Raw genomic sequence first — 114,518 nt, 5'->3', positions numbered from 1 at the left:
ACATGACCGGTTCATTCGAGGTATACCCAATTTCGCCTTCCAGCAGACGCTGGTAGTCAATAAAGCGGAACACCCCGGCCTGAACTTCATAAGACAATATGGTCTTGCTGGTATTCACAGAGGAAAGGACTTCACCGGTACTGACGTTAATCACGCGCAGGTTAACGGCAATCTGGTCAAGTTGATATTGTGTGTCGCCACCGATACCAAAATAACGCGCGCCAACACCGCCGGATTTCACGTTACTTTCATAACCGATAATCGATCCTTCAATAATGACGTTCGCAGAACTTAACGATTGTAATGGTGCCTGGTTATTTACGCCGACGGTGCCATTTTCCTGCGCTGCCCGAATGATTTTTCGTTCATTAAGCAGGTTTTGTAATCCCTGACGTTCCAGCGGAATGAACCATTTGGAATCTTTCAATGCCGTCACCAGCATCGCCGTCGCACTTTGCGGTACCGCCGTTGAGAAGTTACTCGCCGGATAAGGTTTAAATTGCCCGGTTTCATCCTGAATGTTGTAGACAGAAACGTACAGCTTGCCCTGCGGAGAAGGCAGGTGCGTCAGGTCACGATAGCTTTGCGCCCGTGGCATTAACGTCGGTTTTGCCGCCTCTTTCGGCGGGGCGGTCAGACAGCCACTGAGTAGGACGACCACCAGAAGTATAAATAAACGCTTCATGATTATTTTCCTGTACGGGTCTGTGACTATTGGTCACTCGTAGACGTCTGTTGCACTCCGGAGACCTGGATAGTCGAGGTTTTCCCCGTACTTCTGTCGGTCACGTTAAGCGTGAGCAGGCCATTGCTGTTTTGTATATCGACAATAAAGTCATTAGTGACGAGGCGACCCGGTTTCCCGGTAGCAACGTTACCCAACAGGCCACTTAATAATTGTGACTGGATAGCTGACGTGAAGTTATCTAACGCCGACGGCGCGGTATAACCAAAATCGTCACTCCCACCAGGTGCTTTATACGAGTTCTGCGCCTGGGCTTCATTTAGCAAAAAAGCGCCGTTATTCGGGTTTCCACCGAAGTTAGGGTTTACGAACTGGAAAACCATATTACCGGCCCAACTTGCTGGTGTAATAAAAGCGAGCAAAGCGACAGTACAGGCGATACGCATGATTGCCTCCACCCTCTATGTTTAAAATTCGTCGTGTGCTAAATCGTCCGTTTTTAATAAGGCCTGGTCGATTTGGCGTTTATTGATACCTTCTTGAGTAATTTGTACAGCTGCGTCTACGGTCTTATCAAACTCCCGTCTTATCGGGAATAAAAAGGTCTGAAATAAAATATCCTGATTAACAGTTATTGTTATCCAACTCCCCCAGCGTGCACTGGGCCTTTCATTAATGGATATATTCTCTCGGGTAGTACTGGCCCATTTATCGGTAAAGGAACGATAAAAATCGTGCCCTACCGACGATACGGTGTGATCGGCCACGATACCCGGTATCTCCACCTCTCCGGCATGCAGAGAGGGCGCAAGCAGCAGCAGGTTTGCAGCTGCAAGCCAGCACAGGGAACGTTTCATGGTGTCTGCCTGTTAACTTAACGCCTGAGATTATCATTGGCCCAGGAGACGGCCTGAGTCCGGTTTTTTACGGCTAACTTCTTGAAAAGATTATAGAGATGTGTTTTTACGGTGTTTTCGCTAATGAACAACGAGCGGGCAATTTCCACGTTGGAAGAGCCGACCCGCAGTTTATTCAGAATCTCCCGTTCACGCTGCGTCAGCATTGCACTTTCTGCATTGTTGTAACGGTAGTTACCTGAGTGCGTAATCAAATAGCTGGCGAGCTTATGCGAAAAGTAACAATCGCCATGCATGATCATGTTTAATCCTTCGATCAAACGTGATTCAGTTTCATTGTTATAAAAGACACCGTTGATGTGCGGCCAGTTTTCTATGTCCTTGAAAGGGTATTCCTCGGGTGTGTTGAGTAATACCAGTTTCATCCCGTTGTTTTTCCGGCCTAAATTTTCCTGCCAGTGAGTGATCAGCCTTTTATCCGCTTCCATCATATCGAAGATCATGATGCTGTCAGGCAACGTTTCTTCCATAATACGATGAATATTTTGTACTTTTCCTGAGATATCCAGAGTCGATTTTAAATATTGTAAAAGCGCGCTTGCTTGTAAGGACGGCTTTGTTACAAGTACAAGCGTACTGCCTAAACTATGGACTTCATTTAACATGATGAAACTCCAACGTTTTATAGCAGCTATCAGTTTTCCCCGTAAAAATACGGGGTTCCAGAAGTACTGATTGAGGCTGCATTGCTGTGTATACGTATTGTCGAAAACCCTAAGGAGGGTAAAAAGTCAATAAAACAATATTAGGTAGTTCAGTGTTCAATCTAGTCATTGCTAAATTTTAAGCAAGATCAAACACTGTAACAAAATGTAAGTCAGAATATTAAAATGTAAATATCTGGTTCGTTAATCATTTAGAAGTGATGATAAAGTTGTACACGTAAATAAAATGTAAGCAACTTAATAAGTCACACAAATGACATAACTCATTAATATATAACTGATATATTATTGTGGTCGTTTGGACTATTCTCATCCAAATAATACATAAGTTTGTAACGCTTTTATCTTTAGAAAATTTTGGTCAAATGAGATCGCGATCCTGATCTTCGCGGTTGGTTTTTTCCTGACGCGCTAAACACCTTGATTTATAAGATTATCCGTTTTTTTAGATATGTTCTGATAATAGAAACACAAATAATCATATTTAAAGACGGGGACATAGCGTAATTCTAATGCTTAGGAATGATCCGAAAAATTTAAAATCAACCTTGCGGGTGACACCATTTAATTTTGGTCAGTAACATACTGTTCATCGTAACGTCGCATTAACAACAACGTCGGCGTTATTTAACAGCAACAGAAATAGCCAGGATTCAAGCGGGTGGAACATGAACAAGAAAGTGTATTTTCTGTCGTTAACACTGCTGGCGATACCTGGATTAGTAGCTGCATCGGGTTATGATCTGGCAAGTCCAGAATATAATCTGGTCGCCAATGGCCTTAACTCTAATCTTGCTAATGAAACAGCAGTTGTTGCTCAGCGAGGTAATGGGAATGGCGCGAATGCTCAACAGGATGGAAATCATCAAATAGCCGTTGTTTCTCAACGAGGTAATGGCAATCAGGCTGATGTTTCTCAATCCGGTGGGTACAATCTGGCCTATGTAGATCAGGCCGGAAGTAGTAATGATGCAGATATTAGCCAATCAGGCTATGGGAATACAGGCATTATTATTCAGAGAGGTTCGGGTAATCAGGCCAGTATTTCACAGCAGCAGTCCGTAGGTACTAAAACAGTTATTGTGCAAAACTCGTCGCAAATGGCCGTTCGTGTATTAACACGTTAATGGTTATAAGACGAAACCTAATCAAGCCAATGGGGGTTTTATGAATATTAAAATGTCTATGATTGCAATGGTTCTTGTTTCTGGTACAGCATTTGCTGGTGGCCCTGGTGGTGGTGGTCCTGGTGGTGGTGGTGGTCTGCCACAAGTTAATTCCAGTAATGAAACTGTGAATATTTATCAGGAAGGCGGTAATAACGGCGCCAGCGTGGATCAAAGTGGGTCCAAATACGCAGATGTGAACATCTCACAGAAAGGTCTGAACAACCTGGCAACTGCAACACAAAGCAGTGCCTACAACAGTGATATCAACGTGTCACAGGTTGGCTTTAGCAACAGCTCAAGCAACCTGCAAACCGGTGATAACTCCACCATTAACGTTAGCCAGAACAACCTTTACGGCTGGGGGGCGGGTAACTCTGCCAACGTGAATCAGACCGCTGACAGTTCCATTGTTAACGTGACTCAGAACGGCTCTGCTAACTGGGCAAACGTTTACCAGCATTAATCTGGTTTTCGCACTATATAAAAAACAGGGCCTGTGCCCTGTTTTTTTATTGGAGGATGTCATGAACAGTTTGCTTATTGCGGTCGCTCTCACCAATAGCATCGCTTTTAATGTGACCCATCAAGGGGAAATGTACACCATTACGCCGCAGGTCACTGTGACAGAGCCGTGCCAGTGCCGGGTGAGTATCCAGACGATGCGTGAGGGACAAGGCGGGACCAGCAACATTCAGCAGAGTAAAACGGTAAGTTTGCCCGCTAATCAGCCGATTGATCTCTCGAGGATGCAGTTAAATATTACCCAGAACGACACGGTAAAAGTCGTTGTCACGCTAACGGATGGGCAGGCTTTGCATCTTTCGGCGCAATGGCCCAATGGGGAAAGGACCTAGCAGCGCCCTATTTTTAACAGATTGATTGGCGTTAATTCACAGTGATGATTACTTTTACGTTAAGGGTTTGCAGTGTCGTGTTGTTGAAGTACGCACGGTGCGGGGCAGCGTGTGCATAACTCACTCTCAGGGATGATTACATTCCACGGAGCTACGCGATGAAAACCTTAACTCAACAGCTGTGTGCTGTTGCCTGTCTGTCGTCGGCATTGTTCTCTGGCGTCGCAATGTCCACGACCTCTCAGGCCCAGGGTGGCGTCATTCATTTTGTCGGGTCGATTGTCGAAGATCCTTGCAACATTTCTACCGGTTCTCAGCATATTTCCATGAGCTGCCATCGTGCAGGGCAGGTGCAAACTTCTGCTATTTCTTTCCAGCAGGCCGCTACGGGGCACGTCGTGAATAACGAGGCGGCAACCGTTAGCATGCGCTATATTAATCCTCAGAAAACACTCGGTGTCGTCACCATCGCTTACCGTTAACCTCTTTACGGATAAACGCTTTCTCCTGCTTTTGACTAAACTTGAACTTAAGTGAACGTTCGGCAGGAGAAATTTATGAACGCGCGGATCCAAATCCTTCAGGCCGATATCACTACCCTCGATGTCGATGTTATCGTCAACGCCGCCAATCCGTCGTTACTGGGGGGTGGGGGTGTGGACGGGGCCATTCATCGGGCTGCAGGCCCGGCATTACTGGAAGCCTGCAAAAAAGTGCGCCAGCAGCAAGGGGAGTGTCCCGCTGGTCACGCGGTGATAACCGAGGCCGGTAATCTAAATGCTAAAGCGGTTATCCACGCCGTCGGGCCGGTGTGGCACGGTGGGGAACAGCACGAAGCTGCGTTGCTGGAAGACGCTTACCGTAACAGCCTACAGTTGGCGGAAGCCAACGGTTATCGCACCCTGGCTTTTCCCGCTATCAGTACCGGCGTTTACGGTTATCCTAAAGCTGCTGCGGCGGCGATTGCGTTTACGACCGTCGATCGCTGGCTTGCCAGCCACGCGTTACCTGAACAGGTAACTTTCGTTTGCTTTGATGAGGACAGTGCACATCTATATGCACGATTACTTAGCCAGCAGGGAAACTGACACCCGCCTGCACCAGGCGCTGGCTTCTTCAGAGAACGCCTCGGCAACAGTTTGTGGGATCCACACGCTCGAAGACAGTCTTGAAGCTTTTGCGGCGCGCTATCAACTTGCTGCCCTGGCAGAGCGCACCCTCGATGTGCAGTACTATATCTGGGAAGACGACGTCTCCGGCCGATTGTTGTTTCAGGCACTGATGGACGCCGCAGACCGGGGCGTGAAGGTACGATTATTATTGGATGACAATAACACCAGCGGGCTGGACGACACGCTCAAAATACTGGATGCGCACCCCAATATTGACGTGCGGCTGTTCAACCCCTTTTCATTTCGTACTCTGCGGATGCTGGGTTATCTGACCGATTTTGCGCGTCTCAACCGCCGGATGCATAACAAAAGTTTTAGTGCGGACTGTCTGGCGACCATCATCGGTGGGCGCAACGTGGGCGATGCCTATTTCGGTATCGGTGAAGAACCCTTGTTTACCGATCTTGACGTGCTGGCGACAGGGCACGTTGTCGCAGAAGTGGAACGGGATTTCGAGCGCTACTGGCAGTGTGAATCAGTGGCAACCCTACAACAGGTGCTTCCATCGGACAATACGCCAAGGGTAAAGCCGTCTTTGCCGGCATTTTCCGATGAACAGCAGATTGCCGCTGATCGCTATCTGGAAAAACTGGCGACAACCGAAATTGCCCGGCGCATGTCGCAGGGGGATTTATCTTTTATCCACGCGCAAACCAAACTGCTCAGCGACGATCCGCGCAAAGGGGAGGGGAGAGCTGCCCCGCGCAGTTTGCTGCCTGAACGATTACGCCGCGCGATGGGTACGCCCGAATCGAATATCGATATTATCTCTTCTTATTTTGTGCCGGGCCGCGCGGGTGTGGCGCAAATTCTGCAGCTGGTGCGCAAAGGGGTGAAAGTCGCGATTCTGACTAACTCCCTGGCGGCGAATGATGTGGCGGTGGTTCACGCGGGTTATGCGCGCTGGCGTAAGAAGTTGCTTCGTCACGGCGTCGAACTTTACGAGCTGAAACCGACGCAACATCCACGGCCAGGCATCCGCGACCGCGGTTTGACCGGTAACTCCGGCTCCAGTCTGCACGCCAAAACCTTCAGTATTGATGGAAAAAAAGTGTTTATCGGCTCGTTTAATTTCGACCCGCGTTCGGCGCTGCTCAATACCGAAATGGGGCTGGTTATCGACAGCGAGCATCTCGCCCAGCGCATTCACCATCGTTTTCTGAAAAGTCAGCGCGACGCCGCCTGGAAACTCAAGCTAACGCGATGGGGAAAAATTCACTGGATAGACAGGGAAGACGGGCAGGAAACCGAGTTACGCAAAGAGCCTCAGGCCAAAATCTGGCAGCGTATTTTAGTGCTGATAGCGTATGTGTTGCCGGTGGAGTGGTTGTTGTAATCGGGCCGCCTCTGTGCGGCCCGTTTCTATTACTGTGCGGAAGGCTGAGTTTTGTTCGGCGACGTCTGCGGTTTGCCTGAGAACAGGAAACGCAGCAGCGGAATGCGAAGATGAATTTCGTACAGGATAATTGCAATCCCGATAACGAACACCAGACCAGTGATAAAGCCGACCAGGTTGGAGTGGATGTACGGGGTGATCCACGCGCCGTACAGCAGGGTCAGCGGATGGTGTACCAGATAAATAAACAGCGAGGCGTTGACAAAATAGGTCACGCGGCTGGATTTGAAATTCAACATCCGGTGGCCAAACGCAAACACCACGTTCACCATCCACAGGCCCAATACCATCGTAATCACGTATTCGGTTTCATACATCCAGGCGTCGCCAGAGCCGTATTGCTGGTTCAGGCGATAGGCGATAAAGCCGAGCGCCGCTCCGGCCATGCACCACGGTGACGGGGTGGTGAACAAATCTTTCAGACGTGGATTCACGAACGCCTGCGCGCCAAGAATAAAGAACGGCAGATAGAACAGGGTCTGCATCACCACGAAATTAAAGATACCGTCGCTGAGTATCGGGGGATACACGATGAACAGCGTCCGGCGAATAATGGCGTACACAATGCCCAGTGCAAGGAACAGCCCGGTCAACTGGCCCATGGAAACGTTATTGAAAAACGCGATAATCGAGGCCTGCTGGCGTTTTTTGATCCAATGGAACAGCGCCAGCCCGAGTGTGGTCAGCACCACCAGAACCAACAGGAACCACAGGTGAGACACCAGTTCCCACGCCAGAGTGTTGAATTTTTGATAGCCGGTCAGCGTATGCCAGGTCGCCGATTTTCCCTCAACGTGCTGAAGCATTAAAAATTGCGGCAGCGTCAACAGGGGAATGGCAGTCAACATCGGGATGCCGACGCGCTCCACGCGCACCGTCCACCATTTCTTCATTGGATAGCGCAAAAAAAGCATGTACGAGAAATAGCCGGAAATGACGAAAAAGACCTGCATACGGAATGAGTGAACAAAATCGTTGAACAGCGTCAGCCACCACGAAGGTTCAGCACTGTTGACGTGCCAGGTGTGGCTGGAATAAATCAGGGAGATATGGAAAGGGATACCCAACAGCATCAGCCAGGCGCGGATGGAGTCGAGGAAATATTCGCGTTGCGGTGGTGTATTATTCATAAAATCAATGAAATCTCAGACTAATCGTCTTATCGGCCAGTACGATAACAGTTAAATTCGAGCAACCCTACACGAAGTCCGGGAACCTGTCTTTAGGAGTAGCACGCAAAGTGCATACCGGTGTGGAACGTTGTTTATTCCATAGGCCACCGAGCCGAACAAAATGGGGATTATGTTGTCGGATTGCTTGAGTTTCCATTAAAATGGATCGGATCGATTTAAGCACACAAAGGGGGAAGTGCTTACTACTTATGAAAAATAAACCACAGATGATGAAACTGCGTTGGATAGGCGCAGCCATAATGTTGTCCCTGTGTACTTCATCTGCATGGGCGTTCAGTATTGATGATGTAGCGAAGGAAGCGAAATCGCTCGCCGGCAAGGGCTACGAAGCGCCAAAAAGTAACCTGCCCTCCGTTTTCCGCGACATGAAATACGCGGATTATCAGCAAATTCAGTTTAACCACGACAAAGCTTACTGGAGCAAGGTCAAGACTCCGTTCAAGCTTGAGTTCTACCATCAGGGGATGTATTTCGACACGCCAGTCGCCATTAATGAAGTGACGGCCACGTCGGTGAAGAAAATCAAATACAGCCCGGATTACTTCAATTTTGGCAATGTCCAGCATGATAAAGACACCGTCAAGGATCTGGGTTTTGCCGGGTTTAAAGTGCTGTATCCGATCAACAGCAAAGATAAAAACGACGAAATCGTCAGCATGCTCGGAGCCAGCTATTTCCGCGTTCTCGGTCAGGGCCAAACCTATGGCTTGTCTGCCCGCGGCCTCGCCATTGATACTGCTTTGCCATCCGGCGAAGAGTTCCCGCGTTTTCGTGAGTTCTGGATTGAGCGTCCAAAAGCGACCGACAAACGTCTGACTATTTATGCACTGCTGGATTCCCCGCGTGCGACCGGCGCCTATCGCTTTGTCGTGATGCCTGGCCGCGATACCGTGGTTGATGTGCAGTCTAAAGTTTACCTGCGCGATAAAGTGGGCAAACTGGGCGTGGCACCACTGACCAGCATGTTCCTGTTTGGGCCGAATCAGCCATCTCCGACCACCAATTTCCGTCCTGAACTGCATGACTCTAACGGTCTGTCTATTCTGGCCGGTAACGGTGAATGGATTTGGCGTCCGCTGAATAACCCGAAACACCTCGCAGTGAGCAGCTACGCGACCGAAAATCCGCAAGGCTTTGGTCTGTTGCAGCGTGGTCGTCAGTTCTCGCGTTATGAGGATTTGGACGATCGTTATGACCTGCGCCCAAGCGCGTGGATTACCCCGAAAGGTGACTGGGGTAAAGGGAAAGTCGAGCTGGTGGAAATTCCAACCAACGACGAAACCAACGATAACATCGTCGCTTACTGGACCCCGGATCAGCTGCCGGACCCAGGCAAAGAGATGAACTTCAAATACACCATCACTTTCAGCCGTGACGAAGACAAACTGCACGCACCGGATAGCGCGTATGTGATGCAGACACGTCGTTCAACAGGTGATGTGAAGCAGTCGAACCTCATTCGTCAGCCCGATGGCACTATCGCGTTTGTCGTCGACTACACCGGTGCGGACATGAAAAAGATGCCGCAGGATACGCCGGTTACCGCCCAGACCAGTATTGGTGACAACGGAGAAATCGTGGACAGCAATGTTCGCTATAACCCGATGACAAAAGGCTGGCGTCTGACGATGCGTGTGAAAGTCAAAGATGTGAAGAAAACGACCGACATGCGTGCGGCCCTGGTCAATGGCGATCAGACGCTGAGTGAAACCTGGAGCTATCAGCTACCTGCTAATGAATAAGATAAACGAATACATCGATGCAATGCCTCTCTCTGATATTGAGAAGACCGCATTGCCGACCACTGATTTTCGTGCTCTGCATCAGGCGCTGGATACCGAACAGACCCCTATTACGCGTGAAGATGATTCACCGCTCGGTTCGGTAAAAGCGCGTCTGGAGCAGGCGTGGCCGGATTCGCTGGCTGAAGGGCAGTTAATCAAAGACGCGGAAGGGCGCACACAGCTCGAGGCTATGCCAAAAGCGACGCGTTCTTCAATGTTCCCGGACCCATGGCGCACCAACCCGATTGGTCGCTTCTGGGACAGAATGCTGGGCCGTGAGGTTCAGCCGCGTTATTTGTCACGCCTGACTCAGGAAGAGCGTGAGCATGAGACCAAGTGGCGTACCGTCGGGACTATCCGTCGTTACATTCTGCTGTTGCTGACGCTGGCGCAAACCGTCGTCGCAACCTGGTATATGAAAACTATTCTGCCGTATCAGGGCTGGGCGCTGGTTAACCCAATGGACATGCGCGGCCAGGATCTGCTGGTTTCCTTTATGCAGCTGCTGCCATACGTGCTGCAAACGGGGATCCTCATCCTTTTCGCCATCCTGTTCTGTTGGGTTTCCGCCGGTTTCTGGACCGCCTTAATGGGCTTCCTGCAACTGCTGATTGGCCGCGATAAATACAGTATTTCAGCGTCAACCGTCGGTGACGAAGCGCTGAATCCTGAACATCGCACCGCGCTTATCATGCCTATCTGTAACGAAGACGTAGACCGCGTATTTGCAGGCCTGCGAGCGACCTGGGAATCGGTGAAAGCCACCGGTAACCACAAGCATTTCGACGTGTACGTGCTCAGTGACAGTTATGACCCTGATATCTGTATGCGTGAGCAGAAAGCGTGGATGGAGCTGATTGCAGAAGTGCAGGGCGAAGGGCAGATTTTCTACCGTCGTCGTCGTCGTCGTGTGAAGCGTAAAAGCGGCAACATCGATGACTTCTGCCGTCGTTGGGGCAATCAGTACAGCTACATGGTGGTGCTGGACGCTGACTCCGTCATGACCGGTGACTGTCTGTGTGGCCTGGTGCGTCTGATGGAAGCGAACCCGAACGCCGGGATCATCCAGTCTTCGCCAAAAGCTTCTGGCATGGACACGCTGTATGCGCGTTGCCAACAGTTTGCGACCCGCGTTTACGGCCCGCTGTTTACCGCTGGTCTGCACTTCTGGCAGTTGGGTGAATCCCACTACTGGGGTCATAATGCCATTATCCGCGTGAAGCCGTTCATTGAGCACTGTGCGCTGGCACCATTGCCGGGCGAAGGTTCGTTTGCCGGTTCTATCCTCTCCCACGACTTCGTGGAAGCGGCGCTGATGCGTCGTGCAGGATGGGGCGTGTGGATTGCCTATGACTTGCCAGGTTCGTATGAAGAGCTGCCGCCAAACCTGCTGGACGAACTGAAACGTGACCGTCGCTGGTGTCACGGGAACCTAATGAACTTCCGTCTGTTCCTCGTAAAAGGCATGCACCCGGTACACCGTGCGGTGTTCCTGACGGGGGTAATGTCATACCTGTCTGCGCCGCTGTGGTTTATGTTCCTGGCGTTGTCGACGGCGCTCCAGGTGGTTCATGCGCTCACCGAGCCGCAGTACTTCCTGCAGCCGCGTCAGCTGTTCCCGGTGTGGCCACAGTGGCGTCCGGAACTCGCTATCGCGCTGTTTGCGTCCACTATGGTGCTGCTGTTCCTGCCTAAGCTGCTGAGTATCATCCTCATCTGGTGCAAAGGATCGAAAGAGTTTGGCGGTTTCTGCCGCGTGACCCTTTCCCTGCTGCTGGAAGTATTGTTCTCAGTGTTGCTGGCCCCGGTACGTATGCTGTTCCACACCGTGTTTGTGGTCAGTGCGTTCCTTGGCTGGGAAGTGGTATGGAATTCACCACAGCGTGATGATGACTCAACCCCATGGGGTGAAGCCTTCATGCGCCACGGTTCTCAGCTGCTGCTGGGTCTGGTGTGGGCCGCCGGTATGGCGTGGCTGGACTTGCGTTTCCTGTTCTGGCTGGCACCGATTGTCTTCTCGCTGATCCTGTCGCCGTTCGTGTCGGTGATTTCCAGCCGTGCGACCGTCGGTCTGCGTACCAAACGCTGGAAGCTGTTCCTGATCCCGGAAGAGTATTCCCCGCCGCAGGTTCTGAAAGATACCGACAAGTACGTGGTGCTGAACCGTACCCGTTCGCTGGACAATGGCTTTATGCACGCGGTATTTAACCCGTCGTTTAACGCCCTGGCAATAGCGATGGCGACCGCGCGTCACCGTGACAGTAAAGTGCAAGAAATTGCCCGCGACCGTCACGTTGAGCAGGCGCTGAACGAAACGCCGGACAAACTGAATCGCGACCGCCGCCTGGTGCTGCTGAGCGATCCGGTGACCATGGCGCGCATGCACTATCGCGTGTGGTCTTCGCCGGAGAGATACTCTTCGTGGGTGAACAATTACGCGGAAATAACGCTGAATCCTACGGCGATTAAAGCGAAGTAACTTCCGCGGTAACGCGTTTGAAAATAAAATACCGGTCGATTGACCGGTATTTTTTTAATGAGGTTTTGATGAACAGAAACGCGGTGAGGATCCTGGCAGTGTGCCTGATGGCGCTCGCGCTGAGCGGCTGCGGCAGCATTATCAGTCGGACCATTCCGGGCCAGGGGCACGGAAATCAGTACTATCCCGGCGTGCAGTGGGACGTCAGAGATTCCGCATGGCGTTACATCACCATCCTCGATCTGCCGTTCTCGCTGGTCTTCGATACATTGCTGTTACCCATCGACGCGAACCATGGCCCTTACGAGTAACTAGCGTTCATCCCACTCGTCGGCTGCCGTCTGGCCCTCTTCGGTGTCCAGAGGCGGTTCGAGCTGAAATTCGCCCTCATCCCACTCGTGGAGCGTATTTTCTTCAATCCACTCCTGAGTCAGCTCAATCTCGTCGAAATCGCCGTCAAAGACGCTTTGCGCACCTTCTCCGCTCACCATCGGCAGGCATTCGCCTTCTTCGCCTTCAGTGGCAAAGAATTCGGCCTGCCACATAATATCGCCATCCTGCAGGATGTATTTCTGTAAGTTGAGCTGCTGAACACTGAGTTCTTCCTCTCCCGGATTGGGGCTGCTGGCAACGAACTCTTCACGAGCCGCATCAATAGCTTCGTCGAGCGTGGCGTACATAGTCATCTCATTCTCCCTGCGGTTTGACGTGGTTTTCAGGAAAAGAATAGACGAAGTTTAGATTAAGCAAGAACGTCAGACGAAAAATCATCCTGATGGATTAATTCACCGCAGACGAGTCTTCACTTTCATTCTGCACTGAGGCGAGGGCAGCCTGTCGTGTACGGCGCATACTCAGGCCAGTGTAAATGGCGTTGAACATGACCACACTCGCGGTCACCAGGAACACTGTGCGAAAACCGTAGCTCGCCGAAACCGAGGCGCCAATCAGTGGCCCGGTGACGTTACCGATATCGCGGAATGACTGGTTATAGCTGAAAATGCGTCCGGCAATTTGGTTGGTGGAATTGTACACCAGCAGTGTCTGAACCGCGGGCAGCAGCGCCCCGTCGGCAGCACCGAGCAGAAAGCGCAGCAGGCCAAGCTGCCAGGGGGTTTGCACAAATGACATCGGGATTAACAGCAGAACGGAGATGATCAGCGCCGCAATCAGGATTTTTTCTGGCCCGATTCTATCGCCCAGCTTGCCCAGGCGAGGGGCGCTGATCAGCGCGGCAACGCCGGGTACCGAGGCAATCATCCCGCTGATAAACGCGATATTGCTGACGTTACCCGCCAGCTCTCGTACATACAGCGTCAAAATGGGGGCGATGGAACCGGTCGCCACCTGGATAATCATGGTGGTGATAAACAGGCTTAGCACCAGCTTCGGACTTTTCAGCGAGGAAAGAACGTCTCTGGCGTGCAGCATCTCTTTTTTCGGCACCGGCTCGAACTGCTCGCGGATAAGTAAAAGTGTCAGCAGGAAGCACAAAAACAGTACGCTGGCAGTCATAAAGAACACCGGACGCAGGCCGTAGGTGTCTGCCATCAGGCCGCCCGCTAAAGGGCCAAGTAGCGCGCCGCTCACCGCCCCGGTGGAAAGCGTCCCCAGCGCCCAGCCGCTTTTATTGCGAGGGATTTGAGTGGCGATCAGCGCATTGGCGTTCGGCACAAAACCGCCGAGCAGACCCAACAGCGCGCGCAGAACCAGAAACTGCCAGATATTCTGCGCGAAGCCCATCAGCACCATCACAATCGCCATGCCGAGCGCAGAGCGTAGCAGCATGATTTTTCGACCTTTACGGTCTGCCAGTCCTCCCCAAAACGGTGAGGCGATAGCGGAAAACAGAAAGGTGATGCTGAATACCAGTCCGGACCACATATTTAGCGCGCTGTGTCCGGTGACGCCGAGTTGTTCGACGTATAGCGGCAGGAAAGGCATGACCAGGCTGAAGGCCGCGCCGGTAAGAAAGCAGCCGATCCAGGCGATGGTGAGATTCCGTTTCCAGCTTATGGGGGCATCTGAGGAAAGCATAGGGTTCCGCGTAGTGACGCTAGGGTCGTTCAAAATGAAGTGATAAGCAGGCTAATTATGCGCTCGCTAAATCACGACTGCAATCAACGACGACGAAACCAGGAAAGAAAAAACAGGCCGGGTAACCGCAGCGCTCCCGGCGGGTAAGGGTCAATAGCGGGAAGGGGTGCCTTCCGGACGCGTTTTGAAACGGCGATGCAGCCACATGTACTGCTCGGGCGCCATCAAAATGCATTGTTCAATCACTTTGTTCATCCACGCGGCGGTGGTTTCGGCATCGTCCAACGGCGGGGCGCACTCAGGCTCGAGAATCACCAATTCATAACCTTTGCCACCCGGCTTACGACGCGGCACGAAAGGTACAATGCAGGCTTTCGACATGCGCGTCAGAGTGTAAGTCCCGGAAGTGGTTGCCGCTTTGTCGACGCCGAACAGCGGCACAAACACGCTGCCCTGAGGGCCGTAATCGTGATCGGGCGCATACCAGATGACTTCACCGTTTTTCAAAGCGCGGATCATGCCCTTTAAATCTTTGCGATCGAGCATGTCTTTGTTGGAGCGCATGCGTCCCCAGGTCTGCACCAGGTCGATAACCGGATTATCATTCGGGCGATACACGCCAATCCCCGGAGACGCGTGCAGGCCAAACATGCGGGCGCCGATTTCTAGCGTCAGGAAGTGAATACCGATCAGCAGAATGCCTTTTTTCTCGGCTTCCAGTGCACGGATATGTTCCACGCCGGTGGAATCACTCCAGCGAGCCATCCGTTTGTCGGACCAGAACCACGCCATGCCGGTTTCCATCAAACCCATGCCAACAGACTCAAAGTTTTTGACTACCCAGTCATGACGCGTTTTTTCGTCCATATTGGGAAAGCACAGTTCGAGATTACGGTAGGCAATCTGTGAACGCCGTTTCATCAGACGCAACGAAAGACGGCCAAGGGACGTACCGAGTCGGTAGAGGATCGGATAAGGAAGTTGAACCAGTAGCCACAACAGGCCGACGCCCAGCCAGGTTAACCAGTAACGCGGGTGGAGGAGCGCGGCGGAAAATTTAGGTAAATGCGTCATCTCAGTCCTGTTCTTTCGAGCAATTGATTTTATTATCGCACTTTTTCGGGCTTCGCCCAAATGACCCCAGGCGGAACGTCTGTTATTGCAGCAAATGTAGTGAGTGTATCTGTTTGAGGTGAGAAAAATGTAGCGCAAAATGTGGGGATGTAAATTTGCAGCACATGCTATATGATGCGGGCCGCGAATTTTCTCATAAACGAATGCAGGAACCACACCATGCCAGTGTTTTAGTGGTGTTTCTTGCGAATATTTTTCTTTTAAATCATATGCATACCACCTTACTTGTTGGTGGCTTTGTGCTATCTCATGAAAATAAATTATCCCGCCTTTTCAGGGGCATAGAATATATTTTGGGGAATGGTTTTTTCCATTTTAGAACGTCCAGAATTACATAAAAATACCCGCCAGTTAGAAAAATCCCCGCCCAACCAATGTTGACAAAAGTGATGAATATCGTTTTATCCTAAAAGGGAGCGCAAGAGATTGCGCTTGCTGCACGGGCTAGCAGTTCCACCTTGTGGGCTGTGCTTGCTGTAGAGCCTACATCCGCGTTGAGGCTGTCACGGTCAGGTTGCAGAGGTGTGGGCAAGGGAAATGGGGTATCTGGATCGCCACACCCCATCGGTGACTCGTTATCTGGCTGGAGAGCCTCGCGCATTGAGTTGCGGGAATAGGCTCCGCGATAGGCGCACACCGGGCAGGGCTGACAGGATAAGCCTGAACGTTGCGTTACCCAACTGGCACGCCTGGTCGCTGTTTTGGGCTGGAAACCTCGCTGAACGGAACCTCCCTAAGGCATGTTTTCAGAGAGTTAAGTGGCATTGGTTTACCTCGTTATGAGCTAAACCTTTGTCACTGCTGTTTGCCTACTCCCATTTCTCCAGGCATGTGAATTGGGATTTGCGCAGTTCTGCTGCGTTGGCTGAAATATTTTTTATGTAGGTCGCTACAGACCTCCGCTGGCTTAGTCCGGCGTCAATCTCGGCAAAGTGCCACACTAGCGGAAGCTGGTGATGAGTAGTAAACCTGCACATGCTCGCAAAGAGCAGCAGATCCAAAAAGCCAAAGCCCGCAAAGCTGAAGCAAAGCAATCCGCAACCGATGAGCAGAAAGAGCGCATTCGGGAAATGCGGAAGCTGGGATTTGCACCCCGCAAAGGCAACGTAACCCAAAAGCACTTTGAGCGTTACGCGGCTTATCTTGAAACGCAGGCAATGGCTAACCGCGCCGCCGTTCTTAACGGCGAGGTCGCTGTCTTTGCTGCCCGTGGTGGCTTAATGACCCGACTCTTCGACAAGATGGAAGAGGACGGCATTAAAAGCACTGCGTTTGCCAACCTAGCCACAACCGCAACCCGCCTGATTTCTCTCGCCCCAACACTGGCAGAAAAATCCCGTTCTGAGCTGGGATCGCATGTTGACGCGCACCTCACCGATTCGGAGCTTGATGCTCTTGAGCGCGAAGTGATGAAGGGCGTGAGCAATGACTGAGCGCCCGGAGTTCACAACCCGCGAATATCGTGACCGCGTTCGCCGCATTGCCTCGATGATTGTCTCTCAGGGCAAGGCGAAGATGCGCGAACACGTCCACATCCTGCGACAGGCTGCGCACTTCAACCGATTCTATAAGCTGGATTTCTTCGAGCCCTATCCGTACCAGATGAAATGGTATCGCTCCGGCTCGCAGTACCTGCTGCGCTATCTGTCTGCCGCCAATCAGATTGGCAAAACATATTGCGAGGCTGTGGAGTTCGCTTATCAGGCAACAGCCATGTATCCGGCATGGTGGCCCGGCTTCCGCTGTGGGCGTGCTGATGATGACACCCGCATCATGTGGGCTATCGGGATATCAACCGACGCAACGCGCAAGGTGCTGCAAAAGGAGTTGCTGGGAACATCTAACGCCCGTCGCCGCAATGAAATTGGATCGGGTTCCATACCTCGCGAACTAATCGACCTTGATAGTTTTATCTGTGATGGCGAGACGGTTAAGTCTTTCCGCTTGTGGGATATGGCAGGGGGGCAAACAGAGGTTCATTTCTACAGCTCCACGCAAGACGAAAAAGTCTTCATGGGCCAACGCGTTATGTTTATTTGGGTAGATGAGCAAAGCGAGAAAGAGGCGGAGCTTATCGCTCAGTGTACAACCCGAACCACCAACACTGGCGGCTGCGTGGCCTGTACTGCAACGCCGGAAGTTGGTGCGACTGACTTCTACAACCAGTGCAGGCACGACAAGACAAACCCCTGACCGCGCCGAACGTCACGCCGAGGTTATGCGCACGGGGCGCTGGATGCCAACGTATTCAGGGGCACTGCGATGAATCCAATAAAGCAGGCCGTAGAGCTGGAAAAGAAAGGGATGTTTCGCCGCGCCGCAAACCTGTGGTTTAGCCTCTCACGCTGTCATGGCGAATTTAAGAGTGAATTTTCCAAGCGGGGCGACAAGTGCATGGTGGCCGCAAACAGGCTCAGGATTAAAAACCCGGCATACACCCATAAGGGTGAAGTAAAAGCCAGTTACCTATCAATCTAACGGAGAGGCCCCGCAAGGGGCTTAAACAGAACATGACAACACCAATTATTAAGTATTTCGCATACGAACACCTACCAGAGCCGCTCCAGAAGGTAAGCAAACCAATAGGCGATTTAGCCCGTCAAATGGATGACGCAATCCCCGAAGGGCCTGAAAAGTCGGCGGGGTTGCGCAAGCTGCTTGAAGCAAAAGATGCACTGGTTCGCGCTGCATTATCGGGAGGCCGATTAAATGACCAATAACAAACTAACACCCGAATGCGTAGATCGCCTGATTAAATCTATTTCCCTGAATGAGCGTGATTTAGATAGAGCGCTGATGCGATGCGCATTGGCAGAGCTTCAGGAATACCGGAAAGCGCGCGTCGTTCCTGGTGGTTGGGTGGCGGTTCCGGCAAACCCCACAGGCGATATGCTGGCGCGTATTAAGCTTTCCGACACTTGGACAATTGAGGCGCTAACAGCCAGATACAAGGACATGCTCCGGGCGGCTCCAGAAGCACCACGGGACTAGAAAAACACTAATCACTAAAGTAACCTGGCAAAGGACTGCCAGAGCAAAGAGATAACGTTATGCTTGTTTCCCTTACCGATTGGGCAAAGACCCAGTTTAAAGAACCACCTTCAGCCGCCACGCTGCGCGTTATTGCTAAGACGCGTCAGACTTACCCGCCAGCCATAAGGCTGGGTACTCGCTGGGTTATCGATGAGAACGCGGAATTCATTGGCATGGCTGCGCCTACGGCGATTACTCCCGGATTGAGTGACGGAGCGCATGAGCTGGTTAAGAGGGCTTTGCATGGCAGCTAGGCCGCGTACATTCAACGTCACAACGCCAAATCTCTATTGCAAGCTGGATAAGCGCACTAACAAGGTTTATTGGCAGTACAAAGACCCTGTATCGGGGCGATTTACGGGGTTCGGCACGGATGCCGACGCCGCCAGAACCGCTGCAATTGAGCTTAATCGCATCTATGCAGAGCGTGAGGCGAATCAGGCGTTTGAATTGCTGAAAATTCGCGCCCAAAAGCAAGGCATGGGTAAGGCGGTGCTGCTACCGGACTGGGTGAAAACCTATGTCGATATCACCGAGCGCCGCCATGAGAAGGGCGAGATATCAAAGGCTACCGTAGACGTTAGAAAGACTCATGCCATCCGATTGGCCAGCCGCTTTCCCCGCACCCCCTTAGACGCCGTTTCAGCGCGTGACTTATCGGCAATCATCACGGAATACACCGACAGGGATAAAAACCGCATGGCTCAGGCTGTGCGCTCTGTATGGTCGGATATGTTCAAAGAGGCGCAATACGCCGGAGCAGTAGACCCCGGCTTCAATCCAGCCGAAGCAACCAGAAAGCCAAAAGCAAAAGTAACCCGGCAGCGCCTGACGCTTGAGGACTGGAACAAGGTATTCAATGCGGCGACAGCCTCACACCTGCGCAACGCAATGCTATTGGCAATGGTAACGGGCCAGCGCGTTGGCGATATCGCCAAAATGAAGTTCACAGACGTCAAAAACGGCATGTTGTATGTGGAACAAGGCAAGGGCGGCGCAAGAGTAGCTATTCCTCTCAATATCCGCAGTGAGGCCCTAGGAATGACGCTGGGGGATGTGATTGCCGGTTGTCGTGACAGGGCTGTTAGTCGCTATCTTGTCCACCACTCGCGCCGTATTGGTGCTGCAAATGTTGGCGACGCGCTCCCGGCAAAAGCCCTGACAAATTTGTTTAGTGCGGTACGTGATCGCGTTGTGATTGAACTGGACGAAGGGAAAACCCCGCCAACTTTTCACGAGCAGCGATCCCTTTCTGGTCGGTTGTATGAGAAGCAGGGGATAAATGTGCAGGCGCTTTGGGGCCACAAAAGCAAAAAAATGTCTGAGCTGTATTTGGATGAAAGGAATACAGAATGGATAGTCGTTGCTGTATGATTTTGGGGAAAGATTTTGGAGATCTTTTGGAGAAGAATAAAACCACCTGCAAAACAAAGAGTTACGGAGACTATACCTTGCCAGTGTTGCATAACCGCATCTCGAATGAGCAATTGAAGGCGCAGATGATGGCTGAAACCGAGCCGCGCACGACAATCTCATTCTATAAATATTTCACTATTACCGATCCAAAAGCGACCCGCGATGCGCTGTATCAGGCGTTCACCGGGCTCAGCGTGTTTGGCCGCGTCTATCTCGCCCATGAAGGGATTAACGCGCAAATCAGCGTACCAGAGAGCAAAGTCGACGCTTTCCGTGAGCTACTGTACGGTTTTGATCCGGCGTTCAACAATCTGCGCCTGAATATTGCGCTGGATGATGACGGGAAATCATTCTGGGTGCTGCGCATGAAAGTGCGTGACCGCATCGTGGCTGACGGCATTGATGACCCGACGTTTGACGCCAGCGACGTGGGTGAATATCTGAAAGCAGCCGAAGTGAATGCCATGCTCGACGATCCCGATGCGGTGTTTATCGACATGCGTAACCACTACGAATACGAAGTGGGTCATTTCGAAAACGCGCTGGAAATCCCGGCTGACACTTTCCGCGACCAGCTGCCAAAAGCCGTTGAAATGATGGAAGAGTACCGCGATAAGAAAATTGTCATGTACTGCACCGGCGGGATCCGCTGCGAAAAAGCCAGTGCGTTTATGAAGCACAAAGGCTTCAATAAGGTCTGGCATATTGAGGGTGGGATTATCGAATACGCCCGTCGCGCACGTGAGCAGGGTCTGCCAGTGCGTTTTATCGGTAAGAACTTTGTGTTCGACGAACGCATGGGCGAACGCATTTCAGACGACGTGATCGCACATTGTCACCAGTGCGGTACGCCGTGCGACAGTCACACCAACTGTCTGAACGACGGTTGCCATCTGCTGTTCATTCAGTGTCCGGCGTGCGCGGAGAAATTCCGTGGCTGCTGTAGCGAACTGTGCAAAGAAGAGAGCGTGCTGCCGGAAGAAGAGCAGCGTCGGCTGCGGGCAGGGCGTGAAAACGGTAACAAGATCTTCAATAAATCGCGCGGTCAATTGAATACGCGTTTGGGGATCCCTGACCCGGAATAAAGGTCGAGGAAAAAATCAGGCCCGGTAAGCGGTAGCGCTACCGGGCTTTTTTACGCCCTCAGTGAGCGAAACGCGCTAGCCTGAACGGCGACAGATCAAACGCTGGCGTCTTGCCCTGCGCAAAATCAGCGGCAATTTCGCCCAGCACCGAAGTGAACTTAAAGCCATGTCCGCTCAGACCGGAAATCACCAACGTGTTGTCATGACCGGGAAGGGTGTCGATGATGAAGTCTTCGTCCGGCGAATTGTCGTAGGTGCAGGCCGCGCCGTGCAGGCAGCAGCCAATGCCGGGCAGCACGTTACGCAGGAAGTTAAAGGCTTCAGAGCCGTCCGTTGCCACCGCGCCAAATGGTTTGCGCTGTTCTGGAGAATCAATCACTTGCCCTCCGTTGTGCTTGCCGATTTTCAGCTCATTGTCTTCCGCCGGGAAACCGTAATACTGGTCACCGTTTGGCAGCTCACCGGTAAACGCCGGAAAGTTGTTTTTGCTACTGTATCGGCCATCGGCCTGGTACCAGGCAAATACTTTACGCACCGGCTGAATTGGCAGTTCCGGCAGAAGCCTGGTAGCCCAGGTTCCGGCGCTCACCAACAGACGTTTCGCGGTGTAACTGCCATCGGCGGTTTCAACGGTGGTGCCATCCGCGTGATGCGAAACGGCGGTAACAGGGCAATTGAACAGCTGAGCACAGCCGGCTTCGCGGGCCAGTTCGACCCAGGCTTTTACCGCCAGCTCACTGCGCAGCACGCCGGAAGCCGGTTCAAACAGCCCGACGTAATCCTCCGGCACACGGATCTCCGGCCAGCGGGCCATCAGCGCCTGGCTGTCAAGCCGCTCAACGTCCAGACCGAATTGACGGGCGCTCTGCTCGACGTTGGCGAGGAACGGTGAATGCGCCGGGCCCAGGTTGATGACGCCGGTTTTCTCAAAAATCTCTTCGCCGCTCAGCGTGGCGAGTTCATCCCACAGGGTTTGTGCGCGAAGCACCAGCGGCACATATTTTTCACCCTCGCCGTAGGCATGGCGAATCAGGCGTGTATCGCCGTGGTGGCTGCCTTCGTTATGCGGCGGCAGATGGGCATCGGTCATCAAGACCGACAGCCCTGCGCGGGAAGCGTAATAACCGGCGGCGGCACCGACAGAGCCACTGCCGATAATTATTAAGTCGTAGTTCATGCGTGTCTCATCTCTGTTCGTTATTAGCAGGGTAATTAATCTGATAATGCATGACAAGCCAGAAATAATTAAGGCACCCGATGGGTGCCTGTTACGTGAATTTTGGCATCAAGCGCTAATGCCTTCGATACTCGTTTTCCTGGAAATCGCCGGATTCAATTTTGGCGATGCCCGCTTCTAAAATAGAAATAAACTGGCGGGCTACATCGGTCGTTAACCATAGCGTTTGACCGATTTCTGCTTCGTTGTGACTCGATAGTGTGGGGTTCTGGTAGTGCAGGCGCAGCATCAGCGCGTCATAGCTGTCTACGGTGCTGATGTCCCATCCGACGAGGGGATGGGTCTGGATGACTTCATTATTCTTTTCCATCATAACCCCTTATTAACGTGTTTAAAGACAACGGTTCGAGGTTCAATGCGTGTTTTCTGAAGCATACTAATTATATCAACAACTATGAAAATATTCGAACTTTCGGGTTAAGAGCAACATTTTTTTCTGGGTCAATCGTTTTTTTGAACAATAAAGCGGCAATTAGTTCGTTATTTTCTAAAAGAAAAGTGATGCAATAAGAAAAAGGTTAAAAAAAGCACAAAATGAAATTAAAAAAGCCGGGGCGACCCGGCAAAAATTACATAATGATGGAGCGTTTTTTTAATCGAATCAGGCAGGGTTAAACCAGTCATCCGCGCTTTCCCAGGTTTCCTGGAGAATTTCGCTGATGCGGTCTTTGTCTTCTTTAGCGCCACCGAGAACGGAAAGATTATTGCCCGCGGCATAGCGCACGCTGACTTGTCCGTTCTGGTCGGGGAATTGATCGAGAATACGGCGGGAAAGCTCGCTGGTGAGCGCATCAATAGCGCCTGCGGGCAGGACAGTGGTTCTGGCGATAGTCACTTCAATACGCATAATGTGCCCCCTGTTGAATATACTGGATATTTATACAGTTAGTTTGCGAAACTTACAACAGGAGGCAATCATTTTTTTAGCGTTTAACGCTCCAGTTCACGGTTTCACCGGCAAGGAACGGGATCAGCGTGTCGTCGGTCAGGGCGATACTGTCGACAACCTGGCTCTCTTTGCGCTCCAGTTCGATGAAGCTCTCATTCACCGGCAGGCCATAGAAACGCGGGCCATTCAGTGAGCAGAAGCCCTCGAAGTGTTGTAAGGCATTCATTTCTTCGAACACCGTGGCATAGCTGCCGAGCGCCGTTGGGGCGTTGAAGCAGCCCGCACAGCCGCAGCTGGCTTCTTTGCGATGACGCGCATGCGGGGCAGAGTCGGTACCGAGGAAGGCGCGCTCAAAGCCGCTGGCAACCAGTTCACGCAGCGCCTGCTGGTGAATGTTGCGTTTGAGGATAGGCAGGCAGTACAGGTGAGGGCGCACGCCGCCAACCAGCATGTGGTTGCGGTTAAACATCAGATGCTGCGGGGTAATGGTGGCGGCCAGCAGTTCGTTGCCGTCGCGCACGTATTCAGCGGCATCTTTGGTGGTGATATGTTCAAACACCACTTTCAGGCCCGGCAGACGCTGGCGCATCGGCTCCATCACCGTTTCGATAAAACGTGCTTCACGGTCAAAAATGTCTATCTCAGCGTGGGTAACTTCGCCGTGGACCAGCAGCGGCATGCCGAGTTTTTGCATGCGCTCAAGCACCGGCATGATCGCATCAATGCTGGTGACGCCGTGGCTGGAGTTGGTGGTCGCGTTAGCTGGATACAGTTTGGCGGCGGTAAATACGCCTTCGTGGAATCCGCGTTCCAGCTCGTTTGGATCCAGAGTGTCGGTCAAATAGCAGGTCATCAGCGGGGTAAAGTCATGGCCCGCAGGAACGGCATCAAGAATGCGTTGGCGGTAGCTGATGGCGGCATCAACGGTGGTCACCGGTGGCACCAGGTTTGGCATCACAATCGCCCGGCCATACACTTCACTGGTGTAAGGCACGACGGTTTTCAGCATATCACCATCGCGCAGATGGATATGCCAGTCGTCGGGACGGCGGATTTTCAGTAGCTGGGATTGTGCTGTCATGGAAGGCTCCGGCTTGTTGAGAAGGGCTATTTTTGCCGGGCACTAAGATTAAACGTAAACGTTTTCCTTTGCACTCCTTTCCGTAAAAAAAACGGGCGCGATTTGCGCCCGTTTCGAGATCAGTCCCCGATTCGATTAGTCAGTCAGTGGAATGACAATCTCGCCCGGTTTCACTTCAATGCCTTTGGCGTATTTCTTCGCCAGCGCCTCGCCTTCGCTTGCGTCTTCACGCAGAACGTAGGCCGGCTGCTTGTTGAAGTAGCTCCGCAGTGACTGGTTCAGGTACGGCATCATGGTTTGCACCACCGACTGCATCTTCTCAGGCTCCACTTTTGCATCGACCACTTCCATTTCCTGCAGGAAGATAGCGCCTTTTTCTTTATTAAAGACCGGCAGCGCTTTCAGCTTCAGGTTAATCGTTGCTTTCTGATTACCAAACAGCGAGCTCATATCGAGGTTCGCGACGCCGGTCAGCGTGATTTTATTCGGTTCTTCGCGGCCAATGGCGCTGGAAAGGTTAGTCAGCACAATGTGTGCATCAGCCACACCCGGCAGGCCAATATCTTTCGAGAAATTGTTTCGCTTTTGCAGTGCCTGATTAATTTCTTGCTCACTCACGGTGTACTGCGTGAGCTGGTTACAGCCTACCAGCAGGACGCTCACAGTCAGTGCGGCGACCATCAACAACTTTTTCATGGGTTTCCTTAACATGTTGCTTTTGACTCATCCTGACACAAAGCAGCATGCCCTGTCAGCCTAATGCGTGCCAGCAGAATCCGCTGAATTGTTACTACAATTAACATCAGGCACCGGGTTCGACCATCCCGGTTGTCGCGCGTTTAGTACTGAACTGCCACCACAGCGCCAGAAAAGTCATGAAGCCAATCGCACCGAACATCACCCAAGGCAGCTCCGGCTGGTGGAGCGCTTTGCCCGCATCGAACAGCCAGCCGCCACCCGCATAACCGAGCGCGCCGCCGAACGCGAGCCCGAGACGGCTGAAGCCCATATAGCTGCCACGTGCGCGCGGATTGGCCAGCTGGGCGCTCAGGGTTTCGCGAGCCGGTTCGGCAATAATGGAGCCGATATAAAACACGCAAATCAGGGTGAACAGCTGCTGTAAATTGGCGGAAAGGCCAATCGGCAACATCGCCAGGGTCATAATAAGCAATCCGGCCATCAGACGGTGTTCGAGGCGGAAACGCTTTTCGCTCCAGCGCGCAATCGGGTAGAGCAGCGTCAGCGACAGCGCGGCTTCAATGGCATACATCCATTTCACCGCCGCAGGGGAACCGGCGATATCGTTGACCATGATCGGCAGCATCAGCATCACCTGTACCGCCAACATGTAATAGCCGGTCAGCGTCAGAACATATGTGACAAACCGCTTGTCACTTAGCACCCGCGACAGACCTTCCCGCACTGGCGTTTTCACCGTCGACAGTTTCCAGGCCGGAAGGTACCAGGCGTTAAACGCGGCACAGAGGATGAACAGCACCGCACCGACGCTGCATACCAGACGGAAATCGTATTGCAGCAGCCAGCTGCCAAGCAGCGCGCCAATTACCGCCCCGGCACTGTCCTGCATCATCAGCAGCGAGAAAAAGCGCCCGCGTTGATGCGGACGCACCAGTTTGACCACCAGCGCCGCTCGCGGTGGGTCGAACAACGTGCCGCCGAGGCCGGAAAGGATGCAGGAGAGCCACAGCATCCATGGTTCATGCGCGATGGCCATGGTGATGAATCCAGCGGCACGCATCAGCATACCGGTGACGATCATCGGTTTAGCGCCGAAGCGGTCGGCTATCGCGCCGCCAAAAATACCTAAACCTTGCTGAACGAGCTGACGCAGCCCAAGGGCAATGCCGACCATCAGCGCTGCCCAGCCCATCTGGTCGACAAAGCGAATGGAAATTAATGGGAAAACGACAAAAAAGCCGAGAACAACCAGCATGTTATCGACAAGCAGGAAATATTTTCCCAGGCTGCGAGCCTGTGAGATGCGCGATGACATTTCCCCTCCAGGGGAATGAAACGGTGAGAGGCTACCATTCTACCGTTTGAAGGCTGATTTTTAGGGGCTGCGGGCAACAATATTTTTTTATCAAAAGACTATTTTGATAGAGTTTATTTATCGAAAAGCGGAAGTGCCTCAGAAAAACGTATGTCGCTGTTTTCACAAGGTGGCGACAGGCAGGTATAGTGAAGGTAATGGCGGTTTGAAGGAGTGGGGGAAGATGTTTGGCTATCGCAGTAACGTGCCGAAAGTGCGCTTAACAACAGACCGTCTGGTGGTGCGTCTGGTCCATGACCGCGACGCCTGGCGGCTCGCCGATTATTACGCGGAAAATAAAACGTTCCTGAAACCCTGGGAACCGGTCCGGGATGACAGTCATTGCTATCCCTCTGGCTGGCAGGCGCGCTTGTCGATGATCAGCGAGTTTCACAAACAGGGATCCGCGTTTTACTTTGTGTTGCTTGACCCGGAAGAAAAAGAAATTGTCGGCGTGGCCAACTTCTCAAACGTGGTACGTGGCTCGTTTCATGCCTGTTATCTGGGGTATTCCATCGGTGAAAAATGGCAGGGGCAGGGGTTGATGTACGAAGCGCTGACCTCCGCCATTCGCTACATGCAGCGCACCCAGCATATACACCGCATTATGGCCAACTATATGCCGCACAATCAGCGCAGCGGCGCGCTTTTGGCCAAACTCGGATTTGAAAAAGAAGGATTCGCCAAAGACTATCTGCTGATTGACGGACAGTGGCGGGACCACGTTCTGACGGCGCTCACCACACGCGAGTGGACGGCGGGTCGATAAGGAGAAATCATGAAGTATCAATTAACGGCGCTTGAAGCGCGTGTGATTGGCTGCCTGCTGGAAAAGCAGGTCACCACGCCGGAGCAGTATCCGTTGTCGGTCAACGCCGTCACCCTGGCCTGTAATCAGAAAAGTAACCGCGAGCCGGTGATGACGCTCAGCGAAAACGAGGTGCAGGACTTACTCGATCAGCTGGTGAAACGCCATTATCTGCGCACCGTCAGCGGGTTTGGCAACCGGGTGACCAAATACGAACAGCGATTCTGCAATTCCGAATTTGGCGATTTGAAGCTCAGTACCGCGGAAGTGGCGCTGGTGACCACGCTGCTGCTGCGCGGCGCGCAGACGCCGGGCGAACTGCGCAGTCGCGGCCAGCGGATGCATGAATTTGCGGACATGGCCGAAGTCGAAAACGCGCTGGAAAATCTGAGCAATCGTGAAGACGGGCCGTTTGTAGCGCGTTTACCGCGCGAACCGGGCAAGCGCGAACAGCGGTTTATGCATCTGTTTAGCGGTGATGTTGAAAACGCCGCTGTCAGCGTAGAGGCTGAAACGCCGGAGACACACAGCCTGGTGGCGCGCGTCGACGCGCTGGAGAACGAAGTTGAAGAACTTAAGCAGCGCCTCGATTCCTTACTGGCACATCTGGGAGATTAAGCGTGACCGCGAAACTTCGAATTGGCGTGGTGGGCCTCGGTGGCATCGCGCAAAAAGCGTGGCTGCCGGTGCTGAGCGCCGCAACAGACTGGACGCTGCAGGCGGCCTGGTCGCCGGGGCGTGAAAAAGCGCAGCGCGTGTGTGAAACCTACCGCATTCCGCTGGCGGATTCGCTGGCGCATCTGGCGTCCCAGTGCGATGCGGTGTTCGTGCATAGCTCAACCGCCACGCATTATACGGTGGTCAGCGAACTACTGAACGCCGGCGTTCACGTCTGCGTTGATAAACCGCTGGCGGAAAAACTTAGCGATGCGATGCGCCTGATTGAACTGGCCGAGAAGAAAAAGCTCACGCTGATGGTCGGCTTCAACCGACGATTTGCGCCGTTGTATCAGGAGTTGAAAACCAATCTGGCCGATGGCGCATCGCTGCGGATGGACAAACACCGGAGCAACAGCGTCGGGCCAAACGATCTGCGATTCACCCTGCTGGATGATTATCTGCACGTGGTGGATACCGCGTTATGGCTGGCAGGCGGAAATCCGCAGCTGAGCGGCGGTTTACTGCAAACCACCGACCAGGGCGAAATGCTGTACGCCGAGCACCATTTCAGCCTGCCGCAGATGCAAATTACCACCAGTATGCATCGCCGCGCGGGCAGCCAGCGTGAGTGGGTCCAGGCGGTGACCGACGGCGGGCTTATCGACATTACCGATATGCGCGACTGGCGGGAAGAGCGGGGCGCTGGCGTGATTGTACGTCCGGCATCCGGCTGGCAAACCACCCTCGAACAGCGTGGTTTTGCGGGCTGCGCGCGTCACTTTATCGAATGCGTGCAAAATCAGACGGTTCCGCAAACCGCCGGTGAGCAGGCAATTGCCGCCCAGTGCATCGTCGAAAAGCTGTGGCAGGAAGCAATAAGTGAGTAAGAGGCTGTAACAACTGCCAGTAGTAATTACCGCTAATCCAGGTAGACTATCGCCACTTTCCAACGCCTGTTTCGCTTACAGGCGTTTTTGATCCGGGGTTGTGGAATAACACGTTAATGAACCTATTAAAATCGCTGGCGGCCGTCAGCTCAATGACCATGTTTTCTCGCGTGCTGGGCTTTGCGCGCGATGCCATAGTGGCAAGGGTTTTTGGGGCGGGAGTCGCGACGGATGCCTTTTTTGTGGCGTTCAAACTGCCAAACCTGCTGCGCCGCATTTTTGCAGAAGGCGCGTTTTCACAGGCGTTTGTGCCGATTCTGGCGGAATACAAAAGTAAGCAGGGAGAAGATGCAACCCGCGTTTTCGTCTCGTATGTCTCCGGGTTATTAACTCTCGCGCTGGCGGTGGTGACCGTCGTCGGGATGCTCGCCGCCCCGTGGGTTATCACCCTGACCGCGCCCGGTTTTGCCAATACGCCGGATAAGTTCGCCTTAACCAGCCAGCTGCTGCGTATTACCTTCCCGTATATTCTGCTTATCTCGCTGGCATCGCTGGTGGGGGCTATTCTGAATACCTGGAACCGCTTCTCGGTTCCGGCCTTTGCGCCGACGTTACTGAACGTCAGCATGATCGGTTTTGCGCTGTTTGCCGCACCGTATTTCAATCCACCTGTGCTGGCGCTGGCATGGGCGGTCACCGTTGGTGGCGTACTGCAGTTGTTCTATCAGCTGCCGCACCTGAAAAAAATCGGCATGTTAGTGCTGCCGCGCATTAACCTGAAAGATACCGGCTCGATGCGGGTGGTGAAGCAAATGGGGCCGGCGATCCTCGGGGTTTCCGTCAGCCAGATTTCACTGATCATCAATACCATTTTCGCCTCGTTCCTGGCTTCAGGATCGGTATCGTGGATGTACTACGCTGACCGTCTGATGGAGTTCCCGTCCGGCGTGCTGGGCGTGGCGCTCGGCACGATCCTGCTGCCGTCGCTCTCCAAAAGTTTTGCCAGCGGCAACCACCAGGAATACAACCGCCTGATGGATTGGGGCCTGCGCCTCTGTTTCCTGCTGGCGGTCCCGAGTGCGGTAGCGCTGGGCATTCTGGCCAAACCGCTCACCGTGGCGCTGTTCCAGTACGGTAAATTCACCGCCTTTGATGCGGCAATGACCCAGCGCGCGCTGGTGGCGTATTCTGTGGGGCTGGTGGGGCTGATTGTGCTGAAAGTACTGGCACCAGGCTTCTATTCCCGTCAGAACATCAAAACGCCGGTCAAGATTGCGATCGTCACCCTCATCATGACGCAGCTGATGAACCTGGCGTTTATCGGCCCGCTGAAACACGCCGGTCTTTCGTTGTCGATTGGTCTGGCGGCGTGCCTGAATGCCAGCCTGCTGTACTGGCAGCTGCGTAAGCAAAAAATCTTCACCCCTGAACCGGGCTGGGGCCGTTTCCTGAGCCGTCTGATTGTCGCCGTCGTGGTGATGGCTGCCGCGCTGCTGGGGATGATGTATATCATGCCAGAGTGGTCCCAGGGCACCATGCCGTTCCGCATTATGCGTCTGATGGTTGTGGTCGTGGCGGGTATCGCGGCGTACTTCGCCACGCTGCTGGTGCTGGGTTTCAGAGTGAAAGAGTTTGCGCGCCGTACGACGTAAACGGGAAATCAGTGGGAAGAGTGACAACAAAGCGCAGGGCATTGGCCGGGATTCACGGCAATGCCACCTGCTGTTTAAGACGGGAAGTTTAAACGGAGAACTTCTTGCCACCGCGTGGGGTAGACGAGGTTTGACCATCTTTGCCGTACAGCGTCGGTTCCTGATGCGGTTTTAGCACCTGCAACGCCTGCTGGTTACGCTCAATCTGGCCTTCCAGCAGCCAGCCGTTGTGCTGATTAAGGTCGCGCAAATGCTGGGTCTTTTCGGTAATGGTCTGCCAGCGTTCCGCGACGTCATCATTGGCACAGCGCTGCGCTTCCTGCTCCAGGCGGCGCTGTTTTTCCAGGTAATCCAGCGTTGCCAGCAACGAGCTTTTCTCTTCGGTAATACGCTGCAGGGCGCTGCTGTTTACGCTGCCCGCAGAGAGCTGTTGCTGCTCGGCATCCATCACCTCTTTCAGCGAGTTCAGGATGACTGTCATATGATCCAGTATTTCTGACAGACGACTCATTCTGTTATTTACTCTGCTGCAGCCAGCTCTGGGTATCCGAAATCAACGAATCGGCAATTTTGCCGGTATCCATTTTCAGCTCACCGTTACGGATAGCGGTTTTCATGGCCTCGACGCGTTCCATATTGATATCGCTGTTGCGCGGTTGCATCAGGCTTGATTGCGCTTCGCTTAGCGTCACGTTAGTGCTGTTCGCGGTCGACGATTTGTCCAGACGGGCTTTCTGCGCCTGGGCTTCATTCGGCTCACGCGACTGGACGGCGTTAACGGGCTTCAGGGGCGATGTACGATCAATACTCATTGTCCTGTCCTCATCGAGGTTTCGTGGCGTTACTGCCTGCCATCATCACTTGTTTATTATTTATCGGCAGGCTCTGCAGAATCTTTATATGCATTATAGATTAATCAGAATATTCCCATCCGAATCCACCTGACCGCTCACCACCTGGCCTGACGGCATTCTAACGCGAGCATTTTGGGCGACGGCGGCATTGTTTAACGCCTGGCCTTCGCCATTGACGCTAAAGCCATCGCCACTGGCAATGACCTGGACTTTTTGCCCGGCTTTTACGCGCCAGGACTGGCGTAACATCGACAGCTGAATGGCCTGTCCGGGTGCCAGGTCACGCATAGTCACCGCATCCTGCGCCTGGTTTATATCAAGCATGGTGCGTGGCGGCAACTGGTCGAGACGTCCACGTTTCAGCGCTACGCTGCCGGGTTGTAGGACCGCACCGCGTGGCACAGACTGCGCAGCCACCACATAATTCCCTGTCGCTTCAACCATCACCTGAATGTATTTTTTTTCCGCTTCGCACTGCGCTACGACGGTCTGATTTCCCCACAGACGGGTATTGCCCATCACGGTTAACGCAGGCTGTTCACACTGCGGTAGCTGCGTGTCAGGGCTGCGCACGTTAACCACCACCGAATCACTGAAGCCTGCAAGGCGGTGGCTGAAAAAATCCGTCAGCTGCTGGGTGAGATCCTGCGCCATGGCCGCCGGGCTCAGGAGTGCAAACGTCAGCGTGAGGGTGCTCTTCAGGTTTCGCATTGCTATCTCCGGTTTGTCAGGGAATAGCCGAATTTTACCTGTTAACGAAGAGCATCAACGCAACAAATAGCGATGCATTTTGCTTTTATTCCGACGATGGCGGCCAAAAATTGGGATTAATCTGAACGCTGAATGAACTATTGCCATCAGCGGAGGAGACATGCTCGATAAACTCGACGCCGCGCTACGTTTTCAACAGGAAGCGTTGAACCTGCGCGCCCAGCGTCAGGAAATCCTGGCCTCAAACATTGCTAACGCCGATACCCCGGGGTATCAGGCGCGCGATGTCGATTTTGCGTCAGAACTGAAAAAAGTGATGGAAAGCGGGCGCGCGGAAACCAGCAGCGTGTCACTCACGCTGACCTCCGAACGCCATATTCCAGCCCAGGCGATGTCCGCCCCTTCTGTAGACCTGATGTATCGGGTACCTGACCAGCCATCAATGGACGGCAACACCGTCGATATGGACCGGGAGCGCACGCAATTCGCCGATAACAGCCTGCAATACCAGACCGGCTTGACCGTGTTGGGTGGGCAAATCCGCAGCATGATGACCGTGCTACAGGGGAACTAATTCATGGCTCTACTGAATATTTTTGACGTTGCCGGTTCGGCGCTGACGGCGCAGTCCAAGCGCCTGAACGTCGCCGCCAGTAACCTCGCCAACGCCGACAGCGTCACCGGCCCGGACGGTCAACCGTACCGCGCCAAACAGGTGGTGTTCCAGGTTGATGCGCCAACAGGGGCAGCGACCGGCGGCGTAAAAGTGGCCGATGTGGTGGAGAGTCAGGACCCGTTCAAGCTGGTATACCAGCCGGGCAATCCGCTGGCGGATGCTAAAGGATACGTGAAGATGCCGAACGTCGATGTGGTCGAGGAAATGGTCAACACCATGTCCGCTTCCCGCAGCTACCAGGCCAACGTTGAAGTACTCAACACCGTCAAGAGCATGATGCTCAAAACGCTGACCCTCGGTCAGTAACGGAGATAACGATGTCTATTGCCGTGAATGTGAATGACCCGACCAGCACGGGCGCAACCACCACAGCGACCAGTGGCAGTCTGACGACCAGTAATGCGTCGGACCTGCAAAGCAGCTTCCTGACGCTGCTGGTGGCTCAGCTGAAAAACCAGGACCCGACCAATCCAATGGACAACAGTCAGCTGACTTCTCAGCTGGCGCAGATCAGCACCGTCAGCGGGATTGAGAAGCTCAACACCACGCTCGGGTCTATTTCCGGACAGATTGATAACAGCCAGTCTTTACAGGCCACCTCGCTGATTGGTCACGGGGTGATGATCCCTGGCTCCGTGGTGCTTGCAGGCTCGGATACCGACGGCAATGCCAGCACTACACCGTTTGGCGTTGAGCTGACCCAGGCCGCCGACAAAGCCACCGCGACCGTCACCGACGCCAGCGGCAAAGTGATCCGCACCATGGATCTCGGCAGCCTCACCGCAGGCGTTCACAGCTTTACCTGGGACGGTACCGCCGCTGATGGCTCTACTGTCCCGGACGGCGCATATAACGTCTCGATTGCCGCCAGCACCAACGGCACGCAGCTGGTGGCTCAACCGCTCCAGTTCGCACTGGTGCAAGGGGTGACGAAGGGAAGCAGCGGTAATCTGCTGGATCTCGGAACGTATGGCACCACCACGCTCGACGAAGTTCGTCAGATTATTTAAGCCTTCAACCTTATCAGGAGTTAAGACATGGCCTTCTCTCAAGCGGTCAGCGGCCTGAACGCCGCGTCCACCAACCTCGACGTGATTGGCAACAACATCGCCAACTCCGCGACCTACGGCTTTAAAGCCGGTACCGCCTCGTTCGCCGATATGTTTGCCGGTTCTAAAGTCGGCCTTGGCGTAAAAGTCGCGGGTATCACCCAGGACTTTAACGACGGCACCACCACCAGTACGGGTCGTGCGCTCGACGTGGCTATCAGCCAGAGCGGCTTCTTCCGTATGACCGACGCCAACGGCTCCGTGTATTACAGCCGTAACGGTCAGTTCAAATTGGACGAAAACCGTAATCTGGTGAACATGCAGGGTCTGCAGTTGACCGGCTATCCGGCGACCGGCACGCCGCCGACCATCCAGCAGGGCGCGAACCCGGTTGGCTTAAGCATTCCGAACACCCTGATGGCGGCGAAAGCGACCTCTACGGCGGCAATGCAAATCAACCTGAACTCCACCGATGCGGTACCGACGAAAACGCCGTTCGATGCCACCAACGCGGATACCTATAACAAGAAAGGCACCGTGACGGTGTTCGACAGTCTGGGTAACTCCCACGACATGAACATCTATTACGTCAAAACCGACGCTAACACCTGGGATGTGTATACCCAGGATTCGAGCGTGGCCGCTGCGGCTGGGGGGCAGAAGCCGCAGGCGCAGATGCAATTCAATGATAATGGGACGCTGGAAGGCGTTGCGAAATACAACGCGGCTGGTGAGTTGCAGCCATTGGTTCCGGGCGCACAACCGGAGATTACCCTCAACCTGGCTTCCCTGAACGGCTCCGCTGACAGCACCTTCCAGCTGAGTTTCCAGAACTCCATGCAGCAGAACACCGGCTCAAACGATATCGTCGCTACCAACCAGAACGGCTACAAGCCGGGCAACCTGGTGAGCTATCAGATTAACGACGACGGTACCGTGGTCGGGAACTATTCCAACGAGCAAAACCAGCTGCTGGGCCAAATCACGCTGGCGAACTTCGCCAACAACGAAGGTCTGCAATCTGAAGGCGATAACGTCTGGTCAGCGACGCAGTCTTCCGGCGTGGCGTTGCTTGGCACCGCAGGCACCGGCAATTTCGGCACCCTGACTAACGGCGCGCTGGAAGCATCCAATGTCGATCTGAGTAAAGAACTGGTGAACATGATTGTCGCGCAGCGTAACTATCAGTCGAACGCGCAGACCATCAAAACCCAGGATCAGATCCTCAATACCCTGGTTAACCTGCGCTAAGCGCCTGACGGGACGGCTTCATGGATCACGCAATATATACCGCGATGGGCGCGGCCAGCCAGACGATGGAAATGCAGGGTGTTACCGCGAGCAACCTCGCCAACACCTCCACGCCGGGCTTTCGCGCACAACTGACCGCACTGCGCGCCGTGCCAGTCAATGGCGAAACGTATCAGACCCGAACCCTGGTGACCGGCTCCACGCCAGGTGCCGACATGACGCCTGGTCAGCTTGACTACACCGCCCGTCCACTGGACGTGGCGTTACAGCAGGATGGCTGGCTAGCGGTGCAGGGCGCGGACGGTACGGAAGGCTACACCCGCAACGGTAACATTCAGGTGACACCTGGCGGTCAGTTGACCATTCAGGGCAATCCGGTGATTGGCGACGGCGGCGGTCCGGTGATGGTGCCGGAAGGCTCGCAGGTCACCATCGCAACCGACGGCACCATTTCGGCGCTGAACCCGGGCGACCCGGCGAACACCATTTCGCCCGTCGGCAAGCTGAAGCTGGTGAAAGCCGCCAATACCGAAGTCATTCGTGGTGACGACGGCATGTTCCGCTTAACGGCGGCCGCCCAGGCCACCCGCGGGCCGGTCCTGCAATCTGACCCGACAATCACTCTGCAATCCGGCGTGCTGGAAGGCAGTAACGTCAAACCGGTGGCGGCGATGGCTGACATGATTGCCAGCTCCCGACGTTTTGAAATGCAGATGAAGGTGATTAGCAGCGTCGATGACAACGCCTCTAAAGCCAATCAGCTGTTATCGATGAGCTAATAAAGGATACCTATGATCAGTTCATTATGGATTGCCAAAACCGGCCTCGACGCCCAGCAAACCAACATGGACGTTATCGCCAACAACCTGGCGAACGTCAGCACCAACGGTTTCAAGCGTCAGCGTGCGGTCTTTGAAGACCTGCTTTACCAGACCGTCCGTCAGCCGGGGGCGCAATCGTCCGAGCAGACCACGCTGCCTTCTGGCCTGCAAATCGGTACCGGTGTTCGTCCGGTAGCGACCGAACGTATTCACACTCAGGGCAACCTGTCTCAGACCGACAACAGCAAAGACGTTGCCATCAAAGGTGAAGGCTTCTTCCAGGTGCTGCTGCCGGACGGCACGTCGGCGTACACCCGTGACGGTTCGTTCCAGGTTGACCAGAACGGCCAGCTGGTGACTGCGGGCGGTTTCCCGGTGCAGCCGGCGATCACCATCCCGGCCAACACCCTGAGCATTACCATAGGGCGTGACGGCGTGGTGAGCGTGACCCAGCAAGGGCAAACCAACCCGGTGCAGGTTGGCCAGCTGAATCTGACCACCTTCATGAACGATGCAGGTCTGGAAAGTATGGGTGAAAACCTCTACACCGAAACCCAGGCGTCTGGCGCGCCGAACGACAGCACGCCGGGCCTGAACGGTGCGGGCCTGCTGTATCAGGGTTATGTCGAAACCTCCAACGTCAACGTGGCGGAAGAGCTGGTCAACATGATTCAGGTGCAGCGCGCGTATGAGATCAACAGCAAAGCGGTGTCGACCACCGACCAGATGCTGCAAAAACTCACCCAGCTGTAAGACGTCACCGGTGCAGATTTCCTGCACCGGATTTTTGATTCAGAAGATAAAAAGCAATGCAAAAAACCTCAGCGTTTCGTTATCCGCTTTTCGTGGTCCTGGCCCTGACACAGTCCGGATGCGCATTGATTCCCTCCAAACCGCTGGTGGAAGGGGCGACAACCGCACAGCCTGTTCCTGGCCCGGTGCCGGTGGTCAATGGCTCGATTTTCCAGAGCGCGCAGCCGATTAACTACGGCTATCAGCCGCTGTTCGAAGACCGACGCCCGCGCAATATTGGCGACACGCTGACCATCCAGCTGCAAGAAAACGTCAGCGCATCCAAGAGCTCGTCGGCGAATGCCAGCCGCGATGGCAAAACCAATTTCGGCTTCGACACCGTGCCGCGTTATCTGCAGGGCCTGTTTGGCAATGCGCGCGCCGATGTGGACGCCTCTGGCGGCAACTCCTTTAACGGTAAAGGCGGCGCCAACGCCAGCAACACCTTCAGCGGAACGCTGACGGTCACCGTCGATCAGGTGCTCGCCAACGGCAACCTGCACGTGGTGGGCGAGAAACAAATCGCCATTAACCAGGGCACCGAATTCATTCGTTTCTCTGGCGTCGTGAACCCGCGCACCATCAGCGGCAGCAACACCGTGCCGTCGACCCAGGTGGCTGACGCCCGTATTGAGTACGTCGGTAACGGCTACATCAATGAAGCGCAGAACATGGGCTGGCTGCAGCGCTTCTTCCTTAACTTATCGCCGATGTAACGAGGTGAATTATGTTTAAAACTCTGGTTGGCATTGCTCTGGTCCTGCTGGCAGGTTTCGCCCAGGCCGATCGCATTCGCGACCTCACCAGCGTACAGGGCGTGCGGCAAAACTCATTAATTGGCTACGGGCTGGTTGTCGGTCTGGACGGGACGGGTGACCAGACCACGCAGACGCCATTTACCACCCAAACCCTGAACAACATGTTGTCGCAGCTCGGGATAACCGTCCCGGCGGGCACCAACATGCAGCTGAAAAACGTGGCGGCGGTGATGGTCACCGCACAGCTGCCGGCCTTTGGTCGTCAGGGGCAGAACATTGACGTCGTCGTGTCGTCGATGGGTAACGCCAAAAGTCTGCGCGGCGGTACGCTGCTGATGACGCCGTTAAAAGGTGTCGACAGCCAGGTTTATGCCTTAGCTCAGGGTAATATTCTGGTCGGCGGGGCGGGTGCCTCGGCGGGGGGCAGCAGCGTGCAGGTGAATCAGCTTAACGGCGGGCGTATCACCAACGGTGCAACCATCGAGCGTGAATTGCCGAGCCAGTTCGGCGCGGGTAACACCATTAACCTGCAGCTGAATGAAGACGATTTCGGCATGGCGCAGCAGATTGCTGACACCATCAACCGTCGCGGCGGCTTCGGTAATGCGACGGCACTGGATGCGCGTACCGTACAGATTCAGGCTTCCAGCGGCGGCAGCAATCAGGTGCGGATGCTGGCAGATATTCAAAACCTCGACGTGAACGTCACGCCGCAGGATGCGAAAGTGATCATCAACTCCCGTACCGGTTCGGTGGTGATGAATCGCGAAGTGACCCTCGACAACTGTGCTGTGGCACAGGGCAATCTGTCGGTGACGGTGAACCGTTCCGCGCAGGTCAGCCAGCCGGATACGGCGTTTGCAGGTGGTTCGACGGTGGTGACGCCGCAGACGCAAATCGATCTGCGTCAGAGCGGGGGGGCGATGCAGAGCATTCGCTCCAGCGCCAACCTGAACAACGTCGTTCGCGCGCTGAACACGCTGGGGGCCTCGCCGCTGGAGCTGATGTCGATTCTTCAGTCGATGCAAACCGCAGGCTGCCTGCGTGCCAAAGTGGAAATTATCTGATGCTCGGCGACAGCAAACTGATGAGCAGCGCGGCCTGGGACGCGCAATCGCTGAATGAGCTGAAAATCAGTGCCGGGAAAGACCCACAGGCGAACGTAAAGCCTGTGGCCCGGCAGGTCGAAGGTATGTTTGTGCAGATGATGCTGAAAAGTATGCGTGACGCGCTGCCCAAAGACGGTTTATTCAGCAGCGACCAGTCGCGTCTTTACACCAGTATGTACGATCAGCAGATTGCCCAGCAAATGACGGCGGGCAAAGGGTTAGGGCTGGCAGATGAGATGGTCAAACAGATGACCGCGAATCAGGACGGGCCGAAAGAGTTGCCTGCCCAGGTGCCGCTCAAGTTTGATCTCGAAACCGTCACCCGCTATCAGAATTCGGCGCTGACGCAGATGGTACACAAGGCCTTGCCGAAAACGCCAAGTGCCTCTGATGCCGCCGATGTGCCCGGCGACAGCCACGACTTCCTGGCCCAGCTTTCCCTTCCGGCGAAGCTTGCCAGTGAGCAGAGCGGCATTCCGCATCACCTGATCCTCGCCCAGGCGGCGCTGGAATCAGGCTGGGGCCAGCGGCAGATCCGCCGTGAAAACGGTGAGCCGAGCTTTAACCTGTTCGGCGTGAAGGCCTCTGCTGACTGGAAAGGCAAAGTTACGGAAATCACCACCAGCGAATATGAAAACGGTGAGATGAAGAAGGTGAAAGCCCGTTTCCGCGTCTATGCCTCGTATCTTGAAGCGTTGTCCGACTACGTTGGCCTGTTGACGCGTAACCCGCGCTATGCCGCCGTGACCTCAGCTTCGACGCCGGAGCAGGGCGCACAGGCACTACAGAAGGCCGGTTATGCCACTGACCCGAACTATGCTCGCAAGCTGACCGGGATGATCCAACAGCTGAAATCGATGAGCGAAAAGGTGGGCAAGGCTTACGGCAACGATATCGAAAATCTGTTCTGAAACGCCTCAAGTTCAGCTGATCGGTGCCGATAATTCAGGTCAGGACTCGTGTCTAAAAGAATAAAGGAACCTCCATGTCCAGTTTAATGAATAGCGCAATGAGTGGGCTCGGTGCGGCTCAGGCGGCACTGAACACCGTCAGTAATAACATTGCCAGTTATAACGTGTCCGGCTATACCCGCCAGACGACGGTCCTCTCTGCGGCGAACAGCACGCTGGGCGCGGGCGGTTGGGTGGGCAATGGAGTCACGGTCTCGGGCGTACAGCGCGAGTACAACGCTTTTATCACCAATCAGCTGAATGCGGCGCAAAACCAGAGCAGTGGCCTGACCACACGCTACCAGCAGATGTCGAAAATCGACGATTTGATGTCCGATACCACGAACTCGATTTCCGCCACACTGCAGGATTTCTTCACCAGCCTGCAAACCCTGGTGAGCAACGCCGAAGATCCGGCGGCGCGTCAGGCGGTGTTAGGCAAAGCCCAGGGACTGGTCAATCAGTTTAAGACTACCGATCAGTATCTGCGTGACCAGGATAAACAGGTCAACGGCGCGATTGCATCAACCGTTTCGCAGATCAATAACTACTCGCAGCAGATTGCGACGCTGAACGATAAAATTTCCAAACTGACCGGCGTCGGCGCGGGAGCTTCACCGAATGACCTACTCGACCAGCGCGATCAGCTCGTCAGCCAACTGAACCAGCTGGTGGGCGTGGAAGTGAACGTGCAGGACGGTGGCACGTACAACATCACCATGGCCAACGGTTACAACCTGGTGCAGGGCAGCAACGCCCGTCAGCTGGCCGCAGTGCCAAGCAGCGCCGATCCTTCGCGGACCACCGTCGCTTACGTGGATAACGTGGCGGGTAATGTTGAAATCCCGGAAAAATTGCTGACCAGCGCTTCACTCGGTGGCCTGCTGACGTTCCGTTCTCAGGATCTGGACCAGACGCGTAACAGCCTGAACCAGATGGCACTAGCGTTTGCCGATGCGTTCAACCAGCAAAATGCGAAAGGCATCTATACCGATGCCCAGGGCAACACCCATGATGGCGAAAAATTCTTCAATATTGGCGACCCAACGGCGTTGAGTAATACCAAAAACACCGGGTCTGCGAGCCTCGGTGTGACCATGACCGACAGCACACAGGTGCAGGCCAGCGACTATAAGGTGAGCTACGACGGCACAAAGTGGAATGTCACCCGCTTGTCAGACAACACCAACGTAACCACCACGACCGGAAGCGATGGCAGCCTGCAATTCGACGGTTTAAGTGTGAAGATAAGCAGTGGCACCGTTCAGGCTAATGACAGTTTTACCGTTAAACCAGTCGCCAATGCCATCGTTAACATGAGCATGGCACTGACCGATGCCAGCCAGATAGCGATGGGTGTCAATGATGACGAGACCGGTGAGAGCGATAACCGCAACGGGCAGGCGCTGCTGGACTTGCAAAATAGCAAACTGGTCGGCGGCAATAAAACCGTCAACGACGCTTACGCCTCTCTGGTCAGTGACGTGGGGAACAAAACCTCGACGCTCGAAACCAGCAGCACGACGCAGGGTAACGTTGTGACCCAACTGACCAAGCAGCAGCAATCTATTTCCGGCGTAAACCTCGATGAAGAGTACGGCAACCTGCAACTGTATCAACAGTACTATCTGGCTAACGCCCAGGTAATGCAGACCGCCAGCACGCTTTTCGACGCGCTGATCAATATTCGCTAAGGAGCCCTGACCGATGCGTATTAGTACCTTAATGATGTATCAGCAGACGATGGGCGGCATTACCAACTCCCAGTCTTCCTGGCTGAAATATGGCGAACAGATGTCCACCGGCCTGCGCGTTAACCGTCCGTCGGATGACCCGATTGCCGCGTCACAGGCGGTTGTGCTGTCTCAGGCGCAGTCCCAGACCAGCCAGTATGCGTCCGCGCGTAGCTTCGCCACTCAGCGTATTTCACAGGAAGAAAACACGCTGTCGTCGGTGACGTCATCGATTCAGGCGGCGCAGGAAAAAATCGTTTATGCCGGGAACGGCACGCTGAGTGACGATGACCGCGCCTCGCTGGCTACCGATTTACAGGGTATCCGCGACCAGTTGATGAACCTCGCCAACAGCCAGGACGGTAACGGGCGCTACATGTTTGCCGGTTATAAGACGGATACCGCGCCGTTCGATGACACAGGGAAGTACATCGGTGGTAAAACCAACGTCGAACAGCAGGTGGACTCGTCCCGTACGATGGTCATCGGCCACACCGGCGACAAGATTTTTGAATCGGTGACCTCGAATGCGGTGAAAAACCCCGACGGCAGTGTTCCTGGCCCGAACCTGTTCAAGGTTCTGGATGATGCGATTGCTGCGTTGAAAATACCGGTCGCGGATGACGATGCGGCGCAAGCCACGGCCCAGGCTACTATCGACGTCGCCAACCGGGGTCTGCGTAACGCCCTGAACAACGTCCTTAGCGTGCGTGCAGAAGTGGGCACTCAGCTCAATGAACTGGACAAACTGGACGCGCTGGGCGATGACCGTACGCTGAGCCAGACTCAGCAGATGAGCGACCTGGTAAACGTGGACTGGAACTCGACGATTTCCAACTACACCATGCAGCAGGCGGCCCTGACGGCGTCGTATAAAGCGTTCACCGATATGCAAGGCATGTCCTTGTTCCAGTTGAATAAATAAGATTTAACGGTTTAGAACATGTCTTGAAACTGGCCATGTTCTCTGTGCCCGCACCACTCACCCCGGTGCGGGCTTTTTTTTGTTTTGCGGACCGGGGCTTTTAACAGCCCGTTGTTTATTTACGGCCCAGCAAAAAGCCGAATACCACACCGACGGCGGCGGCTACCGCAAGTCCGGCAATCGGGTTAGTCGACACCTGGTCACGTACGTTATCGGTAGCGTCCCGCACAGCGTAACTGGCCTGCGAAGCATATTTGCGCGCAGCACCTTTGAGTTCATTGTCGGGGCTGTTGGTGTGTTTGCCATATAATTCACGTGCCGTACCTGCCGCTTCGTTCAGTTTATCTTCGGTTTTGTCAAACATACTGAGCTCCTGAAATGTCATTGAACTATTAAGTATAGCGCTGAGAAGCGGCACCCTATTTTTCCAGGAGTAAACCTAAAAAGGCGTCTTTGCTGCACTCAGCACCCGTCACCGTTCGGGCACAGCACGTTGCCGCGGCAGTTCGTCTGGCTTTCACCCATTACAACGGGATAGAAGTGTTTGAATGCCAGATATTGTCTTCTGATTAACTGTCGCAGCTTAGCTGGCGGAGCTTGCGATAGTTTTGTGGTGACATGCCGACATATTTGTTAAAGGTGCTATAGAAACTGCTGCTGGAGTGGAAACCTGCGGTCAGCGCGATATCAAGAATCGACTTGTCGGTATCACTTAACAGTGCCCGCACCTGGTTTACCCGCATTGCCGTGATGTATTGCTTCATGGTGAGTTGCATCACGCGCTGAAATATACCCATCGCATAATTAGGGTTAAGTTTGGCATGTTCTGCCACCTTTTCGATGGTCAGTGCCTGGTCGTAATTCGCCCCAATAAATTCCAGCATCTGGCTGACATAAAACTGTGCATGGCGCGACACATTGTTGCTACTGCGGCGAGTGCTTGCGGTTTTATTCACCAGAATCGGTTGCCAGCCGGACAGGCTAAAACGCTTGAGCATCAGGCAAATTTCATCAATGGCTAACTGGCGGATTTGCTCGTTAGGGCTGTTGATCTCTTGTTGCCAACGCCGGACTTCGAAGGGGCTGAGTTGCTGCGCGGTGAGCGACTTAAGCACTGTCCCGTGGGTGATGTGGTTGACAAGCTGCCGGTCCAGCGGCCATGAAAGAAAAAGGTGCATTGGCAGATTAAATATCGCCATATTCAGGCAGTCACCTGGGCGCGTCAGTTGATGTGGGGTACAGGCCCAAAAAATCGTGATATGCCCTTGTTTAATCTGTACCTTTTCATTATTAATTACATATTCTACGTCGCCATCAAACGGCACATTAACCTCAACCTGCCCATGCCAGTGGCAGGACTCCATGGGGCGTGGCCGACGCAACTCAATATCCATACGTTGATATTCGGAGTAGAGCGACAACGGGCTGCGCGTTTTGCTGTCGGTGCTGCTGCACATATGCGGGTCGGGTGGCAGATGGTCTGGGATGATAGGCATCATTCTCTCCGGTTCCTGAATTATCAGAATTCTGGCACAAAGGCAGTAGTAAGACTGTGAAATGGGTAAGGCTTCAGCAAGCGGATGACGAATTTGTTACCTCACAGGCCGCTATTCTCTTCTTTCCTGACTAAAAACTCCGGAAAACTCAGATTTATAGGCCCGATAGTAGCATTCTGAGTTTTCAGGAATGCTCTGCAGGGAAGAGGGAGGAGAAGCGAGAAACGGCGTGCCACTCTGAATGGGTTCATTAATGCCACGGAGAGAGAAAATGTCAGCACCCAAAATAACCTTTATCGGCGCAGGTTCGACGATTTTTGTGAAAAACATTCTCGGCGATGTGTTTCATCGTCCGGCGCTGAAATCCGCCCATATCGCGCTGATGGATATTGACGAAACCCGACTGGAAGAGTCGCACATTGTGGTGCGCAAGCTGATGGATTCGGCAGGCGCTTGCGGAAAAATCACCTGTCATACCGATCAGAAAACTGCGCTTCAGGGTGCGGATTTCGTGGTGGTGGCGTTTCAGATTGGTGGCTATGAACCCTGCACAGTGACTGACTTTGCAGTCTGCAAAAAGCACGGACTGGAACAGACTATTGCGGATACGTTAGGCCCTGGCGGCATTATGCGTGCACTGCGTACCATTCCGCATTTATGGCAGATTTGTGAAGACATGACGCAAGTCTGCCCGGATGCCACGATGCTGAACTACGTTAACCCGATGGCAATGAATACCTGGGCGATGTACGCCCGCTACCCGCAAATTAAGCAAGTCGGGTTGTGCCATTCGGTGCAAGGAACGGCGGAAGAGCTGGCGCGTGATTTGTCCATCGACCCGGCTTCCTTGCGTTATCAGAGTGCTGGTATCAACCACATGGCATTTTATCTCTCGCTGGAGAAAAAGAACGACCAGGGAGACTATGTCAGCATTTACCCGGATCTGCTGCGTGCTTATGAGAGCGGGCAAGCGCCGAAACCGAATCTGCATGGTAACGCGCGATGTGAAAATATTGTCCGCTACGAGATGTTTAAGAAGCTGGGCTATTTCGTCACCGAATCGTCTGAGCATTTCGCGGAATACACGCCCTGGTTTATTAAGCCGGGTCGTGAAGACCTGATTGCGCGTTATAAAGTGCCCCTGGATGAATATCCGAAACGTTGTGTTGAACAACTGGCCACCTGGCGCAAAGAGCTGGAGGAGTATAAAACCGCCGATCGGATCGACATCAAGCCCTCGCGCGAATATGCCAGTACCATTATGAACGCGCTGTGGACCGGCGAGCCAAGCGTTATCTATGGCAACGTACGCAACGACAATCTCATTGATAACCTGCCGCAGGGATGTTGTGTAGAGGTGGCGTGTCTTGTGGATGCCAATGGTATTCAGCCGACGCGCGTCGGCACGTTACCGTCGCACCTCGCGGCACTGATGCAAACTAACGTGAATGTTCAGACCCTGCTAACCGAAGCAATTTTGACTGAAAATCGTGACCGTGTTTATCATGCCACACTGCTTGACCCTCATACGTCAGCCGTCCTCGGTATCGAAGAAATATATGCCCTGGTTGATGACCTGATAGCGGCACATGGTGATTGGTTGCCCGCGTGGCTTCATCGCGCTTGACCCCGTACGCCGGGCATTCAGCCCGGCACCTGGCGTATCAAATGACAGAAGGAGGGCGCTGGTAACAGCGACCCTGTACCCTATATGAGCATATCAATTACAACAAAACTCAGTTATGGATTTGGGGCGTTTGGCAAAGACTTCGCTATCGGTATCGTCTACATGTACCTGATGTATTACTACACCGATGTGGTTGGGTTATCGGTGGGGGTGGTGGGCACACTGTTTTTGGTGGCGCGTATCTGGGATGCGATTAACGATCCGATCATGGGCTGGATAGTTAACAGCACCCGTTCGCGGTGGGGGAAGTTCAAGCCGTGGATACTGGTGGGGACGCTTGCCAACTCGATAGTGCTGTTTTTGCTGTTCAGCGCGCATCTGTTTGAAGGGACGACACAGGTGGTGTTCGTCTGCGTGACCTACATTTTATGGGGAATGACGTACACCATTATGGATATTCCCTTCTGGTCAATGGTGCCGACCATCACCTTAGATAAGCGCGAGCGCGAACAACTGGTGCCGTATCCGCGCTTCTTTGCCAGTTTGTCGGGGTTTATTACCGCAGGCATTACCTTGCCGTTCGTTAAGTTCGTGGGCGGTGATGACCGTGGTTTCGGTTTTCAGATGTTTACGCTGGTGCTGATCGCCTTTTTTATCGCTTCAACCATCATCACGTTGCGTAATGTTAAAGAAGTTTACTCATCAGACAGTGACGCTACCCCTGACAGTAGCCGGCTGACGTTAAAAGCCATTGTGGCGTTGATCTATAAAAACGATCAGCTTTCCTGCCTGCTGGGCATGGCGCTGGCTTACAACATTGCTTCAAACATTATTTCCGGTTTTGCGATTTATTACTTCACCTATGTGATCGGCGACGCCAGCCTGTTCCCGTATTACATGTCGTATGCCGGGGCGGCAAACTTGTTGACGTTGATTCTGTTTCCCCGGCTGGTTAAAGCTCTGTCCCGACGTATGCTGTGGGCAGGGGCTTCGGTGCTACCGATCATTGGCGGCGGGGTCCTGCTGTGGATTGCCATGGCGGGGTATCACAATGTGTGGCTGATTTCGCTGGCCGGGATTTTGCTCAACGTCGGGACCGCATTATTCTGGGTGTTGCAGGTGATTATGGTGGCAGACACCGTGGATTATGGCGAGTACAAACTTAACGTCCGCTGTGAAAGTATTGCTTATTCGGTCCAGACGCTGGTGGTGAAAGGGGGCTCGGCCTTTGCGGCGTTCTTTATCGCTCTGGTGCTGGGGATTATTGGTTACGTGCCCAACGTGGCGCAATCCGCTAGCACTGTCACCGGCATGCAGTTCATCATGATTGCGTTGCCTGCGCTCTTCTTCCTGGTGACGCTGGTGTTCTACTTCCGCCTATACAAACTGAACGGCGATATGCTGAGAAAAGTACAGATTCACCTGCTGGATAAGTATCGCAAATCAACCCCCCCGGTGGTGACCGAACCGGTTAGCATAAATCTGTCGAAAACCTCAGATGTGAAGGCGTAACTATGAAATAGGGATCCGTGATTGGCCATCAATATGTCGAATCTTCTGACATTGCGGTTTGCGTTGCCCATTCTGATTATAACGTTCCGGCTGCGTTAACAAACTCAGAACACGGATCCCTTTCAACGCTTACATAGAGCCCCGTTGCAGCCAGGGGCTGTTAACGCGTACGGTCTCGCGATGGGTATCGCCATTGATGATATGAAGTGCGCTCAGGCGGCCAATATCGTAATGGGGAAGTTGCACCGTCGAAAGCGGCGGGAGAAACAGGTCGCCAATCCCCACCATGTTGTCATAACCCAGCACTGCGACATCCTGCGGAATACGAATGCCCCGGGAAAGCAGTACCTGATAAACCAGAAATGCGATACGGTCATTACCGCACACCACGGAGTCAAAACACGGTTTGCCATCCGGCATATGGGCATCGACCATGGCCGGAATGTCGCGGTAATGCTCGTCGCCAAATTCCATGAAGTGGTGAATCAGCGTATCGGGGTCGGTGCCTGCCTCCCGGCAGGCGCGCTGCAACCCCTTAAGCCTGCGGATGGTTGCCAGCTGGGTCGATGGCAGATGCAGGCACAATGGGTGGCGATACCCAGCGGCGAGTAGCGCTTTGACCCCTTCATATTGCCCTTGTTCATCGTCAGGAATATAGCTGGCCACTGGATCATGCAGGCTTTCGCAGTTTGCCAGTACACAGGGAAGAGTGAGCAATTTGGGTGGGACAGGCACCTGGCGCAATCCCATGGTGGTATAGATAATGCCGCCAGGACGATGCGAAAGCAGTAAATCCACCATCGTTTCCGGGCTGTCATCCGAGAACATATTTACCACAAAACTGTTCCAGCCGTGAGCGCGGGCGGTTTCTTCAATAGATAATGTTATTTCAACGGAGAACGGGGTGGTGACAGTATCCAGCGCCAGTACGCCGATAGTTGCGGGCGTGGCGCGGGCGCCGCGGATTTTTTTAGCTGACAGGTCGGGGACATAATTCAACTGACTGATGGCGGCTTGAACGCGGGTCAGGGTGTCGGGCTTCAGCCTTTCAGGGTTATTTAATGCCCGCGAAACGGTCATCAACGACACATTGGCAAGTTTGGCCACATCTTTAAGCGATGCCATAAGTACTTATCCTGATAAGAGAAATTTCAACCCAAGTCCTGTGTGTATCAGGCTATACAACTCCGATTGTGATGTAAAAGGCTGGCGTCATATTTTGGTTGCCGGACCCCGGTAATTCATCTTGTGGATCGACATTAAAATTTGATCCGGATCTCAACCTCCAAATGTTAACGTTAACTTTCGTGATTAACATCATATATTGTCGTTAAGCCCGATGAGAAATTGAATATGTTAACGTTATCATTTCATCGTTAACCCTACATGAGATTGCTTTGATGAAAAAAAATCACTCCCGCAGTTACCCGTTACTAAGCGCGTTGCTGTTCTTCTTTTTCGTCAGTTGGTCCTCTTCCAGCTCGCTTTTGTCCATCTGGCTTCACCAGGACGTGGGACTAAAGGCCACGGACACGGGCGTTATTTTCTCGGTGCTCTCGGTTTCTGCGTTGTGTGCGCAAGTGTGCTACGGCTTTATTCAGGACCGGTTAGGGCTGAGAAAAAATCTGCTGTGGTATATCACCGCCTTGCTGATTTTATCCGGCCCGGCGTATCTGATTTTCGGTTATCTGCTGAGCGTGAATATCCTGCTGGGCAGCATTTTTGGCGGGTTGTTTGTGGGCTTAACCTTCAATGGTGGGATTGGTGTACTCGAGTCTTACACTGAACGCGTAGCGCGCCAGAGCACGTTCGAATTTGGTAAGGCGCGGATGTGGGGGTCTCTGGGGTGGGCGGTAGCCACCTTTTTTGCCGGGTTGCTGTTTAACATTGACCCGAAATTCAACTTCCTCGTCGCGTCGTGTTCCGGCTTTGTGTTCCTTTTCTTGCTGATGCAGTTGAAAGTGAATACCGCAGCGAGTCTTGAGAAAGTCGAAGTGGGAGCCAAACCGGTGACACTCGCTGACGCCGTGCGGCTGATCACGCTGCCACGCTTCCGGGCGCTGATCTTTTTTGTCATCGGCACCTGTATATATGGCGTCTATGACCAGCAGTTCCCGGTCTATTTCGCCTCGCAGTTTGCCACGTTGCGTGAAGGCAACACCATGTTCGGCTACCTCAATTCACTCCAGGTCTTTCTCGAGGCCGCGGGCATGTTCTGCGCGCCGTGGCTGGTGAATCGCATTGGCGCGAAGCACGGGCTGATTTTTGCTGGCATGGTTATGGCGTTGCGCATGGTGGCCTCCGGGCTCGTGGAAGGGCCGATACTGATCTCGGTGACCAAACTGCTGCACGCGGTGGAGCTGCCCATCCTGCTGGTGGCTATCTTCAAATACAACAGCCTGAATTTCGACAAACGCCTCTCTTCCACACTATATCTGGTGGGCTTTGCCTGCACCAGTTCCGTGATTTCCGCCGTCCTGTCACCGCTTGCGGGTTACAGCTATGAGAAATACGGCTTTGCCCAGTCCTACCTGATTATGGGACTGATGGTGTTCTGTACCTCCTTCATTTCAATTTTCCTTTTGCGTGGCAATCCTTCCTCAACAGATGGACTACTGTCGCAACCCTCTGCTGTTTGAATGAAAAAAGAGTGAATAGTTATGACGTTAACGATTGCTAATGCCGAGCAGGCGCTGATTGAGAAGCAGCACCAACTGAACTTGCGCTGGTATCCACATTACCATCTCGCACCACGGGCAGGCTGGATGAATGACCCTAACGGGCTGGTTTGGTTCGACGGCTGGTATCACGCGTTCTACCAACATCATCCGTATTCCACCTCTTGGGGGCCTATGCACTGGGGGCATGCACGTAGCCGCGACCTGTCGCACTGGGAACATTTGCCGACCGCATTGGCCCCTGAAGGGCCGGAAGACAAAGACGGCTGTTTCTCGGGTTCGGCGGTGGTGAATGGCGAGGAACTGGCGCTGATTTATACCGGGCACAAATTTGAAGGCGACCACACGAATGACGACAACCTCTATCAGGTGCAGTGCCTGGCGACCAGCGAGAATGGCATTACGTTTGCGCGACAAGGCCAGGTGATTGCTACCCCGGCAGGGCTGCATCACTTCCGCGACCCGAAAGTCTGGCGGCAAGGGGACGCGTGGTACATGGTTGTTGGCGCGCGTATGGGCAATACCGGGCAAGTCCGGCTGTATCGCTCAACATGTTTACGTGAGTGGCAAGAAGAGGGCGTGCTTGCCGAGGCACCAGCGGGCATGGGCTTTATGTGGGAGTGCCCGGACTTTTTCACCCTCAACGGCAAACAGGTACTGATGTTCTCTCCGCAGGGCATGCAGGCTCAAGGCTACAAAAATCGCAATTTATTCCAGAGTGGCTATCTGACGGGACAGTGGCAACCGGGCGACGCTTTCAGCCAGCAGAGCGCGTTTCAGGAGATGGACCACGGCCACGATTTCTATGCGCCGCAGAGTTTCCTCTCCCCTGATGGCCGCCGAATTGTAATGGGGTGGATGGCGATGTGGGAATCGCCGATGCCGGAACAGCAAGATGGTTGGGCAGGCATGTTGACGTTGCCGCGTGAAGTGACACTGGATGCGAATAATCGTCTGCAAATGCGCCCGGCCAGGGAGTTGGAAAACCTACGTCAAAGCTGGTTGAGCTGGCCTGTAAGCACACTGAGCAACACAATAATGCCAGTGATGGAACACTGTGAAACCGCAGAAGTTATGTTGCAATGGGATCTGGCGGCCAGTGATGCCGAGCAATACGGCATTGCGCTGGAAGACGGTATGCGGCTGTATGTCGATAATCAAGCGCAACGGCTGGTACTTGAGCGCAACTACCCGCAATTCAGCCTTTGCGGTCAGCGTAGCATTCCGCTGCCTGACACCGCCATCCTGAGTCTGCGGGTCTTCTTCGACAGCTCATCGGTAGAAGTTTTTGTCAATGACGGTGAGGCTACCTTGAGCAGCCGGATTTATCCGCATGCGCGTCAGTTGAGTGTTTTTGCCTGGTCGGGAAACGCAGCACTGAAAGCGTGTGGCGCCTGGCATTTAGAATAATTAAATAATACGACGCTTTGGGAAACATCCCAGGGCGTCGCACGACCTCATTATTATCGTTAGCAAGGATTTATTCGATGAAAATAATAATCGGATCGGTGCTGTGCGTCATTTTTTTCTCTAAATTGGGTATTGCTCAGTCATCATTAACCACTGAGCAGCGTTTTGCATTACTGGAGCAACGTCTGCATGCTGCAGAAAAACGAGCTGATAAAGCGGAAGCGGAAATTAGCGCATTAAAACAAACGCCAGGTGTAGAAAAGATAAATGCAACCATTGCTGCTGAGAGAAACGCCCCGCCGAAACTTGCGTTAAATAATCACCAGATGTTGAAATTCTATGGCGATGTTGAGTTTAATTTCGACGGCGCCAGTCGCACAGGCAGTTTAACCTCGGTTAAAACCAGTGCGAATAATAATTGGGCCCCGGGCGACAGAGAAAACTGGGATATTAATGGCCGAATATTACTCGGCATTGACGGGAAACAACAATCCACCAACGGGCAGTACGCCGGTTTCACCGTCCAACCGTTAGCAGACATGAACGGCAAGATGAATCTCGATGACGCCGTCTTCTTCTTTGGCCAACAGCAACAATGGCTGGTAAAAGTCGGGCGCTTTGAAGCTTATGACATGTTCCCGCTTAACCAGGATACCTTTATTGAATACTCCGGCAATACGGCCAATGACCTGTATAGCGACGGATACGGCTACATTTATATGATGAAGGAAGCACGTGGGCGCAGTAATAGTGGCGGCAATCTGTTGTTCAGTCAAACGCTGGATAACTGGTATCTGGAGCTGAACACGCTGGTGGAAGACGGCAGTTCGCTTTACGTTGACCAGCGTTATCATGGCACGAAACTGGATAATCAAAAAAATGTGGTGTACGTCCGCCCGGTTATTGCCTGGCATTCCGGTGACTATTCGGTTGCAGCGGGCATTGAAACTAATCTCGTTAACAATGCCTACGGATATAAAGATGCGACTGGCAACTGGCACGATCAATCCGGGCGCACGGGTTATGGTTTGACCATGAACTGGAATACACTAAAAAATAATCTGCAAGATGGTGTGGTTGTTAATCTGAATACTGCCTATATGAATGCAGAAGATGAAAAAGATTTCACTGCGGGGATTAATGCACTCTGGCATCGAGTCGAACTGGGTTATATTTATGCGCATAATAAAATATCAGAATTTAATACAAAAGGTATTGACAGTGAGTGTGAGATTGATTGTGCTATCCTCGCGCCGGGAAATTACGACATTCACACTATTCACACCTCCTGGCAACTGCCAAATATTATGGCGATGCCCAATTTTACTATTTATCTCGGGGCTTATGCTTCATGGCTGGATTCAATCGCGCAACCGAAGGCTGATGATCAACCGCGTTATGGAGCCCGCCTGCGTCTTAAATATTTATTTTAACGCGTGCGATTATTTTTGAGGAGAAGTAATGAATATCTGGACATTTGGCGACGCAGTAGTGGATCTGTTGCCGCTTGCGGGCATGAAATATCGCGCTTGTGCAGGCGGCGCGCCGTATAACGTGGCGGTAGGATGCGCACGGCTTGGCTGCCACAGTGGTTTTATCGGCAGGGTAGGGAAAGATGCGTTCGGCGACTTTTTAATGCGTACGCTGACGGATTATGGCGTGGTGACACTACATATGGAACAGGATCCTGAGCATCGAACCAGCACGGTGCTGGTTTCACTGGCTGAGGATGGCGAGCGTGAATTTTCCTTTTTGGTGAATCCATCTGCCGATCAGTTCATCACATCGGAGGCGCTGCCGGAATTTGGCGCGGATATTCTGCATTTTTGCTCACTGGCCCTGGTAGCAAAAGAGTGCCGCGCGACATTGACGCGCGCGATAGGGAACATCAAGCAACAAAGGGGGCTGCTGAGTTTTGATGTCAATTTGCGCGAGCAAATGTGGCCTGACCGGCAGCTCATGCTGACTACCGTACGCCATTTTGCTCTGCAAGCCGATATCCTTAAATTGTCGGAAGAGGAGTGGTACTGGCTGGTGGGCACCAGGTATTTTCCCGCCGCGATTGATGCCTTAAAGGCGCTGCCCGCCGCTATGAAGGTAATTACCTTCGGTGCGCAAGGCGCATGGGTCATCTGGCAGGATCAGGTTGTCCACTTTAACGGCTATACGGTCGATAGCGTTGACACCACCGGGGCCGGAGATGCTTTTGTTGCCGGTTTGTTGGCACACATCGCCAGTAGCAAGTTTCCGCAAAATCTGACTCAGCTCCAGCACGCTATCGCTCAGGCCTGTGCCTGTGGCGCATTGGCTACTACGCAAAAAGGGGCGCTGGAATCCACGCCAGACCGAGAAACGGTACAGCAGTTTATCGCACGCGCAGCGTTGCCAGCGTTTGAAGTGAAACAGGAGATCGCGCTGAACAAGTAAAGCAGTGAGGGACAACAGTGTGTGGTGATAGCCCTAATCTGGTGTTCATTAGGCAAGTCAGGAACAATCCTGACGAAGCGGTAAAAAAAACGGCCCTAAAAAGGGCCGTTCGTATATCAAAAAACCTATCTCCCGTTCACTCAAAATATCTTAAGTGAACGGTGTTAACCCTGAGACGGTTTTGCATGCTTTGCCGCTTAGTCCACAGATTGTGGACGAGTCGGACCGGCAGTTGCCGTGTGCGTAGCGCTGTGGCCACCGGCAGAACCTTTACCCTCGAAACCGAACGCTGGACGAACCCAGTCGCTCTGACGCGGTGCTTCTGGCACGTAGTCTGGGGCTGGAGCACGCGTCATTGGCGCGGTAGCGTTGGTGCGTTCAACCGGAGGCTTCGCAGCCACAACCGGTTTAACGACAGGTTCAACCACTGGAGCAACAGGCGCGGTTTCCACCACGACAGGTTGTTCAGTCACGATAGCCTGTTCCACTTCCTCAACCACGGCCGGAGTCGCTTCCTCTGCTGTGACTTCTGCAACAACTGCGTCGGCTGGCGCGATAACCTGAGGTTCTTCGCTCACCGGTGCGGCAATGACTTCCGGATGTGTGGTCTCAACCACTGGAACTTCCGGTTCAGCCAGTACTGGCTGCGGTTCTGCAACCACGACAGGCTCGACTGCGGTTTGTTCAACCACTGGCGCTGCAACCTGTTCTGCCACTGGAGCTTGCGCCACGGTTTCTACCGGTGCAACTTCAATGACGGAAGGAACAACGTTCTGCTCGCGGGTTTCTTCAACCTGCTGCTCTTGTGGACGTGTTACCGGGTAGCTTACCCACACTTTACCAGACGCCATTTCTGGAGATGCACAGGCAATCGCCAGCGGCATCGGGGACTGAGTTGGGTAACGCTCGTCACGGTAGCGGCGACGACGCTGACCACTCACGCGCAGGTGGCGTGGTGAACGACGGGAGCGACGCGGCATGCCGGAGTTATCACGGTTTTCTGCGTTTTCATCTTCAGCCGGAGCTTCGATGACGGCTGGCAGGTCAACTTTAGCCACTTCGGTACGCTTAGCCGGAGCGGCTGTTTCAGCCGGTTCGGTCACTGCGGTACGTTCTGCAGTTTCGGCCGCTGTTTCGATGCGCACTTTCTGTGACAGGTTGCGCGGCTTACGACGCGGCATGGACTGGACGCGTTCTTCCTGCTCGATTTCCTGAGCGGGTTGTTCTTCGCGAGCCTGAACTTTCACTTCCTGCGGCGCTGCCTGGCGTTTGTCATCGTTACGACGGCGGTTGCGCTCACGGCGTGGTTGCTGCTGTTCGTCACGAGATTTCGCTTTATCCGCGTCTTCTGCCACGTTCGGCTGACGTGCTTCACGGGTTTCTGCGTTCTGCTGCGGCTTTTCACGACGGTTACGGCGGTTATCTTCGCGGCCTTCTGCGTTTTCACCACGGTTATCGCGATCACCACGTTCGTTACGCTCACCGCGCTCACCACGATTATCGCGGTTGTCACGGCGATCGTTGCGGTCACCACGGTCATTGCGGTCACGACGGTTAGACTGACGAGAACGGCGACGATCCTGCTGGCGCTCTGGTTTCTCTTCTTTCTTAACCGGCTCAGGCTCAGCCACAACGGGAGCTTCGCTGCTGAACATGGATTTCAGCGCAGAGATAATGCGGGAAACCAGACCTGGTGCTGCTGCGTTGGCTGCCGCTGGAGCGGTTTTCTTCGTCTGTGCTGCTGCTGGAGTGGCTTCTTCAAGCGGTGCTGGCGGCGCATCAGGCATCACGAAGGTCGCCAGAGCAGGCTGCTCAGGACGCTTACGTTCAGCGGGTTCGTCTTCAGACGGCATTGCCATTTCTTCTTCGTGCAGTTTCGGCAGCAGGTAGCTCAGAATCTGAGTCTCTTCGCCTTTACGGACACGCAGTACGGAGTAGTGCGGAGTTTCCATCTGGTCATTCGGCACGACGATGCAGCGCACGCCACCCTGACGGGTTTCGATGTTGCTGATAGCCGCACGCTTTTCGTTCAGCAGATAAGAGGCCACTTGAACGGGAACAATCGCGTGAACTTCCTGAGTGTTTTCTTTCAGTGCTTCTTCTTCAATCAGACGAAGAATAGACAGTGCCAGTGATTCGTTATCACGGATGGTGCCGGTACCGCTACAGCGTGGGCACACGTGATGGCTGGATTCACCCAGTGATGGGCTCAGGCGCTGACGAGACATTTCCAGCAGGCCGAAGCGAGAGATATGGCTAATCTGGATACGTGCACGATCCTGACGCACCGCTTCACGCAGACGGTTTTCAACCGCACGCTGGTGGCGAACCGGGGTCATGTCGATGAAGTCGATAACGATCAGGCCGCCGAGGTCACGAAGACGCAGCTGGCGGGCAATTTCGTCGGCTGCTTCAAGGTTGGTGTTGAAGGCGGTTTCTTCGATGTCGCCGCCGCGGGTTGCACGCGCGGAGTTGATATCGATGGCGGTCAGGGCTTCGGTGCTATCGATAACGATAGAGCCGCCCGACGGCAAGCGCACTTCACGCTGGAATGCAGATTCAATCTGCGATTCGATTTGGTAGTGGCTGAACAGCGGGATTTCACCGGTGTAGAGCTTAATTTTGCTGCTGAAATCCGGACGGCCCAGCGCAGAGATATGCTGGCGAGCCAGCTCAAGCACTTTCGGGTTATCGATAAGGATTTCGCCGATGTCCTGACGCAGGTAATCACGGAACGCACGTACGATGACGTTGCTTTCCTGGTGGATCAGGAACGGGGCAGGGCGGCTTTCAGAGGCTTTCTGAATCGCTTCCCAGTGCTTCAGGCGGAAACTCAGATCCCACTGCAGCGCTTCAGCAGATTTGCCAACGCCAGCAGTACGCACGATCAAGCCCATGCCGTCAGGCAGTTGCAGGCTGGAAAGCGCTTCTTTCAGCTCGGTACGATCGTCACCTTCGATACGGCGAGAAATACCACCGGCACGCGGGTTGTTCGGCATCAGTACCAGATAGCTGCCTGCCAGGCTGATAAAGGTTGTGAGGGCTGCACCTTTGTTGCCGCGCTCTTCTTTATCGATCTGAACAATGACTTCCTGGCCTTCGCGTAGAACATCTTTAATGTTCGGGCGGCCATGCGCATTGTAATTAGCAGGGAAATATTCGCGGGCGATTTCTTTAAGAGGAAGGAAACCATGACGCTCAGCACCGTAATCAACGAATGCGGCTTCAAGGCTTGGTTCTATACGGGTAATTTTGCCTTTGTAGATGTTCGCTTTTTTCTGTTCGTGTCCTGGGCTTTCAATATCCAGATCGTACAGACGCTGCCCATCAACGAGGGCGACACGTAACTCTTCTTGCTGAGTTGCGTTGATTAACATTCTTTTCATCGTAACTTACTCATTATTCTTGCATTGACGACTAAGCTACGGGCAGAGTTTTCCTTGCCGGGGGTAAACCGATGGCCTCGTGTCTGTTCACGTCGCCAACCTCACGGTTGTCGCTCGCTTAAGAGGCGCAGAGTGTCGGTAGCCTGCGTTTCAAACGGAACCGCAGCGCAATTATTCAGGGGAACAGCCTGGGAATCATTCTCCAGGTACGGTTCCTTCTATACTCATTGTCTTTCAAGTCGCAGATGGTTGGCTTCACCTGCTTACCCCAGTCATCTACTGGAGTAGCGCCTGGAGATCCCAGGTTTGCCGCCTTTCTGCGGCTTGAAATAGAGAGTATCAACCGGTAAGGACTGCAACCCGCAGCCCGCTAACTGTCTGAAAGATAAATACGTCTTACGCCATTGCTGCATAAAAAATCGTTCAGACAAAATTGGTCATTCCGCTAACATGCTTGCTTGAACAAGATTCGACACGGAAAACTGCATCATTATTCCCTGCTAACCTTGTTATAGCAAGATGACTTTTACCATTTATCACCCGGTTACTCACAGTTTTTTCACTTTACCGAACTGATTGTTGTAATAACCACCAATCCGCAAAGTGAGATTAAAAATGAGCTCCGTTGCGAAGTTAATATAAGCACAGAAAAAGGAGTGGCGCGAATGCCACTGCATCTTTAGAATCGCCCCCCATGAAAACTGAGACACCGACCGTAAAAATGGTAGCCATTGCCGATGATGAGGCAGGGCAACGAATTGATAACTTTTTGCGCACCCAGCTGAAAGGCGTGCCGAAAAGCATGATTTACCGCATCCTGCGTAAAGGTGAAGTGCGCGTGAATAAAAAGCGCGTGAAGCCGGAATACAAACTGGAAGCGGGCGATGAAATTCGCATCCCGCCGGTGCGCGTCGCCGAGCGTGAAGAAGAGACTGTATCGCCGCACCTGAATAAAGTCGCGGCCCTGGCTGATGTTATCCTCTATGAAGACGACCATATTCTGGTGCTGAATAAGCCGTCGGGTACGGCGGTTCACGGCGGTAGCGGTTTGAGCTTTGGGGTTATCGAAGGGCTGCGCGCGCTGCGCCCGGAAGCCCGATTCCTCGAACTGGTCCATCGCCTCGACCGTGATACCTCCGGCGTGCTGCTGGTGGCGAAGAAGCGTTCCGCGCTGCGCTCCCTGCATGAACAGCTACGCGAAAAAGGGATGCAGAAAGATTATCTGGCCCTGGTTCGCGGCCAGTGGCAGTCGCACATGAAAGTGGTGCAGGCGCCATTGCTGAAGAATATTTTGCAGAGCGGCGAGCGTATTGTTCGCGTGAACAGCGAAGGCAAACCGTCGGAGACGCGCTTTAAAGTCGAAGAGCGTTTTACCCATGCGACGCTGGTGCGCTGTAGCCCGGTAACCGGTCGTACGCACCAGATTCGTGTGCACACGCTGCATGCGGGTCATCCGATTGCGTTTGACGATCGCTATGGCGATCGTGATTTCGACAAACAGCTGGCGGGTACCGGCCTGAATCGACTGTTCCTGCACGCCGCGGCGCTGAAATTTACCCATCCGGGTACCGGTGAGACGTTGCGCATTGAAGCGCCGTTAGACAACCAGCTCAAGCGTTGTCTGCAAGTGCTGCGCAGCCAGAAGTAATTAAAGACAGCATAACAAAACGCCCCGAAAGGGGCGTTTTGTGTTTTAGCGCAGCAGCGGGTTGAATTGCTCGTGCCTGAGCATTTTGCACAGCGCGATGAGCGGCAGGCCAATCAGCGTATTCGGGTCGCGTCCCTCGAGACGCTCGAACAACGTGATGCCCAGTCCTTCACTTTTAAAACTGCCCGCACAGTTCAGTGGCTGCTCTTTTTGGACGTATCGGTTGATCTCCGCGTCGGTCAGATGGCGGAAGTGCACATCGAAAGGTTCGCATTCGGTCTGCAAATGGCCCTTAGCGCTGTTATAGACCGCAAGACCGGTATAGAAGGTGACGACGTGGCCGCTCGCTTCACGCAGTTGCAGACGCGCATTTTCTTCGGTGTGCGGCTTGCCGGTGATTTTTCCGCCGAGCACGCAAACCTGATCGGAGCCGATAATCAGATGGTCAGAGAAGCGCGTCGCCAGGGCCTGTGCTTTGGCCTGAGCCAGACGAAGCACCAGCTGGCGCGGTGATTCGCCGGGTAACGGCAGTTCATCGACCTCAGGCGCGGCGCATTCAAAAGGCACATCGAGCTTTTGAAGCAGCTCGCGGCGATAGGGTGAAGTAGAGGCAAGAACAAGTCGCAGCATAATTTTTTAAATAGACTCTGGTGATTCGGATTGCGACATTTTAAACTACAGGCCGCAATGTGTGCGAATAATTGGCAAAAGGCGCCTGAGGGTGCCTTTTTCTTTGACTCTATGACGTTACAAAGTTAATATGCGCGCCCTATGCAAAAGGTAAAATTACCCCTGACTCTTGATCCGGTTCGTACCGCTCAAAAACGCCTCGATTACCAGGGTGTCTACACCCCGGACCAGGTGGAGCGTCTTGCCGAGTCTGTGGTCAGTGTGGACAGTGATGTGGAATGCGATATGACATTCGCCATCGACAATCAGCGTCTCGCCGTTATTAAAGGTGATGCAAAGGTTGCGGTGACTCTCGAATGCCAGCGCTGCGGGAAACCGTTCCCACATGCCGTTCACACAACGTATTGTTTCAGCCCGATCAAAAATGTTGAACAGGCTGAAGCACTCCCGGAAGCGTATGAGCCGATTGAGGTTAACGAATTCGGTGAAATCGACCTGCGGGCTTTGGTTGAGGATGAAATCATTCTCTCCTTACCTGTAGTTCCGGTGCATGATTCTGAACACTGTGAAGTGTCCGACGCGGACATGGTATTTGGTGAATTGCCTGAAGATGCGCAAAAGCCAAATCCATTTGCCGTATTAGCCAGCTTAAAGCGTAAGTAATTGAGGAGTAAGGTCCATGGCCGTACAACAGAATAAACCAACCCGTTCCAAACGTGGCATGCGTCGTTCCCATGACGCGCTGACTGCAGTTACCAGCCTGTCTGTAGATAAGACTTCTGGTGAGAAACACCTGCGTCACCACATCACTGCCGACGGTTTCTACCGCGGTCGCAAGGTTATCGCTAAGTAATCACGCGAAAGCGTGATGAAGCTTAGTGAGGATTTCCCCGCTTCTGCGGGGATTTACCAAACCGAGCGGCGACGATACCTTGACACGTCTGACCTTAGCGTTGGATGTCATGGGGGGGGATTTTGGCCCTTCCGTGACGGTGCCTGCAGCATTGCAGGCACTGCACGCTAACCCACAACTCTCGCTTCTTCTTGTCGGTGACACCGACGCCATTACGCCATTACTCGCCAAAGCTGACTTCGAACAACGTTCACGTCTGCAGATTATCCCTGCCCAGTCAGTTATTGCCAGTGATGCACGTCCGGCACATGCTATTCGCAACAGCCGGGGCAGTTCCATGCGCATTGCGCTGGAGCTTGTTAAAGAAGGACGCGCGCAGGCCTGCGTGAGCGCCGGAAATACCGGGGCGCTTATGGGGCTCGCCAAACTATTGCTCAAGCCGATTGAAGGGATTGAGCGTCCGGCGCTGATGACGGTTCTGCCGCATCAGCAGAAGGGCAAAACGGTGGTGCTTGATTTGGGCGCCAACGTCGATTGTGACAGCACGATGTTGGTACAGTTTGCAGTAATGGGCGCGGTGATGGCTGAAGAAGTCCTCGGCATTACGTCTCCGCGCGTCGCACTGCTCAACATCGGGGAAGAAGAAACCAAAGGCCACGACAGCATCCGTGATGCGTCGGCGATGCTAAAAAAGGTGTCTTCCATCAACTATATTGGATATCTCGAAGCCAACGAATTATTGACGGGCAAAACGGATGTGCTGGTTTGTGACGGTTTTACGGGCAACGTCACATTAAAAACCATGGAAGGCGTTGTCAGAATGTTTCTTTCTCTGCTGAAATCGCAGGGAGAAGGTAAAAAGCGGCCGTGGTGGCTGAAAATTTTGAAGCATTGGTTACAAAAAAACCTCTCGCGGCGATTCAGTCACCTCAACCCCGACCAGTATAATGGCGCCTGTCTGTTAGGATTGCGCGGCACGGTGATTAAGAGTCATGGTGCAGCCAATCAGCGCGCGTTTAGCGTGGCGATTGAACAGGCAGTGCAGGCGGTGCAGCGTGAGGTCCCACAGCGGATCGCCGCTCGCCTCGAATCTGTATTACCACCAAAAGACTGAGCGTACATGTATACGAAGATTATAGGTACCGGCAGCTATCTGCCTGAACAAGTGCGTACGAACGCCGACCTGGAAAAAATGGTAGATACGTCTGACGAGTGGATTGTCACACGCACAGGTATCCGTGAGCGTCGTATTGCCGCGCCAGATGAATCCGTAGCAACAATGGGCTTCGAAGCCGCTAAACGCGCGCTGGAAATGGCTAACATTGATGCTGAGCAAATCGGCCTGATCGTGGTAGCAACCACCTCGTCGACTCACGCTTTCCCAAGCGCGGCGTGCCAGATCCAGTCGATGCTGGGCATTAAAGGCTGTCCGGCGTTTGACGTGGCTGCGGCCTGTGCCGGTTTCACCTACGCACTGAGCGTGGCCGATATGTACGTTAAATCGGGTGCAGTGAAAAACGCACTGGTGATTGGCGCTGACGTTCTGGCCCGTACCTGCGATCCTACCGATCGCGGCACAATCATTATTTTTGGCGATGGCGCTGGTGCCGTCGTGTTAGGCGCATCCGAACAGCCGGGCATCATCTCCACGCATCTGCACGCGGATGGCAACTACGGTGAGCTGCTCACTCTGCCAAACGCCGATCGTGTTCACCCGGAAAACTCTATTCACCTGACAATGGCAGGGAATGAAGTGTTCAAAGTCGCGGTGAAGGAATTGGCTAACATCGTTGAAGAAACGCTGGCAGCTAATAATCTGGATCGTTCTGAGTTGGACTGGCTGGTACCACACCAGGCCAACCTGCGCATTATCAGCGCAACGGCGAAGAAGCTTGGCATGTCGATGGACAACGTCGTGGTAACTCTCGACCGCCATGGCAACACCTCTGCGGCCTCCGTGCCGTGCGCGCTGGATGAAGCCGTGCGTGACGGTCGCATCAAGGCCGGTCAGCTGGTGCTGCTTGAAGCCTTCGGTGGAGGTTTCACCTGGGGTTCCGCGCTGGTTCGTTTCTAATTAAGGATTATAAGATGACGCAATTTGCATTTGTGTTCCCGGGACAGGGCTCTCAGACCGTAGGCATGTTGGCTGAGCTGGCTGCAACCTATCCGATTATCGAAGAAACATTCGCGGAAGCTTCTGCGGTGCTGGGCTATGATCTGTGGGCATTGACCCAACAGGGTCCAGCAGAAGAACTGAACAAAACCTGGCAGACTCAGCCAGCTCTGTTGACCGCATCTGTTGCACTGTTCCGAGTTTGGCAGCAGCAGGGCGGCAAAACGCCAGCGCTGATGGCCGGTCATAGCCTTGGTGAATATTCTGCGCTGGTGTGTGCGGGCGTGATTAGCTTCGCTGATGCTGTACGTCTGGTTGAACTGCGTGGCAAATTCATGCAGGACGCGGTGCCAGCGGGCACTGGTGGCATGTCTGCCATTATCGGCCTGGACGATGCGTCTATCGCAAAAGCGTGTGAAGAGTCTGCTGAAGGGCAGGTTGTCTCCCCAGTGAACTTTAACTCACCGGGCCAAGTGGTTATCGCGGGCCATAAAGAAGCCGTTGAACGTGCCGGTGCCGCATGTAAAGCTGCGGGCGCAAAACGCGCACTGCCGTTGCCGGTCAGCGTCCCGTCTCACTGTGCGCTGATGAAGCCAGCAGCAGAGAAACTGGCTGCAGAACTGGCGAACATCACCTTCAATGCTCCTCAGATTCCCGTTATCAATAACGTGGATGTGAAGTACGAAACTAACGCAGACGCGATTCGCGATGCGCTGGTGCGCCAGCTTTATAGCCCAGTACAGTGGACCAAAACCGTTGAGTTTATGCCGTCCCAGGGCACAGAACACCTGTATGAAGTCGGCCCGGGTAAAGTCCTCACCGGCTTGACGAAACGTATTGTTGACACCCTGACTGCCTCGGCCATTAACGAGCCGACGGCGATGTCAGCGGCGCTTGAGCAATAAGAAGAGGAAGAGCAAAACCATGAGTTTTGAAGGAAAAGTTGCACTGGTTACCGGTGCAAGCCGCGGCATTGGCCGCGCTATCGCTGAAACACTCGTTGCCCGTGGCGCGAAAGTTATCGGTACTGCCACTAGCGAAAGCGGTGCTCAGGCCATCAGCGATTATTTAGGTGCAAACGGTAAAGGTCTGATGTTGAATGTGACCGACCCGGCATCTATCGAATCTGTTCTGGGAAATATTCGCGCAGAATTTGGCGAAGTGGATATTCTGGTTAATAATGCCGGGATCACTCGCGATAACCTGTTAATGCGAATGAAAGATGATGAGTGGAACGACATTCTCGAAACCAACCTGTCATCAGTTTTCCGTCTGTCAAAAGCGGTAATGCGCGCTATGATGAAAAAGCGTCATGGTCGTATTATCACTATCGGTTCTGTGGTTGGTACCATGGGAAATGCTGGTCAGGCCAACTACGCTGCGGCGAAAGCGGGTTTGATTGGTTTCAGTAAATCGCTGGCGCGTGAAGTTGCGTCTCGCGGTATTACTGTGAACGTTGTTGCTCCGGGCTTCATTGAAACGGACATGACGCGTGCGCTTTCTGATGATCAGCGTGCGGGTATTCTGGCGCAAGTTCCAGCGGGTCGCCTTGGCGATGCAAAAGAAATCGCGAGTGCGGTTGCGTTCTTAGCTTCTGACGAAGCGGGTTACATCTCTGGTGAAACCCTGCACGTCAACGGCGGAATGTACATGGTCTGACCGTAGTTTGCACAAAATGCTCAGGATCCGCGCAGTCTGTGCGCTTCTGAGTAATATTAGGTGCAAAATGATTTGCGTTATTAGGGCAAACACCCTCAAAATAGCGTAAAATCGTGGTATGACCTGCCGGGATTTAGTTGCAAATTTTTCAACATTTTATACACTACGAAAACCATCGCGAAAGCGAGTTTTGATAGGAAATTTAAGAGTATGAGCACTATCGAAGAACGCGTTAAGAAAATTATCGGCGAACAGCTGGGCGTTAAGCAGGAAGAAGTTACCAACAATGCTTCCTTCGTTGAAGACCTGGGCGCTGATTCTCTTGACACCGTTGAGCTGGTAATGGCTCTGGAAGAAGAGTTTGATACTGAGATTCCGGACGAAGAAGCTGAGAAAATCACCACCGTTCAGGCTGCCATTGATTACATCAACGGTCACCAGGCGTAAGTGAACATCTCCAGGCGGTCATTCGACCGCCTGAGTTTTATCTTTTTGTCCCACATCTCTCTTTTTTATCCCTCCCTGGAGGACAAGCGTGTCTAAGCGTCGTGTAGTTGTGACCGGACTTGGCATGTTGTCTCCTGTCGGCAATACCGTAGAGTCCACCTGGAAAGCTCTTCTTGCCGGTCAGAGCGGCATCAGCCTAATCGACCATTTCGATACTACCGCCTATGCAACGAAATTTGCTGGCTTAGTAAAGGATTTTAACTGTGAAGACATTATCTCGCGCAAAGAACAGCGCAAGATGGATGCCTTTATTCAATATGGAATTGTCGCTGGCGTACAGGCCATGCAGGATTCTGGCCTTGAAGTGACGGAAGAGAACGCCTCGCGTATCGGTGCTGCTATCGGCTCCGGCATCGGCGGACTCGGCTTAATCGAAGAAAACCACAGTTCATTGGTGAAAGGCGGCCCACGTAAAATCAGCCCCTTCTTCGTACCGTCCACAATTGTTAACATGGTGGCCGGTCATCTGACCATCATGTTCGGCCTCCGCGGTCCAAGCATTTCCATCGCCACGGCGTGCACCTCAGGTGTACACAACATCGGTCATGCGGCACGAATGATTGCCTATAACGATGCTGATGCCATGCTGGCTGGCGGTGCTGAAAAAGCGAGTACACCTCTGGGTGTTGGCGGTTTCGGTGCAGCGCGCGCGCTGTCGACCCGCAATGACAGCCCGCAGGCGGCAAGCCGTCCGTGGGATAAAGACCGTGATGGTTTCGTGCTCGGTGACGGCGCCGGTATCATCATGCTCGAAGAGTACGAACACGCAAAAAAACGCGGCGCGAAGATTTACGCAGAAATCGTCGGTTTTGGTATGAGCAGCGATGCCTACCACATGACGTCGCCGCCGGAAAACGGTGCAGGCGCAGCACTCGCAATGGTTAACGCTATCCGCGATGCAGGCCTCGAACCTGGCCAGATTGGTTACGTCAACGCACACGGGACTTCCACCCCAGCAGGCGATATCGCCGAAGCGCAGGCAGTGAAGTCCGTGTTTGGCGATGCAGCCAGCCGTATTATGGTGAGCTCGACCAAATCAATGACCGGTCACCTGCTTGGTGCAGCGGGCGCGGTTGAATCGATCTATTCGATTCTGGCCCTGCGCGATCAGGCTGTTCCGCCAACCATCAACCTGGATAACCCGGAAGACGGTTGTGACCTTGACTTCGTCCCGCACGAAGCGCGTCAGGTCAGCGGTATGGAGTACACCCTGTGTAACTCCTTCGGCTTTGGCGGCACCAACGGATCGCTTATCTTTAAAAAGGTTTGATTATCCGTTTGCACTGATAAAGGCCTGCATCGCAGGCCTTCAGACTGATGACAAACCTAAAACGTTTGAGAGACGAACAGATCGCACCAGGTAAATAACAAGGAAAATCAATTTATTGATTTTCGGCTGATGACCACAAAGAAGGAAAAACCACGCTTTTTCCTTCTTTGTCAGCAATCTAAAGGCCTGCATCGCAGGCCTTTTCTTTAAGGTTTCTCCTCTTGAGATCCCGCGTTCCCCCTGCCAGACTAACGGGCCACTGATAAGGAGCCGCTATGTTCTTGATTAATGGTGTGGAACAGGACTCACTCCCGGCCAACGATCGCAGCGTCCAGTTTGGTGACGGCTGCTTTACCACGGTCCGGATCCAGAACGGTATTCCCGCATTTTTTGACCAACACCTACAGCGATTGCAGGACACCTGCCGCGCGCTGATGATCCCGTTTTCCGACTGGGCAACGCTCGGCCAGGAAATGCTGTCTCTGGCGAAACCTCACATCGACGGTGTGCTGAAAGTCATCATTACCCGTGGGAGTGGCGGGCGAGGGTATAGCCCTGAGGCCTGTCAGGCTCCGACCCGCATTCTTTCCGTTTCCCCGGCACCTGCACATTATCCTGACTGGCAACAGCAGGGGATCACGCTATCGCTCAGCCCGGTGACTCTGGGGCGCAACGCCACGCTGGCTGGCCTCAAACACCTTAACCGTCTCGAGCAGGTACTGATCCGCACGCATCTTGAACAGACGAACGCTGACGAGGCGCTGGTTCTTGACAGCGAAGGGTGGGTTACGGAATGCTGTGCGGCTAATTTGTTCTGGCGAGCAGGTGACACCGTGTTTACGCCGCGTCTCGACCATGCCGGCGTCAACGGTATCATGCGCCAGCATTGTCTTTCCCGGTTGGCACAAAGTCGTTTTCGCGTTGTCGAAATCGCTGCAAGAGAAGACGCTGTGCGTAAGGCGGATGAAGTCCTTATTTGTAATGCGCTAATGCCCGTCGTTCCTGTGAATCAGTATGCTGACGCTCGCTATCTTTCGCGCGAGCTGTTCAAATTTTTGGCCCCACTTTGTGAGCAGTCGATTAAGTCATGAAGAAAATGTTTCGGTTTGTCCTCCTGCTGTTGATTGCGTTTGCGATTGCTGCAGGTGTCGGGATGTGGAAAGTCCGCCAGTTGGCGAACAGTAAAATACTCATTAAAGATGAGACGATCTTTACGCTGAAGGCCGGAACCGGACGCATGGCGCTGGGTGACACTCTTTATGCGGAAAAAGTCATTAATCGTCCGCGAGTGTTCCAGTGGTTGCTGCGCGTAGAGCCTGAGCTGTCGCACTTTAAAGCCGGGACGTATCGTCTGATGCCGGGTATGAACGTGCGCGAAATGCTGCAACTGCTGGCCAGCGGAAAAGAGGCACAGTTCCCGGTCCGCTTTATTGAAGGGATGCGCGTCAGCGATTACCTCAAAGTGCTGCGTGAAGCCCCATACGTGAAGCACACGCTAAAAGATGACAGCTACGCCACGCTTGCCGAATCGCTGAAGCTGGAGCATGCCGACTGGGTGGAAGGCTGGTTCTGGCCTGATACGTGGATGTACACCGCCAACACTACCGATCTGCAAATCCTCAAGCGTGCTCACCTCAAAATGGTGACAGCGGTAGAAAGCGCGTGGAAAGGGCGGGCGGATAATCTGCCGTACCAGAATGAAAATCAGCTGGTAACGATGGCCTCTATCATCGAGAAAGAGACTGCCGTCGCCGGGGAGCGCGACAAAGTTGCTTCGGTATTTATCAACCGTCTGCGTATCGGCATGCGCTTGCAAACTGACCCGACGGTTATCTACGGTATGGGCGAAAGCTATAATGGCAAGCTGAGTCGTAAAGATCTTGAGACGCCAACGGCGTACAATACTTACGTCATTGCCGGGATGCCGCCTGGGCCAATCGCCACGCCAGGTGAAGCGTCACTCAATGCCGCGGCGCATCCGGCCAAAACGCCTTATCTCTATTTTGTTGCCGACGGCAAAGGCGGGCACACCTTCAACACCAATCTTGCGAGTCATAACCGCTCAGTACAGGATTACCTGAAAGCACTTAAGGAAAAAAATGCGCAGTAAGTATATCGTCATCGAAGGCCTGGAAGGTGCGGGGAAAACCACCGCGCGCAATCTGGTCGTAGAAACCCTCGAGCAGATGGGCGTCCGCGATCTGGTGTTTACCCGTGAACCGGGCGGCACCGTGCTGGCGGAAAAGCTGCGCAGTCTGGTACTGGACATCAAATCCGTTGGCGATGAAGTGATCACCGATAAAGCCGAAGTGCTGATGTTTTACGCGGCGCGCGTACAGCTGGTCGATACGGTAATTAAGCCGGCGCTGGCGGAAGGCAAATGGGTGATTGGCGATCGCCATGACCTCTCCACGCAGGCCTATCAGGGCGGCGGTCGCGGTATCGATCAGCATCTGCTGGCCACGCTACGTGATGCGGTGCTCGGCGATTTCCGCCCGGACCTGACGCTGTATCTGGACGTTACTCCAGAAGTGGGCCTGAAACGTGCACGTGCGCGCGGCGATCTCGATCGAATCGAGCAGGAATCCTTCAATTTCTTCCACCGTACCCGTGACCGTTATCTGGAACTGGCTGCCGCCGATCCGACTATCTGCACTATCGACGCCACGCAGCCGCTGGAAACCGTGATGCAAAATATTCGCAGTACCCTGGCAGCCTGGGTTGAGGAGCAGGGCGCATGAAATGGTATCCGTGGTTGCGACCACCGTTTGAGGAACTGGTCAGTAGTTACCAGTCCGGACGCGGGCACCACGCGCTATTAGTGCAGGCATTACCGGGCATGGGTGCAGATGCGCTGGTCTATGCACTGGTGCGCTTCCAGATGTGCCACACGCCTGATGGTCAGAAAAGCTGCGGCAAATGTCACAGCTGCCAGCTGATGCAAGCGGGTACGCACCCGGATTATTATCAGCTCGCGCCGGAAAAAGGCAAAAGTACCCTCGGTGTTGACGCGGTCCGTGAAATCACGGAAAAGCTCTACGAGCACGCTCGCCTCGGTGGCGCGAAAGTGGTGTGGGTCAGCGATGCGGCTTTGCTGACTGAAGCTGCCGCCAACGCGTTGCTGAAAACTCTGGAAGAGCCGCCGGAAAACACCTGGTTCTTCCTGCAATGTGAAGAACCCGCGCGGTTACTGGCGACACTACGCAGCCGCTGCCGTCATTTCCATCTGTCGCCCCCTGCGGAAAATTACGGCATTGCATGGCTTGGTCGTGAAGTGACAACGTCACAAGAAAATTTATTGACCGCATTACGTCTGACGGCGGGCGCACCCGCTGCGGCACTGGAACTGCTCGGTGAATCGCGGTTTGCTCCTCGCCAGCAGCTTTGTGCGGCGTTGGATGCTGCGCTCCGAAGCGCAGACTGGCTGTCGTTGTTGCCTGCGCTCAATCATGACAGCGTGGCGGAACGGCTCTACTGGCTGTCATCACTACTGCTGGATGCGCAAAAAATGCAACAGGGCATTTCACTGTTGACCAACGTGGACGCCTGGGCACTGGTTCAGCGCGTGGCTAACGCGCTTTCTCCGACCCGGCTGCAGGCGATGATCCATGATGCCTGTACGTGTCGGGAACAGCTTCTCAACGTCACCGGCCTCAATCGTGAGCTGATGCTTAACGACCTGTTATTACGCTGGGAACACTGGCTGCAACCGACTAGCGTGTTGCCCATTCATCACCTATAAACCGTTCACCTGTAAAAATTCACCTGTAAAAGAACACCTCTAAGAGAGACATTATGTTTTTAGTCGACTCCCACTGCCACCTCGATGGCCTGGATTATCAAACGCTGCATAAGGATCTGGACGATGTGCTGGCGAAAGCCGCCGCGCGGGATGTGAAGTTCTGCCTGGCGGTAGCGACGACGCTGCCAGGATATCGCGGCATGCGTGAGCTGGTCGGTCAGCGCGACAACGTGGTATTTTCCTGCGGTGTTCACCCGCTGAATCAGGACGAAACGTACGACGTCGAAGAGCTACGTCGCCTGGCGGCAGAAGAGGGCGTAGTGGCGATGGGCGAGACCGGTCTCGACTATTATTACACGCCGGAAACTAAAGCCCGGCAGCAGGAGTCTTTCGCACACCACATCCGCATTGGGCGCGAGCTCAACAAGCCGGTGATTGTCCATACCCGCGATGCACGGGAAGACACGCTGACAATTCTGCGCGATGAAAAAGTGACGGATTGCGGAGGCGTACTACACTGTTTCACTGAGGATACGGAGACGGCAGGTAAACTGCTCGATCTGGGCTTCTACATCTCGTTTTCCGGGATCCTGACGTTCCGTAATGCAGAGCAGTTGCGTGAAGCGGCGCGCTATGTTCCGCTGGACCGGATCCTGGTTGAAACTGATTCACCGTATCTGGCACCGGTTCCGCACCGGGGGAAAGAGAATCAGCCGGCGATGACGCGTGATGTGGCAGAGTATATGGCCGTACTGAAAGGGGTGTCGCTTGAGCAACTGGCGCAGCAGACCACCGAAAACTTCGCCTCACTGTTCCATATTGACCCCTCACGCCTGCAATCTGCCTGATTCGTCAGCTTATTTTAAAGCTCGTAATTAATAATCAAAACGAGTAAAGTTCACCGCCGAAAAAAGGGGGTGAACCCCTCTTTCTGTAACGGGTAGAAACAACTTTTGTAAAATAGTGCAAGGTTTTCCTAGTTTGCTAGCCGAAACGTGATGGCTGTCAAACAAAAACAAATCGAATTATTTTACTCTGCGTAATAAATACAAAGGGCACTTAGATGTCCTGTTCACGGCGAGGTTCTCCCCGCTCGCCAATGCGTGAAAGCGTAAAAAAAGCATAAATACTCAGGAGCACTCTCAATTATGTTCAAGAATGCATTTGCTAACCTGCAGAAGGTCGGTAAATCGCTGATGCTGCCAGTATCCGTACTCCCAATCGCAGGTATCCTGCTGGGCGTCGGTTCTGCTAACTTCAGCTGGCTGCCAGCGGTCGTCTCTCATGTTATGGCAGAGGCAGGCGGTTCTGTTTTTGCAAACATGCCGCTTATCTTCGCAATCGGTGTTGCCCTCGGCTTCACCAATAACGATGGCGTTTCTGCTCTGGCATCCGTTGTTGCCTACGGCATCATGGTCAAGACCATGGCTGTGGTTGCACCGCTGGTACTGCACTTACCTGCTGACGAAATCGCGGCGAAACACCTGGCTGATACCGGTGTTCTCGGCGGTATCATCTCCGGCGCTATCGCTGCCTACATGTTCAACCGCTTCTATCGCATCAAGCTGCCAGAATACCTGGGCTTCTTTGCGGGCAAGCGTTTTGTGCCGATCATCTCCGGGATGGCAGCTATCATCCTCGGCGTCGTACTGTCCTTCGTATGGCCGCCAATTGGTACTGCGATTCAGGACTTCTCCCAGTGGGCTGCCTACCAGAACCCGGTAGTCGCGTTCGGTATCTACGGCTTCATTGAACGCTGCCTGGTACCGTTCGGTCTGCACCACATCTGGAACGTTCCTTTCCAGATGCAGATTGGTGAATACACCAACGCTGCTGGTCAGGTGTTCCACGGTGATATCCCACGTTACATGGCAGGCGACCCAACTGCAGGCAAACTGTCTGGTGGCTTCCTGTTCAAAATGTACGGCCTGCCGGCTGCAGCTATCGCAATCTGGCACTCAGCAAAACCTGAGAACCGTGCAAAAGTGGGCGGCATCATGATTTCCGCTGCGCTGACTGCGTTCCTGACCGGTATCACCGAACCGATTGAGTTCTCCTTCATGTTCGTTGCGCCGATCCTGTACATCATTCACGCCATTCTGGCGGGTCTGGCATTCCCAATCTGTATTCTGCTGGGTATGCGTGACGGGACGTCCTTCTCGCACGGTCTGATCGACTTCATCGTTCTGTCTGGTAACAGCAGCAAGCTGTGGTTGTTCCCGGTCATCGGTCTGTGCTACGCGGCGGTGTACTACACCATCTTCCGTGTGCTTATCAAAGCACTGGACCTGAAAACCCCAGGTCGTGAAGACGCTACCGAAGACGCTAAAGCTGGCGTTGCTAGCGGCGAAATGGCTCCGGCCCTGATCGCAGCCTTCGGCGGTAAAGAAAACATCACTAACCTCGACGCTTGTATCACTCGTCTGCGCGTCAGCGTTGCCGATGTGGCAAAAGTTGACCAGCCAGGCCTGAAGAAATTGGGTGCGGCAGGTGTGGTTGTTGCAGGTTCCGGCGTTCAGGCTATTTTCGGCACCAAGTCCGATAACCTGAAAACCGAAATGGATGAATACATCCGCAACAGCTAATCAGCGATTGGGGAGAGACTAAGGCAGCCGAATGGCTGCCTTTTTTTATGTCTAATCCACGGGGGCGTGGTTACAACGGGGTTATGCGTAGGTCCGACAAGCAACGCGCCGCCGGGCCATCTGGTTTAGAAATCGTAGCTGGCGGAAACTGAGAAGTTCAGCGGTGCACCATACACGAGGTAAGACCCAACGTAGTCGTAATACTCTTTGTCGAACAGGTTATTGACGTTTGCCTGCAGGGCAAAGTTCTTCGTCATCTGATAACGGCTGAAGAGATTTACGAGGCCATAGCTGCCCTGGTCAACGTAATCGCGACCGTCTGGACCGCCGCTGACGTGAGCCCAGGTTTTGTTCTGCCAGTTCATGCCACCGCCCACGGAGAGTTCTGGCAGCATCGGCAACTGGTAACGGGTAAACAGCTTCAGCGTAGTACGCGGTTGATCGGAGCTGATCGCATTCCCGTCTTTATCTTCTGCCACATAGCGCGTGGCCCCGAAGGTCAGTTGCCAGTTATCGGTCAACGCGCCGTTAAGTTCAAACTCGACGCCCTGACTGACCACGCCATCCAACGATTCGTAAATGGATTCCCCGCTCGGCAGGTACGTGTAGGTGTTATTCGCCACGTGGTCCTGTTCGATACGGAATACCGCCAGCGACGTGGTCAGACGGGTGTTAAACCAGTCGGCTTTGACGCCCGCTTCATAGCTTTTGCCGGTGGTCGGATCGAGATAACGGCCGTTGGCGTCGCGCTTGTCCTGCGGCTGGAAGATATTGGTGTAGCTGACATACGCGGACCAATCTTCATTGATGTCATAAACCAGTCCGGCGTAAGGCGTGACGTCATCTTTGGTGCTTTCAAGACGCGTATCCGGCGCGCCTGCCGGGTTGTATTTGATGTTGTAGTTGGTGTAACGCGCCCCGAGTATCAGGTGCAGCGGGTCGGCCAGCGAGAAGCGGGCAGAAGTGTAGGCTGACGACTGGTTAATGTCGTCTTTACTGTAAAGCTTCCAGGCGGTCCACTGCGGATCGGCAATATTGCTGCTCCAGTTTTTAAAATTGCCAATGTCGACCATCCCATACAGAGCGTCTGGCATTGAGTTATCGTAATGATTGCGCTGATGGCTCAGGCTACCGCCAACCATCATTTCATGCTGACGACCAAACAGTTCGAAATCGCCTCGCAGGAACGCATCCACCGCATCCTGTTTGCGCTCGCCACGGTTCCAGCCGCCGTAACCGACCATTCCGCCGCCGGTGTCTCTGTCCGGATAGCCGGACATGTACATCAGTTTGGTATCAAAATTAGTTTCCGCATGCATACCGTTGACGTGTGCTTCCCAGCCGTTGTCGAAGCGCTGCGTGAAGTTGGCGAAGACTTTGGTGCTGTCTTTATCGGAATATGCCCAGTCAGGTGCGACAGTATCGCTGCGGTCGTAATGTGTTTTACTGCCATCGGCGTACCAGGTCGGCAGGCCGCCCCAGGTTGGATCGGCGGTATTGCTTTCCTGATATTCATAGCCGAGTGAAAGGGTGGTGCTGTCGGTGATGTCTGCATCCACTACGCCGTAGAGGAATTTTTTACGGTAGTGGTAATTATCCATCCACGAGTCATTGTCCTGATAACCGGCAATGACGCGACCGCGAACGTTTCCGGATTCAATCAGCGGAGCCTGCAAGTCGAGGACATAGCGCTGCTTATCCCAGCTGCCGTAACTGACGCTGGCGTTGCCCTGGAATTCACGGCTATCGGCGTGTTTACGCACCATATTAACGTAGGCTGCTGGATTACCGGTGCCGCTCATCAGGCCCGTTGCGCCGCGAACCACTTCAATGCGGTCATAAATGGCGGTGTCGGTAGCGGTGTCGCCAAAGTTCCAAACTTCGCTAATAGAGGTGGGTAAATCGTCATAGGCATAATTGCTGACGAAGAAACCGCGGGAATAAAACACGGTGCGATCGCTGTCCTGCACTTGCGCCGTCACGCCGGTGGTATTGGTCAGAACCTGGCCTATGGTTTGCAGGTTCTGGTCCTTCATGCGCTGCTGGCTAATCACGCTGACGGACTGCGGAATATCGCGCGGAACCAGCAGCAGTCTGGTCCCGGTGGTGGTGGTTTTTACGCTGTAATCCTGGTCCGGTGCATTGCCCGTGGTGCTCTCGGCTGCACCTTCAACCACCACTGTTTCTTCATTGTTCGCATCAGCGGCATGAACGGTGTGAGGTAATAAGGCGAAGGCGATACACGCCGCGAGAAGTGAGGGCGAGGCGGGCAGTCTGTGCTGCTTATTCCTGGTGTCAAAAGTGAAAGACATCGTAACCCTTATGTTGTCTGTTGTTATAGGCGCAGTGGTATTGCATGGAAATGCAAATGCGAAATATACGCATTCATATTATCGCTGTAAACAAATGTAAGTGGGCATCTGAAACTTTGTTTTAAAATGCAATGTCGCGAGGGATTAAACGGCAGTGCTCAAGCATCCAGCGCTAAATCCAGGAATGAGTAAGAAAAACGAGGGATCGGGTTGAAAGAGGGGAACTAAGTCGCTCATACTCTTACGTTGTTATCCGCATCGCACTTCCGGATGCAGGGGTGAATAAACGATACCGCACGGTAATCAATAAAAAGGAACACGCCATGGCAGAAGAAACGATTTTCAGCAAAATTATTCGTCGCGAAATTCCGGCGGACATTGTTTTTCAGGATGATCTGGTGACTGCTTTTCGTGATATCTCTCCCCAGGCGCCGACCCATATTTTGATTATTCCCAACGTTCTGGTCCCCACTGTTAATGAGGTTTCTGCTGAGCATGAGCTGGCGTTAGGGCGCATGTTCACGGTCGCGGCGAAAATTGCCGAAGCGGAAGGGATTGCTGAAGACGGCTATCGCCTGATGGTCAACTGCAATCGCCACGGCGGGCAAGAGGTCTATCATATTCATATGCATCTGCTGGGTGGCCGTCCATTGGGTCCAATGCTTGCGCATAAAGGATAATGAAATGAAAGGTGGCCGAATTGCTGCTCTGCTGACGGCGATGCTATTGGCGGGCTGTGGGTCGCACCCGGAGATCCCGGTGGGCGAACAACAAACGCTGGTCATGGAGGCCAATGTTCTGGCCGCCGGTATTAGCGCCGACAAACCTGAACTCACCACCTCCGAAATCCAGGCGACCGCGTCGTCACAGCTCTATAACGAGCGGAGCACGCCTGTCACCGTTCACTATCGTTTTTACTGGTACGACGCCAGAGGACTGGAAATGCATCCGCTGGAAGCACCGCGTGAGGTGACCATTCCAGCACAGTCCTCGGTCAAACTTTACGGCAGCGCAAACAGTCTGGGTGCGCATAAAGTCCGGCTTTATCTTTATCTTTGAGGGGTAAAAAAGTAATGAATAAACTGAGTCGCTATGCGTTTATCGCAGCCGTGGCTATCTTCCTGTCCGGTTGTGTGGCGCAACGTGAAAAGCCCGCCCCGGTTGAAGAAGCCAAACCAACGCCAGAACAGCCACAGACACAACCACCGACTACCGTGCCGGTGGTTCCAACGATTCCGGTGCAGCCTGGCCCGATTGATAACAGCACTGCACAGCCAGAACAACCTGCGCCGCGCGTACGTCATTACGACTGGAACAGCGCCGCACAACCGCTGGTGGGCAAAATGCTACAGGCAGATGGCGTAACGGCAGGCAGCGTGCTGATGGTCGATAACGTCAACAACCGCACCAACGGTTCGCTGAATACCACCGAAGCCACCGCAGCGATTAGTAATGCGCTGAAAGGGAACAACAAATTTACTCTTGTTTCCTCGCAACAGCTTGCAGTGGCTAAACAGCAGCTGGGACTTTCCCCACAGGACAGCCTGGGTTCACGCAATAAAGCGATGGGCCTGGCACGTACCGTTGGGGCGGCCTACGTGCTGTATTCCAACGCGACCGGCAACGTCAACACGCCAACGCTTTCCATGCAGCTGATGATGGTCCAGTCGGGCGAGATCCTCTGGTCAGGTAAAGGTGCGGTTGCGCAACAGTAATCTTTCGCGTGACGACTGTCTGTCACGCTATTTTCCCGGCTATCAACCCCAGGCTCACTCCACTCCCGTGGGGCTGAGCGGGGGAAGCTGCATTATCGAACGTCAGGGGCATTGCATCGTTTTGCGCAAGCATCACGATCCGTCAGCCCCTGATTTTCACTTCCGGCGTCAATTTCGCGCGCTTCGCGCCCTGCCTGCGACGCTTGCGCCACAGCCACTCGGCTATTTTCCTGGCTGGATGGCGGTTGAATATCTCGAAGGTGCGAGCGTGCCCACACTCCCGAATTCCCACGTCACCGCGGCGCTGTTGTATCATTTGCACCAGCAAAAAAACTTCGGCTGGCGGGTTTCACTGTGGCCGTTGCTTGAACGCTACTGGCAGTTCAGCAGCCCGTTACGTCGCACGCCGCACTGGCTACGTACCCTGAAGCGCCTGCATCAGCAGGGCGAACCGCAGCCTCTGCGACTGGCACCGTTGCATATGGATGTCCATGCGGGCAACATCATCGACACGCCAGCGGGACTTCGGCTGATTGACTGGGAATATGCCGCTGACGGCGATGTCGCACTTGAACTGGCAGCGGTGTGGACACAAAACCAGGTGCAGCGTTCGGAACTTATCGCGGCCTACGCGCAGGCTGCGCATCTTGATGAAGCACGTCTGGCGCAGCAGGTTAACCGCTGGCAGTCGTGGATCCAGATGCTCATGATCACCTGGTATGAATATCGCTGGCAGCAGACCGGCGACCAACAATTTATTGCGCTTGCCGATGAAGGCTGGCGCCAGTTTTCGCATAAAGGATAAGAGAGGAAAATGTGGGCCCAGTGATGTTAGACGTTGAAGGGTATGAGCTGGATGCTGAAGAGCGGGACATTCTGGCGCATCCGCTGGTGGGGGGGCTTATCCTGTTCACCCGGAACTACCACGATCCGGCGCAGCTGCGTGAGCTGGTCCGCCAGATCCGCGGTGCGTCCAAAAATCACCTCGTCGTCGCGGTGGATCAGGAAGGTGGACGCGTGCAGCGCTTCCGCGAAGGGTTCACGCAATTGCCGGCCGCGCAGTCATTCGCAGAATTGCTAGGGCTGGAGCAGGGCGGTGAGCTGGCGAAAGCTGCAGGCTGGCTGATGGCCTCAGAAATGATTGCGATGGATATCGACATCAGCTTCGCCCCGGTGCTCGACGTCGGCCACATCAGCGCGGCGATTGGCGAACGTTCTTACCACGCCGACCCACATAAAGCGCTGGCGATGGCGCGCCAGTTCATTGACGGCATGCATGATGCTGGCATGAAAACCACCGGTAAACATTTCCCGGGGCACGGTGCGGTAACGGCTGATTCCCATAAAGAAACGCCACAGGACCCGCGCTCAGAAGCCGAAATTCGCGCTAAAGACATGGCGGTATTCCAGACGCTTATTACCGAAAATCGTCTCGATGCCATCATGCCTGCGCATGTAATTTACAGCGACGTCAACCCACGTCCGGCCAGCGGTTCACCGCATTGGCTGAAAACCGTGCTGCGTGGCGAACTCGGGTTTGATGGGGTGATTTTCTCCGACGATCTGTCGATGGAAGGCGCGGCTATCATGGGGAGCTATGCGGAACGCGGTCAGGCATCACTGGACGCAGGTTGCGATATGATCCTGGTCTGCAATAATCGTAAAGGCGCGGTCAGCGTGCTGGATAACCTGTCGCCGATCAAAGCAGAGCGTGTTACAAAATTGTATCATAAAGGTTCATTTACCCGTCAGGAGCTGAGGGATTCCGCTCGCTGGAAGACGGTTAGTGCGCAGCTAAATGAACTGCACGAGCGCTGGCAGGCCCATAAAGCCGCTCTTTAACCTCCCGAACGGGATTGGCAGTGTTGTGAGGATGTCATGATTATTTATTTGCACGGTTTCGACTCAAACAGCCCGGGAAATCACGAGAAGGTGCTGCAGCTGCAGTTCATTGACCCGGATGTTCGCCTGATTAGCTACAGCACGCTTCACCCGAAGCATGACATGCAGCATTTGCTGAAAGAGGTGGACAAAATGTTGCAGCTCAACGCTGACGACCGCCCGCTAATTTGCGGCGTAGGACTTGGTGGTTACTGGGCCGAACGCATCGGTTTCCTGTGCGATATGCGCCAGGTAATCTTCAACCCGAACCTGTTCCCGCATGAGAACATGGACGGCAAGATTGACCGCCCGGAAGAGTATGCGGACATTGGCACGAAATGCGTCAGCAACTTCCGCGAGAAGAACCGGGATCGCTGCCTGGTTATCCTCTCTCGTCAGGATGAGGCGCTGAACAGCCAGCGTACAGCCGAAGAGTTGCATCATTACTACGAAATAATCTGGGACGAAGTACAGACCCATAAATTCAAGAATATTTCCCCGCATCTGCAGCGCATCAAAGCGTTCAAAACCCTCGGCTAATCCCGCTCCGGGCCTGGTGGCATCGCGTTCGCCAGGCCTACAAACTCGCCCGCATCAACTACACTTGCTCAACTTTTGGGCGGGAAAACTTGATTAATATCAATTTTGGTATGACCAATGCACCTCGCGTGATATTCTTCACATTATTGTCAGATTTAATGCATCTAACTTGTTGTTAATTAAAGGCTATTTTCATAACTTTTAATTAACAATTGGTTAATAATTTAGGGGGTCACGTTGACTACGCCATTGAAAAAGATTGTGATTGTGGGTGGTGGTGCCGGCGGGCTGGAGCTGGCTACTCAACTGGGTAGAAAGCTTGGCCGTGGCAAAAAAGCGAAAATTACGCTGGTGGACAGAAACCACAGCCATTTGTGGAAACCGCTGCTGCACGAAGTAGCAACCGGTTCACTAGATGAAGGTGTCGATGCATTGAGCTATCTGGCCCATGCGCGGAACCATCATTTCCAGTTCCAGCTCGGTTCCGTGGTGGACATTAACCGTGAGACCAAAACGCTGACGCTGGCGGAGTTGCGCGACGAAAAGGGCGAGCTGCTGGTGCCTGAGCGCAAGCTGCCGTACGACACGCTGGTGATGGCGCTGGGCAGTACCTCCAATGATTTTAATACCCCGGGCGTGAAGGAAAACTGCATTTTCCTCGACAACCCGCATCAGGCGCGTCGTTTCCACCAGGAAATGCTGAACCTATTCCTGAAGCACTCCAGCAACCTGGGCGCGAACGGTAAAGTTAACATCGCTATTGTTGGCGGCGGAGCGACCGGCGTTGAGCTGTCTGCAGAGCTGCACAACGCGGTGAAACAGCTGCACAGCTACGGCTACAAAGGCCTGACTAACGACGCGCTGAACGTCACGCTGGTGGAAGCGGGCGAACGTATTCTGCCTGCGCTGCCGCCGCGCATTTCCAGCGCCGCGCACAGCGAGCTGACCAAAATGGGCGTGCGTGTTCTGACCCAGACGATGGTCACCAGCGCCGATGCAGGCGGTCTGCATACCAAAGACGGCGAATATATCAATGCAGACTTGATGGTGTGGGCGGCAGGCATCAAAGCGCCAGATTTCATGAAAGATATTGGCGGGCTTGAAACCAACCGTATCAATCAGCTGGTGGTAGAGCCAACGCTGCAGACTACTCGTGATGCAGATATCTATGCCATCGGTGACTGCGCGTCCTGCGCACGTCCGGAAGGCGGCTTTGTGCCTCCGCGTGCGCAGGCTGCGCATCAGATGGCAAGCCTGGCGCTGCACAACATTCTGGCGCAGACCAAAGACAAGCCGCTGAAGTCGTACATCTATAAAGATCACGGCTCACTGGTCTCTCTGTCGAACTACTCCACGGTCGGTAGCCTGATGGGTAACCTGATGCGTGGCTCGATGATGGTAGAAGGGCGTATCGCGCGCTTCGTTTACATCTCGCTGTACCGTATGCACCAGATTGCACTGCACGGTTATTTCAAAACCGGGCTGATGATGCTGGTCGGCAGTATTAACCGGGTGATCCGCCCGCGTCTGAAACTGCACTAAGTTTTAAAGCGCCCGGCGGCGCTACACTTGCAGGCCTACATCTGTAGGCCCGATAAGCGTAGCGCCATCGGGCTTGTTCAGACTTCTCCGAATCCCGCGCTTTCCCCCCGAAAAACCTCTTTTTTTGATCCCAATTCTTATATCCGCATTTACTTTCAGATAGCAAAATTGTTACCAACAGCAACAAAGGAGGAACTCCCGTGAATAAATCTATGTTGGCGGGTATAGGGATTGGCGTAGCTGCTGCGCTGGGCGTGGCGGCAGTCGCTAGTCTGAACGTATTCGACCGTGGCCCGCAGTATGCGCAGGTCATTTCTGCAACCCCGATCAAAGAGAGCGTGAAAACGCCGCGTCAGGAGTGCCGTAACGTTGCGGTCACGCATCGACGTCCGGTCCAGGATGAGAACCGCATAGCGGGTTCTGTGCTGGGTGCGGTAGCAGGTGGGGTAATTGGCCATCAGTTTGGTGGTGGTCGCGGGAAAGATGTCGCTACCGTGGCGGGTGCATTGGGTGGTGGTTACGCCGGGAACCAAATCCAGGGCTCAATGCAGAATAACGATACCTACACCTCGACGCAGCAACGCTGCAAAACGGTATATGACAAGTCTGACAAAATGTTGGGTTACGACGTGACCTACAAAATTGGCGATCAGCAGGGGAAAATCCGTATGGATAAAGATCCTGGCTCTCAGATCCCACTCGATAACAATGGTCAGCTGGTTCTGAATAACAAAACGTAAAAAAGCGTTTCGTTCGTTTTGATTAGCCCTTCAATCGCTCAGGCTGAAGGGCTTTTTTTATGACATTTGTCAGCTGCTTTTCAGCATCTGTGGCCACAGGCGCATAGTGGTGTCGGTAATCTGCAATAGCGTATCAAGGCTGGCGCCTTCACGGGCACTGATCGACATCCCTTGCAAAATACAGTTCAGGAATTGCGCCAGGTCGCTAATGGACTTATCGGCCGGGATTTCCCCGCGAGACTGACGTTGAGTCAGAAACTCACACAGCGTTTTTTCCTGCATCGCATGACGCGACTTAATGGTATGCGCTATCTCTTTTGAAGACGCAGCAAGCGTCGCGGACGTGTTTATCATAAAGCAGCCCGCAGGTGTGTCTTTACTGGTAAAGCAGGTCGCCACCGCGCGGAAATAATCGTACAGTGCAGCGTCTACAGATTTCTCTTCACAGAATAACTGGGCTTCGTGCTTATCGGCAAAGCGCGAGATATACCTGTCCAGAACGGCCCGGAACAAGCCTTCTTTATTTACAAACTCTGCATACAGCGTAGGCGCTTTTGCTCCCGTCGCTTCGACGAGATCCGAGAGCGATGTGGCTTCATAGCCGTGTTGCCAGAAGAGTGTCATGGCCTTATCAAGCGCCACTTCCCTGTTGAACACTTTTGGTCGGCCACGGCTTTTTTTTACGCAACTTGCGACTTCAGTTGTCATGGTGCCGTTGTACCTCTGTGGTTGTGTTAAGCCTTCATTATAAAAACAAACACGCTGCATAACCAGCGCCCAGTCGAACAAAATAAAATAATCATATCATTATGAAAAATAAGGCATATATTATTAATATAATCATCGTTATAAAAATAATTTGACGTGTGATAAAGATCACATTATTCTTTACCTATCGATCGTTAAGTTAATAATAACGACCTGCGACAATTCATCTGCATAGGTAAAAAAATCATGAAAAGCATCAAAACCCTGGCCGTAGCCGCTGTTCTGAGTTCTCTGTCATTCGCAAGCTTCGCTGCAGTAGAAGTGCAGTCCACCCCAGTTGATCAACAAAAAGTGGGTGTGATTTCGGCTGATGCCGGCACGAATCTGGGCTCTCTGGAAGACCAGCTGGCGCAGAAAGCCGACGCGATGGGTGCTAAATCATTCCGTATTACCTCAGTTACCGGTCCAAACACCCTCCACGGGACTGCGGTAATTTATAAATAAGGCCCTCCTTATTTAGCCCTCGGCAATGCCACTGCCAAAAAAAGACCGCGACGTTTGTCGCGGTCTTTTTTATTACAGATTCTGAACCGGCGGTTCGTCATGCCGGGTGACGTTCACCGGCATCCCGGAACGTACCTCCATCGCATGCTCCATCACCTGCGCATCGGTCTGCAGCGAATCTTTGAATGTCGTCATCGTACTGTTCAGGCTTATCGGCAACACCTTAGGATCGTCATCAATGTGCGTCGACAGCGGCTGATGAACTTCCACCAGATGCACGCCGCCAGGCTCCACGGATGCTTTAATTGGCGTATTGATAATGTTTACTTTCGTGCCCGGCGTAACCTGTTTGAACAGGGTTTCGATATCGCCATCGCGCAGTCGAATACAGCCAGAGCTCACGCGCATCCCAATGCCGAAGTCGGCATTCGTGCCGTGCAGCAGATACACACCGCCGTACGCCGCAAGGCGGATCGCATGGTGTCCCATCGGGTTCTCCGGCCCGGCAGGCACGACCGCAGGTAAACTTATCCCCATCGCTTTATAACGCGCACGAATATTGGCCGTCGGCGTCCAGGTTGGATTGGCTCGTTTATCGGACACCGTGGTGACCATTTCCGGGGTGAGCGTCGTGCCGCCCAGTTGGCCAATGCCAATCGGGTAAATGGTGACGCTGTTTTTACCCGGCGGGTAGTAGTAAAGACGCAGCTCGGCGAGGTTAATCACCATGCCCTGGCGCGGGGCATCCGGGAGCAGGGTTTGCAGTGGGATAGTCAACACGCTACTCGCACGCGGAACATACGGATCGACGCCAGGGTTCGCCTGTAACAGGGCCAAAAATCCGACGTTATATTTTTTGGCAATAGCCTCAAGTGAACCGCCGTTGTCTTCGACGACGTGATAGCGGTTTTCGCCCACCAGGCGGCTGCCAGACGGGGGAAGGGGCCAGGTGTTAGCGCGCGCGGGAAGGGCCGCGGCAAGAGTTACGACGACTGACAACAGGGCCAGTATGCGCAGGAAACGCGATTGAATCATCATCACAGCACATCCATAACGGTGATTGAGCAGGGAAAACCCTCATTATGGCGTTAATGCGTGTCTGGATGTTTCAGTGGTATGCAAAGAGTGTGTAAATTAATGCGCAGCGGAAAGCCCCGGCAACATGCGCTGCCGGGGGACGTCAGAGGTTATGCGACGGCGTTTTCTTCGAGTTGCTGCATGAAGTTGCGCACCCATTCCATACGGTTTTTCCGCTCGGCCAGTTCCTGGAAGAACTTCAGACGCGTCGGTCCATCAAGACGATAATGCTGCGGCTGTTTTTGCAACAGACCAATCAGCCAGGCCGGGTTGACGTGGTTTTTCTCGTTGAACTCAATCACGCCGCCTTTTTCGTTGCCTTCGAGTTTACGAATGCCGAGCTTCTGCGCCTGCTGACGCAAACGGGCGATATCCAGCAGGTTACGCGCGGCATCCGGCAACAGGCCAAAGCGGTCGATAAGTTCGACTTTTAGCTCGTCCAGCGCCTGCTCGCCTTTGGCGCTGGCGATCCGTTTGTAGAACGACAGTCGCGTGTTGACGTCAGGAATGAAATCCTCCGGCAGCAGTGACGGCATCCGCAACTCGACTTCCGTTTGCTGGCTGGTCAAATCTTCCAGTGACGGCTCACGGCCTTCTTTCAACGCGTCCACCGCATTTTCCAGCAGCTCCATATACAACGAGAAGCCGATGGTTTCCATCGATCCGCTCTGATCCTCGCCAAGCAGTTCGCCCGCACCGCGGATCTCCAGATCGTGCGTCGCCAGTGCAAAACCCGCGCCTAAATCTTCCAGCGAGGCGATGGCTTCAAGGCGTTTTTGTGCATCGGTCGTCATCGCTTTTGGATGCGGGGTCAGCAGCCAGGCATAGGCCTGATGGTGCGAACGGCCCACGCGACCACGCAGCTGGTGGAGCTGCGCCAGACCAAAGTGATCCGCACGTTCGATGATGATGGTGTTGGCAGTCGGAATGTCGATCCCGGTTTCGATTATCGTGGTACACACCAGCACGTTGAAACGCTGGTGGTGGAAATCGTTCATCACGCGTTCCAGTTCGCGTTCGCGCATCTGGCCGTGGCCAATGGCAATTCGCGCTTCCGGCACCAGTTCCGCCAGTTTATCCGCCGCTTTTTGAATGTTTTCGACGTCGTTGAAGAGGTAGTAAACTTGCCCGCCACGCAGCACTTCACGCAGAATGGCTTCGCGAACCACCAGCTTGTCGTATTCACGTACGAAGGTTTTAACCGCCAGGCGACGTGCCGGTGGTGTGGCGATAATCGACAAATCGCGCATGCCGCTCATCGCCATGTTCAGCGTTCGTGGAATAGGCGTAGCGGTGAGGGTCAGAATGTCGACGTCGGCACGCATCGCTTTGATACGTTCTTTGTGGCGCACGCCGAAACGGTGCTCTTCATCGACGATCAGCAGGCCGAGATCGCGCCACTTCACGTCGCTTTGCAGCAGTTTGTGCGTCCCAATCAGAATATCGATTTTCCCCTCGCTGGCCTGTTCCAGAATTTGCGTCTGCTCTTTGGCACTGCGGAAGCGGGAGAGCATTTCGATGCGCACCGGCCAGTTGGCGAAGCGGTCGCGGAAGTTGTCGAAGTGCTGTTGCGCCAGCAGGGTGGTGGGCACCAGCACCGCCACCTGCTTATTGTTTTCTACCGCCAGGAACGCGGCGCGCATAGCGACTTCCGTTTTACCGAAGCCTACGTCGCCGCACACCAGACGGTCCATCGCCAGCGGCTGGCACATATCACTTAGCACGGCGTTAATCGCCTGAGCCTGATCCGGCGTGGTTTCAAATGGGAATGTATCGCAGAACATCTGATACTGTTCCCGGTCGTGTTTAAACGCAAAGCCGGATTTCGCCGCACGTTGCGCGTAGATATCCAGTAGTTCTGCAGCGACATCACGCACTTTTTCAGCGGCTTTCTGACGCGCGCGCGCCCAAACGTCGCCGCCCAGTTTATGCAGTGGGGCGTTGTCTTCTGCACCTCCGGCGTATCGGCTGATCAAATGCAGCGACGACACCGGCACGTACAGTTTTGCGTCATTGGCGTAGGTGAGCATCAGATACTCACCGGTAATGCCACCGGCTTCGAGCGTGGTCATGCCCGCGTAGCGGCCGACGCCATGCTCCAGATGCACCACCGGCTGACCAGGATGCAGCTCGGCCAGGTTACGAATCAGCGTATCCGGGTTGATGGTCCGGCGCGAATCCTGACGACGGCGCGCCACGCGCTCACCCAGCAGATCGCTTTCGCAAATCAGCGCCCGGTTACGCAGCGTATCGATGTAGCCATGTTCCGCGGAGCCAATCATCAGATAGCGGCTGTTGCCGTCACACTCGTCCAGACGCTGAATGCGTTTTGGCGAGAGTTTAATGCGTGCCAGCAGTTCGCCCAGCGCTTCACGTCGGCCTTCACTTTCTACTGAGAAAATAACCGGCCCATCGAAGCCTTCGAGGAAACGACGCAGACTATCCAGCGGCGCTTTCTGCTGGGCTTGCACCGCGAGGTCCGGCAGCTTCTGATAGCCAAGATTCACGTTCGCGGCTTTATCGGTAAGCATGTCCGTTTTTAGCTGAACGCGAGGCCATTTTTTCAGCTCGCTGAACAGCTCATCGGTGCGCAGCCACAGGTTTTCGGGTTCCAGCAGGGGACGCATCGGGTCAACGCCACGGTTTTCAAACCGCGCGCGGGTGTCGGCTTCAAAACGCTGCGCGCTGGCTTCCGGGTCGCCGGTATTCACCAGCAACGTATTGGCCGGGAAATAGCTGAACAACGGCGGCAGCGGCTCGCTGAAGAACAGCGGCTGCCAGTATTCGATGCCCGTCGGTAACGTGCCTTTGCTCACCTGTTGATAGATGTGCTCCGCGTCGCGTTTGACCTCAAACTTATCGCGCCACTGGCTGCGGAACAGTTCAATGGCGGTTTTGTCGGTCGGGAATTCGTGCGCGGGCAGAAGGTTGATGGCATCGACTTCCTCCAGCGTGCGCTGGGTATCGGCATCAAAAAGCCGCAGGCTGTCAATTTCGTCATCGAAGAAATCCAGACGGTACGGTCGGTCGCTGCCCATCGGGAATAAATCCAACAGCGCGCCACGGGTGGCGTATTCACCGTGTTCCATTACCTGATCAACATGACGATAACCCGCGCTATCGAGCTGAGCTCGCAGCGCATCGCGTGAAAGGCGCTGGCCTTTTTGCATCACCAGCGCATGACCGTGCAAATAGCTGTGTGGGCACACGCGTTGCATAAGCGTATTCACCGGTACGATCAGCACGCCGCGCTGCATGGTTGGCAGCTGATAGAGCGTCGAAAGGCGCGAGGAGATAATTTCCTGATGCGGCGAGAAACTGTCGTAAGGCAGCGTTTCCCAGTCGGCAAGATTCATCACCAGTTCGTCGGTGAACTGGGCAATTTCATCCTGCAAACGCAGGGCGTTTTGCATGTCGGGGGCGATAAGCACCACCGGGCCACGGTGGCGTTCGATAATCTGAGCAACTTCTGTTGCGCAAGCGGCGCCGGTTAACTCACCGAGCAGACGCTGCTCGCCCGCCTTGGTCGGTAGGGCGTATCGTTGTTTTTCAGGCATAAATAATGTCGGGGTCCCGTAAAGGTTTACCCCCTGATTATGGGGGCAAACCGCCGCTCTTCAATGAAGATTATTATCCTCAATCGACCGACATTAGCAAATCAGGGCGCGATTACGGCCGACTGGATGCTATAGAGGGAGGGGAAAAGAAGATATCGCCCGCCAGGCGCTGGGACAGACTGCGCGCCAGCATCCCGGTGGCGACGCACAGCAGCAAACTGAAGAACGGATAGAATAGCAAAATCGCGAATTCCAGCGACGGCGAACGCGCCTGGGCGCTAAACCAGCCGATCAGTAGCAGGCTGAAAATTTCGACAAGGATACGATGGGTGGTATAGATAGCGATGGTATTTGAGCCCACCACGTTCAGCAGAGAACGGTCTGATGGCGGGAAGCGTCGGCCAACGGCGTAAAAGACTTTCATGATCACAAAAATCGACAGCAGCGACAGGAACAGCGGCGTGCGTGCAAACCACAGTCCAACGGCGAAGAAAGCCAGTACCCCCAGTGGCAGCCAGCGGCGACGTACGTCAAAGGCCATCATCCATGCCATTAATGCCGTGCCGTACCATGCGCCTAATGCGTAATAGATGACGTTACGCAGCACGCTGTTCATACCCCACCACGGCGTCGGCAGGAAATTAATCGCAATGCTGAGCAGCGCCAACCCGGTGATCATCAGCGTTTTACCGCGCGAGGTCAGCTTGCACAGCACGAAGTAGGCAATAAGCGCGTACAGGTACCACAGGCTGGTGCTGGCGGTGAGCATGGCCTGCGCAAATTCGCTGAAGCTGCCAGCATAGGCTGCGTTGGCGCTGGTGTTGACGACTCTGTCCGGTGCCAGCCACTGCGTGATATGGCTTAATGCCTGCCATTGTAAAATGCCCCACAGCACCAGTACCCACAGAATATTGCCGACGCGCTTGCCAAGGCTGTCACGCCATGAAACGCCGTCAATGTACCGCTGAATGAGGAAGCCGGAGATAAAAAAGAACACCGGCATACGGAAAGGCGCCAGATAGAGATTGAAGTACACCCAGCATTTCGCCAGCGTCCCAGACCATGGATGCTGGAAGCTGCTGAGGTGCGGATAGAAGGTGATAACCGAGTGGTAAAATACCACCAGGCAGATGCATAGCCCCTTGATTTGATTAAGCCATAGTGTTTTTTCTTTCATGACGATCCACGTTTTTCATTGCCATTAACAAGCGACTATCCTCAAGGGCTTTTGACGGGGAGTAATGGGTAACATTCTGTATTTGATTCATTTTCAGATAAAGATCAGGGTGCGGGTATCTGGTTTAGCGCATTTACGCTCAGGTCTTTCGCTTATATACTCGGGCTCTCGCTAACAGCAACCAGACGGATTACATGTACCAACCTGTCGCACTATTCATTGGCCTGCGTTACATGCGTGGGCGCGCAGCGGACCGCTTCGGTCGCTTTGTCTCCTGGCTGTCGACTATCGGCATTACGCTTGGCGTAATGGCGCTGGTGACCGTGTTGTCGGTCATGAACGGTTTTGAGCGCGAGCTGCAAAACAACATCCTCGGGCTGATGCCGCAGGCGGTTCTGAGCGCAGATCAGGGTTCAGTGAACCCGCAGAAAATTCCTGAAACCGAAGCCAGGTTGAAGGGCGTGACCCGCGTTGCGCCGCTGACCACCGGTGATGTGGTTATCCAGAGCCCGCGCAGTGTGGCGGTGGGCGTGATGCTCGGTATCGATCCGAGCCAAAACGATCCGCTGACGCCGTTCCTCGTTAACGTCAAACAAACCGCGCTACAAACCGGGCAGTACAACGTCATTCTTGGCGAACAGCTGGCCGGGCAACTGGGCGTGAAACGTGGCGATCAAATTCGCATCATGGTGCCGTCCGCCAGCCAGTTCACGCCGATGGGCCGCGTACCGAGCCAGCGTTTGTTTAACGTGATTGGCACGTTTGCCGCAAACAGCGAAGTCGACGGTTACCAGATGCTGGTCAATATTCAGGACGCTTCACGTCTGATGCGCTACCCGCTCGGCAACATTACCGGCTGGCGTTTGTGGCTCGATAAGCCGCTGGAAGTTGACACGCTGAGCACCCAAAAACTGCCTGAAGGCACCAAATGGCAGGACTGGCGCGAGCGCAAAGGCGAGCTGTTCCAGGCCGTGCGCATGGAAAAAAACATGATGGGCCTGCTGTTGAGCCTGATCGTCGCCGTTGCCGCGTTTAACATTATTACGTCGCTGGGCCTGATGGTGATGGAGAAGCAGGGCGAAGTCGCCATTCTGCAAACGCAAGGGCTGACGCCGCGCCAGATTATGGCGGTGTTTATGGTTCAGGGTGCCAGTGCAGGTGTGATTGGCGCGCTGCTCGGCGCACTGCTTGGCCTGCTGCTTGCCAGCCAGCTCAATAACTTGATGCCGATTATCGGCGCGTTCGTTGACGGCGGCGCGTTGCCGGTTGCCATTGAACCGCTGCAAGTGGTCGTCATTGCGCTAGTGGCGATGCTGCTGGCGCTGCTTTCTACGCTTTATCCTTCATGGCGCGCTGCCGCCACCCAACCCGCTGAGGCTTTACGTTATGAATAAGATCCTGTTGCAATGCGACGACCTGTGCAAACGCTATCAGGAAGGCACTGTGCAGACCGACGTGCTGCATAACGTCAGTTTCAGCATTGGGGAAGGCGAGATGATGGCGATTGTCGGCAGCTCTGGCTCCGGCAAAAGTACGCTGCTGCACCTGCTCGGCGGGCTGGACACGCCAACGTCCGGTGACGTGATTTTCAGCGGTCAGCCGCTGTCGAAAATGACGCTGGCGGCGAAAGCTGAACTGCGTAACCGCGAGCTCGGCTTTATCTATCAGTTCCACCATCTGCTGCCGGATTTCACTGCCGAAGAAAACGTGGCAATGCCGCTGCTGATTGGCAAGAAGAAACCGGCTGAAATTCAGGAACGCGCCCGCGCGATGCTGGCTGCGGTGGGCCTCGATCATCGTCGCAGTCACCGTCCGTCTGAACTCTCCGGCGGTGAGCGCCAGCGCGTGGCCATTGCCCGTGCGCTGGTCAATAACCCGCGTCTGGTGATGGCGGATGAACCGACCGGTAACCTCGATGCCCGTAACGCAGACAGTATTTTCCAGCTACTCGGCGACCTCAATAAACAGCAGGGCACCGCGTTCCTGGTAGTGACTCACGATCTGCAGCTGGCAAAACGCATGAGCCGCCAGCTGGAGATGCGCGACGGCCACCTGAACGATCAACTGACCCTGATGGGGGCGCAGTAAATGGCGTCTCCGTTATCCCTGCTTATTGGCTTACGTTTTAGCCGTGGCCGCCGTCGTGGCGGCATGGTGTCGCTGATTTCCGTCATTTCAACTGTCGGCATTGCGCTGGGCGTGGCGGTATTAATTGTCGGTCTGAGTGCGATGAACGGTTTTGAGCGTGAGCTCAACAACCGCGTACTGGCGGTGGTGCCGCACGGTGAAATCGAACCGGTTAACCAGCCGTGGAACAACTGGCATGATGCGCTGACCAACGTTGAAAAAGTCAAAGGTATCGCTGCGGCGGCACCGTATATCAACTTCACCGGCCTGATTGAAAGCGGCAGCAACATGCGCGCCATTCAGATCAAGGGCGTCGACCCGCAGCAGGAAAACCAGCTCAGCGCGCTGCCGAAATACGTGCAGAATAACGCCTGGGGCAATTTCAAAGCGGGCGACCAGCAGATTATTTTGGGCAAAGGCGTGGCCGATGCGCTGAAGGTTAAACAGGGCGACTGGGTATCTATTATGATCCCGAACGCTGACAAAGAGCACCAGTTGCTGCAGCCTAAGCGCGTGCGTCTGCACGTGAGCGGGATTTTGCAGCTTAGCGGCCAACTCGACCACAGCTTCGCGATGATCCCGATGCCGGATGCGCAACAGTATCTGGACATGGGCAGCAGCGTGACCGGAATTGCCATCAAGGTGAACGATGTCTTTAGCGCCAACAAACTGGTGCGCGACGCCGGCGAAGTGACCAACAGCTACGTCTACATCAAGAGCTGGATCGGCACCTACGGCTACATGTATCGCGACATCCAGATGATCCGTGCAATCATGTATCTGGCGATGATTCTGGTGATTGGCGTGGCCTGTTTCAATATCGTTTCTACGCTGGTGATGGCGGTAAAAGACAAGAGCAGCGATATCGCGGTGCTGCGTACGCTGGGCGCCAAAGACGGCTTAATTCGCGCAATTTTCGTCTGGTATGGTCTGCTGGCCGGCCTGTTAGGCAGCCTGTGCGGCGTGGTGATTGGCGTGCTGTGCGCACTGAATCTGACGGCTATCATCAATGGCATCGAAAAACTTATAGGCCATCAGTTCCTGTCTGGCGACATCTATTTTATCGACTTCCTGCCATCTGAACTTCACTGGCTGGATGTCTTTTATGTGCTGGTCACGGCACTGCTGCTGAGCCTGCTGGCGAGCTGGTATCCTGCCCGCCGCGCCAGCCGAATTGATCCTGCAAGAGTGTTAAGTGGCCAGTAATTTCGCGTCATGACCCGGCGGGGCGTTGCCGCCCGGGTCAGTTAAGAGGAATTGCTATGTTCTACGGATTTGACATTGGCGGCAGCAAAATTGCCCTTGGGGTATTCGACGCACAGCGGCGGTTACAGTGGGAAAAACGCACTCCGACGCCGCGCGACAGCTATGAATCCTTTCTGCAGGCCGTTTGCGAGCTGGTCGCTGAAGCCGATGAACGCTTTGGCGTAAAAGGCAGTGTCGGCATCGGTATTCCGGGAATGCCCGAAACCGCTGATGGCACGCTGTACGCGGCCAACGTTCCTGCCGCCAGCGGTCAAAAGCTGCGTCAGGATCTCTCTGTTCGTCTCGACCGCGATGTGCGTCTCGACAACGACGCCAACTGTTTTGCACTCTCTGAAGCCTGGGACGACGAATTCACGCAATATCCGCTGGTGATGGGGCTTATTCTCGGCACGGGCGTTGGCGGCGGTTTAGTTCTGAACGGGAAATCGATAACCGGTCACAGTTACATCACCGGCGAGTTCGGCCATATCCGTCTGCCTGTGGATGCGCTGGACGTCGTGGGGCGCGATTTTCCACTGACCCGCTGCGGCTGCGGCCAGTTGGGGTGTATCGAAAACTATCTCTCAGGCCGCGGCTTTGCCTGGCTGTATGAGCACTATAATCAGCAGGCGTTAAGCTCACCGGAGATCGTCGCGCAGTGGGAGCAGGGCGAAACCAAAGCCCGTGAACACGTCGAGCGTTACCTCGATTTGCTTGCCGTGTGTCTGGGAAATATTATGACTATTGTCGATCCTGATTTACTGGTGATCGGCGGTGGATTGTCTAACTTTGCTGCGATAACAGACGGGCTGGCAACACGCTTGCCACGCCATCTGTTGCCGGTGGCTCGCGTGCCTCGCATTGAGCGCGCCCGCCACGGCGATGCCGGAGGAATGCGCGGTGCCGCATTCCTGCATCTTACGGATTGATACAGGGGTTATTATGCAGTCGCGTCGCTTCCATCGACTCAGTCGTTTTCGCCTTACTAAACGCCGCCTGCACGATCGTCTGCGCCAGCGGGTTTTCTTCAGAGACAGAGCGGTGCCGGAAGAGATGGTTAAACCCAGAGTGGTGGTGCTGACCGGGGCGGGGATCTCTGCCGAATCCGGGATCCGCACGTTCCGTGCAGCAGATGGTCTATGGGAAGAACACCGTGTCGAAGACGTGGCGACGCCGGAAGGTTTTGCCCGTGACCCGGCGCTGGTGCAGGCGTTTTATAACGCCCGTCGCCAGCAGCTCCAGCAGTCCGAAATTCAGCCGAATGCGGCGCATCTGGCGCTGGCAAAGCTTGAAGAAGAATTGGGTGACCGCTTCCTGTTGGTGACGCAAAACATCGACAATTTGCATGAGCGGGCAGGGAACAAGCGCATTATTCATATGCACGGCGAATTGCTGAAAGTGCGCTGTAACTGGAGTGGACAAGTTTTCGAGTGGACGGGGGATGTTACCGTTGACGACAAATGCCACTGCTGCCAGTTCCCGCAGCCGCTGCGTCCTCACGTGGTATGGTTCGGCGAAATGCCGCTTGGCATGGACGAGATCTACGAAGCGCTGGCGATGGCCGATGAGTTTATCGCTATCGGCACTTCCGGACATGTCTACCCGGCTGCCGGTTTCGTGCATGAAGCGAAACTGCAGGGCGCGCACACCGTCGAACTCAATCTCGAACCGAGCCAGGTCGGCAGCGAGTTCGAAGAGAAACATTATGGGATGGCGAGTGATGTCGTTCCCGAGTATGTGGCGAAGCTACTGAAAGGGCTTTAAGTTATGGAAAAAAGGCGGAGCATTGCTCCGCCTTTTCGCATATTACCGGCCTGCTTTCAGCTTCTGGTAATAATCTTCGTAGATACGGCTGGCGTCACCGACGTCGTTCTGCCACTCACCTTTCTTAATGGTTTCCGCATCCGGATACAGTGATTTGTCGTTGGCGACGTTTGGATCCAGCAGTTTACGCGCCGCCAGGTTTGGCGTCGGGTAGCCGATGGTTTCTGCAACCTGTTTGGCGACATCCGGGCGTAGCAGGAAGTTAATCAACTTCAGCGCGCCGTCGACGTTTTTGGCATTTGCAGGAATGGCCAGGCTGTCCATCCAGAAAATACCGCCTTCTTTCGGCCATACCACGTCCAGCGGCGTTCCGGCCTGACGAGCCACGTACGCAGAACCGTTCCACACCATGCCCAGATTCACTTCGCCTTCCATATACGGGTTCGCCGGGTTATCGGAGTTAAACGCCGCGACGTTAGGCATCAATTTTTGCAGCTCTTTGTACGCCGCCTCAATCTCTTTCGGGTCGGTGGTGTTGCCGGAATAGCCCAGTTTACGCAGCGCAATCTGGAACACTTCGCGCGCGTCGTCGGTCAGCAGCAGGCTGCCTTTATATTCCGGTTTCCACAGGTCGGCCCAGCGGGTGACAGTTTTCGGGTCAATCGCGTCGCTGTTCACGCCAATCGCCGTGGCACCCCAGATGTACGGAATCGAATAGTCGTTGTTCGGATCAAATGGCTTGTTCAGCATTTCCGGGTCAAGATTGCTGAAGTTTGTCAGCTTGCTTTTGTCGATCTTCTGGATCATGCCTTCTTTGCGCATTTTGTCGACAAAGTAGGTAGAAGGCACCACCAGATCGTACGCGCCGTCTTTATAGGTTTTCAGCTTGGCGTACATGGTTTCATTCGATTCATAGGTCGAATAGATAACCTTGATCCCGGTTTCTTTGGTGAATTGCTCCAGCAGGCCCGGCGGTACGTATTCGGTCCAGTTATAGAAATAGAGCGTTTTGCTGTCATCGGCGTGCGCCGCACCCATTCCGAGCACCAGCGCGGCGGCGGCAAGCATTTTTTTCATTTCGATGTCCTCTGAGATTTCGTTTTATCACGAGCAACGATCTGGCTGGCAACCACCATAACCAGAGAAAGTATTAACAGAATGGTCGCCAGCGCATTCACTTCTGGTGAAACGCCGACTTTAACCATCGAGTAAATCTTGAGCGGCAAAATTTCATAGCCCGGACCGGTGACGAACGAGGAAACCACCACGTCATCCATCGACAGGGTAAAGCTAAGCAGCCATCCGGCAGCGACCGCAGGCATCGCCAGCGGCAGGATGATTTTACGCAGGATAGTCATTTCGCTGGCGCCCAGATCTTTCGCGGCCTCCAGCATTCGCACGTCAAAGCCTTTCAGGCGAGAGTAAACGGTGACCACCACAAACGGCAGGCAGAAAGTGATGTGCGAGAACAACAGCGACCAGAAGCCGAGCTGAATGCCAATCAGCATAAACAGCACCAGCAGCGAGATCGCCATCACGATATCCGGCGACATCATCACCACAAACAACATGCCGCTGACGAACGGTTTACCGCGAAAACGATAGCGAAACAGTGCCACCGCGGTGAGTGAGCCAATCAGCGTGGCAAACGTCGCGGAAAATACCGCCATCGTCAGCGAGTGCTGTGCCGCCTGCAACAGACTGTCGTTGTTCATCAGCAGGCTGTACCACTGGGTGGTAAAACCCCGCCAGTTAATGCCAAACCGCGAGCTGTTAAAGGAATTCACGATCAAAATAATGATCGGAATATAGAGGTAAGCGTAAATGGCGGTCATAAAGCCGCCGCGAAGCAGACGACCGATCATTCGAGTTCCACCGTTTTATTCAGCAACCGCGCAGCGCGCCAGTAAACCACCAGCATCAGGCCCATCACCAGCGTCAGCGTAATGCTGGTGGCCGCGCCGAAAGGCCAGTCGCGAATATTCAGGAATTGGCTTTTAATGACGTTGCCGATAAGCAGGTTCTTCGCGCCGCCCATCAGGTCGGAGACGTAAAACAGCCCCATTGCGGGCAGCATCACCAACAGACAGCCGGCAATAATGCCCGGCATGGTCAACGGCATGATGATGCGAATAAAGGTCTGGAACTTATTGGCACCTAAATCGCGGGCCGCTTCCAGCAGCGGTTTGTCGAGTTTCTCAATGCTGGAATAGAGCGGCATGACCATAAACGGCAGCAAAATGTAGACCAGGCCGATGATCACCGCGCTGGGCGTGTACATGATGCGAATCGGCGTATCAATCACCCCGGTCCACAGCAGGAACGCATTCAGATAGCCTTTGGTACTGAGGAAAATTTTCAGGCCGTAGATGCGAATCAGTGAGTTGGTCCAGAACGGCACAATCAGTAGAAACAGCAGCAGAGGGCGGACTTTTTCCGGCAGGCGCGCCAGGAACCAGGCGAACGGATAGCCGAGGATCAGACACGCCAGCGTGGCCAGCAGCGCCATATTCAGCGAGTGCAGTAAAACATCAAAATAGAGTGGGTCGAGTAGACGCGCGTAGTTATCCAGCGAAAAGACCATTTTGACGAAACTGGCATCGTCGCGGGTCAGGAAGCTGGTACCGATGATCATCAGGTTGGGCAGAAAGACAAATACCACCAGCCAACCGACGATGGTGGCGATAACCACCTTCTGGAATTTACTGGTGTTCTTCATCAGCCAGCACCACCTCCCAGCTTTCGACCCAATTGATGGCCATTTTTTGATCCAGAGAATGGTCGAAGTCCGGGTCATCTTCATTGAAGAATTCGCTGACCATGACCATTTTCCCGTTTTCCAGCTCAACCACGGATTCGAGGGTCATGCCCTTGTAGTTGCGCTCGCGTACGTAGCCAATCAAGCCTTCGATGTCGTTATCGTGATTAATTTCATCGACGCGCAAATCTTCCGGACGCAGCAGCACATTAAGCTTCTGGCCTTTTTCTACAGCGAAGTTGACGTAGATATTACACTCGCGGCCTTCAACGTTGGCGCGCACGCGTTGTTCATCCTGACGTGCAATCACCGTGGCGTTGAACATATTGATTTCACCAATGAATCCGGCGACGAACAGGTTCTTAGGCTCTTCATAAATTTCACGCGGCGTGCCGTCTTGCTCGATTTTGCCATCACGCATCACCACGATACGGTCAGACATGGTCAGGGCTTCTTCCTGATCGTGGGTGACGAACACAAAGGTGATGCCGAGCTTGCGCTGCAGAGCCTTCAGTTCGTTCTGCATCTGCTTACGCAGTTTGTAATCGAGCGCAGAAAGGGATTCGTCCAGTAATAATAGACGTGGTTTATTGACCACTGCGCGGGCGATAGCCACACGCTGCTGCTGTCCACCGGACAGCTGATGCGGTTTACGCTGAGCAAACTCTTCGAGCTGCACCATGCGCAGGGCATCGGTGACGCGGGGCGTTATCTCGTCGGCAGGCGTTTTTTGCATTCGCAGACCGAAGGCCACGTTCTCGAACACGGTCATATGTGGGAACAGTGCGTAGCTTTGAAAGACGGTATTAACGTGGCGGTTTTCCGCCGGGACATCGGTGATGTCGGTATCTTCAAGATGAATGCGGCCGTGGTCGACATTTTCGAGCCCGGCAATCAGGCGTAAAACCGTGGTTTTACCACAGCCGGAGGGGCCTAGCAGCGTAAGGAATTCACCATTATTGATGGTGAGATTGAGATCTGAAATGACTGTTTTACCATCAAAGCCTTTGCGAATCCCCGCCAGATGCACCAGCGGTGAAAGCGAACGCGATTGTGTATTCAATTTTTTACTCTGTCCCATGTAAACGCAGCGAATGATTCCCGCTACGGGGTGTGTGGTTAACCACCTTTAAAGGTCTGACACATAATTAAGGGCTGGCATTCTACGGCAATCCCCTGAAATCGCCAATCATTCTGCCTCCTTGTTGACTACCTTTATACAATTCGCACAGGTGATTGAAAAAAAATCTCAATTGCCGGGCCAAAAGTGACCTGACGCAATATTTAGGGATCGGTGCTTACTGATAATGTTGACACGAAAAATGAGGGCGACGACATGGATAAATTACTTGAGCGGTTTTTGCAGTACGTTTCGCTGGATACGCAGTCGAAGCCTGGTGTGCGACAGGTGCCGAGTACCGAAGGGCAGTGGAAATTGTTACGCCTGCTCAAAACGCAGCTCGAAGAACTGGGGCTGGTTGACGTCACGCTGAGTGAGAAGGGCACGGTGATGGCCACGCTGCCTGCTAACGTTGAGGGTGATATTCCGGTCATTGGTTTTATTTCTCACGTCGATACCTCACCCGATTTTAGCGGTAAAAACGTCAATGCGCAGATTGTCGAAAACTATCGCGGTGGCGATATCGCACTCGGTATCGGCGATGAAGTGCTGTCCCCGGTGATGTTCCCGGTGCTGCATCAACTGCTCGGCCAGACGTTAATCACCACCGACGGCAAAACACTGCTCGGCGCAGATGACAAAGCCGGCGTAGCGGAAATCATGACCGCGCTGGCGTTGATGAAGGCCAATAACGTGCCGCACGGCGAAATCCGCGTAGCCTTCACGCCGGATGAAGAAGTGGGCAAGGGCGCCAAACATTTTGACGTTGAGGCGTTCGGGGCGCAATGGGCGTATACCGTTGACGGCGGTGGCGTGGGTGAACTGGAGTACGAGAACTTCAACGCCGCGTCGGTGACCATCAAAATCGTGGGCAACAACGTCCATCCGGGCAGTGCCAAAGGCGTGATGGTCAATGCACTGTCGCTGGCTTCGCGCATTCATGCTGAAGTGCCCGCCGACGAAAGCCCTGAGCAGACGGAAGGCTATGAAGGTTTCTTCCACCTGACCAGTATCAAAGGCACCGTCGACAGCGCGCAGATGCACTACATCATTCGCGATTTCGACCGTAAACAGTTCGAAGCGCGGAAGCGCAAAATGATGGAAATAGCGAAAAAGGTCGGCAAAGGGTTGCACCCGGATTGCTACATCGAGCTCATCATCGAAGACAGTTATTACAACATGCGTGAAAAGGTGATGGAGCATCCGCACATTATCGAGGTCGCGCAGCAGGCGATGCGTGATTGCGATATCGAACCGCTGATGAAACCGATTCGCGGCGGCACCGATGGCTCGCAGCTTTCGTTTATGGGATTACCGTGTCCTAACATCTTTACCGGCGGCTATAACTACCACGGCAAGCACGAGTTCGCGACGCTGGAAGGAATGGAAAAAGCGGTAAGAGTGATTGTGCGGATTGCGGAGCTGACCGCTAAACGGTAGTCGGGATTTACCAGATAATTGCCCGGCGCCGCTGCGCCGCCGGGCGAATGGCTATCAGTCCTCGAAGAACCAATAACCGCAGTTAACCAACGCTGACAGCATCGCCAGGAAAGAGGGATCTTCCAGCGCATCGCCAAAGTGTTCCGCGTTCAGCTCAATATGACTCGCCAGCGCTTCCAGTGCCGGGCGGTGCGGCGAATCAATTTTCTCACCGTTCACATACACTTCACCGTCAATGCGCAGCACGCGCAGACCACCCAGACGAACCAGTTTGTCGCCCTGTTGCAGCGCGTCGTAGATTTCATCGGCCTGATACGGCGGCTCCGGCGGAGAAACGTCGAGTTCGTGACGCGTCTGGCTGATGAACTCGCCAAACCACTGGGTAAAGTGTTCCGGCTGGCTTATCATCTCGAGCATCATTGCACGCAGCTTATCGAGTTCCTGCGGAACGATATCCGCCGGATGTTCACGCGCAGGCACATCCGGGTCGGTATAACGGTGCGTCCCCAGTTCACGCTGTAACACGTAATCAGCGAAACCGCTGATCAGCTCCTTGCCGCTTGGCGCACGGAAACCGACCGAATAGTTCAGCGAGTTTTCCAGCGAATAGCCTTCGTGCGGGAAACCTGGCGGAATATAGAGAATGTCGCCCGGCTCCATTTCTTCATCGATAATCGCATCGAACGGGGAGACCTGTAGCAGGTCCAGGTGCGGGCAGTGCTGCTTCATCGGCACTTTGTCACCCACGCGCCAGCGACGGCGACCGGTGCCCTGAATGATAAAGACATCGTACTGATCCAGATGCGGGCCAACGCCGCCGCCGGGCACGGAGAACGAAATCATCAGGTCGTCAATGCGCCAGTCGGGCAGGGCGCGGAATGGGCGCATTAGCGCCGCGGTCGGTTCATGCCAGTGGTTTACCGCCTGCACCAGCAGCGACCAGTTGTTTTCACTCAGGTGATCGTAGCTCTGGAAGGGGCCGTGGCTGACCTGCCATTTGCCTTCATGGTGGCTGACGAGGCGGCTGTCCACTTCGTCTTCCATGGCGAGGCCCGCCAGTTCGTCAGGGGAAATTGGGTCGACAAAGTCGGTAAAGCCGCGCTTCAACACGACCGGGCGTTTTTGCCAGTAGCGTTCGATAAAGTCGGGCCAGTTGAGCGATAACTGATAATCCATAATATTTTATTCCACAGGCAGGCTTCTGTTGGGAGTTTGACTCTACTTCGTTCGAGTTGCATGAAGTATAACGGATGCCACTGCCCGACGATGCAGGCGGCGGTAAAAAAAAGACTCAGGCCTCTTTGCTTTCCGGATGCTGGCGGCCGAAAATCACTTCCATTTTTGCGCCACCGAGCGGGCTGTCACCGGGCAGAATTTTGCCTTCATACTGATCAACAATTTCACGTGCCACGGAAAGCCCGACGCCCTGGCCTGGACGCAGCGTATCCGCGCGTTGACCGCGGTCGAACACCAGATCGCGTTTGCTTTGCGGAATACCGGGCCCGTCATCTTCTACGAAAATATGCAGATAATCGTCCGTCTGGCGGGCCGACACCTCCACGAACTCCAGACAGTACTTACAGGCGTTATCCAGCACATTGCCTAAGACTTCCATAAAGTCGTTTTGCTCGCCGACGAAGCTGATTTCCGGCGAGATATCGAGAGTGATGTTCACGCCTTTACGCTGATACACCTTGTTTAGCGCTGACGTCAGATTATCCAGCAGCGGCGCCACCGCGTGCAGCTCACGGCTGAGTAACATGCTGCCCGTGCGCATACTGGCGCGATGCAGGTAATAGCCAATCTGCTGCGAGATACGGCTGATTTGTTCCAGCATCACTGGTTCGGCGTCTTCCACGCTGAGTTTGTTACCGCGCAGGGAACGCAGGGTACTTTGCAGCACCGCCAGCGGTGTTTTCAGGCTGTGCGTGAGGTCGGTCAGCGTGGTGCGGTATTTGTCGTAGCGGTCGCGCTCGCTTTTCAGCAGGCGGTTAAGGTTTTGCACCAGGCTTGTGAGTTCGCGGGTGGTTTCCGGGTTCAGCGTCTCGCGGTGGTGCTCTTCCAGTTCACGCACCTCTTTCGCCAGCGATTCTATCGGCCGCAAACTCCACCACGCAGCGACCCACAACAGCGGAATAACCAACAGCAAATTCGCCGCCAGCACATAGATAAACCAGCTCCACACCATATACGAGCGTTTCAGCTCAATGGGAATGGTGTCGACGACTACGATGGTCATCTGCGGTAAATGGGACGTTGCGGGATAGATATTGACGGCGACCGAGTGGGTCATTTCGGAATCGTCATCCTGCTGGCGAATCTCGTTGAGCTGCTGCATCACCGCATGATCGTTACGCAGCAGCATGCTTGATGAGCCAACGTCGGCTTCGATTTCATGGAAACCGTTGGTCTTCAGCCATTCCGGGCGAATCCGGTCCACCAGCCATGGGACGTCGCGCTGCATCCACATCAGCTTGCCGTGCTTGTCGTAAATCAACGCCATCGTCGGGCTTTGCAGGTTGAGGTTTTCGGGGATCTCAACGTTGACTCTATTATTTTCATAACGCGCCAGGGTGTAGAACAGGTTGCTTTCACCGCGTAGCAAACGGAAGGTGGTTTTATCGAAGCTGACGCTATAGCCGACCAGCGCGACCATGCCGTACGCCAGCGATAGCACCAGAACCACCCCTGCGGTTGCGAGCAAAAAGCGGACGCGCAGGGAGAGGGGTAAAATATGCCTGAGCACTTTTTTCATCCGCGCAGTTCGAACAGGTAACCCTGACCTCGTACGGTGGTGATCACGTCCTGCGGGTACTGTGCCTGGATTTTCTTGCGCAGACGGCCCATCAGCACGTCGATGGTGTGGCTCTCGCGCAACTCGGCGTCGGGGTAGAGTTGCAGCATCAGCGAATCTTTGCTGACCACTTTGCCGTTATTGCGGATAAGCGTTTCCATAATGGTGTATTCAAAGGCTGTCAGCTTGATGACCTCTTCATTCACCGAAAGCTCACGGCGTGACAAATCGACCTGGAACGGCGGAAGGGAAATCACCTGTGATGCCAGGCCGCTGTTCCGGCGCAGCAGCGCCTGCATCCGCGCCGCCACTTCTTCGATGTGGAACGGTTTAGTGACGTAGTCGTCCGCGCCGGCACTCAGCACTTCGACTTTGTCCTGCCAACCTTCGCGGGCGGTCAATACTAACACCGGGAGTGATATTTCATGGCTGCGCCAGCGGCGGATCATCGACAGCCCGTCTTCGTCCGGCAGGCCTAAATCGACAATCGCAATATCCGGCACATGTTCACCGAGATAGTAATCCGCTTCCTTTGCGTCTTCCGCAGCATCAACCTGGTGCCCCAGCTCCTGCAGCTGAACTTTGAGATGGTGACGCAACAGGGCGTTATCCTCCACGACGAGTACGCGCATGTCTCTACTCCCTTTCATTTACGATTTGAATAGTTTAACGCGATTACGCAAAACCAGTGCGTTCAAGTGAAACTTAATCTGACGCCTTAGCCGGTAATATAAACTGACTTCGCTTTTCGGACTTAAGCATTTCTGAGATAACGGCTATTTGTTTATTTACCGTTGAGGACCGGGAATCTTGCGGAAATTACCTGAGGATTATTAATATCATGAATCGTGAGTCCCTGATGGGACTTGTCCGAACGTTTTGCCGAGGTAATATCTTGCCTGCAGTGAATCCCCCTATGCTGTGGGGCGTTCAGTAGAACTTCGGTCTTAAGGTCACGCGGGTACTGTGCAGACTGACACAGGCTCACCAGGAGGCACCTGGCACTGCATCACACTTTCTCCTCGCCAGAGGAAAACCTCTCTCCCCGGGCGGGAAGAGAGGAGGGCAACTTACTTCAGTTCATCAACCATGGTAATGGCGCGACCAAGGTAGTTAGCCGGGGTCATGGCTTTCAGGCGCGTTTTCTCGTGCTCTGGCAGCGCCAGACCATCGATAAACTCTTTCATGCCTTCGGCGTCAACGCGCTTACCGCGGGTCAGCTCTTTCAGCTTCTCGTACGGTTTTTCGATGCCGTAACGACGCATAACGGTCTGGATTGGCTCTGCCAACACTTCCCAGTTGCTGTCCAGTTCTGCCAGCAGGCGATCGCGGTTCACTTCCAGTTTGCTCACGCCTTTCAGCGTGGACTGGTACGCAATCAGCGCATAGCCAAGACCGACGCCCAGGTTACGCAACACCGTGGAATCGGTGAGGTCACGCTGCCAACGGGAAACCGGCAGTTTGCTCGCCAGATGTTGCAGCACGGCGTTGGACAGGCCGAGGTTTCCTTCGGAGTTTTCGAAGTCAATCGGGTTCACTTTGTGCGGCATGGTGGATGAACCGATTTCGCCGGCAATGGTTTTTTGCTTGAAGTGGTTCAGCGCCACGTAGCCCCACACATCGCGATCGAAGTCGATAAGGATCGTGTTGAAGCGCGCCACGCAGTCGAATAGTTCTGCGATGTAATCGTGCGGTTCAATCTGAGTGGTATACGGGTTCCACTGGATGCCGAGCGACGTCACGAATTCTTCGCTGAATTCATGCCAGTCGACTTCCGGGTAGGCCGCGAGGTGAGCGTTATAGTTGCCGACTGCACCGTTGATTTTACCGAGAATTTCGACCTGGTTCAGCTGACGATACTGACGCTCCAGACGGTACGCGACGTTCGCCATCTCTTTACCCATGGTGGACGGGGTCGCAGGCTGGCCGTGGGTACGGGAAAGCAGGGGGATATCGCGATACTGTACCGCCAGGTCTTTCACCGCATCGATAAGCTTACGCCAGTATGGCAGGACCACTTCGTCGCGCGCGGTTTTCAGCATTAGCGCGTGGGACAGGTTGTTGATGTCCTCAGAGGTGCAGGCGAAGTGAATGAACTCAGACACCGCGTGCAGGGCAGGAACGTCAGCCACTTTCTCTTTCAGGAAATACTCAACCGCTTTCACATCGTGGTTGGTGGTGCGCTCGATGGTTTTAATGCGCGCGGCATCTTCTTCGTTAAAATCAGCGATGATTTTATCGAGGAAACCGTTTGCGTCAGCAGCAAAAGCTGGAACTTCCTTGACAGCTGTGTGCGCGGCTAATTTTTGCAGCCAGCGAACTTCAACCTGCACACGGAATTTCAGCAAACCGAATTCGCTGAAAATGCCGCGCAGCGCGCTGACTTTATCGCCGTAGCGTCCATCGACAGGGGAAACGGCGGTCAGTGAGGATAATTCCATAGATCACAACTCCGGAGTTATATGAGCAAGAATTTGTTTTGCCTGAGTGGTCAGGCGATTACGGGAAAACATGAGTTGCAGACGACCGCCGCCAACCTGGTGCCACAGCACTGCGGCGCGGATACCTGCCAACAGGCCAGCGCGAACTTTGGCCTGCACCTGCGGGCTTTGCAGCACGGCAGGGGAACCGGTGACCTGAATACGCGGCCCCAGCGGGCTTATCACGTCGACATAAATAGCCGCCATCGCGCTCATCAGGGTTTCAGACTGCAAATCGAAATGGTCTAACTGGCGCTGCAGCCCGGCAATGCGCTCGCCGAGGGTGTCCATGGCGCCTTTGGCGGCAAAGAGCTTACGTTCCAGCACCATCAGGCTTAAGGTGTAACGCGTCAGTTCGGCGTTGAGGCCCTGACGGCTGCTGGCGTTAAGTACCCCAAGCAGCGTTTCAAGGCCGAGGCGAAGATTAGCTTCACTGCCACCGAACACGCCCAGAGTAGAATCCGGGTTGAGATCGATAACGCTGTTCAGCGCCACGTGCAGGGCATCGTTGTCGCAGTGACCCTGATGCGCAAGTTGCTGAACCAGACGGGCCGACTGGCAAATCCCGGCCAGCGCGATAGTGATGTCGTAATAGTTCTTCGCCACTAAAACTCCTTTCTGTGTGCTGTCTGAGTCTTAAACCGGCAGCGGCAAACGCTGCTCGATAATGCCGCCACCGAGGCACACTTCACCGCTGTAGAACACGGCGGACTGACCTGGGGTTACGGCAGAAACGGGCTCGTCAAAGCGAACCTCAATGCGGTCTTCATCCAGTGCAGTCACGATGCAGGGGATGTCTGTCTGGCGATAGCGGGTTTTCACCGTGCAGCGAAGGGTGCCGTTGAGTGGCTGGCGATCGACCCAGTGTAGCTGTTGGGCAATCAGGCCAACCGACATCAAACGCGGGTGGTCATGACCCTGCGCCACCACCAGAATGTTATTTTCAACGTCTTTATCGACGGTGTACCACGGCTCTTCGCTACCGTCTTTAGTACCACCGATGCCTAAGCCTTTACGCTGGCCGAGGGTGTGATACATCAGGCCCTGGTGCTCGCCAATCACGTCGCCATCAACGGTAACGATTTTGCCCGGCTGAGCAGGCAGGTAGCGGCCAAGGAATTCGCGGAATTTGCGCTCGCCGATAAAACAGATACCGGTGGAGTCTTTTTTCTTCGCCGTTATCAAGTCCAGTTCTTCCGCGATACGACGGACTTCAGGCTTTTCTAATTCGCCAACCGGGAACAGGCTCTGGGCGATCTGTTCGTGGCCAAGCGTATACAGAAAATAGCTCTGGTCTTTGTTACCGTCGAGACCGCGCAACAGCTGGCTTTTGCCATTCACATCAGCGCGGCGCACGTAGTGACCGGTGGCGATGAAATCGGCACCTAAATCTTCGGCGGCGAACTCAAGGAAGGCTTTAAATTTGATTTCTTTGTTGCACAGAATATCCGGGTTCGGGGTGCGACCGGCTTTGTACTCTTCGAGGAACAGCTCAAACACGTTGTCCCAGTATTCTGCGGCAAAATTGACGGTGTGCAGCTCAATGCCGAGCTTGTCGCACACGGCCTGGGCATCGGCCAGGTCAGCTGCGGCTGTACAATATTCCTCGCCGTCGTCCTCTTCCCAGTTCTTCATGAACAGGCCTTCCACCTTATAACCTTGCTGTTGCAGCAGGTAGGCAGAAACGGAGGAATCGACACCGCCGGACATGCCGACGATCACTTTTTTTGGGCTTTCTGACATTGGAATACTCACGACATTGAACTTCAAGGCGGCATATTCTATCACGCAGCCCCAGGGTTGACACCCTTTGTGAAGGGCCAGTTAAATTCGCCGATAATTTCTAGCGGCAGACGCTGACCGCTCTGCCAGCAGCGGATGCTTTCGGCGACTAGCGGAGAGCGTAAATGACAGGCTGTGAGGATCTCTTCGGCGCTCAGCCACAGGCAGCGATCGATATCATCATCATGGGGTTGCGTCTCGCAGACGCCATCCAGTTCGATGGCAAACAGAAAGCGCAGGAACGGCGTGTTGTCCGGCGCAATCCATTGATGCAGACGGATCAGATGCTGCGGCGTGGCGTGAATACCGGTCTCTTCCCACAGCTCACGCTCGGCGGCCTGCACCAGCGTTTCGTCGGCTTCCAGATGCCCGGCGGGCTGGTTCCATGTGGCTTTGCCGTTAACGGTTTCTTCGACGATCAGAAATTTACCTTTGGCGTGAACCACGCAGGCAACGGTGACGTGCGGTTTAAACATGTACGGCTCCTTGTCAGGCATCGCGCCACTGACCATTAGCAAGATTGTCCAGCGTGTAAGTGCCCATCGCGTAGCGAATCAGTCGTAAAGTCGGGTAGCCAACATGGGCGGTCATGCGGCGAACCTGACGGTTTCGGCCTTCATACAACGTGACTTTTAGCCAGCTGGTAGGGATGGATTTACGTTCACGAATCGGCGGGTTGCGCGGCCACAGCCATTCAGGCGTATCGACCCGCTCAATGCCCGCCGGGAGGGTGGGACCGTCGTTGAGGGTAACACCGTTGCGCAGTGAATTCAGCGTTTCCTCGTCCGGTTCCCCTTCAACCTGCACGAAATAGATTTTCCCCGTGCGCTTACCTGGTTGAGTGAGTTGCGCCTGCAACGCGCCGTCATTGGTGAGAACCAGCAGGCCCTCGCTGTCGCGGTCTAGTCGCCCGGCGGCATATACGCCCTGGACGTCGATAAAATCTTTGAGGGTGCTGCGTCCGGCTTCGTCAGTAAACTGCGGCAAAACATCGTAGGGTTTATTGAACAAAATGACGCGTTTTGGCTGGCTTTCTTTTCGTTGTCTGGAAGCTTGTTGTGAGCTGAATCGCTTAAGGCGGTGATTTCTAAAAGAAGTTTTATTCATGGTATTTTCAGGCCGGGTCAATTGCCGCATTATAGCCTAATTACGAAGACCTTTCATGGAACCCAACATTCAGGTAGTATCAACTAGCTCATTACAAATCATTAACAAAAAATATTGCTCACACTTATTCGCGTTGCGGGCAGCAACGCTACCCAGGACACGAAAGGCACGAGCAGTCACCAGAAGCGCTCGAAGGAGAGGTTAATGGAAAGCAAAGTAGTTGTTCCGGCGGAAGGCCAAAAGATCACCCTGCAAAACGGCAAACTGAACGTCCCCCACAATCCGATTATCCCATTCATCGAAGGTGATGGTATCGGTGTGGACGTGACTCCGCCGATGATCAAAGTGGTGAATGCCGCCGTAGAGAAAGCCTACAAAGGCGAGCGTAAAATTTCCTGGATGGAAATTTACACCGGGGAAAAATCCACCAAACTGTACGGCCAGGACGTCTGGCTGCCAGCTGAAACTCTGGATCTGATTCGCGATTATCGCGTGGCCATCAAAGGCCCGCTGACCACTCCGGTCGGTGGCGGTATTCGTTCTCTGAACGTAGCCCTGCGCCAGGAACTGGATCTTTACGTCTGCCTGCGCCCGGTACGTTACTACCAGGGCACCCCAAGCCCGGTTAAACACCCAGAACTGACCGACATGGTCATCTTCCGTGAAAACTCAGAAGACATCTACGCAGGCATCGAGTGGAAAGCGGACTCTGCCGACGCGGAAAAAGTGATCAAGTTCCTGCGTGAAGAGATGGGCGTGAAGAAAATTCGCTTCCCTGAACACTGCGGTATCGGCATCAAGCCATGTTCAGAAGAAGGCACCAAGCGCCTGGTTCGTGCGGCGATTGAATACGCTATCACCAACGACCGTGACTCTGTGACCATCGTTCACAAAGGCAACATCATGAAGTTCACCGAAGGTGCTTTCAAAGACTGGGGTTACCAGCTGGCGAAAGAAGAATTCGGCGGTGAGCTGATCGACGGCGGCCCGTGGCAGAAAATCAAGAACCCGAATACCGGCAAAGAGATCATCGTTAAAGATGTGATCGCCGATGCGTTCCTGCAGCAGATCCTGCTGCGTCCAGCTGAATACGACGTTATCGCATGTATGAACCTGAACGGTGACTACATCTCTGATGCCCTGGCGGCACAGGTTGGCGGTATCGGTATCGCACCAGGCGCAAACATCGGTGACGAATGCGCACTGTTCGAAGCCACCCACGGGACTGCACCGAAGTACGCAGGCCAGGATAAAGTGAACCCAGGTTCCGTCATCCTGTCCGCAGAAATGATGCTCCGTCACATGGAATGGTTCGAAGCCGCAGACCTGATTGTTAAAGGCATGGAAGGCGCAATCGCTGCCAAGACCGTGACCTATGACTTCGAACGTCTGATGGAGGGCGCTAAGCTGCTGAAATGTTCAGAGTTTGGTGACGCGATCATCGACAATATGTAATTTCGATATTTGTTAAATCGATTAACGGGAGCTTAACGCTCCCGTTGTTTTTTGTTAGCGTTCTAACGGTTATCAAAGATTTATCAAAATAATTTATCAAAACCCCTTCAAGCAGCATCTGCATTCCCTGCCGCCAGTTCGCAAATGACTCGCGCATTTCCAACAAAAGCACGACAAAACTGCGCAGATTGGACAGACCGCGTTGAGCAAACAGTGGACAATCCATGTCTTATGTCAGCCAACCTGACGGGAATTCCACTCGGCACGGGTGATTTCCCAGCGTTCGGAATCTGACAGACCGAAAACGTATCATCAAAGCACTTTTAAAGTGTCATCTAACCAGGCGGGAAGATTTTCTCTGTATCCGTTGAGATAGAATTGAAAATCACTTTTCTGCCGTTAATTGAACAGTACGACTACCCCGGTAATAATCCATGCTTTAGCAATCGCTATTTCTTTAGCTAAATTATAATGATTCCCCTGAACGGAGGATGTGTCGACGAAAAAGTCACGATTCACCGAAGAGCCGATTGTTTTTGCCCTGAAGCAGGCTGAGCATGGTCTCAAGCCTCGTACAGCCTGGGCGAAGAGTGCGGCATTACCCGAGAGCCGTAAAAAAAGGCCACAACGTTATCCGTTGTGGCCTTCTTCAAGAGCTTAACTGACAAGCACTAAGCCAGTGGCTCCTTTTTTATTTCAGTTCAGTTTATGGCGTAACGATGTTAAACCAGAATTCGAACTTGTCCATATAACCCAGCAGCTCAGTCAGCTTGTTAGCGTCGCCGGTGATTTTCATATCACCTTTGTCTTTAGCCTGTTGCAGAGTTTCTTCTTTCAACACAATACGGTCTAGCGTATCGCGGGAAAGGGTAATGGTGGCATCGGCATTATCGGCCTGAGAGTTTGCGGTGTGGTTAAGCACACCGTTTTCCAGCTCAAGTTTGTATTTCCCGCCCTGGTCACCGAAGTCGACGTTAAGTGTCACATGCGCATTCGCCGCTTTTTCACCGTTAATATGAACAGCCAAATAATCGAAGAACATTTCTGGCGTCATGGCACGGACGGTATCCGGGCTCGCGGTGTTTGGCGTTGCGGCTTTAACTACTCCGTTACGCAACTCTTTGGCACCTGACAGGTAGAAGTTACGCCATGGGCCAGATTCGGCCTGATAACCCATCTGCTCAAGCGCATCGGCTTCCAGATTGAGCGCAGCTTTGTTCGTCGGATCGGCAAACACGACTTTACTCACAACCTGAGCTACCCAACGGTAATGACCCTGGTCGTAATCTGCTTTGGCTTTTTGCAGGATGTTATCCGCGCCGCCCATATACTCGACGTATTTCTTCGCCGCTTCTGCCGGTGGCAGTTCATCCAGGGTTGCCGGGTTGCCATCGAACCAGCCGAGATAGAACACGTAGGTTGCTTTCACATCGTGGCTGACGGAACCGTAGTAACCGCGGCTAGCCCAGGTCTTCTCGAGAGTCTCTGGCAGCTTAAAGTTAGCGGCGATTTCGTCACGGGTCAGGCCTTCATTCGCCATACGCAGCGTCTGGTCATTGATATAACGATACATATCACGCTGACCTTTCATCAGGTTGACGACGTTATCTTTGCCCCAGGTCGGCCAATGGTGCTGAGCGATAATGATTTCGGCATCATTGCCCCAGCGATCGATAGCGGCATTGATGTATTTAGACCATGCCAGCGGATCGCGGATTTTCGCACCACGCAGAGAATAAGTGTTGTGCAGGGTGTGAGTGACATCCTCTGCAGCTTCGATCATCTTCTTCTCTTTGACGTACCACAGCATTTCTGAAGGCGCTTCAGAACCCGGGGCCATCATGAAGTCGTAGGTCAGACCATCGATGACTTCTTCCTGACCTGTATGGGTGATGTAATCCGTTGGTGCCAGTAATGTCACTGTACCTGCGGAAGTGGTCGTCCCGAGACCCGCGCCCACCTGGCCTTTGGCATCAGCCGGCAGCAGGTTGCCATACATGTAGCTTGCTCGACGACTCATGGCATTACCCGCCATGATGTTTTCATCTACAGCAGCGCCCATGAAACCTTGCGGAGCATAGATTTTAACCTTGCCGGATTTGACATCAGCCTGGTCAACGACACCGCGAACGCCGCCATAGTGGTCAACGTGGCTGTGAGTGAAAATAACCGCGACAACAGGTTTTTTGCCGCGATTTTTGTAATACAGGTCCAAACCGACTTTAGCGGTTTCAGCAGAAACCAGTGGATCGATAACGGTAATCCCGGTCTTACCTTCAATGATCGTCATGTTTGAAAGGTCGAGATTACGAATCTGATAAACACCGTCGGTGACTTCAAACAGACCGCCGATGTTAATCAGCTGGGATTGACGCCACAGGCTAGGGTTTACTGTGTCTGGCGCTTTGGCGCCTTCTTTGATAAAGGCATAATGCTGAGGATCCCAGATTGTATTACCTTTCTCACCTTTGATGACTTCCTGCGGCAGCGGAGCGATAAAGCCCTTATGCGCATTCGTAAAGTCGGTGTTATCGGAAAAAGGCAGTTTGCTGTAAAGCGCTTCGTTTGCCTGTTTGGTTGCCGCAGTGGCATCGTTTGTCGGCGCCTCGGTTGCCGCAGTCACTGACAACGTCGTCAGTAACCCCGCGACAGCCAGACTCCTGGCAATCATATTCAATCTCATTCGTTCAACCTCCTGGTAGGATTTAGCGTGTTCAGTTTTACTGGATATTCGCGTGACTTTGCGTCAGCACCAACATCGCAGCACAATGATTTGATTTAAAGTGTAATTATAAAATGGCAAACGCAACGTACCACGTTGAAAGCACTAAGAAATCTGTACTCGCCGGTCGCCGGATTGATTCGGGATTTATTGAAGGTATTTTATGCGCCTTATATTATTTGAATAGTCCCAAATGGTACTGCTTATTTAATATGCGATGATGGCGCAGAGTAAATGGGAAAGGACGTTACAGTTTTCAGGTGCTATACTGCGTAATAAATTTAGAGTGTGTTCAGGTGTAACATGAAAGCCAATTTTGAGAATATCCACCATTATTATCAATCGCTGGAGTTGGGGCGCTATATAGATGATATTTGCATTGGCGGTGATGTTTTCACTCTTGCGCCTGCAGATTATATCAAAATCCTGCCCGGTTTTATTTATATTGTTCTTAATGGTTCAGTGGCAATTTCTCATAAAGCTAATGAGCTGACCGTGGGTAATACGATTGAGTATATGCCTATCGGGCTGATGGAGGAGTATTGTCCACTTTTAAATTTTGAATATAAATGCATGACACCTGTGACCGCTGTGAAGATACCGTGCGAGGCATTTACCGCGCTATTTTATCAGAGTCCAGAACACATGAGTGTGCTGTCGAAAATTCTGGTTTTTATGACGATATTTTCACTGGAATTGCTTGCGGAAAGAAAACAGTTAACCAGTTATCAAACCATAAAACCGATGCTGCATCGCTACCTTTATAGAACGCGGACGTTTGAGAATGAAAAGGAAGGGCTGGCGAATTTTATTATACGCCGCACGAAACTCTCCAGGACGCATGTCTTCCGTGTACTCGCGGATCTCAAAGAGGGCGGGTACATCACAATGGAAAAAGGAAAGTTGATTTCAATTGATAAAACGCTACCTGAAGATTATTGATTCAGCTTACGGTATATTCTTAAACTCAGCCAGGCTCTCGTTCCGCTCAAAAAAATCGCCTAACTCAGGATTTACTCAGAGTATTCTTGCTTTTACCGCACAGAATGTCAGGACCCAAACAATCGTTTGTGTCCTAATTGTATGCTCAATAAACATTAATTCCTGAAAATGAATCAAGCTAATTCCTGCTCCCTCTATCGTGCGTGCGTGTCGAGATGTTCTTGGTCATTTATTTTAGTGACAACGGCATGAAAAACACGATTTCCCACAGTAAATATCCCGTATCGCTGGCCTGTGCTTTAGCCGGGCTTGCCATCGTATCATTTTGTATCGCCGGTGCGATGCTGGCGATGTTTGTCAGCACCGGCATGGATGAGACTATCCGTTATACCGGCGAGAGACTCATTCAGTCCAGCGGGGCAAATGTCGTGCAAACGCTGGAAGACTACATGGATCTTCCGACCGTCACCAACCAGCTTTTTGCACGGACCTTCGAGAACAGTGACCTCGATGTGTTAAGTGCCACGCAGGTTACAGAAACCTTAAAGCAGCTGATCAGAACCGATCGCTTTGGCCATGTTTCGGTCGACAGAGTCTCATTCACCACGCCTGACGGGAATTATGTTGCGTTCAATCGTCTTGATGTTAATAACAAAAAAATCATCAACATGGAGAAGACGTCTGGGGATGCACATAACATTCTGAACGTCTATGAAGGGTCGACGGAGTACTCCCGGGTTGTTAAAACGATATATGATTTCAACAAGTTAGTTCAGCCGTGGCTTGAAAAAGCAGAGCAGTCTAAAAAGTCATTCTGGTCCCGTATTTATCCGCGTTCATATAACAAAAATGACAGAATGTTGGCATACAGAACGCCGGTATATAACCGCGCAGGAAAACTGCTAGGGGTTATTTCCTCGGAGATTATGCCCGATAGCATGAGCCGCTATGTCTGTGAGGTGTTGCCTTTTAAAGACAACACCATACTGATAACTGGCAGCGATAATAATATTGTCTCGTCGTCAGAAATGCCGATAACGCCTGCGCTCATGCAGCCTGAACTGGCAAGCGCGGCAAAAGAGCATCACCAGGCCGACGGAAAGAGACTGACAAACAAAGAGTTGCGCCAGCTTTTAACGCCTGAAATTATGGAAAAGAGCACCCATCAGGGCAGTCCGACAGAGATTACCTCAGGTAAAGGCGATAAATATATTGTTCATACCATAAAATACGGCAGCACCGATCGGGAACTTCACGGCCACGTCCTGCTGATAACCTCGCAGGACTCGTTGTCGGGCAGCATCAAGAAAACGATTATTGCGTTTGCTGTCAAAATTATGGGGTTGTTCGCCATTGTGTATCTCATTGCGGCCATTGTTCTGCGAAACTTTTTCAGTCCGCTTAACACTATCATTGGCAAAAACAAAGACCTGCTAAACATGCAGTGGAAGCCGGAGGAGAACAAAAGACTGTTCCCGGAGGTGGCGACGCTAGATTCCAGTTTCTTCAGGCTTTCCCATGAGTTGGCCGCCCGCACCGAGAAGCACCGTAAGCTGGTTGAGGAAGACAACCTGACTGGCCTGCCAACGCGCGCCGGGCTGCTCAGTAAGCCTGAGTCTTACGAAGGCAAAAACTTGCTTGCCCGTATTCACGTGAGCAATGCCGCAAATATTGCCCGGGTAATGGGGCTTGAGTATTCCGGCCGTTTCCTGCGTAGTTTTGTCAGCCGAATGAAGAATACCCTTCCAGGCGGAACGCTGCTGTGTCGTGATGACTATGGCAGCTTCCTGGCGATATTCCCTGAGGTTTACGAACAAAAAGATTTGATGTTCTTTGAGGATATCTTGCAGTCACTGTTCCTTGATATTAAATCCGATGGCGACGCTGAAACTGAACGCTACTGCTTTATCGGGAATTCCGGGATGTTCTTTGGGCACATGACTCAGGAACGAATGCCGGAAGTGATTTTGAATTCAGGGATAGCCGTGCAGCATGCTGAAAAAATAGGTAATGGTAAGTCGCTGGTCTTTGTGCAGGAAATGCAGGATCAGGGGCTTGAGAATATTCGTCTGCATGAAAAATTACAGCATGCTATCGCCAACGATGAATTCCATATCGTGATGCAGCCGATCATTAACCTCGATAATCAGAATAGCTGCAATGAAGGTGAGAGCCTGATTCGCTGGCAAACGCCGGACGAAGGGTTTATCTCGCCGATCAAGTTCATAAGCCTTGCGGAAGAGTCGGGACTGATCATTCCGATTGGGCGTTGGGTGATCGCCGAATCCTGTAAGCAGCTGGCGAAGTTTATCGCGCGCGGGGGTCCGAAAGATTTCAAACTGCACGTCAATATTTCAGCAATACAGCTACAGCAGCCCGATTTTGCTTCGCATTTGTTCACCTGTATTCAGGAGAACGAACTGATGAACGGCAACATCTGCGTGGAAATCACCGAAAGTACGCTAATGAAACATACTGATCAGATTGTCGATACGCTTAAGTATCTGCGCCGCCTGGGCGTGACCGTGGCGATTGATGATTTCGGTTCCGGCTATTCGAGCCTCTCTTATTTGCACTCTTTCCCGTTCGACTGCCTGAAAATCGACAGAACATTTGTCTCTGACATTCTGACTAATGAGAAGAACGCGGCGGTGGTTTCGTCAGTGCTGACGCTCGCCAAAAGCTTTAACGTGCCGCTGGTGGCTGAGGGCGTGGAGACGCTGGAGATGGCTGAGAAGCTTCAGGAAATGGGATGTGAACTGGTGCAGGGATACTACTTCTCCAGGCCACTTCCCTTTGATGACTTTACGGCAGCGGTGAATCGAGGCTGACGGCGCGTTATTCGTCGACCAGCCACATGTCCGCTTCTTCGAACATTTCCTGAACGGCGCGGCTAATCTGTTCCTTTTCATGTTTGCTGGCGTCGGTATTGATTGCCGGCAGCGTCATCATTGGCTTAACGCGAATGTCTGCGTCGGGGAATATCTGATGAACGCGCCGGGTAAGTTCACTCAGAATTTTTTCTTGTGCGCCAGGCAAGCCTGCGAAATTGCGTTTGTCATAAATCAGTTCGACGAACATTACCACTTCCTTTGTACTGTTTAGATGCACAGTTTTATACTGTATGGATATTCAGTGTCAAGGCCAGAGTGGCGGCACCCGGCACAAGTATGTTCTGGTAAAGCCATTGAGGGAGTGCTGTAGCATTAATGACTTAGCGGAAACTCGCGAGGGCTGGCAAAATCGCGACTACGTTTAAAACGATAAAAAGTGGCCATCATGAAAAAAAGTGCACTCATCGCAGTCAGTTTTCTGTTTCTCGCTAGCCAGTCTAGTTTTGCCGGAAGCAAAACCCTGGTGGAATACGGCGTGGTTCAACAGAGCCGTGTCATCAGCCAGGCTAATGGACAGTATCATCCTTTACGGACTGTGGCGGCAGGGGCGTTAGGCGGCGTCGTTGGCCACCAGTTCGGGAATGGTAAAGGCAAGACCGCAATGACCGCAGCTGGCGCACTCGCCGGGGCAGGGGCGTCGCGTTACCATCAAAGCACGCAGCAGGCGCCACAGCAGG

General features: G+C 53.7%; 113 protein-coding genes (2 of these 113 only partly in view). 72 read left to right on the top strand and 41 right to left on the bottom strand.

The window, feature by feature from the left end:
* The 4 genes in view from csgG to csgD are tightly spaced (at most 26 nt apart) and all read right to left on the bottom strand, a layout consistent with a single transcriptional unit that may run on beyond the window.
* Window positions 1-685: the 5' portion of a curli production assembly/transport protein CsgG gene (csgG, locus tag MUU51_RS05985; RefSeq protein ID WP_159775113.1), read on the bottom strand. Its footprint begins 149 nt before the window's first position; 685 of the gene's 834 nt are visible here — the first part of the coding sequence; it begins with the start codon at window positions 683-685; the stop codon falls past the left edge of the window.
* Between the two features lie 26 nt (window positions 686-711).
* Complete coding sequence (gene csgF / locus MUU51_RS05980; protein WP_159775115.1) at window positions 712-1,131, bottom strand: curli production assembly/transport protein CsgF; 420 nt, start codon at window positions 1,129-1,131, stop codon at window positions 712-714.
* 21 nt (window positions 1,132-1,152) lie between these two features.
* Entirely contained in the window at window positions 1,153-1,542 is a 390-nt protein-coding gene (csgE, locus tag MUU51_RS05975; protein WP_110509818.1) for a curli production assembly/transport protein CsgE, read from the bottom strand.
* A 17-nt stretch (window positions 1,543-1,559) separates the two neighbouring features.
* A complete protein-coding gene (csgD, locus tag MUU51_RS05970) occupies window positions 1,560-2,207 on the bottom strand; it encodes a biofilm master transcriptional regulator CsgD (RefSeq protein WP_159775117.1) in 648 nt (215 codons plus the stop codon).
* A 728-nt stretch (window positions 2,208-2,935) separates the two neighbouring features.
* Between csgD and csgB the strand changes: the two genes are divergently transcribed.
* From csgB to MUU51_RS05940, 6 genes are all read left to right on the top strand, one after another.
* A complete protein-coding gene (gene csgB / locus MUU51_RS05965; protein ID WP_159775119.1) occupies window positions 2,936-3,394 on the top strand; it encodes a curli minor subunit CsgB in 459 nt (152 codons plus the stop codon).
* A gap of 40 nt (window positions 3,395-3,434) precedes the next feature.
* Entirely contained in the window at window positions 3,435-3,899 is a 465-nt protein-coding gene (locus MUU51_RS05960; RefSeq protein ID WP_159775121.1) for a curlin, read from the top strand.
* Window positions 3,900-3,960: 61 nt separating this feature from the next.
* Window positions 3,961-4,290: a curli assembly chaperone CsgC gene (gene csgC, locus MUU51_RS05955; protein ID WP_159775123.1), complete on the top strand. Its 330-nt coding sequence runs from the start codon at window positions 3,961-3,963 to the stop codon at window positions 4,288-4,290.
* Between the two features lie 158 nt (window positions 4,291-4,448).
* The gene (locus MUU51_RS05950; RefSeq protein WP_235033686.1) at window positions 4,449-4,772 is read left to right on the top strand and encodes a YmdA family protein; all 324 of its coding nucleotides are present in this window, start codon (window positions 4,449-4,451) and stop codon (window positions 4,770-4,772) included.
* A 75-nt stretch (window positions 4,773-4,847) separates the two neighbouring features.
* On the top strand, window positions 4,848-5,378 hold the full coding sequence (ymdB, locus tag MUU51_RS05945; protein ID WP_159775125.1) for an O-acetyl-ADP-ribose deacetylase: 531 nt from the start codon (window positions 4,848-4,850) through the stop codon (window positions 5,376-5,378).
* Window positions 5,326-6,798 (top strand): phospholipase D family protein, encoded by a 1,473-nt coding sequence (locus MUU51_RS05940; protein ID WP_159775376.1) that lies wholly within the window; start codon window positions 5,326-5,328, stop codon window positions 6,796-6,798. Before ymdB ends, MUU51_RS05940 begins: the two co-directional genes overlap by 53 nt.
* 29 nt (window positions 6,799-6,827) lie before the next feature.
* On the opposite strand, the gene mdoC is transcribed toward MUU51_RS05940, so the two are convergent.
* Entirely contained in the window at window positions 6,828-7,988 is a 1,161-nt protein-coding gene (gene mdoC, locus MUU51_RS05935; protein WP_258967333.1) for a glucans biosynthesis protein MdoC, read from the bottom strand.
* Between the two features lie 251 nt (window positions 7,989-8,239).
* On the opposite strand from mdoC, the gene mdoG reads away from it, so the two are divergent.
* The 3 genes from mdoG to MUU51_RS05920 all read left to right on the top strand — a co-directional run bounded on the left by mdoG (window position 8,240) and on the right by MUU51_RS05920 (window position 12,625).
* Window positions 8,240-9,793: a glucans biosynthesis protein MdoG gene (mdoG, locus tag MUU51_RS05930; protein ID WP_200849712.1), complete on the top strand. Its 1,554-nt coding sequence runs from the start codon at window positions 8,240-8,242 to the stop codon at window positions 9,791-9,793.
* Window positions 9,786-12,314, top strand: a complete 2,529-nt coding sequence (gene mdoH / locus MUU51_RS05925) for a glucans biosynthesis glucosyltransferase MdoH (RefSeq protein WP_159775129.1) — start codon at window positions 9,786-9,788, stop codon at window positions 12,312-12,314. Before mdoG ends, mdoH begins: the two co-directional genes overlap by 8 nt.
* 83 nt (window positions 12,315-12,397) lie before the next feature.
* A complete protein-coding gene (locus tag MUU51_RS05920) occupies window positions 12,398-12,625 on the top strand; it encodes a YceK/YidQ family lipoprotein (RefSeq protein WP_258967361.1) in 228 nt (75 codons plus the stop codon).
* On the opposite strand, the gene MUU51_RS05915 is transcribed toward MUU51_RS05920, so the two are convergent.
* From MUU51_RS05915 to MUU51_RS05905, 3 genes are all read right to left on the bottom strand, one after another.
* The gene (locus MUU51_RS05915) at window positions 12,626-13,000 is read right to left on the bottom strand and encodes a MysB family protein (RefSeq protein ID WP_159775131.1); all 375 of its coding nucleotides are present in this window, start codon (window positions 12,998-13,000) and stop codon (window positions 12,626-12,628) included. It lies immediately after the preceding gene.
* Between the two features lie 94 nt (window positions 13,001-13,094).
* Window positions 13,095-14,351 carry a multidrug efflux MFS transporter MdtG gene (gene mdtG / locus MUU51_RS05910; RefSeq protein WP_258967332.1) on the bottom strand — a complete coding sequence of 419 codons (1,257 nt, stop codon included), beginning with the start codon at window positions 14,349-14,351 and terminating at the stop codon, window positions 13,095-13,097.
* A gap of 150 nt (window positions 14,352-14,501) precedes the next feature.
* Entirely contained in the window at window positions 14,502-15,425 is a 924-nt protein-coding gene (locus tag MUU51_RS05905) for a Kdo(2)-lipid IV(A) acyltransferase (protein ID WP_159775135.1), read from the bottom strand.
* Between the two features lie 1,016 nt (window positions 15,426-16,441).
* Between MUU51_RS05905 and MUU51_RS05900 the strand changes: the two genes are divergently transcribed.
* The 8 genes from MUU51_RS05900 (at window position 16,442) to trhO (ending at window position 21,019) form a co-directional block, all read left to right on the top strand.
* Complete coding sequence (locus MUU51_RS05900; RefSeq protein ID WP_258967331.1) at window positions 16,442-16,918, top strand: S66 peptidase family protein; 477 nt, start codon at window positions 16,442-16,444, stop codon at window positions 16,916-16,918.
* On the top strand, window positions 16,911-17,678 hold the full coding sequence (locus MUU51_RS05895) for a terminase large subunit domain-containing protein (RefSeq protein WP_258967330.1): 768 nt from the start codon (window positions 16,911-16,913) through the stop codon (window positions 17,676-17,678). The genes MUU51_RS05900 and MUU51_RS05895 overlap by 8 nt, the downstream gene beginning before the upstream one ends.
* 69 nt (window positions 17,679-17,747) lie before the next feature.
* Window positions 17,748-17,963: a hypothetical protein gene (locus tag MUU51_RS05890; protein ID WP_258967329.1), complete on the top strand. Its 216-nt coding sequence runs from the start codon at window positions 17,748-17,750 to the stop codon at window positions 17,961-17,963.
* A 32-nt stretch (window positions 17,964-17,995) separates the two neighbouring features.
* Window positions 17,996-18,205, top strand: coding sequence for a hypothetical protein (locus MUU51_RS05885; protein ID WP_258967328.1), 210 nt, complete (start codon window positions 17,996-17,998; stop codon window positions 18,203-18,205).
* A complete protein-coding gene (locus MUU51_RS05880; protein ID WP_258967327.1) occupies window positions 18,195-18,476 on the top strand; it encodes a hypothetical protein in 282 nt (93 codons plus the stop codon). The genes MUU51_RS05885 and MUU51_RS05880 overlap by 11 nt, the downstream gene beginning before the upstream one ends.
* Before the next feature lie 59 nt (window positions 18,477-18,535).
* Window positions 18,536-18,772 carry an excisionase gene (locus tag MUU51_RS05875; protein ID WP_258967326.1) on the top strand — a complete coding sequence of 79 codons (237 nt, stop codon included), beginning with the start codon at window positions 18,536-18,538 and terminating at the stop codon, window positions 18,770-18,772.
* Window positions 18,738-19,892 (top strand): phage integrase Arm DNA-binding domain-containing protein, encoded by a 1,155-nt coding sequence (locus tag MUU51_RS05870; protein WP_258967325.1) that lies wholly within the window; start codon window positions 18,738-18,740, stop codon window positions 19,890-19,892. Before MUU51_RS05875 ends, MUU51_RS05870 begins: the two co-directional genes overlap by 35 nt.
* Window positions 19,893-19,969: 77 nt before the next feature.
* Complete coding sequence (trhO, locus tag MUU51_RS05865; RefSeq protein WP_159775137.1) at window positions 19,970-21,019, top strand: oxygen-dependent tRNA uridine(34) hydroxylase TrhO; 1,050 nt, start codon at window positions 19,970-19,972, stop codon at window positions 21,017-21,019.
* Window positions 21,020-21,077: 58 nt separating this feature from the next.
* On the opposite strand, the gene solA is transcribed toward trhO, so the two are convergent.
* The 6 genes from solA to mdtH all read right to left on the bottom strand — a co-directional run bounded on the left by solA (window position 21,078) and on the right by mdtH (window position 26,240).
* Complete coding sequence (solA, locus tag MUU51_RS05860; RefSeq protein WP_258967324.1) at window positions 21,078-22,196, bottom strand: N-methyl-L-tryptophan oxidase; 1,119 nt, start codon at window positions 22,194-22,196, stop codon at window positions 21,078-21,080.
* Window positions 22,197-22,311: 115 nt separating this feature from the next.
* A complete protein-coding gene (bssS, locus tag MUU51_RS05855) occupies window positions 22,312-22,566 on the bottom strand; it encodes a biofilm formation regulator BssS (RefSeq protein WP_097161273.1) in 255 nt (84 codons plus the stop codon).
* Window positions 22,567-22,857: 291 nt separating this feature from the next.
* Window positions 22,858-23,103, bottom strand: a complete 246-nt coding sequence (gene dinI / locus MUU51_RS05850) for a DNA damage-inducible protein I (RefSeq protein ID WP_159761359.1) — start codon at window positions 23,101-23,103, stop codon at window positions 22,858-22,860.
* Between the two features lie 76 nt (window positions 23,104-23,179).
* Window positions 23,180-24,226 carry a dihydroorotase gene (gene pyrC, locus MUU51_RS05845; RefSeq protein ID WP_159775141.1) on the bottom strand — a complete coding sequence of 349 codons (1,047 nt, stop codon included), beginning with the start codon at window positions 24,224-24,226 and terminating at the stop codon, window positions 23,180-23,182.
* Between the two features lie 135 nt (window positions 24,227-24,361).
* Window positions 24,362-24,922 carry a lipoprotein gene (locus MUU51_RS05840; protein WP_125353743.1) on the bottom strand — a complete coding sequence of 187 codons (561 nt, stop codon included), beginning with the start codon at window positions 24,920-24,922 and terminating at the stop codon, window positions 24,362-24,364.
* A 106-nt stretch (window positions 24,923-25,028) separates the two neighbouring features.
* The gene (gene mdtH / locus MUU51_RS05835) at window positions 25,029-26,240 is read right to left on the bottom strand and encodes a multidrug efflux MFS transporter MdtH (RefSeq protein ID WP_258967323.1); all 1,212 of its coding nucleotides are present in this window, start codon (window positions 26,238-26,240) and stop codon (window positions 25,029-25,031) included.
* Between the two features lie 223 nt (window positions 26,241-26,463).
* Between mdtH and rimJ the strand changes: the two genes are divergently transcribed.
* The 4 genes from rimJ (at window position 26,464) to murJ (ending at window position 30,286) form a co-directional block, all read left to right on the top strand.
* Window positions 26,464-27,048: a ribosomal protein S5-alanine N-acetyltransferase gene (rimJ, locus tag MUU51_RS05830; protein WP_159775143.1), complete on the top strand. Its 585-nt coding sequence runs from the start codon at window positions 26,464-26,466 to the stop codon at window positions 27,046-27,048.
* A 9-nt stretch (window positions 27,049-27,057) separates the two neighbouring features.
* A complete protein-coding gene (locus MUU51_RS05825) occupies window positions 27,058-27,705 on the top strand; it encodes a YceH family protein (RefSeq protein ID WP_159775145.1) in 648 nt (215 codons plus the stop codon).
* A gap of 2 nt (window positions 27,706-27,707) precedes the next feature.
* Complete coding sequence (locus MUU51_RS05820) at window positions 27,708-28,634, top strand: Gfo/Idh/MocA family protein (protein WP_159775147.1); 927 nt, start codon at window positions 27,708-27,710, stop codon at window positions 28,632-28,634.
* 116 nt (window positions 28,635-28,750) lie between these two features.
* On the top strand, window positions 28,751-30,286 hold the full coding sequence (murJ, locus tag MUU51_RS05815) for a murein biosynthesis integral membrane protein MurJ (RefSeq protein WP_159775149.1): 1,536 nt from the start codon (window positions 28,751-28,753) through the stop codon (window positions 30,284-30,286).
* A gap of 88 nt (window positions 30,287-30,374) precedes the next feature.
* Here the strand turns inward: murJ and flgN are convergent, their stop codons facing one another.
* The 3 genes from flgN to flgA form a co-directional block, all read right to left on the bottom strand.
* Window positions 30,375-30,797 (bottom strand): flagella biosynthesis chaperone FlgN, encoded by a 423-nt coding sequence (flgN, locus tag MUU51_RS05810; protein ID WP_159775151.1) that lies wholly within the window; start codon window positions 30,795-30,797, stop codon window positions 30,375-30,377.
* A 4-nt stretch (window positions 30,798-30,801) separates the two neighbouring features.
* Window positions 30,802-31,098, bottom strand: a complete 297-nt coding sequence (gene flgM, locus MUU51_RS05805) for a flagellar biosynthesis anti-sigma factor FlgM (RefSeq protein WP_159775153.1) — start codon at window positions 31,096-31,098, stop codon at window positions 30,802-30,804.
* A 93-nt stretch (window positions 31,099-31,191) separates the two neighbouring features.
* A complete protein-coding gene (gene flgA / locus MUU51_RS05800; protein WP_258967322.1) occupies window positions 31,192-31,851 on the bottom strand; it encodes a flagellar basal body P-ring formation chaperone FlgA in 660 nt (219 codons plus the stop codon).
* Between the two features lie 160 nt (window positions 31,852-32,011).
* Here flgA and flgB point away from each other — a divergent pair, with 160 nt between their 5' ends.
* From flgB to flgL, 11 genes are all read left to right on the top strand, one after another.
* Complete coding sequence (flgB, locus tag MUU51_RS05795; RefSeq protein WP_159775157.1) at window positions 32,012-32,425, top strand: flagellar basal body rod protein FlgB; 414 nt, start codon at window positions 32,012-32,014, stop codon at window positions 32,423-32,425.
* A gap of 3 nt (window positions 32,426-32,428) precedes the next feature.
* Window positions 32,429-32,833, top strand: coding sequence for a flagellar basal body rod protein FlgC (gene flgC, locus MUU51_RS05790; RefSeq protein WP_110509791.1), 405 nt, complete (start codon window positions 32,429-32,431; stop codon window positions 32,831-32,833).
* An 11-nt stretch (window positions 32,834-32,844) separates the two neighbouring features.
* Complete coding sequence (gene flgD / locus MUU51_RS05785; protein ID WP_159775159.1) at window positions 32,845-33,537, top strand: flagellar hook assembly protein FlgD; 693 nt, start codon at window positions 32,845-32,847, stop codon at window positions 33,535-33,537.
* Between the two features lie 27 nt (window positions 33,538-33,564).
* On the top strand, window positions 33,565-34,827 hold the full coding sequence (gene flgE, locus MUU51_RS05780) for a flagellar hook protein FlgE (RefSeq protein WP_159775161.1): 1,263 nt from the start codon (window positions 33,565-33,567) through the stop codon (window positions 34,825-34,827).
* Window positions 34,828-34,847: 20 nt separating this feature from the next.
* The gene (locus MUU51_RS05775; protein WP_159775163.1) at window positions 34,848-35,606 is read left to right on the top strand and encodes a flagellar basal body rod protein FlgF; all 759 of its coding nucleotides are present in this window, start codon (window positions 34,848-34,850) and stop codon (window positions 35,604-35,606) included.
* A 12-nt stretch (window positions 35,607-35,618) separates the two neighbouring features.
* Window positions 35,619-36,401, top strand: coding sequence for a flagellar basal-body rod protein FlgG (gene flgG, locus MUU51_RS05770; RefSeq protein WP_110509787.1), 783 nt, complete (start codon window positions 35,619-35,621; stop codon window positions 36,399-36,401).
* 56 nt (window positions 36,402-36,457) lie between these two features.
* Window positions 36,458-37,156 (top strand): flagellar basal body L-ring protein FlgH, encoded by a 699-nt coding sequence (gene flgH / locus MUU51_RS05765; RefSeq protein ID WP_159761384.1) that lies wholly within the window; start codon window positions 36,458-36,460, stop codon window positions 37,154-37,156.
* Between the two features lie 11 nt (window positions 37,157-37,167).
* Window positions 37,168-38,265: a flagellar basal body P-ring protein FlgI gene (locus MUU51_RS05760; protein ID WP_159775165.1), complete on the top strand. Its 1,098-nt coding sequence runs from the start codon at window positions 37,168-37,170 to the stop codon at window positions 38,263-38,265.
* Window positions 38,265-39,218 (top strand): flagellar assembly peptidoglycan hydrolase FlgJ, encoded by a 954-nt coding sequence (flgJ, locus tag MUU51_RS05755; protein WP_159775167.1) that lies wholly within the window; start codon window positions 38,265-38,267, stop codon window positions 39,216-39,218. Before MUU51_RS05760 ends, flgJ begins: the two co-directional genes overlap by 1 nt.
* A gap of 74 nt (window positions 39,219-39,292) precedes the next feature.
* Window positions 39,293-40,951 carry a flagellar hook-associated protein FlgK gene (gene flgK, locus MUU51_RS05750; protein ID WP_258967321.1) on the top strand — a complete coding sequence of 553 codons (1,659 nt, stop codon included), beginning with the start codon at window positions 39,293-39,295 and terminating at the stop codon, window positions 40,949-40,951.
* A gap of 13 nt (window positions 40,952-40,964) precedes the next feature.
* The gene (gene flgL / locus MUU51_RS05745) at window positions 40,965-41,915 is read left to right on the top strand and encodes a flagellar hook-associated protein FlgL (RefSeq protein WP_258967320.1); all 951 of its coding nucleotides are present in this window, start codon (window positions 40,965-40,967) and stop codon (window positions 41,913-41,915) included.
* A 115-nt stretch (window positions 41,916-42,030) separates the two neighbouring features.
* Here flgL and MUU51_RS05740 read toward each other — a convergent pair whose 3' ends face one another.
* Window positions 42,031-42,279, bottom strand: a complete 249-nt coding sequence (locus MUU51_RS05740; RefSeq protein WP_159759996.1) for a DUF883 family protein — start codon at window positions 42,277-42,279, stop codon at window positions 42,031-42,033.
* A 205-nt stretch (window positions 42,280-42,484) separates the two neighbouring features.
* Window positions 42,485-43,414: a transcriptional regulator MelR gene (gene melR, locus MUU51_RS05735; RefSeq protein ID WP_258967319.1), complete on the bottom strand. Its 930-nt coding sequence runs from the start codon at window positions 43,412-43,414 to the stop codon at window positions 42,485-42,487.
* Window positions 43,415-43,682: 268 nt separating this feature from the next.
* Here melR and MUU51_RS05730 point away from each other — a divergent pair, with 268 nt between their 5' ends.
* Both MUU51_RS05730 and melB read left to right on the top strand, forming a co-directional pair.
* Entirely contained in the window at window positions 43,683-45,038 is a 1,356-nt protein-coding gene (locus tag MUU51_RS05730) for an alpha-glucosidase/alpha-galactosidase (RefSeq protein WP_159775175.1), read from the top strand.
* A gap of 84 nt (window positions 45,039-45,122) precedes the next feature.
* The gene (gene melB, locus MUU51_RS05725; protein WP_258967318.1) at window positions 45,123-46,550 is read left to right on the top strand and encodes a melibiose:sodium transporter MelB; all 1,428 of its coding nucleotides are present in this window, start codon (window positions 45,123-45,125) and stop codon (window positions 46,548-46,550) included.
* 129 nt (window positions 46,551-46,679) lie between these two features.
* On the opposite strand, the gene MUU51_RS05720 is transcribed toward melB, so the two are convergent.
* Entirely contained in the window at window positions 46,680-47,675 is a 996-nt protein-coding gene (locus MUU51_RS05720; RefSeq protein WP_258967317.1) for a LacI family DNA-binding transcriptional regulator, read from the bottom strand.
* 272 nt (window positions 47,676-47,947) lie between these two features.
* Here MUU51_RS05720 and MUU51_RS05715 point away from each other — a divergent pair, with 272 nt between their 5' ends.
* The 4 genes from MUU51_RS05715 to MUU51_RS05700 all read left to right on the top strand — a co-directional run bounded on the left by MUU51_RS05715 (window position 47,948) and on the right by MUU51_RS05700 (window position 53,065).
* The gene (locus MUU51_RS05715; protein WP_258967316.1) at window positions 47,948-49,189 is read left to right on the top strand and encodes an MFS transporter; all 1,242 of its coding nucleotides are present in this window, start codon (window positions 47,948-47,950) and stop codon (window positions 49,187-49,189) included.
* 21 nt (window positions 49,190-49,210) lie between these two features.
* Window positions 49,211-50,638 carry a glycoside hydrolase family 32 protein gene (locus tag MUU51_RS05710; RefSeq protein ID WP_258967315.1) on the top strand — a complete coding sequence of 476 codons (1,428 nt, stop codon included), beginning with the start codon at window positions 49,211-49,213 and terminating at the stop codon, window positions 50,636-50,638.
* A gap of 77 nt (window positions 50,639-50,715) precedes the next feature.
* On the top strand, window positions 50,716-52,071 hold the full coding sequence (locus MUU51_RS05705; RefSeq protein ID WP_258967314.1) for a carbohydrate porin: 1,356 nt from the start codon (window positions 50,716-50,718) through the stop codon (window positions 52,069-52,071).
* A gap of 28 nt (window positions 52,072-52,099) precedes the next feature.
* Complete coding sequence (locus MUU51_RS05700; protein ID WP_258967313.1) at window positions 52,100-53,065, top strand: PfkB family carbohydrate kinase; 966 nt, start codon at window positions 52,100-52,102, stop codon at window positions 53,063-53,065.
* Window positions 53,066-53,262: 197 nt separating this feature from the next.
* Here the strand turns inward: MUU51_RS05700 and rne are convergent, their stop codons facing one another.
* On the bottom strand, window positions 53,263-56,451 hold the full coding sequence (gene rne, locus MUU51_RS05695) for a ribonuclease E (protein WP_258967312.1): 3,189 nt from the start codon (window positions 56,449-56,451) through the stop codon (window positions 53,263-53,265).
* Window positions 56,452-57,145: 694 nt separating this feature from the next.
* Here rne and rluC point away from each other — a divergent pair.
* Window positions 57,146-58,099, top strand: a complete 954-nt coding sequence (gene rluC / locus MUU51_RS05690) for a 23S rRNA pseudouridine(955/2504/2580) synthase RluC (RefSeq protein ID WP_159775179.1) — start codon at window positions 57,146-57,148, stop codon at window positions 58,097-58,099.
* A 45-nt stretch (window positions 58,100-58,144) separates the two neighbouring features.
* Here the strand turns inward: rluC and MUU51_RS05685 are convergent, their stop codons facing one another.
* Window positions 58,145-58,729, bottom strand: a complete 585-nt coding sequence (locus MUU51_RS05685) for a Maf family protein (RefSeq protein WP_258967311.1) — start codon at window positions 58,727-58,729, stop codon at window positions 58,145-58,147.
* 141 nt (window positions 58,730-58,870) lie between these two features.
* On the opposite strand from MUU51_RS05685, the gene yceD reads away from it, so the two are divergent.
* From yceD to ptsG, 14 genes are all read left to right on the top strand, one after another.
* Window positions 58,871-59,392, top strand: a complete 522-nt coding sequence (gene yceD / locus MUU51_RS05680) for a 23S rRNA accumulation protein YceD (protein ID WP_159775183.1) — start codon at window positions 58,871-58,873, stop codon at window positions 59,390-59,392.
* A 16-nt stretch (window positions 59,393-59,408) separates the two neighbouring features.
* Entirely contained in the window at window positions 59,409-59,582 is a 174-nt protein-coding gene (gene rpmF / locus MUU51_RS05675) for a 50S ribosomal protein L32 (RefSeq protein WP_000290724.1), read from the top strand.
* Between the two features lie 79 nt (window positions 59,583-59,661).
* A complete protein-coding gene (gene plsX, locus MUU51_RS05670; RefSeq protein ID WP_235033688.1) occupies window positions 59,662-60,696 on the top strand; it encodes a phosphate acyltransferase PlsX in 1,035 nt (344 codons plus the stop codon).
* Between the two features lie 6 nt (window positions 60,697-60,702).
* A complete protein-coding gene (locus tag MUU51_RS05665; protein ID WP_133460050.1) occupies window positions 60,703-61,656 on the top strand; it encodes a beta-ketoacyl-ACP synthase III in 954 nt (317 codons plus the stop codon).
* A gap of 14 nt (window positions 61,657-61,670) precedes the next feature.
* A complete protein-coding gene (fabD, locus tag MUU51_RS05660; protein WP_258967310.1) occupies window positions 61,671-62,600 on the top strand; it encodes an ACP S-malonyltransferase in 930 nt (309 codons plus the stop codon).
* A 19-nt stretch (window positions 62,601-62,619) separates the two neighbouring features.
* The gene (gene fabG / locus MUU51_RS05655) at window positions 62,620-63,354 is read left to right on the top strand and encodes a 3-oxoacyl-ACP reductase FabG (protein WP_159761410.1); all 735 of its coding nucleotides are present in this window, start codon (window positions 62,620-62,622) and stop codon (window positions 63,352-63,354) included.
* Between the two features lie 210 nt (window positions 63,355-63,564).
* Window positions 63,565-63,801, top strand: coding sequence for an acyl carrier protein (gene acpP, locus MUU51_RS05650; RefSeq protein ID WP_000103754.1), 237 nt, complete (start codon window positions 63,565-63,567; stop codon window positions 63,799-63,801).
* Window positions 63,802-63,889: 88 nt separating this feature from the next.
* Window positions 63,890-65,131: a beta-ketoacyl-ACP synthase II gene (fabF, locus tag MUU51_RS05645; protein WP_159775189.1), complete on the top strand. Its 1,242-nt coding sequence runs from the start codon at window positions 63,890-63,892 to the stop codon at window positions 65,129-65,131.
* 275 nt (window positions 65,132-65,406) lie between these two features.
* Window positions 65,407-66,222 (top strand): aminodeoxychorismate lyase, encoded by an 816-nt coding sequence (gene pabC / locus MUU51_RS05640; protein WP_159775191.1) that lies wholly within the window; start codon window positions 65,407-65,409, stop codon window positions 66,220-66,222.
* The gene (yceG, locus tag MUU51_RS05635) at window positions 66,219-67,241 is read left to right on the top strand and encodes a cell division protein YceG (RefSeq protein WP_159775194.1); all 1,023 of its coding nucleotides are present in this window, start codon (window positions 66,219-66,221) and stop codon (window positions 67,239-67,241) included. Before pabC ends, yceG begins: the two co-directional genes overlap by 4 nt.
* Window positions 67,231-67,872 (top strand): dTMP kinase, encoded by a 642-nt coding sequence (gene tmk / locus MUU51_RS05630; RefSeq protein ID WP_258967309.1) that lies wholly within the window; start codon window positions 67,231-67,233, stop codon window positions 67,870-67,872. The genes yceG and tmk overlap by 11 nt, the downstream gene beginning before the upstream one ends.
* Complete coding sequence (gene holB / locus MUU51_RS05625; protein ID WP_258967308.1) at window positions 67,869-68,873, top strand: DNA polymerase III subunit delta'; 1,005 nt, start codon at window positions 67,869-67,871, stop codon at window positions 68,871-68,873. Before tmk ends, holB begins: the two co-directional genes overlap by 4 nt.
* A 53-nt stretch (window positions 68,874-68,926) precedes the next feature.
* Window positions 68,927-69,721, top strand: a complete 795-nt coding sequence (locus MUU51_RS05620) for a metal-dependent hydrolase (protein WP_125353723.1) — start codon at window positions 68,927-68,929, stop codon at window positions 69,719-69,721.
* Between the two features lie 300 nt (window positions 69,722-70,021).
* Entirely contained in the window at window positions 70,022-71,458 is a 1,437-nt protein-coding gene (gene ptsG, locus MUU51_RS05615) for a PTS glucose transporter subunit IIBC (RefSeq protein WP_159775202.1), read from the top strand.
* Window positions 71,459-71,583: 125 nt separating this feature from the next.
* Here the strand turns inward: ptsG and fhuE are convergent, their stop codons facing one another.
* Window positions 71,584-73,770 (bottom strand): ferric-rhodotorulic acid/ferric-coprogen receptor FhuE, encoded by a 2,187-nt coding sequence (gene fhuE, locus MUU51_RS05610; protein WP_258967307.1) that lies wholly within the window; start codon window positions 73,768-73,770, stop codon window positions 71,584-71,586.
* A 323-nt stretch (window positions 73,771-74,093) separates the two neighbouring features.
* On the opposite strand from fhuE, the gene hinT reads away from it, so the two are divergent.
* From hinT to MUU51_RS05570, 8 genes are all read left to right on the top strand, one after another.
* Complete coding sequence (hinT, locus tag MUU51_RS05605) at window positions 74,094-74,450, top strand: purine nucleoside phosphoramidase (RefSeq protein ID WP_159775206.1); 357 nt, start codon at window positions 74,094-74,096, stop codon at window positions 74,448-74,450.
* 4 nt (window positions 74,451-74,454) lie between these two features.
* Window positions 74,455-74,829, top strand: a complete 375-nt coding sequence (locus tag MUU51_RS05600; protein WP_159775208.1) for a YcfL family putative periplasmic lipoprotein — start codon at window positions 74,455-74,457, stop codon at window positions 74,827-74,829.
* Window positions 74,830-74,843: 14 nt separating this feature from the next.
* Entirely contained in the window at window positions 74,844-75,485 is a 642-nt protein-coding gene (lpoB, locus tag MUU51_RS05595; RefSeq protein WP_159775210.1) for a penicillin-binding protein activator LpoB, read from the top strand.
* The gene (gene thiK, locus MUU51_RS05590) at window positions 75,466-76,290 is read left to right on the top strand and encodes a thiamine kinase (RefSeq protein WP_258967306.1); all 825 of its coding nucleotides are present in this window, start codon (window positions 75,466-75,468) and stop codon (window positions 76,288-76,290) included. The genes lpoB and thiK overlap by 20 nt, the downstream gene beginning before the upstream one ends.
* Window positions 76,291-76,301: 11 nt before the next feature.
* Entirely contained in the window at window positions 76,302-77,327 is a 1,026-nt protein-coding gene (gene nagZ, locus MUU51_RS05585) for a beta-N-acetylhexosaminidase (RefSeq protein WP_258967305.1), read from the top strand.
* Between the two features lie 36 nt (window positions 77,328-77,363).
* Window positions 77,364-77,906, top strand: a complete 543-nt coding sequence (gene ycfP / locus MUU51_RS05580; protein WP_110509758.1) for an alpha/beta hydrolase YcfP — start codon at window positions 77,364-77,366, stop codon at window positions 77,904-77,906.
* A 237-nt stretch (window positions 77,907-78,143) separates the two neighbouring features.
* Entirely contained in the window at window positions 78,144-79,448 is a 1,305-nt protein-coding gene (locus MUU51_RS05575; protein WP_159775216.1) for an NAD(P)/FAD-dependent oxidoreductase, read from the top strand.
* A gap of 200 nt (window positions 79,449-79,648) precedes the next feature.
* Window positions 79,649-80,188: a glycine zipper 2TM domain-containing protein gene (locus tag MUU51_RS05570; RefSeq protein ID WP_159775218.1), complete on the top strand. Its 540-nt coding sequence runs from the start codon at window positions 79,649-79,651 to the stop codon at window positions 80,186-80,188.
* 69 nt (window positions 80,189-80,257) lie between these two features.
* Here the strand turns inward: MUU51_RS05570 and MUU51_RS05565 are convergent, their stop codons facing one another.
* Window positions 80,258-80,896 (bottom strand): TetR/AcrR family transcriptional regulator, encoded by a 639-nt coding sequence (locus MUU51_RS05565; protein WP_258967304.1) that lies wholly within the window; start codon window positions 80,894-80,896, stop codon window positions 80,258-80,260.
* 246 nt (window positions 80,897-81,142) lie between these two features.
* Here MUU51_RS05565 and bhsA point away from each other — a divergent pair, with 246 nt between their 5' ends.
* The gene (bhsA, locus tag MUU51_RS05560) at window positions 81,143-81,400 is read left to right on the top strand and encodes a multiple stress resistance protein BhsA (RefSeq protein WP_110509754.1); all 258 of its coding nucleotides are present in this window, start codon (window positions 81,143-81,145) and stop codon (window positions 81,398-81,400) included.
* 72 nt (window positions 81,401-81,472) lie between these two features.
* On the opposite strand, the gene ldtC is transcribed toward bhsA, so the two are convergent.
* The 3 genes from ldtC to MUU51_RS05545 all read right to left on the bottom strand — a co-directional run bounded on the left by ldtC (window position 81,473) and on the right by MUU51_RS05545 (window position 87,211).
* The gene (ldtC, locus tag MUU51_RS05555) at window positions 81,473-82,438 is read right to left on the bottom strand and encodes a L,D-transpeptidase LdtC (protein WP_258967303.1); all 966 of its coding nucleotides are present in this window, start codon (window positions 82,436-82,438) and stop codon (window positions 81,473-81,475) included.
* Between the two features lie 149 nt (window positions 82,439-82,587).
* Window positions 82,588-86,034: a transcription-repair coupling factor gene (mfd, locus tag MUU51_RS05550; protein ID WP_258967302.1), complete on the bottom strand. Its 3,447-nt coding sequence runs from the start codon at window positions 86,032-86,034 to the stop codon at window positions 82,588-82,590.
* A gap of 112 nt (window positions 86,035-86,146) precedes the next feature.
* Window positions 86,147-87,211: an acyltransferase family protein gene (locus MUU51_RS05545; RefSeq protein WP_258967301.1), complete on the bottom strand. Its 1,065-nt coding sequence runs from the start codon at window positions 87,209-87,211 to the stop codon at window positions 86,147-86,149.
* Window positions 87,212-87,405: 194 nt separating this feature from the next.
* On the opposite strand from MUU51_RS05545, the gene lolC reads away from it, so the two are divergent.
* Genes lolC through cobB form a run of 5 tightly spaced genes read left to right on the top strand, consistent with a single transcriptional unit; the run spans window position 87,406 to window position 92,347 of the window.
* Window positions 87,406-88,605 (top strand): lipoprotein-releasing ABC transporter permease subunit LolC, encoded by a 1,200-nt coding sequence (gene lolC / locus MUU51_RS05540; RefSeq protein WP_159775228.1) that lies wholly within the window; start codon window positions 87,406-87,408, stop codon window positions 88,603-88,605.
* Complete coding sequence (gene lolD, locus MUU51_RS05535) at window positions 88,598-89,299, top strand: lipoprotein-releasing ABC transporter ATP-binding protein LolD (RefSeq protein ID WP_159775230.1); 702 nt, start codon at window positions 88,598-88,600, stop codon at window positions 89,297-89,299. Before lolC ends, lolD begins: the two co-directional genes overlap by 8 nt.
* The gene (gene lolE, locus MUU51_RS05530) at window positions 89,300-90,544 is read left to right on the top strand and encodes a lipoprotein-releasing ABC transporter permease subunit LolE (protein ID WP_258967300.1); all 1,245 of its coding nucleotides are present in this window, start codon (window positions 89,300-89,302) and stop codon (window positions 90,542-90,544) included.
* A gap of 56 nt (window positions 90,545-90,600) precedes the next feature.
* Window positions 90,601-91,512 carry an N-acetylglucosamine kinase gene (nagK, locus tag MUU51_RS05525; protein WP_258967299.1) on the top strand — a complete coding sequence of 304 codons (912 nt, stop codon included), beginning with the start codon at window positions 90,601-90,603 and terminating at the stop codon, window positions 91,510-91,512.
* A gap of 13 nt (window positions 91,513-91,525) precedes the next feature.
* The gene (gene cobB, locus MUU51_RS05520) at window positions 91,526-92,347 is read left to right on the top strand and encodes a Sir2 family NAD+-dependent deacetylase (protein ID WP_159775236.1); all 822 of its coding nucleotides are present in this window, start codon (window positions 91,526-91,528) and stop codon (window positions 92,345-92,347) included.
* Between the two features lie 42 nt (window positions 92,348-92,389).
* Here the strand turns inward: cobB and potD are convergent, their stop codons facing one another.
* The 4 genes from potD to potA are packed head-to-tail and all read right to left on the bottom strand — an operon-like array spanning window position 92,390 to window position 96,186.
* Complete coding sequence (potD, locus tag MUU51_RS05515) at window positions 92,390-93,424, bottom strand: spermidine/putrescine ABC transporter substrate-binding protein PotD (protein WP_258967298.1); 1,035 nt, start codon at window positions 93,422-93,424, stop codon at window positions 92,390-92,392.
* Entirely contained in the window at window positions 93,421-94,212 is a 792-nt protein-coding gene (gene potC, locus MUU51_RS05510) for a spermidine/putrescine ABC transporter permease PotC (protein ID WP_159775240.1), read from the bottom strand. The genes potD and potC overlap by 4 nt, the downstream gene beginning before the upstream one ends.
* The gene (gene potB / locus MUU51_RS05505) at window positions 94,209-95,066 is read right to left on the bottom strand and encodes a spermidine/putrescine ABC transporter permease PotB (protein WP_159775242.1); all 858 of its coding nucleotides are present in this window, start codon (window positions 95,064-95,066) and stop codon (window positions 94,209-94,211) included. The genes potC and potB overlap by 4 nt, the downstream gene beginning before the upstream one ends.
* Window positions 95,050-96,186, bottom strand: coding sequence for a spermidine/putrescine ABC transporter ATP-binding protein PotA (potA, locus tag MUU51_RS05500; protein WP_258967297.1), 1,137 nt, complete (start codon window positions 96,184-96,186; stop codon window positions 95,050-95,052). The genes potB and potA overlap by 17 nt, the downstream gene beginning before the upstream one ends.
* Before the next feature lie 255 nt (window positions 96,187-96,441).
* Here potA and pepT point away from each other — a divergent pair, with 255 nt between their 5' ends.
* A complete protein-coding gene (pepT, locus tag MUU51_RS05495; RefSeq protein WP_159775246.1) occupies window positions 96,442-97,665 on the top strand; it encodes a peptidase T in 1,224 nt (407 codons plus the stop codon).
* Between the two features lie 54 nt (window positions 97,666-97,719).
* Here pepT and MUU51_RS05490 read toward each other — a convergent pair whose 3' ends face one another.
* The 8 genes from MUU51_RS05490 to rluE all read right to left on the bottom strand — a co-directional run bounded on the left by MUU51_RS05490 (window position 97,720) and on the right by rluE (window position 105,858).
* Complete coding sequence (locus MUU51_RS05490) at window positions 97,720-98,841, bottom strand: ribosomal protein uL16 3-hydroxylase (protein ID WP_258967296.1); 1,122 nt, start codon at window positions 98,839-98,841, stop codon at window positions 97,720-97,722.
* Between the two features lie 115 nt (window positions 98,842-98,956).
* Window positions 98,957-100,420: a two-component system sensor histidine kinase PhoQ gene (gene phoQ, locus MUU51_RS05485; RefSeq protein ID WP_258967295.1), complete on the bottom strand. Its 1,464-nt coding sequence runs from the start codon at window positions 100,418-100,420 to the stop codon at window positions 98,957-98,959.
* Window positions 100,417-101,091 carry a two-component system response regulator PhoP gene (gene phoP / locus MUU51_RS05480; protein ID WP_159775252.1) on the bottom strand — a complete coding sequence of 225 codons (675 nt, stop codon included), beginning with the start codon at window positions 101,089-101,091 and terminating at the stop codon, window positions 100,417-100,419. The genes phoQ and phoP overlap by 4 nt, the downstream gene beginning before the upstream one ends.
* Window positions 101,092-101,529: 438 nt before the next feature.
* Window positions 101,530-102,900 (bottom strand): adenylosuccinate lyase, encoded by a 1,371-nt coding sequence (purB, locus tag MUU51_RS05475; RefSeq protein WP_258967294.1) that lies wholly within the window; start codon window positions 102,898-102,900, stop codon window positions 101,530-101,532.
* A 3-nt stretch (window positions 102,901-102,903) separates the two neighbouring features.
* Entirely contained in the window at window positions 102,904-103,545 is a 642-nt protein-coding gene (gene hflD, locus MUU51_RS05470; RefSeq protein WP_125353693.1) for a high frequency lysogenization protein HflD, read from the bottom strand.
* A 30-nt stretch (window positions 103,546-103,575) separates the two neighbouring features.
* Entirely contained in the window at window positions 103,576-104,682 is a 1,107-nt protein-coding gene (gene mnmA, locus MUU51_RS05465) for a tRNA 2-thiouridine(34) synthase MnmA (RefSeq protein ID WP_159775256.1), read from the bottom strand.
* A 41-nt stretch (window positions 104,683-104,723) separates the two neighbouring features.
* Window positions 104,724-105,197: an NUDIX hydrolase gene (locus tag MUU51_RS05460; protein ID WP_159775258.1), complete on the bottom strand. Its 474-nt coding sequence runs from the start codon at window positions 105,195-105,197 to the stop codon at window positions 104,724-104,726.
* A 13-nt stretch (window positions 105,198-105,210) separates the two neighbouring features.
* Entirely contained in the window at window positions 105,211-105,858 is a 648-nt protein-coding gene (rluE, locus tag MUU51_RS05455; protein ID WP_159775260.1) for a 23S rRNA pseudouridine(2457) synthase RluE, read from the bottom strand.
* Window positions 105,859-106,032: 174 nt separating this feature from the next.
* Here rluE and icd point away from each other — a divergent pair, with 174 nt between their 5' ends.
* The gene (gene icd / locus MUU51_RS05450) at window positions 106,033-107,283 is read left to right on the top strand and encodes an NADP-dependent isocitrate dehydrogenase (RefSeq protein WP_125353689.1); all 1,251 of its coding nucleotides are present in this window, start codon (window positions 106,033-106,035) and stop codon (window positions 107,281-107,283) included.
* A gap of 706 nt (window positions 107,284-107,989) precedes the next feature.
* Here the strand turns inward: icd and MUU51_RS05445 are convergent.
* Window positions 107,990-109,966 (bottom strand): alkyl/aryl-sulfatase, encoded by a 1,977-nt coding sequence (locus MUU51_RS05445; RefSeq protein ID WP_258967293.1) that lies wholly within the window; start codon window positions 109,964-109,966, stop codon window positions 107,990-107,992.
* A gap of 342 nt (window positions 109,967-110,308) precedes the next feature.
* Here MUU51_RS05445 and MUU51_RS05440 point away from each other — a divergent pair, with 342 nt between their 5' ends.
* Together MUU51_RS05440 and MUU51_RS05435 are read left to right on the top strand one after the other, a co-directional pair.
* On the top strand, window positions 110,309-110,947 hold the full coding sequence (locus MUU51_RS05440) for a helix-turn-helix domain-containing protein (protein WP_159775264.1): 639 nt from the start codon (window positions 110,309-110,311) through the stop codon (window positions 110,945-110,947).
* A gap of 248 nt (window positions 110,948-111,195) precedes the next feature.
* Window positions 111,196-113,778, top strand: coding sequence for a bifunctional diguanylate cyclase/phosphodiesterase (locus MUU51_RS05435; RefSeq protein ID WP_258967292.1), 2,583 nt, complete (start codon window positions 111,196-111,198; stop codon window positions 113,776-113,778).
* A 7-nt stretch (window positions 113,779-113,785) separates the two neighbouring features.
* On the opposite strand, the gene MUU51_RS05430 is transcribed toward MUU51_RS05435, so the two are convergent.
* On the bottom strand, window positions 113,786-114,028 hold the full coding sequence (locus tag MUU51_RS05430) for a DinI family protein (RefSeq protein ID WP_159775268.1): 243 nt from the start codon (window positions 114,026-114,028) through the stop codon (window positions 113,786-113,788).
* A 198-nt stretch (window positions 114,029-114,226) separates the two neighbouring features.
* On the opposite strand from MUU51_RS05430, the gene MUU51_RS05425 reads away from it, so the two are divergent.
* A protein-coding gene (locus MUU51_RS05425; RefSeq protein ID WP_159775270.1) for a glycine zipper 2TM domain-containing protein crosses the window boundary here: on the top strand, window positions 114,227-114,518 show its 5' portion. The gene runs 140 nt beyond the window's last position; the window shows 292 of its 432 coding nt (coding positions 1-292); the start codon lies at window positions 114,227-114,229; its stop codon lies beyond the right edge, outside the window.

It is taken from the genome of Scandinavium manionii (assembly GCF_024764775.1).
Lineage (GTDB): Bacteria > Pseudomonadota > Gammaproteobacteria > Enterobacterales > Enterobacteriaceae > Scandinavium > Scandinavium manionii.
Note: the sequence above shows the minus strand (reverse complement) of the source record. Positions and strands in the feature narration are given on the sequence as shown.

What these genes read in the sequence shown, in the direction of transcription:
- tmk (WP_258967309.1), top strand. Translation starts at nt 67,231, where the DNA reads ATGCGCAGTAAGTATATCGTCATCGAAGGCCTGGAAGGTGCGGGGAAA.
- melR (WP_258967319.1), bottom strand. Translation starts at nt 43,414, where the DNA reads ATGATGCCTATCATCCCAGACCATCTGCCACCCGACCCGCATATGTGC.
- ptsG (WP_159775202.1), top strand. Translation starts at nt 70,022, where the DNA reads ATGTTCAAGAATGCATTTGCTAACCTGCAGAAGGTCGGTAAATCGCTG.
- MUU51_RS05685 (WP_258967311.1), bottom strand. Translation starts at nt 58,729, where the DNA reads ATGCTGCGACTTGTTCTTGCCTCTACTTCACCCTATCGCCGCGAGCTG.
- flgD (WP_159775159.1), top strand. Translation starts at nt 32,845, where the DNA reads ATGTCTATTGCCGTGAATGTGAATGACCCGACCAGCACGGGCGCAACC.
- lolC (WP_159775228.1), top strand. Translation starts at nt 87,406, where the DNA reads ATGTACCAACCTGTCGCACTATTCATTGGCCTGCGTTACATGCGTGGG.
- bssS (WP_097161273.1), bottom strand. Translation starts at nt 22,566, where the DNA reads ATGGAAAAGAATAATGAAGTCATCCAGACCCATCCCCTCGTCGGATGG.
- purB (WP_258967294.1), bottom strand. Translation starts at nt 102,900, where the DNA reads ATGGAATTATCCTCACTGACCGCCGTTTCCCCTGTCGATGGACGCTAC.
- rluE (WP_159775260.1), bottom strand. Translation starts at nt 105,858, where the DNA reads ATGCGGCAATTGACCCGGCCTGAAAATACCATGAATAAAACTTCTTTT.
- murJ (WP_159775149.1), top strand. Translation starts at nt 28,751, where the DNA reads ATGAACCTATTAAAATCGCTGGCGGCCGTCAGCTCAATGACCATGTTT.
- MUU51_RS05905 (WP_159775135.1), bottom strand. Translation starts at nt 15,425, where the DNA reads ATGACGCATTTACCTAAATTTTCCGCCGCGCTCCTCCACCCGCGTTAC.
- flgK (WP_258967321.1), top strand. Translation starts at nt 39,293, where the DNA reads ATGTCCAGTTTAATGAATAGCGCAATGAGTGGGCTCGGTGCGGCTCAG.
- flgG (WP_110509787.1), top strand. Translation starts at nt 35,619, where the DNA reads ATGATCAGTTCATTATGGATTGCCAAAACCGGCCTCGACGCCCAGCAA.
- MUU51_RS05895 (WP_258967330.1), top strand. Translation starts at nt 16,911, where the DNA reads ATGACTGAGCGCCCGGAGTTCACAACCCGCGAATATCGTGACCGCGTT.
- pyrC (WP_159775141.1), bottom strand. Translation starts at nt 24,226, where the DNA reads ATGACAGCACAATCCCAGCTACTGAAAATCCGCCGTCCCGACGACTGG.
- holB (WP_258967308.1), top strand. Translation starts at nt 67,869, where the DNA reads ATGAAATGGTATCCGTGGTTGCGACCACCGTTTGAGGAACTGGTCAGT.
- MUU51_RS05915 (WP_159775131.1), bottom strand. Translation starts at nt 13,000, where the DNA reads ATGACTATGTACGCCACGCTCGACGAAGCTATTGATGCGGCTCGTGAA.
- flgJ (WP_159775167.1), top strand. Translation starts at nt 38,265, where the DNA reads ATGCTCGGCGACAGCAAACTGATGAGCAGCGCGGCCTGGGACGCGCAA.
- MUU51_RS05620 (WP_125353723.1), top strand. Translation starts at nt 68,927, where the DNA reads ATGTTTTTAGTCGACTCCCACTGCCACCTCGATGGCCTGGATTATCAA.
- mfd (WP_258967302.1), bottom strand. Translation starts at nt 86,034, where the DNA reads ATGCCTGAAAAACAACGATACGCCCTACCGACCAAGGCGGGCGAGCAG.
- MUU51_RS05430 (WP_159775268.1), bottom strand. Translation starts at nt 114,028, where the DNA reads ATGTTCGTCGAACTGATTTATGACAAACGCAATTTCGCAGGCTTGCCT.
- cobB (WP_159775236.1), top strand. Translation starts at nt 91,526, where the DNA reads ATGCAGTCGCGTCGCTTCCATCGACTCAGTCGTTTTCGCCTTACTAAA.
- MUU51_RS05600 (WP_159775208.1), top strand. Translation starts at nt 74,455, where the DNA reads ATGAAAGGTGGCCGAATTGCTGCTCTGCTGACGGCGATGCTATTGGCG.
- rluC (WP_159775179.1), top strand. Translation starts at nt 57,146, where the DNA reads ATGAAAACTGAGACACCGACCGTAAAAATGGTAGCCATTGCCGATGAT.
- mdoC (WP_258967333.1), bottom strand. Translation starts at nt 7,988, where the DNA reads ATGAATAATACACCACCGCAACGCGAATATTTCCTCGACTCCATCCGC.
- MUU51_RS05890 (WP_258967329.1), top strand. Translation starts at nt 17,748, where the DNA reads ATGAATCCAATAAAGCAGGCCGTAGAGCTGGAAAAGAAAGGGATGTTT.
- csgF (WP_159775115.1), bottom strand. Translation starts at nt 1,131, where the DNA reads ATGCGTATCGCCTGTACTGTCGCTTTGCTCGCTTTTATTACACCAGCA.
- flgE (WP_159775161.1), top strand. Translation starts at nt 33,565, where the DNA reads ATGGCCTTCTCTCAAGCGGTCAGCGGCCTGAACGCCGCGTCCACCAAC.
- lolE (WP_258967300.1), top strand. Translation starts at nt 89,300, where the DNA reads ATGGCGTCTCCGTTATCCCTGCTTATTGGCTTACGTTTTAGCCGTGGC.
- MUU51_RS05490 (WP_258967296.1), bottom strand. Translation starts at nt 98,841, where the DNA reads ATGGATTATCAGTTATCGCTCAACTGGCCCGACTTTATCGAACGCTAC.
- ycfP (WP_110509758.1), top strand. Translation starts at nt 77,364, where the DNA reads ATGATTATTTATTTGCACGGTTTCGACTCAAACAGCCCGGGAAATCAC.
- flgB (WP_159775157.1), top strand. Translation starts at nt 32,012, where the DNA reads ATGCTCGATAAACTCGACGCCGCGCTACGTTTTCAACAGGAAGCGTTG.
- acpP (WP_000103754.1), top strand. Translation starts at nt 63,565, where the DNA reads ATGAGCACTATCGAAGAACGCGTTAAGAAAATTATCGGCGAACAGCTG.
- ldtC (WP_258967303.1), bottom strand. Translation starts at nt 82,438, where the DNA reads ATGATGATTCAATCGCGTTTCCTGCGCATACTGGCCCTGTTGTCAGTC.
- csgC (WP_159775123.1), top strand. Translation starts at nt 3,961, where the DNA reads ATGAACAGTTTGCTTATTGCGGTCGCTCTCACCAATAGCATCGCTTTT.
- MUU51_RS05730 (WP_159775175.1), top strand. Translation starts at nt 43,683, where the DNA reads ATGTCAGCACCCAAAATAACCTTTATCGGCGCAGGTTCGACGATTTTT.
- icd (WP_125353689.1), top strand. Translation starts at nt 106,033, where the DNA reads ATGGAAAGCAAAGTAGTTGTTCCGGCGGAAGGCCAAAAGATCACCCTG.
- potC (WP_159775240.1), bottom strand. Translation starts at nt 94,212, where the DNA reads ATGATCGGTCGTCTGCTTCGCGGCGGCTTTATGACCGCCATTTACGCT.
- mdtG (WP_258967332.1), bottom strand. Translation starts at nt 14,351, where the DNA reads ATGCTTTCCTCAGATGCCCCCATAAGCTGGAAACGGAATCTCACCATC.
- MUU51_RS05440 (WP_159775264.1), top strand. Translation starts at nt 110,309, where the DNA reads ATGAAAGCCAATTTTGAGAATATCCACCATTATTATCAATCGCTGGAG.
- MUU51_RS05705 (WP_258967314.1), top strand. Translation starts at nt 50,716, where the DNA reads ATGAAAATAATAATCGGATCGGTGCTGTGCGTCATTTTTTTCTCTAAA.
- MUU51_RS05825 (WP_159775145.1), top strand. Translation starts at nt 27,058, where the DNA reads ATGAAGTATCAATTAACGGCGCTTGAAGCGCGTGTGATTGGCTGCCTG.
- mnmA (WP_159775256.1), bottom strand. Translation starts at nt 104,682, where the DNA reads ATGTCAGAAAGCCCAAAAAAAGTGATCGTCGGCATGTCCGGCGGTGTC.
- lpoB (WP_159775210.1), top strand. Translation starts at nt 74,844, where the DNA reads ATGAATAAACTGAGTCGCTATGCGTTTATCGCAGCCGTGGCTATCTTC.
- solA (WP_258967324.1), bottom strand. Translation starts at nt 22,196, where the DNA reads ATGAACTACGACTTAATAATTATCGGCAGTGGCTCTGTCGGTGCCGCC.
- MUU51_RS05840 (WP_125353743.1), bottom strand. Translation starts at nt 24,922, where the DNA reads ATGAAAAAGTTGTTGATGGTCGCCGCACTGACTGTGAGCGTCCTGCTG.
- lolD (WP_159775230.1), top strand. Translation starts at nt 88,598, where the DNA reads ATGAATAAGATCCTGTTGCAATGCGACGACCTGTGCAAACGCTATCAG.
- flgA (WP_258967322.1), bottom strand. Translation starts at nt 31,851, where the DNA reads ATGCGAAACCTGAAGAGCACCCTCACGCTGACGTTTGCACTCCTGAGC.
- MUU51_RS05665 (WP_133460050.1), top strand. Translation starts at nt 60,703, where the DNA reads ATGTATACGAAGATTATAGGTACCGGCAGCTATCTGCCTGAACAAGTG.
- phoQ (WP_258967295.1), bottom strand. Translation starts at nt 100,420, where the DNA reads ATGAAAAAAGTGCTCAGGCATATTTTACCCCTCTCCCTGCGCGTCCGC.
- fabG (WP_159761410.1), top strand. Translation starts at nt 62,620, where the DNA reads ATGAGTTTTGAAGGAAAAGTTGCACTGGTTACCGGTGCAAGCCGCGGC.
- phoP (WP_159775252.1), bottom strand. Translation starts at nt 101,091, where the DNA reads ATGCGCGTACTCGTCGTGGAGGATAACGCCCTGTTGCGTCACCATCTC.
- mdoH (WP_159775129.1), top strand. Translation starts at nt 9,786, where the DNA reads ATGAATAAGATAAACGAATACATCGATGCAATGCCTCTCTCTGATATT.
- potB (WP_159775242.1), bottom strand. Translation starts at nt 95,066, where the DNA reads ATGAAGAACACCAGTAAATTCCAGAAGGTGGTTATCGCCACCATCGTC.
- MUU51_RS05435 (WP_258967292.1), top strand. Translation starts at nt 111,196, where the DNA reads ATGAAAAACACGATTTCCCACAGTAAATATCCCGTATCGCTGGCCTGT.
- fabD (WP_258967310.1), top strand. Translation starts at nt 61,671, where the DNA reads ATGACGCAATTTGCATTTGTGTTCCCGGGACAGGGCTCTCAGACCGTA.
- yceD (WP_159775183.1), top strand. Translation starts at nt 58,871, where the DNA reads ATGCAAAAGGTAAAATTACCCCTGACTCTTGATCCGGTTCGTACCGCT.
- pabC (WP_159775191.1), top strand. Translation starts at nt 65,407, where the DNA reads ATGTTCTTGATTAATGGTGTGGAACAGGACTCACTCCCGGCCAACGAT.
- MUU51_RS05880 (WP_258967327.1), top strand. Translation starts at nt 18,195, where the DNA reads ATGACCAATAACAAACTAACACCCGAATGCGTAGATCGCCTGATTAAA.
- potA (WP_258967297.1), bottom strand. Translation starts at nt 96,186, where the DNA reads ATGGGACAGAGTAAAAAATTGAATACACAATCGCGTTCGCTTTCACCG.
- melB (WP_258967318.1), top strand. Translation starts at nt 45,123, where the DNA reads ATGAGCATATCAATTACAACAAAACTCAGTTATGGATTTGGGGCGTTT.
- MUU51_RS05875 (WP_258967326.1), top strand. Translation starts at nt 18,536, where the DNA reads ATGCTTGTTTCCCTTACCGATTGGGCAAAGACCCAGTTTAAAGAACCA.
- dinI (WP_159761359.1), bottom strand. Translation starts at nt 23,103, where the DNA reads ATGCGTATTGAAGTGACTATCGCCAGAACCACTGTCCTGCCCGCAGGC.
- pepT (WP_159775246.1), top strand. Translation starts at nt 96,442, where the DNA reads ATGGATAAATTACTTGAGCGGTTTTTGCAGTACGTTTCGCTGGATACG.
- flgC (WP_110509791.1), top strand. Translation starts at nt 32,429, where the DNA reads ATGGCTCTACTGAATATTTTTGACGTTGCCGGTTCGGCGCTGACGGCG.
- rpmF (WP_000290724.1), top strand. Translation starts at nt 59,409, where the DNA reads ATGGCCGTACAACAGAATAAACCAACCCGTTCCAAACGTGGCATGCGT.
- MUU51_RS05740 (WP_159759996.1), bottom strand. Translation starts at nt 42,279, where the DNA reads ATGTTTGACAAAACCGAAGATAAACTGAACGAAGCGGCAGGTACGGCA.
- flgM (WP_159775153.1), bottom strand. Translation starts at nt 31,098, where the DNA reads ATGAGTATTGATCGTACATCGCCCCTGAAGCCCGTTAACGCCGTCCAG.
- mdtH (WP_258967323.1), bottom strand. Translation starts at nt 26,240, where the DNA reads ATGTCATCGCGCATCTCACAGGCTCGCAGCCTGGGAAAATATTTCCTG.
- csgB (WP_159775119.1), top strand. Translation starts at nt 2,936, where the DNA reads ATGAACAAGAAAGTGTATTTTCTGTCGTTAACACTGCTGGCGATACCT.
- MUU51_RS05885 (WP_258967328.1), top strand. Translation starts at nt 17,996, where the DNA reads ATGACAACACCAATTATTAAGTATTTCGCATACGAACACCTACCAGAG.
- fhuE (WP_258967307.1), bottom strand. Translation starts at nt 73,770, where the DNA reads ATGTCTTTCACTTTTGACACCAGGAATAAGCAGCACAGACTGCCCGCC.
- MUU51_RS05950 (WP_235033686.1), top strand. Translation starts at nt 4,449, where the DNA reads ATGAAAACCTTAACTCAACAGCTGTGTGCTGTTGCCTGTCTGTCGTCG.
- MUU51_RS05900 (WP_258967331.1), top strand. Translation starts at nt 16,442, where the DNA reads ATGAGTAGTAAACCTGCACATGCTCGCAAAGAGCAGCAGATCCAAAAA.
- flgN (WP_159775151.1), bottom strand. Translation starts at nt 30,797, where the DNA reads ATGAGTCGTCTGTCAGAAATACTGGATCATATGACAGTCATCCTGAAC.
- flgH (WP_159761384.1), top strand. Translation starts at nt 36,458, where the DNA reads ATGCAAAAAACCTCAGCGTTTCGTTATCCGCTTTTCGTGGTCCTGGCC.
- flgL (WP_258967320.1), top strand. Translation starts at nt 40,965, where the DNA reads ATGCGTATTAGTACCTTAATGATGTATCAGCAGACGATGGGCGGCATT.
- hinT (WP_159775206.1), top strand. Translation starts at nt 74,094, where the DNA reads ATGGCAGAAGAAACGATTTTCAGCAAAATTATTCGTCGCGAAATTCCG.
- csgD (WP_159775117.1), bottom strand. Translation starts at nt 2,207, where the DNA reads ATGTTAAATGAAGTCCATAGTTTAGGCAGTACGCTTGTACTTGTAACA.
- ymdB (WP_159775125.1), top strand. Translation starts at nt 4,848, where the DNA reads ATGAACGCGCGGATCCAAATCCTTCAGGCCGATATCACTACCCTCGAT.
- MUU51_RS05565 (WP_258967304.1), bottom strand. Translation starts at nt 80,896, where the DNA reads ATGACAACTGAAGTCGCAAGTTGCGTAAAAAAAAGCCGTGGCCGACCA.
- rimJ (WP_159775143.1), top strand. Translation starts at nt 26,464, where the DNA reads ATGTTTGGCTATCGCAGTAACGTGCCGAAAGTGCGCTTAACAACAGAC.
- MUU51_RS05775 (WP_159775163.1), top strand. Translation starts at nt 34,848, where the DNA reads ATGGATCACGCAATATATACCGCGATGGGCGCGGCCAGCCAGACGATG.
- mdoG (WP_200849712.1), top strand. Translation starts at nt 8,240, where the DNA reads ATGAAAAATAAACCACAGATGATGAAACTGCGTTGGATAGGCGCAGCC.
- potD (WP_258967298.1), bottom strand. Translation starts at nt 93,424, where the DNA reads ATGAAAAAAATGCTTGCCGCCGCCGCGCTGGTGCTCGGAATGGGTGCG.
- MUU51_RS05710 (WP_258967315.1), top strand. Translation starts at nt 49,211, where the DNA reads ATGACGTTAACGATTGCTAATGCCGAGCAGGCGCTGATTGAGAAGCAG.
- bhsA (WP_110509754.1), top strand. Translation starts at nt 81,143, where the DNA reads ATGAAAAGCATCAAAACCCTGGCCGTAGCCGCTGTTCTGAGTTCTCTG.
- MUU51_RS05445 (WP_258967293.1), bottom strand. Translation starts at nt 109,966, where the DNA reads ATGAGATTGAATATGATTGCCAGGAGTCTGGCTGTCGCGGGGTTACTG.
- MUU51_RS05545 (WP_258967301.1), bottom strand. Translation starts at nt 87,211, where the DNA reads ATGAAAGAAAAAACACTATGGCTTAATCAAATCAAGGGGCTATGCATC.
- MUU51_RS05960 (WP_159775121.1), top strand. Translation starts at nt 3,435, where the DNA reads ATGAATATTAAAATGTCTATGATTGCAATGGTTCTTGTTTCTGGTACA.
- MUU51_RS05700 (WP_258967313.1), top strand. Translation starts at nt 52,100, where the DNA reads ATGAATATCTGGACATTTGGCGACGCAGTAGTGGATCTGTTGCCGCTT.
- MUU51_RS05870 (WP_258967325.1), top strand. Translation starts at nt 18,738, where the DNA reads ATGAGCTGGTTAAGAGGGCTTTGCATGGCAGCTAGGCCGCGTACATTC.
- MUU51_RS05760 (WP_159775165.1), top strand. Translation starts at nt 37,168, where the DNA reads ATGTTTAAAACTCTGGTTGGCATTGCTCTGGTCCTGCTGGCAGGTTTC.
- rne (WP_258967312.1), bottom strand. Translation starts at nt 56,451, where the DNA reads ATGAAAAGAATGTTAATCAACGCAACTCAGCAAGAAGAGTTACGTGTC.
- yceG (WP_159775194.1), top strand. Translation starts at nt 66,219, where the DNA reads ATGAAGAAAATGTTTCGGTTTGTCCTCCTGCTGTTGATTGCGTTTGCG.
- MUU51_RS05460 (WP_159775258.1), bottom strand. Translation starts at nt 105,197, where the DNA reads ATGTTTAAACCGCACGTCACCGTTGCCTGCGTGGTTCACGCCAAAGGT.
- nagK (WP_258967299.1), top strand. Translation starts at nt 90,601, where the DNA reads ATGTTCTACGGATTTGACATTGGCGGCAGCAAAATTGCCCTTGGGGTA.
- csgE (WP_110509818.1), bottom strand. Translation starts at nt 1,542, where the DNA reads ATGAAACGTTCCCTGTGCTGGCTTGCAGCTGCAAACCTGCTGCTGCTT.
- MUU51_RS05940 (WP_159775376.1), top strand. Translation starts at nt 5,326, where the DNA reads ATGAGGACAGTGCACATCTATATGCACGATTACTTAGCCAGCAGGGAA.
- MUU51_RS05720 (WP_258967317.1), bottom strand. Translation starts at nt 47,675, where the DNA reads ATGGCATCGCTTAAAGATGTGGCCAAACTTGCCAATGTGTCGTTGATG.